The sequence below is a fragment of the Parabacteroides sp. merdae-related_45_40 genome, assembly GCF_001915675.1.
Genome location: NZ_MNQY01000115.1, coordinates 36,599 through 139,295 on the forward strand (window position 1 = coordinate 36,599; position 102,697 = coordinate 139,295).

81 protein-coding genes are annotated in these 102,697 nt (G+C 42.9%); 46 read left to right on the plus strand and 35 right to left on the minus strand.

Annotated elements, in window-relative coordinates; genetic code table 11:
* The first annotated feature begins 102 nt into the window (after positions 1-102).
* Positions 103-300 (plus strand): hypothetical protein, encoded by a 198-nt coding sequence (locus BHV83_RS14445; protein WP_227154305.1) that lies wholly within the window; start codon positions 103-105, stop codon positions 298-300.
* 8 nt (positions 301-308) lie between these two features.
* Here the strand turns inward: BHV83_RS14445 and BHV83_RS14450 are convergent, their stop codons facing one another.
* The 5 genes from BHV83_RS14450 to BHV83_RS14470 form a co-directional block, all read right to left on the minus strand.
* Positions 309-1,139: an MBL fold metallo-hydrolase gene (locus tag BHV83_RS14450; RefSeq protein WP_057317288.1), complete on the minus strand. Its 831-nt coding sequence runs from the start codon at positions 1,137-1,139 to the stop codon at positions 309-311.
* A gap of 61 nt (positions 1,140-1,200) precedes the next feature.
* Positions 1,201-1,803 carry an LOG family protein gene (locus BHV83_RS14455; protein WP_158532670.1) on the minus strand — a complete coding sequence of 201 codons (603 nt, stop codon included), beginning with the start codon at positions 1,801-1,803 and terminating at the stop codon, positions 1,201-1,203.
* Between the two features lie 6 nt (positions 1,804-1,809).
* Positions 1,810-2,556, minus strand: coding sequence for a TIGR02757 family protein (locus BHV83_RS14460; protein ID WP_158532669.1), 747 nt, complete (start codon positions 2,554-2,556; stop codon positions 1,810-1,812).
* Position 2,557: 1 nt separating this feature from the next.
* A complete protein-coding gene (locus BHV83_RS14465; protein ID WP_158532698.1) occupies positions 2,558-3,265 on the minus strand; it encodes a DNA alkylation repair protein in 708 nt (235 codons plus the stop codon).
* Positions 3,262-4,221, minus strand: coding sequence for a 2-hydroxyacid dehydrogenase family protein (locus BHV83_RS14470; protein WP_005860460.1), 960 nt, complete (start codon positions 4,219-4,221; stop codon positions 3,262-3,264). Before BHV83_RS14470 ends, BHV83_RS14465 begins: the two co-directional genes overlap by 4 nt.
* Before the next feature lie 84 nt (positions 4,222-4,305).
* Between BHV83_RS14470 and BHV83_RS14475 the strand changes: the two genes are divergently transcribed.
* Together BHV83_RS14475 and ybeY are read left to right on the plus strand one after the other, a co-directional pair.
* The gene (locus BHV83_RS14475) at positions 4,306-5,535 is read left to right on the plus strand and encodes a spore maturation protein (protein ID WP_270215462.1); all 1,230 of its coding nucleotides are present in this window, start codon (positions 4,306-4,308) and stop codon (positions 5,533-5,535) included.
* Between the two features lie 90 nt (positions 5,536-5,625).
* Positions 5,626-6,057, plus strand: a complete 432-nt coding sequence (ybeY, locus tag BHV83_RS14480; protein WP_044545705.1) for an rRNA maturation RNase YbeY — start codon at positions 5,626-5,628, stop codon at positions 6,055-6,057.
* Positions 6,058-6,231: 174 nt separating this feature from the next.
* Here the strand turns inward: ybeY and BHV83_RS14485 are convergent, their stop codons facing one another.
* The gene (locus BHV83_RS14485) at positions 6,232-6,870 is read right to left on the minus strand and encodes a porin family protein (protein WP_048926922.1); all 639 of its coding nucleotides are present in this window, start codon (positions 6,868-6,870) and stop codon (positions 6,232-6,234) included.
* A 145-nt stretch (positions 6,871-7,015) separates the two neighbouring features.
* The gene (locus tag BHV83_RS14490) at positions 7,016-8,164 is read right to left on the minus strand and encodes a metallophosphoesterase (protein ID WP_048926923.1); all 1,149 of its coding nucleotides are present in this window, start codon (positions 8,162-8,164) and stop codon (positions 7,016-7,018) included.
* Positions 8,165-8,282: 118 nt separating this feature from the next.
* On the opposite strand from BHV83_RS14490, the gene mnmG reads away from it, so the two are divergent.
* From mnmG to deoC, 6 genes are read left to right on the plus strand one after another with little or no spacing between them, the layout of a single operon-like run.
* Positions 8,283-10,160, plus strand: a complete 1,878-nt coding sequence (gene mnmG, locus BHV83_RS14495) for a tRNA uridine-5-carboxymethylaminomethyl(34) synthesis enzyme MnmG (protein WP_286757655.1) — start codon at positions 8,283-8,285, stop codon at positions 10,158-10,160.
* A gap of 44 nt (positions 10,161-10,204) precedes the next feature.
* Entirely contained in the window at positions 10,205-11,842 is a 1,638-nt protein-coding gene (ade, locus tag BHV83_RS14500) for an adenine deaminase (RefSeq protein ID WP_286757656.1), read from the plus strand.
* Positions 11,839-13,674: an excinuclease ABC subunit UvrC gene (uvrC, locus tag BHV83_RS14505; protein WP_048926925.1), complete on the plus strand. Its 1,836-nt coding sequence runs from the start codon at positions 11,839-11,841 to the stop codon at positions 13,672-13,674. Before ade ends, uvrC begins: the two co-directional genes overlap by 4 nt.
* 27 nt (positions 13,675-13,701) lie before the next feature.
* A complete protein-coding gene (dtd, locus tag BHV83_RS14510) occupies positions 13,702-14,154 on the plus strand; it encodes a D-aminoacyl-tRNA deacylase (RefSeq protein ID WP_005860440.1) in 453 nt (150 codons plus the stop codon).
* 2 nt (positions 14,155-14,156) lie between these two features.
* Positions 14,157-14,489 (plus strand): nucleotide pyrophosphohydrolase, encoded by a 333-nt coding sequence (locus tag BHV83_RS14515; RefSeq protein WP_005860438.1) that lies wholly within the window; start codon positions 14,157-14,159, stop codon positions 14,487-14,489.
* 4 nt (positions 14,490-14,493) lie between these two features.
* On the plus strand, positions 14,494-15,432 hold the full coding sequence (deoC, locus tag BHV83_RS14520; RefSeq protein ID WP_057327042.1) for a deoxyribose-phosphate aldolase: 939 nt from the start codon (positions 14,494-14,496) through the stop codon (positions 15,430-15,432).
* 192 nt (positions 15,433-15,624) lie between these two features.
* Here the strand turns inward: deoC and BHV83_RS14525 are convergent, their stop codons facing one another.
* Positions 15,625-16,599 carry a polyprenyl synthetase family protein gene (locus tag BHV83_RS14525; protein WP_057327041.1) on the minus strand — a complete coding sequence of 325 codons (975 nt, stop codon included), beginning with the start codon at positions 16,597-16,599 and terminating at the stop codon, positions 15,625-15,627.
* Between the two features lie 101 nt (positions 16,600-16,700).
* Between BHV83_RS14525 and polA the strand changes: the two genes are divergently transcribed.
* The gene (gene polA / locus BHV83_RS14530) at positions 16,701-19,466 is read left to right on the plus strand and encodes a DNA polymerase I (protein ID WP_158532667.1); all 2,766 of its coding nucleotides are present in this window, start codon (positions 16,701-16,703) and stop codon (positions 19,464-19,466) included.
* Positions 19,467-19,648: 182 nt separating this feature from the next.
* Here the strand turns inward: polA and BHV83_RS14535 are convergent, their stop codons facing one another.
* Positions 19,649-21,826, minus strand: coding sequence for a C10 family peptidase (locus tag BHV83_RS14535; protein ID WP_286757657.1), 2,178 nt, complete (start codon positions 21,824-21,826; stop codon positions 19,649-19,651).
* Between the two features lie 216 nt (positions 21,827-22,042).
* On the opposite strand from BHV83_RS14535, the gene BHV83_RS14540 reads away from it, so the two are divergent.
* The 3 genes from BHV83_RS14540 to BHV83_RS14550 all read left to right on the plus strand — a co-directional run bounded on the left by BHV83_RS14540 (position 22,043) and on the right by BHV83_RS14550 (position 25,339).
* On the plus strand, positions 22,043-23,122 hold the full coding sequence (locus tag BHV83_RS14540; RefSeq protein ID WP_048926928.1) for an acyltransferase family protein: 1,080 nt from the start codon (positions 22,043-22,045) through the stop codon (positions 23,120-23,122).
* Between the two features lie 103 nt (positions 23,123-23,225).
* On the plus strand, positions 23,226-24,329 hold the full coding sequence (gene ychF / locus BHV83_RS14545; protein WP_005863784.1) for a redox-regulated ATPase YchF: 1,104 nt from the start codon (positions 23,226-23,228) through the stop codon (positions 24,327-24,329).
* Positions 24,330-24,424: 95 nt separating this feature from the next.
* Entirely contained in the window at positions 24,425-25,339 is a 915-nt protein-coding gene (locus BHV83_RS14550; RefSeq protein ID WP_158533063.1) for a TolB family protein, read from the plus strand.
* Here the strand turns inward: BHV83_RS14550 and BHV83_RS14555 are convergent.
* Positions 25,331-26,476, minus strand: a complete 1,146-nt coding sequence (locus tag BHV83_RS14555) for an AraC family transcriptional regulator (protein ID WP_158533064.1) — start codon at positions 26,474-26,476, stop codon at positions 25,331-25,333. The two genes, BHV83_RS14550 and BHV83_RS14555, sit on opposite strands and share 9 nt — an antisense overlap.
* A gap of 203 nt (positions 26,477-26,679) precedes the next feature.
* Here BHV83_RS14555 and BHV83_RS14560 point away from each other — a divergent pair, with 203 nt between their 5' ends.
* The 7 genes from BHV83_RS14560 to BHV83_RS14590 all read left to right on the plus strand — a co-directional run bounded on the left by BHV83_RS14560 (position 26,680) and on the right by BHV83_RS14590 (position 32,302).
* Positions 26,680-27,648: a fimbrillin family protein gene (locus BHV83_RS14560; protein ID WP_057329508.1), complete on the plus strand. Its 969-nt coding sequence runs from the start codon at positions 26,680-26,682 to the stop codon at positions 27,646-27,648.
* A gap of 502 nt (positions 27,649-28,150) precedes the next feature.
* Positions 28,151-29,098: a fimbrillin family protein gene (locus tag BHV83_RS14565; protein ID WP_121962048.1), complete on the plus strand. Its 948-nt coding sequence runs from the start codon at positions 28,151-28,153 to the stop codon at positions 29,096-29,098.
* 127 nt (positions 29,099-29,225) lie between these two features.
* Positions 29,226-29,681 (plus strand): DUF4252 domain-containing protein, encoded by a 456-nt coding sequence (locus BHV83_RS14570; RefSeq protein ID WP_005863774.1) that lies wholly within the window; start codon positions 29,226-29,228, stop codon positions 29,679-29,681.
* An 11-nt stretch (positions 29,682-29,692) separates the two neighbouring features.
* Positions 29,693-30,205, plus strand: a complete 513-nt coding sequence (locus BHV83_RS14575; RefSeq protein ID WP_005863772.1) for a GFO_1088 family ECF-type sigma factor — start codon at positions 29,693-29,695, stop codon at positions 30,203-30,205.
* Positions 30,198-30,590, plus strand: a complete 393-nt coding sequence (locus BHV83_RS14580) for a hypothetical protein (protein ID WP_057329510.1) — start codon at positions 30,198-30,200, stop codon at positions 30,588-30,590. Before BHV83_RS14575 ends, BHV83_RS14580 begins: the two co-directional genes overlap by 8 nt.
* Positions 30,591-30,594: 4 nt before the next feature.
* On the plus strand, positions 30,595-31,059 hold the full coding sequence (locus BHV83_RS14585; RefSeq protein WP_005863769.1) for a DUF4252 domain-containing protein: 465 nt from the start codon (positions 30,595-30,597) through the stop codon (positions 31,057-31,059).
* Between the two features lie 76 nt (positions 31,060-31,135).
* Positions 31,136-32,302 (plus strand): DUF4934 domain-containing protein, encoded by a 1,167-nt coding sequence (locus BHV83_RS14590; RefSeq protein WP_158533065.1) that lies wholly within the window; start codon positions 31,136-31,138, stop codon positions 32,300-32,302.
* A 35-nt stretch (positions 32,303-32,337) separates the two neighbouring features.
* Here BHV83_RS14590 and mutS read toward each other — a convergent pair whose 3' ends face one another.
* The 12 genes from mutS to BHV83_RS14650 all read right to left on the minus strand — a co-directional run bounded on the left by mutS (position 32,338) and on the right by BHV83_RS14650 (position 44,878).
* Positions 32,338-34,923: a DNA mismatch repair protein MutS gene (gene mutS, locus BHV83_RS14595; RefSeq protein WP_154398188.1), complete on the minus strand. Its 2,586-nt coding sequence runs from the start codon at positions 34,921-34,923 to the stop codon at positions 32,338-32,340.
* Between the two features lie 84 nt (positions 34,924-35,007).
* A complete protein-coding gene (fsa, locus tag BHV83_RS14600; protein ID WP_005860406.1) occupies positions 35,008-35,664 on the minus strand; it encodes a fructose-6-phosphate aldolase in 657 nt (218 codons plus the stop codon).
* A gap of 69 nt (positions 35,665-35,733) precedes the next feature.
* Positions 35,734-36,297: an RNA polymerase sigma factor gene (locus BHV83_RS14605; RefSeq protein WP_048926934.1), complete on the minus strand. Its 564-nt coding sequence runs from the start codon at positions 36,295-36,297 to the stop codon at positions 35,734-35,736.
* Complete coding sequence (locus BHV83_RS14610) at positions 36,294-36,623, minus strand: hypothetical protein (RefSeq protein ID WP_048926935.1); 330 nt, start codon at positions 36,621-36,623, stop codon at positions 36,294-36,296. The genes BHV83_RS14605 and BHV83_RS14610 overlap by 4 nt, the downstream gene beginning before the upstream one ends.
* A gap of 27 nt (positions 36,624-36,650) precedes the next feature.
* Complete coding sequence (locus BHV83_RS14615; protein WP_048926936.1) at positions 36,651-36,875, minus strand: ATP-binding protein; 225 nt, start codon at positions 36,873-36,875, stop codon at positions 36,651-36,653.
* Between the two features lie 98 nt (positions 36,876-36,973).
* A complete protein-coding gene (locus BHV83_RS14620) occupies positions 36,974-38,125 on the minus strand; it encodes a hypothetical protein (protein ID WP_121961241.1) in 1,152 nt (383 codons plus the stop codon).
* A gap of 1 nt (position 38,126) precedes the next feature.
* On the minus strand, positions 38,127-39,404 hold the full coding sequence (locus tag BHV83_RS14625; protein ID WP_005863765.1) for a DNA cytosine methyltransferase: 1,278 nt from the start codon (positions 39,402-39,404) through the stop codon (positions 38,127-38,129).
* Positions 39,405-39,483: 79 nt separating this feature from the next.
* The gene (locus BHV83_RS14630) at positions 39,484-40,572 is read right to left on the minus strand and encodes a TolB-like 6-bladed beta-propeller domain-containing protein (protein ID WP_005863764.1); all 1,089 of its coding nucleotides are present in this window, start codon (positions 40,570-40,572) and stop codon (positions 39,484-39,486) included.
* 358 nt (positions 40,573-40,930) lie between these two features.
* Positions 40,931-41,566, minus strand: coding sequence for an outer membrane beta-barrel protein (locus BHV83_RS14635; RefSeq protein WP_048926937.1), 636 nt, complete (start codon positions 41,564-41,566; stop codon positions 40,931-40,933).
* Positions 41,567-41,578: 12 nt separating this feature from the next.
* Positions 41,579-42,604 carry a DUF4848 domain-containing protein gene (locus BHV83_RS14640; RefSeq protein WP_048926938.1) on the minus strand — a complete coding sequence of 342 codons (1,026 nt, stop codon included), beginning with the start codon at positions 42,602-42,604 and terminating at the stop codon, positions 41,579-41,581.
* Between the two features lie 20 nt (positions 42,605-42,624).
* On the minus strand, positions 42,625-42,987 hold the full coding sequence (locus BHV83_RS14645; RefSeq protein ID WP_048926939.1) for a DUF3244 domain-containing protein: 363 nt from the start codon (positions 42,985-42,987) through the stop codon (positions 42,625-42,627).
* Between the two features lie 181 nt (positions 42,988-43,168).
* On the minus strand, positions 43,169-44,878 hold the full coding sequence (locus BHV83_RS14650; protein ID WP_048926940.1) for a tetratricopeptide repeat protein: 1,710 nt from the start codon (positions 44,876-44,878) through the stop codon (positions 43,169-43,171).
* Between the two features lie 406 nt (positions 44,879-45,284).
* On the opposite strand from BHV83_RS14650, the gene BHV83_RS14655 reads away from it, so the two are divergent.
* The 7 genes from BHV83_RS14655 (at position 45,285) to BHV83_RS14685 (ending at position 54,314) form a co-directional block, all read left to right on the plus strand.
* A complete protein-coding gene (locus BHV83_RS14655) occupies positions 45,285-45,848 on the plus strand; it encodes an ORF6N domain-containing protein (protein ID WP_286757658.1) in 564 nt (187 codons plus the stop codon).
* A 24-nt stretch (positions 45,849-45,872) separates the two neighbouring features.
* Positions 45,873-46,430, plus strand: coding sequence for an ORF6N domain-containing protein (locus BHV83_RS14660; RefSeq protein ID WP_087345191.1), 558 nt, complete (start codon positions 45,873-45,875; stop codon positions 46,428-46,430).
* An 89-nt stretch (positions 46,431-46,519) separates the two neighbouring features.
* Positions 46,520-49,360 carry a leucine--tRNA ligase gene (gene leuS, locus BHV83_RS14665; RefSeq protein WP_286757659.1) on the plus strand — a complete coding sequence of 947 codons (2,841 nt, stop codon included), beginning with the start codon at positions 46,520-46,522 and terminating at the stop codon, positions 49,358-49,360.
* The gene (locus BHV83_RS14670) at positions 49,357-50,235 is read left to right on the plus strand and encodes a YitT family protein (protein ID WP_005860386.1); all 879 of its coding nucleotides are present in this window, start codon (positions 49,357-49,359) and stop codon (positions 50,233-50,235) included. Before leuS ends, BHV83_RS14670 begins: the two co-directional genes overlap by 4 nt.
* A gap of 87 nt (positions 50,236-50,322) precedes the next feature.
* Entirely contained in the window at positions 50,323-50,904 is a 582-nt protein-coding gene (locus tag BHV83_RS14675) for a non-canonical purine NTP diphosphatase (protein WP_270645944.1), read from the plus strand.
* 1 nt (position 50,905) lies between these two features.
* Positions 50,906-53,236 (plus strand): type IX secretion system anionic LPS delivery protein PorZ, encoded by a 2,331-nt coding sequence (gene porZ / locus BHV83_RS14680; protein ID WP_286757660.1) that lies wholly within the window; start codon positions 50,906-50,908, stop codon positions 53,234-53,236.
* A gap of 4 nt (positions 53,237-53,240) precedes the next feature.
* On the plus strand, positions 53,241-54,314 hold the full coding sequence (locus tag BHV83_RS14685; protein WP_217773034.1) for an acyltransferase family protein: 1,074 nt from the start codon (positions 53,241-53,243) through the stop codon (positions 54,312-54,314).
* Here BHV83_RS14685 and BHV83_RS14690 read toward each other — a convergent pair.
* The 4 genes from BHV83_RS14690 to nadA all read right to left on the minus strand — a co-directional run bounded on the left by BHV83_RS14690 (position 54,277) and on the right by nadA (position 60,724).
* Complete coding sequence (locus BHV83_RS14690) at positions 54,277-55,236, minus strand: hypothetical protein (RefSeq protein ID WP_254887474.1); 960 nt, start codon at positions 55,234-55,236, stop codon at positions 54,277-54,279. The genes BHV83_RS14685 and BHV83_RS14690 overlap by 38 nt on opposite strands.
* 35 nt (positions 55,237-55,271) lie before the next feature.
* The gene (locus BHV83_RS14695; RefSeq protein WP_286757661.1) at positions 55,272-56,714 is read right to left on the minus strand and encodes an MBOAT family O-acyltransferase; all 1,443 of its coding nucleotides are present in this window, start codon (positions 56,712-56,714) and stop codon (positions 55,272-55,274) included.
* A 21-nt stretch (positions 56,715-56,735) separates the two neighbouring features.
* On the minus strand, positions 56,736-59,156 hold the full coding sequence (locus BHV83_RS14700) for a TonB-dependent receptor (protein ID WP_286757662.1): 2,421 nt from the start codon (positions 59,154-59,156) through the stop codon (positions 56,736-56,738).
* A 581-nt stretch (positions 59,157-59,737) separates the two neighbouring features.
* Positions 59,738-60,724, minus strand: a complete 987-nt coding sequence (gene nadA, locus BHV83_RS14705; RefSeq protein ID WP_005860367.1) for a quinolinate synthase NadA — start codon at positions 60,722-60,724, stop codon at positions 59,738-59,740.
* A gap of 696 nt (positions 60,725-61,420) precedes the next feature.
* Here nadA and BHV83_RS14710 point away from each other — a divergent pair.
* The gene (locus tag BHV83_RS14710) at positions 61,421-61,951 is read left to right on the plus strand and encodes an RNA methyltransferase (protein WP_005860365.1); all 531 of its coding nucleotides are present in this window, start codon (positions 61,421-61,423) and stop codon (positions 61,949-61,951) included.
* On the opposite strand, the gene BHV83_RS14715 is transcribed toward BHV83_RS14710, so the two are convergent.
* Positions 61,943-62,548: a DUF4294 domain-containing protein gene (locus tag BHV83_RS14715; RefSeq protein WP_008773191.1), complete on the minus strand. Its 606-nt coding sequence runs from the start codon at positions 62,546-62,548 to the stop codon at positions 61,943-61,945. The genes BHV83_RS14710 and BHV83_RS14715 overlap by 9 nt on opposite strands.
* Positions 62,549-62,667: 119 nt before the next feature.
* Between BHV83_RS14715 and dinD the strand changes: the two genes are divergently transcribed.
* From dinD to BHV83_RS14750, 7 genes are all read left to right on the plus strand, one after another.
* On the plus strand, positions 62,668-63,495 hold the full coding sequence (gene dinD / locus BHV83_RS14720) for a DNA damage-inducible protein D (RefSeq protein WP_005860360.1): 828 nt from the start codon (positions 62,668-62,670) through the stop codon (positions 63,493-63,495).
* 21 nt (positions 63,496-63,516) lie between these two features.
* Positions 63,517-64,326, plus strand: a complete 810-nt coding sequence (locus tag BHV83_RS14725) for a PorV/PorQ family protein (RefSeq protein ID WP_005860358.1) — start codon at positions 63,517-63,519, stop codon at positions 64,324-64,326.
* Positions 64,327-64,339: 13 nt separating this feature from the next.
* Positions 64,340-66,400, plus strand: coding sequence for a ComEA family DNA-binding protein (locus BHV83_RS14730; protein ID WP_005860356.1), 2,061 nt, complete (start codon positions 64,340-64,342; stop codon positions 66,398-66,400).
* A gap of 33 nt (positions 66,401-66,433) precedes the next feature.
* Positions 66,434-67,213 carry a radical SAM protein gene (locus BHV83_RS14735; protein ID WP_005860354.1) on the plus strand — a complete coding sequence of 260 codons (780 nt, stop codon included), beginning with the start codon at positions 66,434-66,436 and terminating at the stop codon, positions 67,211-67,213.
* 32 nt (positions 67,214-67,245) lie between these two features.
* Positions 67,246-70,869: a glycosyl hydrolase 2 galactose-binding domain-containing protein gene (locus BHV83_RS14740; RefSeq protein ID WP_286757663.1), complete on the plus strand. Its 3,624-nt coding sequence runs from the start codon at positions 67,246-67,248 to the stop codon at positions 70,867-70,869.
* Positions 70,870-71,469: 600 nt separating this feature from the next.
* Complete coding sequence (locus tag BHV83_RS14745) at positions 71,470-71,865, plus strand: LytR/AlgR family response regulator transcription factor (protein ID WP_259013256.1); 396 nt, start codon at positions 71,470-71,472, stop codon at positions 71,863-71,865.
* A gap of 144 nt (positions 71,866-72,009) precedes the next feature.
* Positions 72,010-74,313 carry an outer membrane beta-barrel protein gene (locus BHV83_RS14750; RefSeq protein WP_057327036.1) on the plus strand — a complete coding sequence of 768 codons (2,304 nt, stop codon included), beginning with the start codon at positions 72,010-72,012 and terminating at the stop codon, positions 74,311-74,313.
* A gap of 77 nt (positions 74,314-74,390) precedes the next feature.
* Here BHV83_RS14750 and BHV83_RS14755 read toward each other — a convergent pair whose 3' ends face one another.
* Positions 74,391-75,497 carry an acyltransferase family protein gene (locus BHV83_RS14755; protein WP_057327035.1) on the minus strand — a complete coding sequence of 369 codons (1,107 nt, stop codon included), beginning with the start codon at positions 75,495-75,497 and terminating at the stop codon, positions 74,391-74,393.
* Between the two features lie 322 nt (positions 75,498-75,819).
* Between BHV83_RS14755 and BHV83_RS14760 the strand changes: the two genes are divergently transcribed.
* From BHV83_RS14760 to BHV83_RS14785, 6 genes are all read left to right on the plus strand, one after another.
* Positions 75,820-77,565, plus strand: a complete 1,746-nt coding sequence (locus tag BHV83_RS14760; protein ID WP_121962031.1) for a hypothetical protein — start codon at positions 75,820-75,822, stop codon at positions 77,563-77,565.
* 184 nt (positions 77,566-77,749) lie between these two features.
* A complete protein-coding gene (locus BHV83_RS14765; RefSeq protein WP_048926953.1) occupies positions 77,750-78,103 on the plus strand; it encodes a DUF3244 domain-containing protein in 354 nt (117 codons plus the stop codon).
* Between the two features lie 60 nt (positions 78,104-78,163).
* Positions 78,164-79,723 carry a hypothetical protein gene (locus BHV83_RS14770; protein WP_008778942.1) on the plus strand — a complete coding sequence of 520 codons (1,560 nt, stop codon included), beginning with the start codon at positions 78,164-78,166 and terminating at the stop codon, positions 79,721-79,723.
* 146 nt (positions 79,724-79,869) lie between these two features.
* Positions 79,870-80,424, plus strand: coding sequence for a DUF5025 domain-containing protein (locus tag BHV83_RS14775; RefSeq protein ID WP_008778943.1), 555 nt, complete (start codon positions 79,870-79,872; stop codon positions 80,422-80,424).
* A gap of 112 nt (positions 80,425-80,536) precedes the next feature.
* The gene (locus tag BHV83_RS14780) at positions 80,537-80,992 is read left to right on the plus strand and encodes a hypothetical protein (RefSeq protein WP_005863718.1); all 456 of its coding nucleotides are present in this window, start codon (positions 80,537-80,539) and stop codon (positions 80,990-80,992) included.
* A gap of 331 nt (positions 80,993-81,323) precedes the next feature.
* Entirely contained in the window at positions 81,324-82,769 is a 1,446-nt protein-coding gene (locus BHV83_RS14785) for a PA14 domain-containing metallophosphoesterase (protein WP_048926955.1), read from the plus strand.
* A gap of 53 nt (positions 82,770-82,822) precedes the next feature.
* Here the strand turns inward: BHV83_RS14785 and BHV83_RS14790 are convergent, their stop codons facing one another.
* The gene (locus BHV83_RS14790; RefSeq protein WP_005860327.1) at positions 82,823-84,502 is read right to left on the minus strand and encodes a SulP family inorganic anion transporter; all 1,680 of its coding nucleotides are present in this window, start codon (positions 84,500-84,502) and stop codon (positions 82,823-82,825) included.
* A 289-nt stretch (positions 84,503-84,791) separates the two neighbouring features.
* Here BHV83_RS14790 and rbr point away from each other — a divergent pair, with 289 nt between their 5' ends.
* A complete protein-coding gene (gene rbr / locus BHV83_RS14795; RefSeq protein ID WP_008777696.1) occupies positions 84,792-85,370 on the plus strand; it encodes a rubrerythrin in 579 nt (192 codons plus the stop codon).
* Positions 85,371-85,431: 61 nt separating this feature from the next.
* Here the strand turns inward: rbr and nadB are convergent, their stop codons facing one another.
* The 5 genes from nadB to BHV83_RS14820 all read right to left on the minus strand — a co-directional run bounded on the left by nadB (position 85,432) and on the right by BHV83_RS14820 (position 93,743).
* Positions 85,432-87,003 (minus strand): L-aspartate oxidase, encoded by a 1,572-nt coding sequence (gene nadB, locus BHV83_RS14800; protein WP_057327032.1) that lies wholly within the window; start codon positions 87,001-87,003, stop codon positions 85,432-85,434.
* A gap of 153 nt (positions 87,004-87,156) precedes the next feature.
* Complete coding sequence (locus BHV83_RS14805) at positions 87,157-90,345, minus strand: SusC/RagA family TonB-linked outer membrane protein (protein ID WP_232282382.1); 3,189 nt, start codon at positions 90,343-90,345, stop codon at positions 87,157-87,159.
* Between the two features lie 16 nt (positions 90,346-90,361).
* Positions 90,362-92,110, minus strand: coding sequence for a RagB/SusD family nutrient uptake outer membrane protein (locus BHV83_RS14810; protein ID WP_057327031.1), 1,749 nt, complete (start codon positions 92,108-92,110; stop codon positions 90,362-90,364).
* Complete coding sequence (locus BHV83_RS14815) at positions 92,107-93,108, minus strand: FecR family protein (RefSeq protein WP_057327030.1); 1,002 nt, start codon at positions 93,106-93,108, stop codon at positions 92,107-92,109. The genes BHV83_RS14810 and BHV83_RS14815 overlap by 4 nt, the downstream gene beginning before the upstream one ends.
* A 23-nt stretch (positions 93,109-93,131) precedes the next feature.
* The gene (locus BHV83_RS14820; RefSeq protein WP_008773174.1) at positions 93,132-93,743 is read right to left on the minus strand and encodes an RNA polymerase sigma-70 factor; all 612 of its coding nucleotides are present in this window, start codon (positions 93,741-93,743) and stop codon (positions 93,132-93,134) included.
* A 213-nt stretch (positions 93,744-93,956) separates the two neighbouring features.
* On the opposite strand from BHV83_RS14820, the gene BHV83_RS14825 reads away from it, so the two are divergent.
* Positions 93,957-96,971, plus strand: a complete 3,015-nt coding sequence (locus BHV83_RS14825; protein WP_005863703.1) for a SusC/RagA family TonB-linked outer membrane protein — start codon at positions 93,957-93,959, stop codon at positions 96,969-96,971.
* Between the two features lie 16 nt (positions 96,972-96,987).
* A complete protein-coding gene (locus tag BHV83_RS14830) occupies positions 96,988-98,655 on the plus strand; it encodes a RagB/SusD family nutrient uptake outer membrane protein (protein ID WP_005863701.1) in 1,668 nt (555 codons plus the stop codon).
* Positions 98,656-98,699: 44 nt separating this feature from the next.
* Here BHV83_RS14830 and BHV83_RS14835 read toward each other — a convergent pair whose 3' ends face one another.
* The gene (locus tag BHV83_RS14835) at positions 98,700-100,076 is read right to left on the minus strand and encodes an MATE family efflux transporter (protein ID WP_005863698.1); all 1,377 of its coding nucleotides are present in this window, start codon (positions 100,074-100,076) and stop codon (positions 98,700-98,702) included.
* A gap of 561 nt (positions 100,077-100,637) precedes the next feature.
* On the opposite strand from BHV83_RS14835, the gene BHV83_RS14840 reads away from it, so the two are divergent.
* Positions 100,638-102,407: a tetratricopeptide repeat protein gene (locus BHV83_RS14840; RefSeq protein WP_286757664.1), complete on the plus strand. Its 1,770-nt coding sequence runs from the start codon at positions 100,638-100,640 to the stop codon at positions 102,405-102,407.
* Positions 102,408-102,541: 134 nt separating this feature from the next.
* Positions 102,542-102,697, plus strand: a 156-nt coding sequence (locus tag BHV83_RS14845; RefSeq protein WP_286757665.1) for a glycosyltransferase family 2 protein, incomplete at its 3' end; no start/stop codon positions are given.

Below are 102,697 nucleotides of genomic sequence, written 5' to 3' on the forward strand. Positions count from 1 at the left end.
AAACGATCGTTTTAGCTATTCGTTTTCATCACTTACAATTCTGGTAGGTAAAAATACGCTCTTTAACAACGTACAATGAAAGATAATTACAAAAGTCGGATTATGAAGAACTTATTTAATTACTGGTTTAAGACAAACAAGAAAAGCTTGTATGATCAATTAGGGAAAGAATTCAATGTCAGCGGCTTCCGTGTATATAAGTTAGCACACGGAAAAACCGCTTACTCTCATATGGATAGATTAATATTGGAGAAATTGCTTGAATTGAAGATTATCAGTGAAATCGGGTTCAGAATCTAAAGGTCCCCTCATTTCATACTTTCTTCTTTATAATTTATACGGACACCATAATTCGTATACACCCGGTCTAACCCCAACATCCCACTCGGATTAGGTTCGCCTTGCACTTTTCCGAACAGGATATCCTCGCTCATCGTGATCATGTCTTTTACCCGTTGAGGGGTTTCCTTGTTCATTCCGAAATAATGTCCGGGGTAGAGGTATTTGATATCATATTTCTCGATCACCGCACTCATCTTCTTACAAGTAGATATGAGCGTAGAGAAGTCAACTCCCAGCAATAGATTACCGGAGCCGAACGAATCGCCGCTAAAACCATAAGCGGCATCCTTATCCACAAAAGTGGTTGAGCCGGGAGTATGCCCGGGAGTAAAGACTATCTCTAGGATACGCCCACCTAAATCTAGGATTTCACCGTCTTCAAGGAAACAAACTTTGCCTTTATAATTCGGCATAAATTCCGGTATACCTATCGTATCAGCCGGATTGATATAAATCTCCGGGAAATAATCGATAGCCGAGCCTGTATGGTCCGGATGCACATGCGTGGCGACCAGCGTAACCGGCTTATCCGTGATGGAAGCCACGAGCTTATCCAAATCCTTGATCTTTGTTCCGGCATCAATCAAGATCGCTTTCGTTTCTCCCTCGACCAGATACAGGCTCTCGTTCGCCATTAAATGACCTGTTCCAAACCATGTATGCTCATCAATCTGATGGAAAATCACATCTTCATTCCTAAGCACTTCCTTCTCCTCGATACCCGCCGTCTGTGCCTGGCAGAACAAAGCGATCCTTGACAGGAGCAACAACATCATTAATAAACCTAGTTTTTTCATTATCATATTCATTTTTAATTGTAGAGACGTAGCGTGCTGCGTCTCCTTTCGCCTAATAGTATTAAATCGCCGCGATCTTCCGAAGGCTTGCGTCCCATTTCGGCTCGGCGTGGATGAGACGGATAGCTTCTTCCGGCGTGTCGGCTACCGCCCACATCTTGGCGTGCTGGGGACGCATGAAATTCTCGTTCATGGCGTTCCTCAAGAGTTCCAACAAGGGATCATAGTAATGATTAATATTGAGGATTACGATCGGATTGAGGTAGAGACCGAGTTGTTTCCAAGTGATGATCTCCAGAAGTTCCTCTAATGTACCGCATCCACCGGGAAGGGCGATCACCGCATCCGAGAGGTTTGCCATGAGCTGTTTACGCTCGTGCATCGTCTCAACCTCAATCAACTCGGTCAAGCCTTTATGATACCAATCCTGCTCCACCATAAAATGGGGGATAACGCCCGTTACCGTTCCACCAGCCGCTAACGCAGCGTCGGAGACAGTGCACATCAAACCGATATTCCCGGCACCATTGACTACCCGTAGTTTTCGCTCTCCCAAAAGACGCCCCAATTCCTTGGCGGCGTCAAAATAAACCGGGGGAATCTTCGTGCTGGACGCGCAATACACGCAAACAGACGAGATGTTATTTATCTTCTTTTCTTCCATATCTTTTTATTCTTGATTTATATCGTAGCCAAATAAGGCGAAATCCCCCAGACAAGGATCATCGGGGAAGACTTTCGCCAATGCGTCCGTTATCTCACGGGCCGTACGAAGGGTAGCGGTTTTTTGGCCTGTCAAGCCCAAGCGCAAGGAGATCTGGTGCACATGCGTATCCAACGGGATGATTAATTGGCGGGGATGCACGGCTGTTCTCCAGATACCGAGATCGACGATACCATCCGTACGCACCATCCAACGCAAGAACATCGCCAGACGCTTACAAGCGGAAGTCCCGTGCAAGACCGGAATGCCATTGAGATCAGCAAAAAGTTGTTGCAACCGCAAGATAGGATCTTCGCAAGGACCGGCGGCGGCCATAGCGTCTTCCATACAGTCGTAGGTATCGTATATATCCTTTAGGCGACAACAAAGGAGATGCAGATCATGATAGGTATAAAAACGGTAAAAGGTATCCCGCCCGCAAACCGGGCGGTTCCGTAGGGGAGCGAAAGAAATCTCTCCGGTACGGATAAACTCGTAAGGACTTTCGCCCATCAGCCGGTGTAGCTCTTCCGCTTTTTGGAGAATATGCGCCCTGCGACCGTAAGAGATCCACGCCGTCAGGAAAGCCGATATCTCAATATCTCGTTTCTCCATAAACCGATGGAGGAATCGCACCGGATCATCCTTGATAAACGATTCCGTATTGTACGTTTTCGCCCATTCACGAAGTAAAGAGATGGTCTTTGTATCCATGTTATTTCTTCTTTAGAAAATATTGCCGCTCGGGTTCCGGATAATGCTCGATAGCGTAACGAAGCGCCGTACGAGGAAGACGAGTAGCGTTGCGTTCCAAGAAATCGGTAAGCGTCTGCCGCTCCTTTTTGCCGACCTCACGCAGCATCCACCCAACCGCCTTATGCATCAAATCGTGTTTATGATCGATCAACCGTTCGGATAACTCCAAGGTATCCCCAAAATCATTCCGACGGATAAATGCCCACGTAGAGACGATCGAGATCCGTTGTTCCCATAAATTCTCGCTTTCCGCCAAACGGTAGAGGAGGGAACGATCTTTGTCCACCAAATACTCGCCGACGATATCCCGACAGGTCAAGTCTACCAAATCCCAGTTATTGCAACGCCGCATATTCTTCAGATAGAATCGGAAGATGGCTTCCCGCTCTTCCGGCATCACTTTCCGATCCTGGAAACGATAGACCAAAATCAGCAAGGCACATAGACGTGCCTCATGCCACGGACTATCCAGCAACAGCTGCAGCTCATCGAAAGGAGTCGCCTTATTAGCCTTCGCTATGCTGCGGGTTTGCGGGACAACCACCCCGAGAAACTGATCGCCCTCGCCATATTGACCGGGACCAGTCTTGAAAAAACGGCTCAAATGAACCGCCTTCTCGGGTGTACCGACCGACTGTAGCTCGGATAGGATAAACGCCGCCGTCATGGCCGGAGTACCCGTGATACGGGACGATCGCCCTCCAAGAACCCGATCACGTTGTTGCATACCGTGCGTGCCATAATGATACGGGTTTCCATCGTCTGGGTGCCGATATGAGGGGTTAATACCACGTTGTCCATTTCCAATAACTCGGGGAGAGGATAGTCTCCAAACTCGAATACATCCAAACCGGCACCATGAATCGTACCTTCTCGCAAGGCTTTTACCAAGGCATGCTCGTCCACCAACGGGCCACGGGCCGTGTTGATCAGGATGGCGGAAGGCTTCATCTGCTTGAACTCTTCCTCGCCGAGGATATGATAGGTATCGGGGGTATAAGGGGCGTTCAAGGATACGAAATCGGCTTTCGCCAGAAGCTCTTCCTTGGAGACGTAGGTAACATTCAATTTGGTCTCGTCCTCGATGCAAAGCTGACGGCGATTGTGGTAGATCACATCCATGCCCAAAGCATTCGCCCGTTTCGCCAAAGCCTTGCCGATACGTCCCATACCGATAATACCCAAGGTCTGTCCGGTAACCGGCATACCGAGGTTCTCCAGTACACCGACCTTCATATCCTTACCAAGCGTACGCAGCTTACGATCACATTCCGTGATACGCCGGGCGGTATCCAGCATCAAGCCTAAAGCGATATTGGCGGTAGGGGCCGTGACAGGATCAGGCGTATTCGCCACCGTCAAGCCTTTCTCGAGGGCGTAGGCCACATCGATATTATTATAACCAACGGCGTAGTTAGCGATCAGCCGCAATTTCGACGCATGGTCGATCAACTCTTTGTTTACCGGGAAATCGAACATGGAGCAGAGCACATCGTACTCCGGTATCATCTCGAAAACCTCCTCATACGTAAAATCTCTTCCTTCGGGAAAGGTTACCTCGTACTTACTTTCCAACTCGGTAAATCCCTCGCGGAACATGTCGTATGTCACTAATATCTTCATCTTGGATCTATTTGTTATTCAAAAAGCAAAAATACAAATCAATTGGCAATTAATTCCTAAATTTGTGACCAATATATATTTATTATGGTACTAAACTATATTTGGATCGCTTTTTTCTTAATCGCTTTTGTAGTGGCTATCGGTAAATTGGTCATAGGTGGGGATACCGCTGTTTTTACCGAGATTATCAACGCTTCTTTCGCCTCGGCCAAGACGGGTTTCGAGATTTCGTTAGGATTAACGGGGATCTTGTCGCTTTGGCTGGGCATCATGAAGATCGGAGAGAAGGGGGGGGTGATACAAGCGTTCGCACGATTGGCGGCTCCCGTATTCAGCAAGCTTTTCCCGGATATCCCAAGAGACCATCCCGTGACCGGTTCTATCTTCATGAACCTATCGGCAAATTTACTGGGACTGGATAATGCCGCCACGCCAATGGGATTGAAAGCCATGCAACAGTTACAGGAATTAAACCCGAATAAAGAATCCGCCAGCAACTCCATGGTGATGTTCTTATGCATCAATGCCTCGGGACTGACCTTGATCCCGATCACCATCATGATGTACCGGGCGCAGTTAGGAGCGGCGAATCCATCAGACGTATTCCTGCCAATCATGCTCGCTACATTCACATCAACCCTAGTCGCTATTTTAGCGGTTTGCGTACGGCAGAAGATCAATATCCTCCAACGGAACCTAATCCTGTTTTTCGGGGGACTGGGGTTATTTATCGGAGGCCTGGTATGGTTATTCAACTCGATGGAACAGGAGCAAGTTTCCTTGTATTCGACTATATTCGCCAACACGCTTCTTTTTACCATTATCTGCGGATTTATCATCAGCGGCATGCGTAAAAAGATCAATGTATATGATGCTTTTATAGAAGGGGCGAAAGAAGGTTTCCAGACTGCTATAACGATTATTCCTTATCTGGTAGCTATCCTAGTAGGTATCGGTGTCTTCCGGGCTTCCGGAGCGATGGATTTCATCATACAAGGCGTTCGTTTCGGCATTGCTTCGATAGGACTCAACACGGATTTCGTGGAAGCGCTACCTACCATGTTGATGAAACCGTTAAGCGGGAGCGGGGCTAGGGGCATGATGCTGGACGCCATGAACACGTATGGAGCGGACTCTTTCGTCGGTCGCCTGTCATCCATCGTTCAGGGCTCTTGCGATACGACATTCTATGTAGTCGCTCTTTACTACGGTAGCGTAGGTATCCGTAATACCCGCTATACGGTACAATGCGCCTTGTTAGCGGATCTGGCCGGGGCGATAGCGGCGATAGCGATGGCTTATCTGTTCTTTTAACATTCTATACAATCAATAGATTTGAAATGAATCTATTTAAAATCGAATGATTACATTTGTAACGAAATTTCAATACGATAAATAGACCTTATGGCAATAGCATATTACGCCGAAGATATCGAGCTTCCGGCAATCAAGAAAAGAGTGGTTAGCGGCTGGGTCAAGGCAGTGGCCGAGACATACGGAAAGAAAACGGGAGATATCAGCTATATCTTCTGTTCCGACGAGAAGATATTGGAGGTAAACCGCCAATATCTCCAACACGATTATTACACGGATATCATCACCTTCGATTATACGGAAGGAAATAAGATCTCGGGTGACCTGTTCATCAGCCTCGATACGGTCAGGACAAACGCCGAGACATTCCACACGGATTATAACGAGGAACTCCACCGTACCATCATCCACGGCATCCTGCACCTTTGCGGTATCAACGACAAAGGTCCCGGCGAGCGGGAGATCATGGAGGAGAACGAGAACAGAGCGTTAGCGATCTTGCCGGAGGAATGTCGGGGATAAAACATCAACCAATCCCAAAAACACAAATATGAAAACAGAAGACATACCTTACGATTACACGTATTGCTACGCCACGGACGAGCAATGCCCGAAAGCAGTTCATTGCCTACGTAGCCATGCCGCAAGGCTGAACGAGGAACAAGCGATCTCTCTTAATTCACGATTTACTGGAGATCAGAAACGCCATCCTAGATTGAATTGAATAACCCCATTATGATCTTTTCCCCTAAAATGATTGCTTCCACCTAATGAGTATTCCGGCTCCCTAAAGAAATGAGTACATCCTAAATTATAATTGGCGGAGATGACTAATCCCATGTCAAAGGTATAGCCAAGCCCCATTGAAACGGAGAAATCACAATTCCGGATCTCTTCTTTTTTATCACCGGAGAAATCGTACTCGCTCTGGTGCACCGGAGTAGGACCCGAGACGAAAATATAATTCGAAGCTTTCGCCCTTACATTAAAGCCAACTTGTGGGCCCGCAAAAAGATGGAATCCTCGATACAAATAAAATTTAGCGTAAATAGGAATATTTAAATAATCCGCCTTTAGCCGGGCTGTCTCGCCTTTAGCGTTTTCTTTTTGGTAACCTTGCATAGAATAATAAACACCCGGTTCTAAAGCAAACAGTTTACTAAAACGTATTTCCTCCGCCACACCAATATTTAACCCCGGACGCATGTCCGCAAAACTTTCGGGATAAGTATTTGCCAAATTCAAGCCAATCCTAGGAATAAAATGGAACTCTTGAGCATCGGCTCGCGACAAAGAGAAAACAAACAAGATAAACAGTAATACAACTTTTCTCATAACTCCTACATTTAAAACATATCTATATTTATAGATGATTTAAGATACATAAAAGTTGCACTCCCTATCTCATTACTTCACATTAGGGGAGGCACTTCTTCCTCCACCATGATGGTAGCAGCCTTGACAGCTCAAGCACCAAATATTACTCGATCAACAACGGTTCCTGTTTTCCCGAATCATATACGACAAACATAGAGCCGTCTTTCTCGATCATGACGCCACGGCCTCGTTCCTTCTCCTTGTTTTCTTGATTATCGACATTCACGGCAATCACTTTATAATGATAGAAAGTCGTGATATCATCGAAAATGGTATGACCTACAAAGATGCGGTTCACATTATATTTCTCTAATATTTTCCGCAAATCATCCCGGTCTAGCGGATGATACTTATCCGCACTACGTACCATACCCCGATACCAGATCGGTCCATACGTAGCGAACATAAAAGAAAGATCGGAGCCTTTATCTATATTACGTTCTTTTTTCGTCAAGAAGAGACCATCGCTCACGATCTCATTCACGGTAGGGATATCGTAATTCCGGTCTAAAAACTCCTTGCTCAACCCGGCATGGACAAACAGGTTATCTCCGACCACTTGTATCGAGTTACGAGTTTTCAACCAATGTCCCAACTCGCTTTTCTGCCAAAGCTCCGGATAGCTCATTCCTAAAGTATCCGCCAATTGAGTATATTTCTTCTTCGTATATCGCAAATCATTTCCCAGAACCATGGTCTCATGATTTCCGATTAAGAAAGTCACTTTTCCACCGGCATCCTCCGCTTCTTTCTCCAATTTGTAGATCAACCAATAGATAGGGAGTACATCCACGCCCCGGTCAAAGACGTCACCGATTATTACCAATTGGTTAGTCCCGAAAATCCAATTATAGTCCGCATCGATCACTTTTCCCGCCTTTAACAGGGAGGCGAAACAAGACCAGTTCGCATGTGGATCTGAAAGAACAAACGTCTTCTCTGGTTGCACATCTTTCCATTTCGGACGAGAGATGGAGTGTATGGTTACCGGAAACAATCTCTCCCCGTTATCAGAAAACACCTCGAATGAAAAGGTGGTAGGTATACTTTTATAATGCTTATCCAATAACCGGCCTTTCCCGTCTACAGATATCGCACGCATACTACCATCATCCGCTTTCAATAGATAGGGACCATCGATCGATAACTTCTCGATCGCTTGACGAGGTTTCTTATCTTTCCCATAAACCGGACTGAAGCAAGAGGTCAGTAAAACAAGGAAAACAAGGATACGGCATTGAATAGAATTCATAGCAGCTTAAATCTTTAGTTCGTTAAACCTGAAAACAATGTATGTATTTATTATACAAATATAAACGAATTCTTTCACGAACACTCACTATCTTCGCGTAAAATAAAAGGGAATAAAAATGACTTTCAATTACGATGTAATAGTAGTAGGCGCAGGACATGCCGGCTGTGAAGCCGCCGCCGCCGCGGCGAATCTAGGATCAAAGACGCTTTTGATCACGATGGACATGAACAAGATCGCCCAGATGAGTTGTAACCCGGCAGTCGGGGGAATCGCCAAAGGACAGATCGTACGAGAGATCGACGCGCTAGGCGGATATATGGGAATCGTGACCGACCAGACCGCTATTCAATTCCGTATGTTAAACCGTAGCAAAGGACCGGCCATGTGGAGCCCGCGTGCCCAAAGCGACCGTGCCCGTTTTATCGATTGCTGGCGGGGCATACTGGAGAATATGCCGAATCTATCCATCTGGCAGGATATGGTTCAAGAACTGATTATCGAGTATGGACAAGTCTGCGGCGTTCGTACGGGAATGAATGTCGTATTCCGTGCCGGAGCGGTGGTGCTTACGAACGGGACCTTCCTAAACGGCCTGCTTCATATCGGAAGAACCCAGATACGGGGCGGACGTATCGCCGAGCCTGCGGCGACCGGACTTACCGAGCAACTTATCTCTTTAGGTATCCAAACAGATCGCATGAAAACCGGAACACCGGTCCGTATTGATGGCCGGAGCGTTCACTTCGATGAAATGGAGGAACAACCGGGGGAAAACGATTTCCATAAGTTCTCTTACATGGATACCAGTCATCGTAAATTAAAACAATTGAGTTGCTGGACTACCTTTACGAACGAGGCTTGCCACGATATATTACGGGAAGGTCTCCCCGACTCTCCTCTTTATAATGGACAGATCAAAAGTATCGGTCCCCGTTATTGTCCTAGTATCGAAACGAAAATCGTGACGTTCGCCGACAAGACGCAACATCAACTATTCCTAGAGCCGGAAGGCGAGACCACGCAGGAATACTACCTAAATGGCTTCTCCTCTTCCCTACCCTTGGATATCCAGCTTCGTGCGCTCCAAGCGATCCCCGCTTTCCGTGACGTGCAAATCTATCGTCCCGGATATGCGATTGAATACGATTTCTTCGACCCGACTCAGCTAAGACACAATTTGGAGACCAAACAAATCCGAAATCTTTTCTTCGCCGGACAGATCAACGGGACTACCGGATACGAGGAAGCCGGCGGACAAGGTTTGGTAGCGGGTATCAACGCCCACATCAATTGCCACGGCGGACAACCTTTTATCCTCGGAAGGGATGAGGCTTATATCGGTGTCCTTATCGATGATTTGGTAACAAAAGGCGTAGACGAGCCTTACCGTATGTTTACCTCTCGTGCGGAGTACCGCATCTTACTGCGCCAAGACGACGCAGATATGCGACTCACCGAGAAATCCTACCAAATGGGATTGGCCAAACAAGACCGCTACGATTTACTGCGAGAGAAAAAAGAGAGCCGTAACGCTATCATCCGTTTTGTGGAGACCTACTCCGTAAAGCCTCAATATATAAATAGCGGTTTGGAGAAACTGGGCACAGCCCCCCTATCCCATGGTTGCAAATTATTCGATGTCGTACTCCGTCCGCAGACTACCTTAGAGAACCTAGCGGATCTAGTTCCGGCCCTTCGTGCGGAGCTGGACAAAGTCCCGGCCTCTCGTAAGGAAGAGATCATCGAGGCCGCCGAGATATTGATTAAGTATAGCGGCTACATCAAACGAGAGCAAATCATAGCGGACAAGATAAACCGCTTAGAGAATATCCGGATCAAGGGTAAATTCGATTACAATTCTATCCAGTCTTTATCTACGGAAGCCCGCCAGAAATTGACCCGGATAGACCCCGACACGATCGCTCAAGCGAGCCGTATTCCGGGTATTTCCCCTAGCGACATCAACATCCTTTTGGTACTGATCGGAAGATAAAACACGAAATGTTCCACGTGAAACATATTAAAGGAGATATTCAAATGAATGAAGCTAAAACACTGGTTATACGAGGAAATCTGGTAGATATAATCAACAGGCGCACCTTCGGGGCAGAGATTTCAATCCTAAACGGGCATATCGGAAAGGTAATCCCTACCGGACAAGATGAGGGATCTTACCTCCTCCCCGGCTTTATTGACGCGCATGTCCATATAGAGAGTAGCATGGTAACCCCTGCGGCATTCATTCACGCAGCCGTACGCCATGGCAGTATCGGTGGCGTGGCGGACCCTCATGAGATAGCGAATGTAATGGGTATCGAAGGAGTCGAATATATGCTCGACAACGCGAAAGGGATTCCTTTCTACACATGGTTCGGTATCCCGTCTTGCGTACCGGCTACGATTATGGAAACATCCGGTGCGATCATAGACGCAGACGAAACCGCTCGTTTGTTGGAACGAGAGGATCTACACTTCTTGGCTGAGATGATGAATTACCCCGGAGTCTTAAATAAAGATCCGAAAGTTATGCGCAAAATAGAAGCCGCGAAACAAGCGGGTAAACCCATCGACGGACATTATCCCCTAGCAACAGGCCCCAAGCTAAAGGCATATATCGAGTCTGGTATTTCCACCGATCATGAAACCATCTATCTAGAAAAAGGCCGTGAAAAATGTGAGCTTGGGATGCATGTCCTTATTCGGGAAGGAAGCGCGGCGAAAAACTTTGACGCACTTCATCCGCTATTGAAAGAGTATCCCGAACAAATCATGTTCTGTACGGATGACGCGCATCCTTCGTTTTTAAACAAAGGACACATAAATAGGATGGTAAAAAAATCGCTGGATTTAGGATATGATCTATATGATGTATTACGGGCCGCTTCCTATAATCCGGCCATGCACTATAAAATTCCCGCAGGTTTCTTACGAGAGGGAGACTCCGCCGATTTTATCCAAGTAAACAATTTAAAGAATCTAACCATACAGGCAACCTATATACAAGGAACCTGTGTATACGATGGAGAGAAATGCACGCTTCCTTTCCACAAACCTATACTCCGCAATAATTTCCACACGAAACCGATCCCATTAGAAAAGCTAGCGGTAAAAGCGAAAGGAAAACAGATGCGTGTCATTGTTTGCGAAGACCGCGAATTAATCACGAAAGAAGAACTATATCCTGTACATACATTCGATGGATTTGTAGAATCAGATACAGAACGAGACATTTTAAAACTCGTCATTCTAAATCGCTATCAAACGGCTCCTCCCGCTATTGCCTTTATAAAAGGAACAGGGCTCAAGCTCGGTGCCATCGCTCAAAGTATTTCCCACGATAGCCATAACATCATCGCTATAGGCGTAACCGATTTCGAGCTTATGCAAGCGATCAATGCGGTAATAAAGGCTAAAGGTGGAATCGCAGTAAGCAGTATGGACGAAGTCACTCTCCTGCCCTTGCCGGTAGCGGGATTGATGAGCGACGAATCGCTGGAGGAAACAAGTCGCCGTTACGAAGAGATCGAGGAAAAGATCAAGCGATTAAAGACCCCGATGGATTCATTACAAATGACGCTTTCTTTTATGGGATTGCTGGTGATCCCATCCTTGAAACTTAGCAACAAAGGTTTGTTCAATAGCGAGACATTCCAATTTACTCCCCTATTCGTATGATAGCCGATAAAGACGAACATATCAAGACGATCCTATCGGTCATTCCGGAAAAGCCGGGATGCTACCAGTATTTCGATGAAAACGGAACGATTATATACGTCGGCAAGGCGAAGAACCTAAAACGACGGGTATCCTCTTATTTCAACAAGGTACATGACAGCAATAAGACACGTGTGTTAGTCAAACAAATCCGGGATATCAAATATATAGTCGTCGATACGGAAGAAGACGCGTTACTACTGGAAAACAACCTCATCAAACAGTATCGTCCCCGCTATAACGTATTATTGAAGGACGACAAAACCTACCCTTCCATCGTGGTAAAGAACGAGTACTTTCCCCGGGTTTTCCAAACCCGGAACATCGTTCGGGACGGATCGCAATATTACGGTCCTTATCCCTCTTTGTTCACGGCGAAAGTGATGCTACAGATGCTAAAGGAACTTTACCCTTTACGCACTTGCAAATATCCCCTCACTCCCGAATCCATCGCACAAGGACGCTATAAGGTTTGTCTGGAATACCATATCAAGCGTTGTAAAGGGCCTTGTGAAGGCTTGCAATCATTGGAAGAATACCAGCAAAATATTTCCGAGATCAAAGAGATTCTGCGAGGCAACATCTCGCAAATTAGCAAACACCTCTATGAGGAGATGCAATCGCTCGCTGCCGAGCTCAAGTTCGAGGAAGCGCAAAAGATCAAGGAAAAATACGAAGTCATCGAGAACTACCGTTCTAAATCTACGGTCGTAACCCCGATGCTACATAATATAGATGTATTCACGATCATAGAGAATGACCATTCCGCTTATGTGAACTTTATGCATATCGGAAACGGGGCGATCGTACAAGCCTATACATTCGAGTATAAAAAACGATTGGACGAGACCAAGGAGGAATTGTTAAGCCTCGGTATTATCGAGATGCGGAATCGTTTTAAAAGCACCGCCCGGGAGATTATCGTACCCTTCAAGCTGGACATGCAGCTAGAGAATGTCACTTTCACCATTCCCCAAAGAGGGGATAAAAAGAAACTGCTCGATTTATCCGAGATGAACGTCAAGCAGTTTAAGGTAGACCGCTTGAAGCAAGCGGAAAAGTTGAATCCGGAACAACGGAATACCCGTATCTTGAAAGAGATCCAAGAGGCCTTGCATCTGGAAAAACTGCCCGCTCATATCGAATGTTTCGATAATTCAAACATACAGGGAAGCGATGCGGTAGCGGCTTGCGTGGTATTCAAGATGGGGAAACCGTCCAAGCAGGAGTATCGTAAATACAATATAAAGACCGTAGTCGGTCCGGATGATTACGCCTCCATGAAAGAAGTCGTCCGTAGGCGTTACGGGCGAGCGATCGAGGAGCAATCTCCCCTACCCGACTTGATTATAACAGACGGTGGAAAGGGGCAAATGGAAGTGGTTCGCTCGGTGGTAGAAGATGAATTAGGCTTGTCCATTCCAATCGCCGGACTAGCGAAAGATGGTAAGCACCGAACCTCGGAGTTATTATTCGGGTTCCCACCCGTAACCGTTGGCATGCGTTTGGACAGTCCGCTATTCCATCTACTTACCCGGATACAAGACGAGGTACACCGTTTCGCCATCACTTTCCACAAGGATAAACGAAGTAAGACCCAGACAAAATCCGAATTAGACACCATTAAGGGTATCGGTGAAAAGACAAAAGTATTACTTTTACGTCACTTTAAAAGCGTAAAACGAATCAAGGAAGCAAGCTTCGAGGAACTGAAATCCGTGATTGGCGAGGCGAAAGCCAAGGCACTACAAGAGGGACTGGATGGAAAGCGAACAGAAAGCGAACAAAAATAGAACAAAAGCGAACAAAAAGCGAACAAGATGAGAACAGTTACACAACGTGTGCAGCACGCTTCCGTCACGATAGACGGACAGCTTAAGTCCAAAATTGGAAAGGGGCTATTGGTATTAGTCGGTATCGAGGACAAGGATACGCAAGAAGACATTGAATGGTTGGCAAAAAAGATCACCAACCTACGCATATTTGACGATGAAAACGGGGTCATGAACCGCTCGGTTATCGAAGCGGGAGGCGAGATCATGGTTGTCAGCCAATTTACCTTACACGCCTCTACGAAAAAAGGGAACCGCCCCTCCTACTTAAAAGCGTCTAAACCGGATATCGCCATTCCGATGTATAAAGCTTTTTGCGAAGAGGTAGGGCTTCAACTCGGAAAACCTGTACAAACCGGAACATTCGGAGCTGATATGAAAATTGAACTTTTAAACGACGGGCCGGTTACTATTATTATCGACTCTCAAAATAAAGAATAAGTATGGCAGATATAACTTTACAACAAGCCCAGCAAATGGTAGACTCTTGGATCAAGACCTATGGGGTCCGTTATTTCAATGAGCTTACCAATATGACCATCCTCACCGAGGAAGTGGGCGAGCTAGCCCGGATCATGGCACGTACCTACGGTGAGCAGTCTTTCAAGGAAAGTGACAAACACCGGGATTTAGGCGATGAAATGGCAGATGTCTTATGGGTACTGCTTTGCCTCGCCAACCAGACCGGAGTAGATCTTACCGCCGCTTTCGAGAAGAATCTCCAAAAGAAAACAGACCGAGATAAAGAACGACATATAAACAATCAAAAACTATAAGCATATGGCACATCATCACGATTGCGAATGTGGACATGATCATCATCATGAACATGAACACGAATCAAATTCCGTACAGATAGACCGTTATCATGAAGCTTTCAATAAGTTTGAGCCGGCCCTGCCGGATACCCAGACCACCGAGGCTGTAAACGCTCTTTTAGAGAAACATTTCCAAGAAAACTTTACACCGGAAGTATTGAAAACGATTCATGGTTGCATCGACTTGACCTCATTAACCAGTCTGGATACCAAAGAAAGTATCTGGAAGATGGTAGACACGGTAAATGATTTCGAGGGAACTCGTCCGGATGTCCCGAACGTAGCCGCTATTTGCGTCTATCCCCTATTCGTGGAAACGGTTAAGCAGGCACTTACTGCACAAGAGGTTAAGATCGCGTCGGTTGCCGGAGGTTTTCCATCCTCACAGACATTTACGGAAGTCAAGATCGCCGAAACGGCCATGGCCGTCATGCAAGGAGCCGATGAAATCGACGTTGTCATGAACCTAGGCTATTTCATGGAAGACAATTTCGAGGAACTGACGGAAGAATTACAAGAGATCAAAGAGAGCTGTCGCCACGCCCATTTAAAGGTAATCCTAGAGACCGGAGCTTTAGTCACAGCGGAGAACATCCAAAAGGCATCCATCCTAGCCATGTATTCCGGTGCGGACTTCATCAAGACCTCCACGGGTAAAGGATACCCGGGAGCCACTTTCGAGGCCGCCTATACCATGTGCAAAGCCATCAAAACCTACCATTCCATCACCGGAAACAAGGTTGGCATCAAGATCTCCGGAGGCGTACGCACGGCGGAAGACGCAGTTCGATATTATACGATCGTAAAGGAAATACTGGGCAACGAATGGCTGAACAAGGATTTGTTCCGTATAGGAGCGAGCAGTCTGGTCGGTGATATAGAAAAACGACTCGGGAAATAGTCCATTCTAATTAAACCGGGCGCAGATGACTTAGAATCCTGTGTCCGGTAAGCACTCTCAAAGTAAGTTAACTTACCTTGGCATCGAAGTTAACTGACTTCGTCAAGTAAGTTAACTTCATTGGCTATTGAAGCATACTTACTTTTTTACTAACAAGAGCCATCTCTCTACAACTAATAGATAAAGGAATTTCTATTTGGAGCGAGTCATAATATAATCCGCCAACTGGATCAAGGATATCCGAGCCTCGGATTCCGGAAGCCTCAAAAGAACATCGACCGCCTTATCATGATATTCCTTCATGCGGGCCTCGGCATATTCGATTCCACCATTCGCCTTGGCGAACTCGATCAAGGAATCGACATTCTCCGCCGCGAAATCCTTCCGTAAAATCATATCCAAATAACGGGCGGCCTCCTCTTCCCTACCCTGCCGCAAGGCATATAATAATGGAAGCGTAACCTTACCCTCACGAATGTCATTTCCCGTCGGCTTACCGATATTCGCCTCCTTGAAATAATCAAAGATATCATCCTTGATCTGGAAGCAATACCCCAGATACTCGCCAAACTCACGGCAAAGAGCGATCACCTCCGCAGAGGCGCCCGATGAAATGGCCCCAATCTCCGTGCAAGCGGAAAGCAAGGTAGCCGTCTTCTTCTTGATAACTTGCAGATAACAATTCTCGTCTAAGATACTCTCCTCGGCAGTCTCCAATTGCTTGATCTCACCTTCGGACAAGTCTCTGCCTAAATTAGAGATAATCCCGACAATCCGCAAATCGCCGGTTTGTATGGAACGGATCAAAGCGGTAGAAAGCACATAATCACCGACCAACACGGAAATACGGTTATCGAAGATAGCGTTCAATGAGGGAACGCCACGACGTTGCTTCGTCTCATCGATCACGTCATCGTGAATCAATGTAGCGGTATGCAAAAGCTCCAGCAAAACAGCGGAATTGATCGTGTTATCCGTAACCTGTCCACAGACCTTGGCGGTAAGGAGCACCAATAACGGACGCACATGCTTCCCGGTAGAATTCAGTATAACGTCGATAGCCGATTGTAACCGGGTCGTCTCGCTGCGTAGAGATGCCTCGAAATCCTTATTGAAACGTTCAAATTCAGCGGAAACCGGTTCTTCTATTTTCCTTCTTTCATCCATAATTCCATGCAAAGATTCGCAAAAGTAACAAAAACTATCGAGTAAGCGAGTTTTTTCGTACATTTACCCAGATTTTGTCCCACTAAAACGTGTTAAAAGTAATGAAGTTATTCCTTATAGATGCGTATGCGTTAATTTATCGCTCCTATTACGCCTTCATCAAGAATCCGCGTATCAACTCCAAGGGTGTGAATACCTCCGCCATTTTCGGTTTTATCAACAGTCTGGAGGATGTATTAAAACGTGAGAACCCGACTCATATAGCGGTGGCCTTTGACCCGAAGGGACCGACCTTCCGCCATGAGGCCTTCGAGCAATACAAGGCACAACGGGAAGAGACGCCGGAAGTGATCCGTCAATCCGTCCCTATCATTAAAGAAATCATAGAGGCTTACAATATTCCGATTCTGGAAGTACCCCGCTACGAGGCGGACGATGTGATCGGCACCGTGTCCAAACAGGCGGAGAAGGAAGGCTTCGAGGTGTACATGATGACGCCGGATAAAGATTACGGCCAATTGGTGTCCGAACATATATTTATGTATCGTCCGAAATTCGGAGGCGATTACGAGATCATGGGCGTGCCCGAGGTCTTAAACAAGTACGGCCTCACGAGTACGGAGCAAGTGATCGACTTGCTGGGACTGATGGGCGACGCTTCCGATAATATCCCCGGCTGTCCGGGTGTCGGCGAGAAGACCGCTCAAAAACTACTGACCGAATTCGGAAGTATCGAGAACCTGTTAGCGAACACTGATAAGTTGAAAGGCGCGCAAAAGAAGAAGGTAGAGGAGAACGTCGAGCAAATCCGTTTCTCCAAATTCTTGGCGACGATCAAGACGGATGTCCCTATCGAGTTCGATGCCGCCCGTTGCGTTCGTGAAAAGCCAAACGAAGAGCGGCTGACTGAGATTTACACAGAATTGGAATTTAGAACATTTATTAACAAACTAAGTTCTGAGCCGGTCAAAGCCGCTCCGAAAGGTCCCGTTCAAGGCGATTTGTTCGCGATTTTTACGCCCGAGAGTACGGAAGAGCCCAAAAAATCGATTCTCACGGACTTAAAGTCCACCCCCCATAACTATTATTTAACTGATACAGAGGAAAAACAAGCCGATTTAGCCCGCTTTTTATTGGGTCAAGAATTTTTCGCTTTTGACACGGAAACCGATGGCATCGATCCCTTGAAAGCCGGATTGGTCGGAATGTCGTTCGCCGTGAAAGAAAACGAGGCTTGGTATGTCCCTGTTCCCGCCAACTCAGTAGAGGCGGCGAAAGTAGTGGAACGCTTCTCCCCTGCCCTGCAAAATCCGAAATCATTAAAGATCGGGCAAAACATCAAATTCGATATTTTGGTACTTCGTAAATACAACGTGAAGGTAGCCGGTCCTCTGTTCGATACGATGATCGCCCATTACCTGCTAAATCCGGAATTACGGCACGGAATGGATTACCTAGCGGAGACCTACCTCAAGTACCAGACCGTCCACATCGAGGAACTGATCGGCCCAAAAGGAAAGAACCAGTTATCGATGCGAAACGTACCCGTGGAGCAAATCGCCGAATACGCCGCCGAGGACGCGGACATCACGCTCAAGCTAAAGAATTATTTCGCACCCGAGTTAAAGAAGGAAGGACTGGAATCCCTCTTCACCACGATCGAGATGCCATTAATATATGTATTAGTGGAAATGGAGGCCACCGGCGTCACGCTAGACACGGTAGCGCTCAAGCAATCCTCCGGAGAATTGACCACATCCATGAACAAGCTGGAGCAAGAGGTTTACGAGCTGGCCGGCACGGAATTCAACATCAACTCCACGAAACAGGTCGGCGAGATCCTTTTCGACCGCTTGAAGCTGGACGAGAAAGCGAAGAAGACCAAAACTGGCGGTTACAGTACCAGCGAGGATGTATTGGAGAAACTTCGCAACAAGCATCCCATCATCGGCAAGCTTCTTGAATACCGCGGACTTAAAAAATTATTAAGTACCTATATCGACGCTCTACCCGAGTTGATCAATCCGCAGACCGGAAAGATACATACCTCTTTCAACCAAGCGGTAACATCTACCGGACGCCTCAGCTCTACCAATCCGAACCTGCAAAACATTCCGGTACGGGACGATCTGGGCCGTGAGATCCGTAAGGCATTTATTCCGGACAATACGGATTGCCTCTTCTTCTCGGCCGACTACTCCCAGATCGAGCTTCGTATCATGGCCCACCTGAGCGGTGACCCGCATATGATCGAGGCTTTCCAAAGCGGAGCAGATATCCACGCCGCCACAGCCGCCAAGATCTACGGAATCCCGGTAGAAGAAGTAACCAGCGATATGCGCCGGAAGGCGAAAACCGCCAACTTCGGTATCATTTACGGCATCTCCGTCTTCGGGCTCGCCGAGCGTCTGGGTATCCCTCGTTCTGAGTCCAAGGAACTGATAGACGGTTATTTCAGCACCTACCCCCGCATCAAGGAATACATGGAGGAGAGCATCAAGGTAGCCAAGGAAAAAGGATACGTAGAGACCATTTTCAAGCGCAAGCGTTTCCTTCCGGATATCAACTCACACAACGCCGTCGTACGCGGCTATGCCGAGCGAAACGCGATCAATGCCCCTATCCAAGGGAGCGCCGCCGATATCATCAAACTAGCGATGGTACGCATTTACGAACGCTTTGAGGAAGAGGGATTGAAAAGCAAGATGATCCTCCAAGTACACGATGAGTTAAACTTCAATGTCTACAAAGAGGAAGCCGAGGAGGTAAAGAAAATCGTGCTGGAGGAAATGGAAAACGTCATGAAACTACAAGTCCCCTTAATCGCCGATTGCGGCGAGGGAGAGAACTGGTTGGAGGCGCATTAAAATAATGCCGGAATTCCCCTTAAAAAAACATGTACGTGTTTTCCGAAAAACATGTACGACTTTTTCCAAAAACACGTACGTGTTTTTTTAAGACCATAACAGCCTAAGTAAAAACAACAGGGTGTCCTAAATCGCCGGAAGCTTTTTAGGACACCCTATTTATTAGTGATCAAAAGGAACTCTTATTGCTTATAAATCTTCTTAGAGATTATTCCATCCGCCGTCTTTATACGTAAGATATAATGCCCGGAAGGTATCGACAAGGTAGTCGTATATTGTTTCCGGCTATCTATGGTAGTTCCCCAGACAGACGCGCCGTCGTAAGTATAAAGCATCATATTTTCTATCGCCACATCCGATTGAACCGATAATAGGCCGGAAGCGGAATCAAACGCATATTCCAAATCCGAGACAGACGGCTCGGTAACCTCATTAGAAACCACTAGCGAACCATCGATCTTTAGGCAGAACGTACGATAGCTTTCACGGATATCCGTATACTTGGTTTCCCACAGCTCACTCAAGTCACCTTGGTAAGTAGCCATTACGGCAAGCATATCACCAATACCCCAATCAAACGAGCCACTATAAGATACCGTCTGGCTCTTCCCTGCCGGAATCTCCAGCCAATTATTCACCTCCCAACTGTAATCGTCTATCGAGAGATTAGGATCTCGCACGTAAAGGCCGGCCGTACCTTGGAAATTCGTTTTTTGCTTGTTATAGAAAGTCACCTCAAAGGTAGCGGTCCCACTTTCCGCATCATACTCGACCTTTACAGGATCGGCGGTCAAGCTATTCCGTGCCTGTGAGAAAGAAATAACGCTATCCTTCACATCCAACAAGATATAATCATACGGATGATTTACCGAACGGATCGGACGTAAGATGCTATCTCCTTCCATTCCTCCCAGTACGTACATATACAGAGTAGCCGTAGTATCCGGGATACCTAGGGACTCACAAAGGAAATCTTTCGTTATATAATTACCTAGCTGAAAGTCCGCGATCGTATCTAAAAATGCCGCTTCGCTAACAGGCAACTCCACCGCCTCATTCTCTTCGAAAAAGGCTAATGTATGGACATAGCTCCCATCTTGCCCCAAGTTAAATAGGTTATAAGTAATCGGAAACTTCTCACCAAGCTTGATACTTTCAATATCTTTAGTACCCAAAGAACTGATCGTTAACAACTTCACAGGCTTCGAGTCATCAGACGGTTTGCGGATACCCGTGATCATGGCTTGGCGTTCATTGTAAGTACGTAAATTATCGCCAATCGCACCTAACTCAAAATATCCACTGCCAAACCAGCCCGTATTTAAATGGAAAAGTCCGCTCCGATTATAGCCATCGCAAACAAATGCCCATTTATAGGCCAGATTATTTTCTCCGCTACCTCCTTCATAATAAACCGGACGTTGAGCGGCTAGTTCCGTTTTGAGCAGATCCGTCCATTCTTTTCCGGAAAAGAAGGTCCTATCATACAATTGTATATTCTTATCATATCCAAAATTATTAATGAAAGCCTTCCGTACATCTTCTTTATTAGCCCCCATATCCCATTCATAATTCATATAGGCAGCCGCTCCACAATGAAAAATCAGCGTGGAAACAGCCTCTATCTCATCCCAAGAGGAAGACTCATCAAGAGTAGCAGGCATATTTTCCCAATCATACGTTGTATGCCCAAAATTAGCGGAAACAACCAACGTACTTCCCGGATTCTTATAATTTACGTTACCCATACCGCTTTTCGGATATTGATAATAATTCATGATCTGCGCCATAGCGACACCTTCCCCACCCGCAAAAGTTAGAACATCATTGACAACCGGGCACATCTCATTGTAGGGAGCATCATCCTTCCATTCCGTTTTAATCAAAGGGATCACCGCCTCCGGAAACCGTGAAGAAGCCTCAACACTATCCACCGCTAGAGGCATCCCGGACCGTAACGCCTTTACATAATGGATATACATACGCATAAAATTCTCCATCGTAGCGGACAGACCTTTCTCCGGCAAAGCCCCCTTATCGGATATACCCAATAACTGCTTTCCACGATCTTCTCCGGATACGATTACAAAACCTTGGTTATCCCCTACGTTATACAGGTAAAGCAAGGCATTCTCCACACTCGAGAAACGTAATTTAGAAGGAGCCTCGATGCCTTCCTCCGTCCCTACGTAGGCCAACTTAAACTCAGGAAAAGAACCGGCCCTCAACACCGAGGTATTCTCCATCGAATACTGTTGCTGGGCAATCCGGAGCGCTTCGGCCGAACCTATCGGATCTGCCGAAAGTGTTTGTACACATAGCGTAGCACAAGCTAACAAAGCCAAGTAGACGTGTTTCATTGACATAAAGTTTTGAATGAATATTAAATACTAATACATACAAAGTTATCAAAAGCTTTCAAATTCTTTCTATACATAGGCAAGTCTCTACGCTAATTCATGCAAGAAAATTATGACAAATTAGCCAAAGGATCAGTAAATCTAATAGTATGATGAGAATCTTGTCTAAATTTCCATATTGATTTCCTACATTTACAGACTTAATGTAACGAAATTATGATTAACACTTTAACATCTTTGCGATTTATATTCGCCATGATGGTTTTTGGGGCGCACTGTTATGTAATAGATAATCACTTCGATATCCATTTTTTCAAGGAGGGATTTGTAGGGGTTAGTTTCTTTTTCATGCTAAGCGGTTTTATTATAGCGTACAATTATCAAAAGAAATTTAGTGAGAATAAGATAACCAAACGCACTTTTTGGGTAGCACGCATCGCCCGTATTTATCCCTTACACTCGCTGACCTTATTGATTGCCGTCGCTTTAGGAAACTATGTAATAGCATCGGGAACTATAGATTGGTGCAAGCATTTCCTCGCCTCACTCACATTGACAAACGCCTATATACCAAAAGACAATTACTTTTTTTCATTCAACAGCCCTTCGTGGAGTTTATGTTGTGAACAGCTTTTCTATATTTGTTTTCCTTTCCTTATAGCATTCACGAAAGACTACAGAAAATTACTTAGCACTTTCTTGATTTGCGCGATATTGAGCGTTGTCGGTATGTATTTTACGCCTTTGGAAAGTATAAAAGGATATTGGTATGTTAATCCAATCACCCGACTTCCGGATTTTATAGCCGGGATGCTATTATTTCAATTATACGACCATTTGAAAACTAAAAACATCACCTCCAGCCAAGGAAGTATCATAGAGATCGCGTCAATAGCATTATTCTTAAGTTTCTATCTGTATGCCGCTGAAATCCCCAAAGTATACCGATACTCCTGCTACTACTGGATTCCCATCGCGTTTATCCTAATAAGTTTTTCCCTGCAAAAAGGTATGGTCTCACGACTCCTATCGAACCGCCTCTTAGTGATTGGCGGAGAAATCAGTTACAGTTTCTATTTGATTCATCTTTTTGTACTGCTCTCTTATGCTAAATGGCAAAAAGAAAGCGACTTTCATATAGACTGGTACATCTCGATCCCGCTTCTATTTTGTGTCATAATCCTGTTGAGCCTGTTTTCTTACTACCATTTCGAGAAGCCTATGAACAAACTCGTTAAAACATTATTAAACAAACAATCGATGAGGCAACCGGTTAAGCATGAAGAGAAAGCCTAAGAAAATAACCGTATCAGCCTAAAATTGATTATCTTTGCGAACTCAAAACAAGTCGCTTGGAGCGACTATATAACAGATTGATAATAAAAAATACGATAATAATATGGCATTACAATGTGGCATTGTGGGACTTCCGAACGTAGGAAAGTCTACCCTTTTCAATTGTCTATCCAACGCGAAGGCACAATCAGCGAACTTTCCGTTCTGTACGATCGAACCGAATGTAGGCGTGATCACCGTACCCGACGAGCGACTGAATAAACTAGCGGAAATCGAACATCCGCAGCGAGTGATCCCCACCACCGTAGAGATCGTGGATATCGCCGGATTGGTGAAAGGGGCGAGTAAAGGCGAGGGATTAGGCAATAAGTTCTTGGCTAATATCCGTGAGACAGACGCTATCTTGCACGTATTGCGTTGCTTCGACGACGATAATATCGTACACGTGGACGGACGTGTAGACCCGGTCCGTGATAAGGAGATCATTGACTATGAGCTTCAGATCAAGGATTTGGAAACGATAGACAGCCGTATCGCCAAGGTGCAGAAACAAGCGCAAACCGGAGGTGATAAGCAAGCCAAGATCGCTTACGAGGTACTTTGTAAATACAAAGAGGCTTTAGAACAAGGAAAAAGCGCACGTACCGTTTCTTTTGATACGAAAGACGAGGAACGCATTGCCCACGATTTATTCTTGCTGACGGATAAACCTGTCATGTATGTTTGTAACGTGGATGAGGCTAGCGCCGTAAACGGCAATAAATATGTAGATGCCGTACGCGAGGCGGTTAAAGACGAGGATGCCCAGATTCTAGTAGTCGCCGCTAAGATCGAGAGCGAGATCGCTGAGTTCGATACCTATGAGGAACGCCAGATGTTCTTACAAGAGATTGGATTGGAAGAGTCCGGCGTAAGCCGTTTGATTAAATCGGCTTATAAATTATTGAATCTGCAAACCTTCTTGACCGCCGGACCGGACGAATGTCGTGCGTGGACGTTCCATAAAGGCTGGAAAGCTCCTCAATGCGCCGGTGTTATTCATACGGACTTCGAAAAAGGATTTATCCGTGCCGAGGTGATCAAGTACGAGGATTATATCGCTTATGGCTCCGAGGCTGCTGTTAAAGAGGCCGGAAAGATGAGCGTTGAAGGTAAGGAATATGTTGTGCAAGATGGAGATATCATGCATTTCCGTTTCAATGTATAAAGAGTAATCGAAATAAATTATATCTTTGAAACCGGGTAAAATAGCGTAAAGCTAATTTTACCCGGTTTTCTTATATCCTTTAAATCTATATGTATATGAAACGTTTTCTCAATTCTGTACTTTGTATGTGTATCGCCGCTTTTTGTACGCATGCCCAAAAAAAGAATGTGACTAGTGTGCTGGAAGTGATGGACATTACGACCGGGCAACGTTCCGTTGTCAAGGAATTCCCTTTTTTAATCGAGGCACCTAACTGGACTCCGGATGGCAATTGGCTTGTATATAATAGTGGAGGAAAATTATATAAGCTCTCTCCGGAATCTCCGGGCGAGCCGCAATTAATCAATAGCGACTATGCGACCCGTTGCAACAACGACCATGTGATCTCCGCAGATGGCAAACAAATAGCGATCAGTAACGGAACGAAAGAAGATGGCCGGTCGCGTGTCTATACCCTGCCTTTCGAAGGAGGTGTTCCCCGGTTGATTACCCCACTCGGTCCTAGCTACCTACACGGGTGGAGCCCCGACGGAAAACAACTCGCTTATTGCGCTGAAAGAAACGGTAATTTTGATGTTTACGTCATTCCTTCCCTAGGCGGAGAAGAAAAACGTCTTACGACAGCCGAAGGTTTGGACGATGGCCCCGAATACTCACCTTGCGGACAATATATCTGGTTCAACTCCGTACGTACCGGGCTTATGCAAGTCTGGCGCATGAAAGCGGATGGTTCCGAACAAACCCAAATGACATTCGATGAGACCCGTAATTCTTGGTTTCCCCACATCTCTCCGGATGGAAAACAAATCGTTTTCATCACCTATACAAAAGGAGATCTGGAACCCGGACAGCACCTCGCCAATAAAAACGTAGAGTTACGCCTTATGCCGGCCGAGGGCGGAGAACCTAAGACTTTAGTCAAACTATTCGGCGGCCAAGGTACCATAAACGTAAACTCTTGGGCACCTGATAGCAAGCGATTCGCTTTCGTCAGCTACCGGTTAAATTGACTCGTTCCCGTCTCTCCTGTATTCGGAAGGAATAACCCCCGTCTGCTTGATAAACGCACGACGGAACGTACTGATAGAATGGAAGCCCGAACGTTCGGCTATCTCTTGTATACTGGCCAGAGGTTCGGCTTCCAATAGACGTTTACTTTCCTCTACCCTGAAATGGTTTACGTAATCCGAGAAGGAACAACCTAGTTCTTTATTAAACAATTGGGATAGATAAGAACGGCTCATCGGGAAGATCCGCTGTAAATCCGTTAAGCGCAAATCTTCCCGTAGATAGGGCTTTTCACGTTCAAACCACGCCTGTACTTCCTCAACATACCTTTGGCGTATGATGCCTTTCTGTTCCTCACTACCTTGATCATCATCCGTATCCTCCTCCAAATCGGGTAATCCCCATCCGCTCTCGAATGTGTAATCCAAATGGATAACCTTTAGGAACAAGGCCTTATAAAAGAAATAGTACCATAAAACCAATAAAAACGTTTTGTCGATTACATATAGGCTAACCCGATCCGTAAACAACAATACCAAATAAAAAATATACATAGAAGAAAGGATCAGCATAGTCTTTTTCAACCAGTCCAGATCATAATCTTCCGGGTCCGATACATTTTCCCTTAAATACACCTTAAATCCCTCACTATAGCGCAAGATCAGATAAATAGGAACGATCATATACAGAAGCGTGAAAAATAAAATCAAAAGCCTTATAACCACATCCAGATTCAAGGTATCGAATACCTCGCCAAAAGAGTTATAACGATGAACATTTCCACCGGATAGCCGGTAAATCAAAAAAGAAATACCCAATACCCATATCGGACTGGTAAAAATAAAGAAACGGCGAACGGTCATATAGCAAGGTCGTAACACTTCTATCACGTAACAAGCCAATGTAGCTACTACAATACATCCCATAATCAGCACATCCGGATGAAATATCTCTTTTGAATCCTCTAAATACAGGTTAACCGATACTCGTACCGCCGCTAGAAACGCCCATAATAACATACTCCACCCCAAAATCTGTTTTGCCCTATTCTCACGGGCCCGTAGTAGCAGGGTAATACCACCAAAAACACAAAAGCCTAATATCTGTAAGCTTAGTAGAAACTGAATTTTATCCAACATAATAACACTACCTCCTATCTATTAAACAATACGCCCCCCGAATGTTCTTTTTGACCCCTCAGTTAACAATATGAACGCCTTAGACAATTTGAACGATCTAATTTTATACGATTTCACCGACGTTTTAGACCGTATGCACCTCCCTTTCCCCTTAACCACCCGATATTTGCATCCAGAAGTTTCACACAAAAATAAGTAAAATAATGAGAAATTTAGTACTCTTTACCAGTATGATTTTAAGCTTTTGGGGTTGCTCCAACGACAAAGACTTCGGAGGTCTTGAGAATATCGGCTGGAATGAAAAACCACTCCAAATAACGACTCGTATCCTAACTACAAAATCCACCAATTTTATACAAGAATTTAAAGAAGGCTCTATGCTCGGACTACAAATCACGTCCGGTACAGTCGACGATTTATACAATGGCATATCCACTTATAAAAACGTAAGCGTAAAAGCTTATAGAGTGAATGGAAAAATCCGGTGGCAACAGAGTCCGGAAGTGATCCTCGACTCTAATGAAGCTACGATATACGCATATTATCCATATCAAGAAGATATAAATTTTAACGCCCGGCAGATACCTGTTAAACTGGCCCCGAACGCATTGGAGACCGATGATTATATGTATGGAACCCATGCGATCGGACAAAAAGCGGTCAACAGTACCTCGCCACTTGTATTACTCAGCATGAATCATGCCCTATCGCTTATATCTTTCCAGCTGAACCTAAGCAAAGGCAAGACAGGTGCCTTTATTATAAGTTCCGTTCAAATAGGAAATAAGCCCGGTGGAACAACTTTAGTCAGCGAAGGAACCCTCGATATCACGACGGGCGATATCATCGGTTCTACCGCCCGTAGCACGTCCGCATCCACGGTATTATCCTTGACGAATCCGGTTACCCTCATCAACGAGAAATATTGTGATCCTATGCGGCTCATGGTAATTCCACCTTCCGGCACGATCGGAACCGGAGACGTGGAGACCTTATTTACGATCAACGGAGAAACCTACAAATTTGACATACCCGCTAACACCCAATGGGAAAAAGGGAAAAAATATTTATATAAGCTAAGCTTTAACGGAAGGTCGTTACAATTGCGAGACGTCTCTATCACAGACTGGTTACCGGGTAACGACGAAGGATTGATTGGCAATATCATGTAAGTTTTTTATGTTGTGGTTATTAAGGTGTAATGCCGTGGCAAGCTTTGATCCGTTTGCCACCGGCAACTACACTGAAAATAACAATTGGCTCTATCATTCCGGCGAATTAGACCATCGGCGTCACTACCCGTACGATGTGTTTTTCATTCAGCCGACTCTATATATTCTCTCAATAAGAGAAACAACGGGTCTCGTCCAAATACCCTTTTACATTCAAGGGCTATCATTCCCTCTCAACTTATCGCCAAAAACACTCTTCTATTTGACTATTACAAGGACGAGACCCGTTTAATAATATCTTTATATCTCTTGGATATATTGATTATTATAGTATACAATAAAGCAGGTTACTTTGCGTATTAAGAGGATAAAACAATCGTTACTATATAATATATAAAAATATCATTTTATAACAGGAATGATAATTAATAGTAATAGAATAATAAACTATATTGGCTCAAATGTTTATTGTTTGAAAGGTTCCATTAAAACATCAGACAAAATGAACAAATTATTATTAATTACTATCTTGTTAATCATCTTTACCGGATGTCATGAAAATCAACAGTGGATGTCCAAAGAGAAATCAACCGCACGAAAGTCGGTTCTTGAAATGACCACCCGGTCCTATACAGCAGGTTCTTCAGTATTCACCGAAATTCTGCCCGAAGGGTCCGAAATAGGATTATTTATAACCTATGGTAATCAAGACAGTTTATATAAAGGCGCATCTCTTTATAAAAACGTAAAATCAAAGGCTGTAGGCTCATCAAAAGGTTCTTTAAAATGGAAACAAACACCGCAGGTATTCCTCAGATCTAATCGACCAGTCATGATCTACGCTTACTCTCCTTATAAAGTACAAATACCGTTAGATCCCACCTCCATACCGATCAAAATATCCCCAATCGCGGCGGAAACCCCCTTTTATAAATATGGGAGGCTCTCGCAAGGTCAAAAAGAGGTTAACCGTAAATCTCCGCTCGCGAAACTCTCCATGAATTATGCGTTATCACTTCTCTCATTCGAAATATATCAAGATTCGAACATTAACGGGCTATTCAAGCTAACCTCCATACAGATCGGTAACCGTGCGGGAGGTAATACCTTGCAGTATACCGGCACAATGGATATCGTAACCGGAAATATCAAAGGAACTCCCGGGGCACACAAGGCCACTTTACTTACAATAGATCCATCCGTAACTTTACGACACGCAAAAGCGGAGGAGCAAAATATCCGTATAGTCCCTACCTACTCCCCTATCCGGGAAAAAGAAGTTGAGGCGATCTTTACGATCAATGGGAAGACTTACAAATACATCATTCCGGAAGGCACCTGTTGGAATAAAGGATATAAATACTCATACAAATTCTACTTCGATGGTAAGGAGATTAAGTTTCACGACTTAGTTGCCTGCATTTGGATACCTAAGTTGAATAAAAAATAATTCTTTTTTTGCCTATTTTTGTAACAAACAAATCCCTTATCCCGTCTTCTTTGTGAAAGCCCCCACTCTAAGGCGCACGGACGAAGGGCGATCCAAAAACATAGTATTAACGAAAAAGTCAATTACAATGAAAAGATTACTAGCGTTACTGGCCATCCTCCTTATCAGCCAAGTAGGATACGGGCAGCAGAAGATGGATCAATTATTCAATGCTTTCCGGGGTGAAAGCGATGTTACTTCCGTAAATATCGGAAACATAACGATGAAGCTAGCCAGCCTGTTCACCGAGACAATGGGAGTAAACGGTATAGAGATCCTTGAATTTGATAATTGTGCCCAAGAGGTGAAAGACCGACTGTCTACCGCCATACGGAACCTGAGAGATCCTGATTACGAGACGATGGTCACGGCAAATGAAAGGGACAGTCGCACGAAAGTTCTTGTCAAAATAAAAGAGGATATGATCCGTGAACTGGTCATATTCACGACAGGAAGCGACAATGCGTTAATCCGTATCAAAGGAAAGATCAGCCCGTCCGATCTAGACCGGGTAATCAATGAGCACAAAACTGGAAATCATTAAGGGCGATACCGATGGACGTTGATGTTTTTAAACAACGGTTCCTACCCTTTCATCCTAAACTCTATCGAATCGCTTATGCCTTATTAGACAATAAAGCGGATGCGGAAGACATACTTCAAGATGCCTATTGCAAATTATGGAATAAAAGGGATGAGCTGGGAGATATCCAGAATCCGGAAGCATTTTCCATAACATTGGTCAAGAATCTTTGTCTGGATTTCCTGCGCTCGCCTAAAGCAAGCCGAAGAGACAATGAAGAGGCATTGGAGACCGTTCTATTAACGACCGACTCCTCGCCGGAAAAGGAACTGGAAGAAAAGGAGGATATCCGGCATATACAGGAACTGATCGAGCAGCTTCCCGAGAACCAGAGGCAGGTAATCCGCCTGCGTGGTATTGAGGATTGCTCCTATGAGGACATTGAACAGATTACGGGGCTTAGCTCCTCTAATATACGAACATTACTTTCCCGGGCACGCAAATTGATCCGGGAGAAACTAGAAAAAGCAAGTTGTCATGGATGATAAAAGGATAGATGAACTAATAAACAAGGCACTCCAAGAGGATTTAGCCTTACCGGAGGGACTTTCCGAAAGGCTGGAACGACGAATCGACTTCCTAGCCCAAGAAGAGGTATCTCCCCGAGTATCACGAAGACGTTCCTTCTATTGGATAAGCGGAATCGCCGCCGCTATTCTCGGCGCCCTATTCCTCATCTTCACGGAGACAAATCGTCCGGCTCCCATTATGGCCGATACCTTTACCGATCCTGAAGAGGCAGCTGTCGTAGCCCAAAATGCCTTGGCGTTCATGTCTAGGAATTTAAACAAAGGTCTCGGGCAGGTCAATGAAGCCGGTCAAGAGATCACAAAAATAAACAAGATCGTAAATAAACATTTAAATGATTAATACAATGAGACTCAAATATCTATATACAATACTGCTTCTCTGTTGCGTGAATATCTGTTTTGCCCAGAACAAGCTTTTCGACAAATATGCGGATATGGATGATGTTACTTCCGTATATATCTCCAAGAAGATGTTTCAGATGATGCCGGTCATGGAAACCGCCGGACTCAACCTTGCCAACCTGAAAGGGAAAATAGAATCCCTGCAAATACTCACCACCCAAAAAGCGGATTTGAGGGAACGAATGCGAGGGGAGTTTAAAGCCTTGATCGGAAAGGACCATGAGGAACTCATGCGAGTAAAAGACGGAAAGACCAAAGCCAATTTCTACGTCAAGCAACAAGGAGAACTGATACAGGAGTTGATCATGATAGCCGACATGGACGACGGGGGCTTCAGCGTCATGCAATTGTTAGGGCGTTTTACGCTCCAAGATGTGCAGGAAATTACCAGTGAGATCAACAAATAATTAGGATAATTTTGTGAAAACCATCGGCTTTTTATAGTATCTTCACCACCATAAGTTAAACAAAAATCATACGCGTATGAAAAGATTCATTTTTACAGGGATAATCATCCTGTTTGTAATGGCTGGATGTGGAGGCGACCATTCATCGACCGATGGTCTTATAACCGTGGATGTAAACGATAGTTATTCAACCAAAAAAGAGTTGGTCCTTCAAGACTTCATGGATGTGGAGTATATTCCGCTGGAAACAAACGATGAGTTTATCAATCGGGCATGCGTGCAGGCGGTTGGCGAGAAATACATAATCGTGACAAACTTTTACGATGATGGCAATATTTTCGTATATGGCCGGAACGGAAAAGCTATTCGCAAAATAAATCGCAAGGGACAAGGTGGAGAAGAATACGTGTCTATGAGATCGGTTTCGTTAGATGAAGAAAACGAAGAGATTTTCGTAAATGATTTTCATGCGAAAAAGATAAGGGTTTATGATTTGGAAGGAAATTTCAAACGAAGTCTGAATCAAAGAAGCGAGAAAAGTTCGTTTTACGTGGAAATGCTTGATTATGACAAGAACAACTTGATTTGCTATGATAAGTTTAATTTTGAGGTACCGTTCTTGCTTGTGTCGAAGCAAGATGGAAGTATAACGAAAGAAATCACGGTTCCATATAAAGAGAAGCAATTATTCCATATCGTTGAAAGACTTTATGATAAAGGAGAAACAAGAGCAGCTGGACCAGGTCCGTATAACAGTATAATTCCTTTTAAGGGTAATTGGATTCTATTTGAGGCCTCTGCAGATACGGTCTACACCTTAATGCCTGATTACAGTTTGCGCCCGCTTATCGCACGAACACCCCCTATCCACACCATGGACCCGGGCGTTTTCGTCGTTTTAAGATTGATTTCCGATCGTTATTATTTCATGGAAAGCGTAACGAATATATATGATTTTAACACAGGAGAAGGTTTCCCGAGAAAGTACTTCGCATACGATACGCAAGAAAAGAAATTTTTCAACTATATCACATACAACGATGATTATTCTTATAAGAAAGAAATCTATATGGTGACATTTCCTCCCATCAATTCAAAAGGCGAATTGTGTTCTACCATCAATGCTTCCGATCTTTGCCAGGACTATAAAAGGGGAAAGCTGAAAGGCAAACTAAAAGAGGTAGCCGCGACATTGGAAGAGGATGACAACCGGGTGGTAGTGTTGGTGAGACCTAAAAAGTAAACGATTACCAATCATCGGTAATACGATCAAGCGGATTATTTCCCCGTAATAATCCGCTTAATCTCACTCAGTTTGTTCAAGGCTTCCAAGGGGGTAAGATTATTCACGTCCAAGTTCTTGATCTCATCCCGTACTTGGCTCAACACCGGATCATCCAACTGGAAGAAACTCAGCTGATACCCCTCGGCGGCAGAGGCGATCGCTTTTACAGGCTTACCCCCGATGCCTTCCTGACGATTCTCGGACTCCAACTGCTTCAAGATCTCATTCGAACGCTTCACGATACTTTTAGGCATACCGGCCATTTTCGCCACGTGGATACCAAAGCTATGCTCGCTTCCTCCCGGTATCAACTTACGCAAGAATATCACCTTATTCCCTACTTCCTTGACCGATACGTTATAATTCTTGATCCGCTTAAAGGCACGCTCCATCTCGTTCAGCTCGTGGTAATGGGTAGCGAACAGCGTCTTCGCCTTCGCGTTAGGGTGCTCATGAATATATTCCACGATCGCCCAAGCGATCGATATGCCATCGTAGGTACTGGTACCCCGCCCTAACTCGTCGAAAAGCACCAAGCTCCGGGAAGTCATATTATTTAATATATCGGAGGCCTCATTCATCTCTACCATAAAAGTAGACTCACCCACCGAGATATTATCCGAGGCGCCTACACGGGTAAATATCTTATCCACGATACCGATATGGGCGCTCTCGGCCGGAACAAAGCAACCGATTTGCGCCATGAGCGTAATCAAGGCTGTCTGACGCAATAAGGCGGACTTACCGGCCATATTCGGACCCGTGATAATGATGATCTGTTGTTTCTCGTCATCCAGATAGACATCATTGGCGATATAAGGTTCTCCCAAGGGCAGTTGTTTCTCGATTACCGGGTGGCGACCTCCCTTTATGTCGATCTTGTCGGAATCACTCACGACCGGACGGATATACTTATTCGCCTCCGCGGCCTTAGCGAAAGATAAAAGGCAATCGATACGCCCGATCAAGTTCGCGTTCATCTGGATAGGCGGAATATACTCCGTCAAGGCCAATACCAGCTCATTGAAAAGGCGAGTCTCCAAAGCAAGGATCTTTTCTTCCGCCCCTAATATCTTCTCCTCGTATTCCTTCAACTCCTCGGTAATATAGCGCTCGGCGTTCACCAAGGTCTGTTTACGGATCCAATTCGCCGGGACTTTATCCTTATGGGTATTACGTACCTCTATATAATAGCCGAAGACGTTGTTGAAAGCGATCTTCAAGCTTGGGATACCCGTCAATTCGATCTCGCGCTGCTGTACCTTCAACAAATAATCCTTGCCGGAATAAGCGATGGCACGCAAGTCATCCAATTCCTCGTTGACCCCCTTCGCTATAATTCCTCCCTTATTGACCAACGAAGGGGGATCGTTATTAATCTCTTTCTCAATCCGGTCGCGGATCAAGGCGCAAGCGTTTAATTGCTCCCCGATCCGGCATAAGCTGGGTTCCTCACTCGCCATACATGCCTCCTTGATCGGCTCGATCGCACGAAGCGCGACCTTTAGCTGAACCACCTCACGAGGAGATACACGGCCGACAGCCACCTTGGAGATAATACGTTCCAAATCGCCGATCTGCTCCAACTGCGTATCCAGCAACTCCTTTGTCTCCGGTTCACGGAAGAAATAATCCACGACCTCTTGGCGTTCTTGGATCGGTTTTACATCCTTTAGCGGGAATAGTATCCACCGGCGAAGCATACGAGAGCCCATCGGCGAGATCGTCTTATCGATCACGTCCAACAAGCTTGTTCCCTCATCGTTCATCGTACCCACCAGTTCCAAGCTGCGTACCGTAAACTTATCCAAGCGGACGTATCGATCCTCCTCGATACGGGATAAAGCGGTGATATGGGAAATATGCGTGTGCTGGGTCTGGTCCAGATAATACAGAATCGCCCCGGAAGCGATAATACCTAATTTCAGATGTTGTACGCCAAAACCCTTCAGGTTCTTCGTCTCGAAATGCTTCAACAGGCGATCCTCGGCAGCCGAGGTCGTAAAGATCCAGTCATCCAGCTCAAAGATAAAGAAACGAGGACCGAAAGCCTCCTCGAAACGTTTCTTGTTTCCTCGTTCGATCAAGACTTCCTTCGGGGAAAAGTTATTGAGTAATTTGTCGATATAGTCTATAGAACCCTCCGCCGTCATAAACTCGCCGGTAGAGATATCCAAGAAAGAGATACCACATACCTCCTTGGCGAAATGGATAGAGGCCAAGAAATTATTCTCTTTATGATTCAGTATATTATCATTGATGGAAACACCGGGAGTCACCAATTCCGTAATACCCCGCTTCACCAGTTTCTTCGTCAACTTAGGGTCTTCCAGCTGGTCGCAAATAGCCACACGCTTTCCGGCCCGCACCAACTTCGGCAGATAAGAATCCAAGGCATGATGTGGAAATCCCGCCATCTCGACATGCTGCGCCACGCCATTCGCACGTTTGGTCTGTACGATACCCAGTATTTCCGCGCCAATCACGGCGTCCTCGCCATACATCTCGTAAAAGTCTCCAACCCGGAATAAAAGGATAGCGTCCGGATGTTTCGCTTTTATATCGAAATACTGCTTCATCAAAGGGGTTTCCACAACTTTTGCCACGATAGTAATCTTTTAAATGCGTTTACAATTTATCCGCACAAAGGTACTATTTTTTTTCTATCCGTTTACTTTCTTATAATCCGCTAGAAAAGTAGCCAGCCCACTATCCGTTAACGGGTGTTTCAATAAGCCTTTAATGGCGGACAAAGGACAAGTAGCCACATCCGCCCCGGCCTCCACGCATTGGATGATATGCTGGGTGCTACGGATAGAAGCCGCCAATACTTGGGTATCATAATCGTAATAATCATACATTTCCACGATCTTACGTACCAGCTCTATCCCGTCGCTGGCGATATCATCCAAACGCCCGACGAACGGCGATACATACGTAGCCCCGGCCTTAGCCGCCAATAACGCCTGACCGACAGAGAAAACCAGCGTACAATTCGTACGGATGCCTTTTCTGGTGAAATATTTTATCGCTTTAATCCCCGCTTCGATACAAGGTACTTTAACGACTATATTAGGATGTAAAGCTGCCAACTCCTCCCCTTCTTTTATCATGCCCTCTAAGTCGGTAGCGATTACCTCGGCGCTTACATCCCCGCCCACGATCTCGCAAATTTCCAAATAGTGTTTCCGTTGATTTTCCACCCCCCGGATTCCCTCTTTCGCCATTAAGGACGGATTAGTCGTCACGCCATCCAATACTCCCAATTCATTCGCTTCCCGGATTTGATCCAGATTCGCCGTGTCAATAAAAAACTTCATAGCTTTACACTTTAATGTTACGTATTTATATAACCCTTCTGATTCGCTATTAGTTCTAAATCAACCGCCTCAATCGCCTACTAATTCGATATACAAGTCGTTAAGCCATTTGCGGAGATGTAAGACGGCGTATCTTTTCCGGGACAGAAGCGTATTCACCGGAACATCCGTCGCCTCGGAGATCTCCTTAAAAGAAAAGCCTTCCAGCTCGGTCAACTCAAAAACCGTACGCTGCTCATCCGGCAACTCCGCTAAAGCGTTCTCTAACTCCTCCCATACCAAGGAACGGATAAAATCCATCTCAGGGGACTGATCCTCATCCATCAGCCACTCAGAAATCTCATTCATAAACCTTCCTTCCGAATCTTCCCCTTGCTTATAGGGCATTGGCTCCTCCGTATGCTTCCTGCTACGATCTATGATCTGGTTCCTCGCCACGGAATAAAGCCAAGCAGATACTTGCCCTATCACGGTACCCTCCGAGTCTGTTTTCAACAGTTGGTAAAAAACATTTTGTAAGATATCCTCGCAATCCTCTTTGGAGGGGACTCGTTTAGAGATAAAACTCTTTAGCTGAGATTGGTATTTCCTGAATATATCCGATATAGGTATATTTTCAGTCTGCCGTGTCATTCTTTCTCCTCATTAAAGCCATTCATCCATCTACGAATAAAGGCTTTTTTCTCCTCCAGAGATACATGTCCCATCCGCTCATGAAAACGCCTATGCTCTTTCCGCCAATTCACATTCCGGTTACCCATGAAACCGAAGTGATGCCAAGGTCCCCCAAACAATAGGCGTGTCAATACCATCAAGCCTGCCGCCTGCCAGTAATTGATAGTCGTCCAGCCCGTGATAGACGGGATCAAGGCATTCCACAACAACATAACCACTGCTACGATCGCCGCGAAGACAGCGATAAATATAACGACGTGCGTTATTTTTCTCCATGCGTTCATATTACTTATCTGATTTTTTATTCGTTTTTACTTTGTGGTCACTAACTCAATCGCCTTAGCAGGACATATATGGACACATTTCCCGCATCCTACGCAGTTTTCCAGATATTCCACGGAAGCCAGCAGGCAGTGTCCGTTATCGATCATCTTCAACACATCGCGCCTACATCTATCAACGCAACTTCCACATCCTGTACAATCATATGAGGCTATCTCCAAAGAGAGTACCTCCTTCTTTTTATGCCAAAACATCTTTTCTTCTCTTTTAATTATTAAACTTCATTCTCGAGTCAGACATGTCCTTCTATTTAGGGAGACGATCGAGAAGAAAAGATATTTTATGAGAATACTTATTTTACAGACAAAGTATATTTCCTATCGATCCATTCGGCCAATGAAATACCGCCCAATTCTTCGATAGTCTCTTTCCTTTTATAAGGTTTTAGTTGATGAATACGTTTCCAAATATCATTAAGCCAGACCTCATATCGGTTAGGCAACATAAGTTCTGGACGGAATTCCGATATATCTAAGTCTAAATCATCACTATAAAGAAGATAGTTCTTTATTAAAGTCGCAGATTCTAACAACTCACCAACCACATGCGGTAAAGGAAAAGGCAGAAGTTCATCATTCAGTTTCAATTGTTGGCCCCCAGCGGAAAAAGTGTCCCGCATATGAAAATTAACAACAGACCGGCGCGTACATAACCATAAGGCAGCATTCTCATAATTCCCACTCACTACTTCCGGGAATAAAATAAATATCTCCGCTTTTAGTCTCTTATTCCTTTCCGGATCCGCATATTCTCCATTATCCACCCACAGGCTTATATTCATATCCGTATGCTCCTCCAAACTTTCCTCAGCGGAAGTGCCCAACCACCAAGGCATAGCTTTCTTTTTGGCTTTAATGGCTTTTTCCCTATAATATTTTCGAACGATCTCTATAGAATCCGAAGCATTCCTTAATTGATCATAAGCAACTCCCATCTTACTAAAAATAGTCTGCTCTTTCGTTAATTCCATATTAATCAAATAACGGGGAGAATGGGTAACAGCTATATCGGAGAGACAATCCTCATAAGGACGGCACTTAAACTCCGCCGTCTTACCTCCCAGTTTGCCGAAGAGCATATAGATATTTTCTACATTCTTATCACGTGTAGACTCCACGATGCTACTTCCCGTAGATGTCCAATGGTTCTCTTTTGTAGATTTTACCTCAACCCCATAATATTTCTCCGCGATAATATCTGGAAAATATTGGGCGGAAACCAAGCGTATCTCCTCCGCACGGAAAGGAGTTCTACCGCAAAGTTCTTTCATCACGTTCACTACTACATTTTCCAGTTCCTTACTCTTACAATCGCAATACGTACCCGGAATAGCAGCTGCTTTTTCATTCAAGTATGATTCCAGCATAAACATAAAATCCGCAAAAGCCTCATCCGCTTTTTGAAGATTTCTATTACGCACAGTAATAATATTCTCCTCTTCCATATTATCTCTTTTTAAAATACAACGGCCATAAAGTCTGTATGCGATTCGCTATATGATACGCTAATACCGGAGGAACCGCATTACCGATTACTTTATAAGCGCCTGAGGCACTTAACTCAAAACGTGTACTGTTCTTTTTATGGGAGACAAACGTATAATCCGGCGGAAACGTCTGTATCAAAGCACATTCTCGAGGAGTTAAGCGACGTTCTTGTAAACCGGCGTCTAATTCTTCCGTAATAACGCCCCCATGCTCCCGGGATAAACGACGGTATTCTATATTTCCATGATGCTCGGAACGAATCGTCGGGCCAATATTATCCAGCGCGATCTCCTTTTGACCTTGACAATGAGCTCCCATATATTTCGCCTGTGAATAATACCGCTGGGATGGATCTTCTGTCCTATCCGGTTCCTCCAATCCTACAAATACATCCCGACAAACCACCGGTGGCAATAGTTTCTTATCTTCCACGGTGCAAGCATGTGTCGGACTCGGATAAGGATCGTAAGCTTTGGGTATCTTCTCCTCTTGAAGCGCTCTTAAAGCCTTAACCTTTAACGCAGACTTACGTATCCCGATAAAAATCACACGCTCTCTAGACTCCGGAACCCCATAATTGCCCGCATGTAAAACTTGAGGATCTAAAACAATATATCCATCCCCAGCCGCATGGGCGAAGTCTCTCTGAATAATACTTTTCACGTCTCCCAGATTCACTAGTCCCTTCACGTTCTCCGCGATAAATATCTTGGGTCTCGTAATATCGATCACCTGCTTCATCCAATAGTAAAGTTTACCCCTCGTCTCTTCCGAGGCCTCATCGTCCTCACGCAATTTCCCGGTATGATCCTTATTCGACTCAAACCCTAAACGTTTACCGGAGACACTGAAATCCTGGCAAGGAAAACCTCCCGTGACGACATCTATATTTTTAGGGAAGACTTTTTTCCCCGCTCGATGCTCTTTCACCAAGTCTACGATACTCTTTGTATTATAAACGTTTTTATCATATCCGAATCGATCCATATATTGAAGCCAAGCGGTTTGTGCCTCTTTCAATATATCATTCGCAAAGACCGTTCGAAAACGATTCTTCTGTAAACGAACCCAGTGTTCATCGATAACCTCTTGAACCCACGTATTTTGAGGAGATATAGACTTACGATGACATATAAAATCCCCCTCGAATCCTAAATCCATGCCCCCACATCCGGAGAACAGGGACAAGACCCGTAAGCTATCCAACGATTCAATATCCTTTCCACCTCTTTTCATTTCCGATCCTTGCTATATACTATTTTTTATCAAAAGAATCGCAAATCTACAAAAATCACGGGAAAAGCACTAGAATTTATTAGTCTTTGCTCAAAACAATCTTATGCAGGAAATTGTCCTCATAATAATCTACCATATAGATTATCGAATTATCTTCTGTCGCACATCCAGTGTATAGGCCTCTTCCTTTGGGTAACGAATAACGAGCTACCGGATTCCCATCCCAATCAAATTGCTCCAGATACAAGGGATTCGTTTCATCCGTATCTTTCTTTGATTCCCGGTAAACGGCATAGACATACTTGTCACTCGCGAAACAACTGTAATAATAGAGAGGATTATCCGGCGAAGAGGTAGTTTGTAAGGTTTTATCTCCAAATCGGCACATCTTCACATGGTTACCATCAAAGTCAAAGAAAACGATCCGGTCATGAAAGGTAAACGCAAATGCTTCTCGTTTTCTTGAAAAGCTATGCGCCAAATTTCCGATATAGAAAAACCAACCTGCTCCTTCAGCGAACAGGAAAGGTACGGTTCCCTTCACTATAGTATCATTCAAGCTTACCAATCCTATTCCCATTCCATCATTTGAACCTAGACTAACCTGCATCTTGCCATCTCCCATATATAAAGGCTTATCAGGGACTATCTTATTTTCAGGGATTTCAGCCAATTGATCATACTCCTCTAGTTTAAGGGTAGTGGACAAGCTAAAGATCCGATTATTACGTATGTTCCAGACGTAGCAAAGCTTATCGGTCTCTTCCGTGGGTATCATGCGTATATCATTGAACTCATCCGGTCCCTCGCCAAAAGGGGCTAATTGAGCAACCGTTTTATAATCGGGCAAAGAGAGTACATGCAAAAGATAGGCTCCCTCCCGCCACTCAAGGTGTTTAACGATGAGGTAGTTGCCTTTAGCCAATATATTCACTTCCCGAAGCTCGATCTCCAAGTCAATCGGTATCCGCTCAATAGAACGGATCTCCCCTTTCGGGAAATCAGATTTCTCTAGCTGAATGATATTCGACTTCGGTATTTCCGGATACTCCACTCCACCAAGTTGAACTAAATTAACAACTTGAGAATTATTTGATTTCTCATGTCCACATCCTGCCAATAGCAGAATAATTACGGCAATAGCACTAAAAAAGGCAACAATACGCATATCCCTAACTATTATAATATTCTACTTTCAATCCTATTCCCCCGGTTCAAGGCCCGTGACTTACCAAATTATTCCAGAGTCAATACCTAAAGCTTTCATTTTTTTTGGCATTAGCCTTATATTGAATAGTTTGTCAAAGATAGTTCTTAATCACGAAAGAGACAATATCGCAAACAAAAAATGCAAAAAGGCCTCAATAATTATTCAAAATTTATACATCATATACAAGCAAAAGCCATGCATAGAATTATCTCTCTACACATGGCTCTTTTTCACGTACTCTTTTCTTATAGGCAGTTATTCATCTTTGTTTTGGTTCTAAATAAAACATTATGTGTTTCTATATTTTATTATTCCATCATTTCAAAACAAAAGGAACATATACAGAGAGCATCAAATCCGAAAGATGTCCACGACGGCCATTAGCCGGTCCGTTATTGAAATGCTTCAAGGTATTGAAACAGCCATATTGATAAGAAAGGCCGAACTCACAATGCTTGCTTAAACGATATCCCACCTTCGCCATCACGGACAGATCAAACACGGCTTGTGGTTGTACATAAAGCGTAGGAGCGATACCGGCACCCAAATGGAATTTCTTGGCAAAACGCCAATTCCAACTAGCGGCTACGGAGATAGGCATGACAAATTCATCAATCGTCTCAGTACCACCTTTGAATATATGTGAACCACCTTCCATACCTTCGTAAGAAAGATAACGAGAAGACTTGACAGTTTCCATTTTTTGGAATCCCATCGTCATATCCAAGTCATAGAAGAATTTCTGTTCCGGAAGGAATCGGAAGCGATAACCGATCATACTATTCAATTTATAATCGTTCCGATAATCCAAATTCGATTTATCCCCCCAAGTAGTCTCCTTCCAACCGTCCTGCAAAGGGAATCCAACACCAGCACCTACTAATAACCCATGCTCTACTTGAGCGAAAGCTGAAGTTGTTATTAACAATAATAAAAATAAAACTTTTTTCATCGTATTAAATATTTATCCTTCTCTCAGTAGTATTGACGAATAACCCTTAAATGGAATGTCATCGGCTTGAATTTCCAAAGTTCCATTAAGTATCCAAAGAGGTGAATAGGCATTTTTACCACAAATACCTAAATCAATTGTATTTTTACCATAAGCTGCATATTTTAGTTTAAGTGGTTGATCATTACAACTCAAAAATTGCCCATTGTTAGGATTTGTAACACCAAAACCTACACCAGATCCTTTCACTCTATAATCTAAATACACATCTGCATGGTGTTTTTTCCACATCACCTTTTTTTTCTGACTAAGTATTTCACAACTTACTACCCGATATTCTTGATTAGATATCATCCGAGAACCTGTAAATTTAGGAATTGCTCTTGCTTTTACATAATCACCACCAGGTATTTGATATTTAATTTCAGCACAATTCATATCAGATTCAGTTGTGGCTCCATTACTACCATACAATGATATTCCTAATCCAAAATATTCCTCTAAAGATTCATATACAGCAGTATATACAACACTATCTCCAATTAAAAACAATCCTTGCCTATTTACAAAAGGACTATACGTGGAACCTTTTAATTTATAATGCGCAATAAAATCTGTAGAATCATAAGGTTCAAACATGAAAACATCATCATATTTTTGTTTGAATTCTTTAATTTGATGAGCAGGCCAAGGTTGGCTAAGATCTTTCTCATAATTGTCTACAATAAGCTCCTGTTCTTGATCTGCTTCTTGCATAAGTTGCCATTGACTTACGAAACCAGCTCCCGAGAAAATATTATTTATCTCTTCTTCTGACATATCATTCATCTCCCAAAGCATCGCATTAAATACGGAATCATTCTTGAACTGAATACATTTATCTCCCGCATAATCTACAATTTGGAAATCTGCTTCACCAACAAAAGCCTTCGTTTGTAATCCTGTCGTTTCAGCAACCTTAATCAACTCCGCATCATTACTACATGACATCATTAATAAAGTACATGCAGATGCTAAAAGCACTGTCTTTTTGTCCATACATCTAAAATTTAAATTATTTATAAATTAAAAAGACCTTCTGCGTAGTTTTCTGAATCTGATATATAAAGTCCATAAGATCCAGAAGTACATTCATCTAATGAGATAATACTAGAAGAAACATCTTGTGTATCCACTATCTCCTCATAAACGATATTTCCATTCGCATCCGCAACAGATACTCGTACCTCTCCTACATATTCCAAAAACTCCAAGGATAAAACTTTTGAGGTTTCATCTATGTCTGCTTTTATAGGTACATCCAAATTTACAGATCGCTGTTTTTTCTTAAGATGACCATGTAAAGGCACATGACCTGCAAAAGATGGAATACAAATTGAAAAAATAAACAACACTGCTAGTAGCCATTTTACATTTTTCATAATCTCTCTTTTTTGTTATGTTTCGGTTGCAAATCTAGAGATTATATATGATCTAAAGGGGTTAAATTATGTAATCCACATAGACAAAGAAAAAAACGTAAACACTTGACAATCAAATACTATAAAAACAAATACATAGACAAACAATCGTAGAGCCCCTTAAATGAAGGTTTATTACATACTAAATATTAACAAGAGATTCATACAATCCTTGTTTACCTTCCCAATTTAATTTCTTTCGTACTCGCAAACGTGTACGATCGACGGAAGTAGGAATAATATTTAAAAGGATAGATATAGCTGTTGAATCAAGTTTAAATAATGTAAGGAAACAAAGATGCATCTCCGATGGTGACAAGCCTGCATCCTTCAGTACCTTTATAACACTAGGGTAAACTTCCATCATCAAAACTTCAATATCAATCCACATTTTTTCGGAAACGGGTGCTTCAGAATGATTAGGCTGCACAGTTTGAGATATTTTCTTTATTTTTTTAGCTAAATTACTATTGAGAATTTTAGATTCTCTTAATTCGAATAATCGAGATCTCAAGCTATCTACCTCTTTCTTTACATTTTCATATTCCACTTGCATTTTCACCGAAGAATGCTGAGTATTTTGCAATTGGATTAGTTCATCACTCTTTCTCCGAAGTTCTGCATATAATTGATATATGCTTTGATTCAAAGTATTAATTTTTTCTTGTTGTTTTAAAAGTGAACGATTCTTTCTTCTTATCGTAGCTAAATAGACAATAATGAGTAAAGCACATAAAAATAACAATATCAATATAAAAGTATAATTCCTTTGCCCCTTTAATAGTAATCTTATATTTTCATTATGCAATTTCAAATGTTCATATTTTTGTTCTGTATCATATATATCGACAGATTTACTTATATTCATAAGGGAATCCTCTGCTGCTACATATTCTTCATAAAAAGACAAAGCTCTTTTATAATCATCTCTTTCTTTATTTATTTTATAATAATGATAAGCAATAGTAGCCGGTACAAAATCATTATCTATGGATACACTATTAGCCTTTTGAAGATAATTTTCCGCTTGTTCTAAATTTCCACGCTTTTGCTCAAGATCTGATAAGGTCAAATAATCCGAAGCAGTATCACTCGAATCCTCTTTTATGCTCTTCAATAAATATTTTTCAGCTAAATCATATTTTTCCAAAACATTAAATATATTACCTAGACCATTGTATACATAATTTCTAACCTCATCTACTCTCAAGGAATCTATTATCACTTCTGCTCGCTTCAATATAGTTAAAGCTAAATAATTAGAATCAACATCCATATAACTCCTTCCCTCATTCACAAACGAACGCACATAGCTTTTCATATTACCGGCCAATCGAAAATACCGTCCGCTCTCCTTATATTTTTTTGCAGCTAACACATAACGATCATCCAGTTCATACAAATCCCCCATATAACTACAAATATACCCGGCACGATTATAGTTCTTAATCGCCAACGCAACCTCCAGCGCATCGGAGTAAGCCCTCATTGCCTTCTCGTACTCCTTATCCTCCACATACGAACGCCCCAGATAAAGGCCGATCTCAGCCTCCTCTTCCCGCATCTTTTTCTTTTGATAGTATTTCAAGGCGATCTCAAGCTGGTTCGTATAAGGCATCTCGTCCTCTATTTTATCGGCGGCACGTGCGTATAACATACACCAACGGGCTATCAGACGGGGACTCATCTCTTCCGGGAGCGGAATGGAATCCAATGTAGTGATTACGCTATCCGGATAGGCATCAAACAGGCGTTCCGCCTGATTGATCAAACGGATTTCCTCAGATTCATTTTGGCATCCTACCACAAGGAAAGTCAAGGAAGTTAATAGTATATATATAAATGACTTCATCCTTTATTATAGATAAGCAAAATTAAATATTTTTAATTCATAAACAAACGATAGAACAACAAAATAACAAATACAAGAAGAAAAAACACACAATAAGTCCATGCAAAGGTATCAAGTTATATATACATGAATATCAGTGATATAAAAACATCATCATGTTTTCCGGAAAACACGTACATGTTTTTCCAAAAAGTCGTACGTGTTTTTCATAAATCACGTACGTGTTTTTCCCGGAAATCTTATAAGGAAAATAAGAACACATAAAAAATAGACAATAAGCCGGATCAGCAATAATTCATTGTACAACTTACAAATGCAACCAATCATAAATATCCAACTAGCTTATTGCTTATCTCAATTATTTTACAAACCTTTGCGACCATAATATTAAACTAAAATCTTTACTATGGAATTACAAACGATACAAAACAAGATTTATGAGATCAGAGGGCTAAAAGTCATGCTGGATTTTGATCTGGCGGAAATGTATGGAACGGAAACCGCCCAACTGAAACGTGCGGTCAGACGTAATATAGAACGCTTTGAAGGAGATGATTTCATGTTTGAGTTAACCAAGGAGGAACTTTCAAGATGCCAATTTGGTATCTTGAACAAAGGAAGAGGTAGTAATTTCAAATATAAGCCTTTTGCTTTCACGGAATTAGGGGTGGCTATGCTTAGTAGTGTGCTAAATTCTAAAACTGCCATAGAAATCAACAGAAACATTATGAGAGCCTTTGTCGCTATCCGGAATTATACCTTACAAACTATCACTAGTTCCATCGAAATTAAAGAACTACAAGAACGTATCAAATCTCTTGAAATGGCTAATGAGGAAACCCTTTGCGCTATCAATGATCTCAGTGAAGACACCCAAAAGTCCTTGGATGATATTTACATAGCTCTTTCCGAACTGGCTACAAAGAAAAAGAACAATGCTAAAAAGCCTAAAATTGGTTATATAAAATAAAGTAAACTAATAAGTTCTTATACTATGGAATTACAAGCGATACAAAACAAGATTTATGAGATCAGAGGGCAAAAAGTCATGCTGGATTTTGATCTGGCGGAAATGTATGGAACGGAAACCGCCCAATTGAAACGTGCGGTCAGACGAAACATAGAACGCTTTCCTGATGATTTTATGTTCACATTAACAATTCAAGAATTTAACAACTTGAAAAACAATATGGTATGCCAAATTGGCATCTCAAAGAAAGGAGGTAACCAATATGCTCCATTCGCTTTCACGGAGCAAGGTATAGCAATGCTTTCTTCTGTACTCAGATCCGATACAGCCATTAAAGTCAATATCTCTATCATGCGTGCTTTCGTCGGTATACGACAAATAATAAGTTCTTCCTCCCCTTTGCTTGAACTCCAACAAGAAGTAAAGGAACTCAAAGCGTATATCGAAGAAGCATTTGCCGATTACAACGACATCAACGAAGATACCCGTACGCAACTTGAGCTAATCAATCTGTCACTCGCTGAGTTACAAGCGAGAAGAACCAAGAATCAATCTCGCCCCCGGATTGGTTACGTGAAATAAACAGTTCATGTAAATAACTCATATAAAATAAATAAATTCACTAACTTTGTGGCCTTAAATAGAAAACGATACAAAAACGATAAACGATCATGGAGTACAATTTCAGAGAGATTGAGAAGAAGTGGCACGACTACTGGATTGCCGAAAAGGTTTATAAAGTCGAAAAGGACACGAATAAGCCTAAATACTATGTATTGGACATGTTCCCCTATCCTTCCGGTGCGGGATTACACGTTGGCCACCCGCTCGGTTATATAGCTTCTGATATTTATTCGCGTTTCAAACGTTTGCAAGGTTTTAACGTATTGCACCCGATGGGTTACGACGCTTACGGATTGCCTGCGGAGCAATACGCCATCCAGACCGGACAACATCCGGAGATCACGACAAAGAATAATATAGCCCGTTATCGGGAGCAATTGGAAAAGATCGGTTTCTGCTACGATTGGAGCCGTGAGATCCGTACCTGTGATCCCGAATATTACAAATGGACGCAATGGGCCTTCATCCGGATGTTCAACAGCTACTACTGCAACGACGAGAAGCAAGCCCGCCCGATCAGCGAGTTGATACAGGCTTTCGAGACCAGTGGAACGGAAGGTCTGAACGTAGCTTGCGGAGAGGAACTTAGTTTCACCGCCGAGGAATGGAAAGCCAAGAGCGATAAAGAAAAACAAGATATATTACTCAACTACCGGATCGCTTATCGTGGAGAGACCATGGTGAACTGGTGTGCCGCCTTGGGTACCGTATTAGCGAATGATGAGGTCGTGAACGGTGTCTCCGAGCGTGGAGGCTATCCGGTGGAACAAAAGATCATGCGCCAATGGTGCTTACGTGTATCCGCTTACGCGCAACGCCTGTTGGACGGATTGGATACGATCGACTGGACGGATTCCTTGAAAGAGACCCAAAAGAACTGGATCGGACGCAGCGAAGGTGCCGAGGTTCGCTTCAAGGTAAAAGACAGCGACAGGGAATTCACGATCTTTACGACCCGTGCCGATACGATGTTTGGTGTTACCTTCATGGTATTAGCTCCGGAAAGCGAATTGGTTCAACAATTAACTACGGCAGACCAAAAAGCGGAAGTAGACGCTTACCTAGATCGTACCAAGAAACGTACCGAGCGCGAGCGCATCGCCGACCGTCAGGTAACCGGTGTATTCAGTGGTTCCTATGCTATTAACCCGTTTACGGGCGAGGCGGTTCCCATCTGGATCAGCGACTATGTATTGGCCGGCTACGGTACGGGAGCGATCATGGCGGTTCCGGCGCACGATAGCCGCGACTACGCTTTCGCGAAGCATTTCGGACTGGAAATCCGCCCCTTGGTGGAAGGTTGCGACGTAAGCGAGGAAAGTTTCGATGCCAAGGAAGGTATCGTATGCAATTCTCCGAGAGCCGGCGTTACTCCTTATTGCGATCTTTCCTTGAACGGACTGACGATCAAGGAAGCGATAGCCGCTACCAAGAAATACGTAAAAGATCACGATCTGGGACGTGTGAAGATAAACTACCGCTTGCGCGACGCTATTTTCAGCCGCCAGCGTTATTGGGGCGAACCGTTCCCGGTATATTACGACGCCGATGGCATGCCTCAGATGTTGCCGGAAGAATGTCTGCCCCTGTTGCTGCCGGAAGTAGATAAATTCTTGCCTACCGAGACGGGCGAGCCTCCATTAGGACACGCCGTTAAATGGGCTTGGGACACGGTAAACCAAAAAGTCACCGAGGTATCGAAGATCGATAACCAGACGATCTTCCCGCTAGAGCTTTGTACGATGCCGGGCTTCGCCGGTTCTTCCGCTTATTATTTGCGCTATATGGACCCGCGTAATGATAAAGCCTTGGTAGCTAAAGACGTGGATGAATATTGGAGAAACGTGGATTTATATATCGGTGGTACGGAACACGCTACCGGCCACTTGATCTACAGCCGTTTCTGGAATAAGTTCTTGTTCGACTTGGGTATCGTTTGCGAGGAAGAGCCGTTCAAGAAATTGATCAACCAAGGTATGATCCAAGGACGCTCGAACTTCGTGTACCGCATCAACGGAACCAATAAATTCGTTTCCTTGAACTTGAAAGACCAATACGAGGTCACCCCTATCCATGTAGACGTAAATATCGTATCTAACGATCTGTTGGATATAGAGGCTTTCAAGAACTGGCGTCCGGAATACAACGACGCGGAGTTCGTATTGGAAGATGGTAAATATATCTGCGGATGGGCAGTCGAGAAGATGTCCAAATCCATGTTCAACGTAGTGAACCCGGATATGATCGTTGAGAAATATGGTGCCGATACCCTACGTTTGTACGAGATGTTTCTAGGCCCGCTGGAGCAATCCAAGCCTTGGGATACGAACGGTATCGACGGCGTACACCGTTTCTTAAAGAAGCTTTGGGGCTTGTTCTTCGGCAATACGGATACCCTGCAAGTTACCGATGCCGAGCCTACGGCCGACGAATTGAAATCCTTGCATAAGCTGATCAAGAAAGTAACGTTCGACATCGAGCATTTCTCATACAACACGTCCATTAGCGCTTTCATGATTTGCGTGAACGAGTTAACGAGCTTAAAATGCAGCAAGCGCGCCATCTTGGAGCCGCTGATCATCTTATTGGCTCCGTTCGCTCCCCACATCACGGAAGAGCTATGGCATCAATTAGGACATGATACGACCATCTGCGATGCCCAGTGGCCGGAACATAACGAAGAGTATCTGGTAGAAAAATCAGTTACCTACGTCATCTCATTCAATGGTAAAGCCCGTTTCAACCTCGAACTTCCGGCAGATATCTCCCGTGAAGACGCTGAGAAGGCGGCCTTGAGCCATGAGAACTCAGCGAAGTGGATGGAAGGCAAGGCCGTTAAGAAGGTTATTGTCGTTCCCGGCAAAATCGTTAATATCGTAGTGGGATGAACTTAAAACTCACAAAAATCTATTTTTCCGTACAGGATTATCTAATGATCCTGTTCGGAACTCTATTATACGGATTCGGATTCAACGCCTTTATCCTTTCCAACGAGATCGTGACAGGTGGGGTAAGTGGTATCTGCGCGTTGATCTTCTTTGCCTCCAATGGATTGATTCCGGTATCCGTATCTTATTTTGTCATCAACGTAGCCTTGTTGGTGGTAGCTTTAAAGATCCTTGGTCTAAAATTCTTGATAAAAACTATTTTCGGAGTTTTCTCACTCTCGGCTTCTCTCTCTCTCTTCGAGTGGCTGCTGAAAGGACAACCTATACTGCACGACCAGCCGTTTATGGCTATCATAATCGGAGCGTTTATGTGTGGTGCCGGATTAGGATTGGTATTCTCGGCGAACGGTAGTACCGGAGGTACGGATATTATCGGTGCGGTAATCAATAAATATAAGAATATATCGATCGGACGTATCCTTCTGTTTTGCGATTTCTTCATCATCAGTTCCTCTTTCTTCCTGTTCCATAACGTGGACAAGATCGTTTTCGGTTTCGTGGAGATGGTCATAAGCAATTACGTTCTCGACATGGTATTGAACGGTAACCGCCAATCCGTACAATTCCTCATCTTCTCCCAGAAGTACGACGAGATAGCGGATCGCATCATCCATGACTTAGGCCGTGGCTGCACGATACTGGACGGCGAGGGCGGTTATTCCCGCAAACCCGTCAAGGTAGTCGTACTACTCGCCAAGAAATCCGAATCCGTCTCCATCTTCCGGATCGTGAAACGGATAGACCACCAAGCGTTCATCTCCCAAAGCATTGTCCGAGGGGTATATGGTGAGGGGTTCGATCAGATAAAGACTTAAAAAAGAATATACAAACAATTTAAAGCATTTCCATACGTTATATATCTACCGTATAGAAATGCTTTCTTATTTAATAGATTACGAAATATGAAACTTGTATTCGCGACAAATAATCAACACAAACTGGACGAGGTCCGCAAGATAACCGCCGGATACGCGGAAATCATAAGTTTATCCGATATCGATTGCCATGACGATATCCCCGAGACGGCAGATACCTTAGAGGGAAATGCTTTGCTAAAAGCCCGCTATATCAAGGAGAAATTCGGATATGATTGTTTCGCTGACGACACGGGATTAGAAGTCGAGGTATTGAATAATGCTCCGGGAGTCTATTCGGCTCGTTACGCAGGAACAGAGCACGACTCGGAAGCTAATATGAACAAGCTGTTGTCCGAAATGAATCATAAAGAAAACAGAAAAGCACGTTTCCGCACGGTCATAGCTCTAATCCTTGACGGAAAAGAATATACCTTCGATGGTATCGTGAATGGCTCTATCACTACCGAAAAATGCGGAGATAGCGGATTTGGATACGATCCTATATTCATGCCTGATACCTATACACAAACTTTCGCCGAGATGGGTAACGATACAAAAAACCAGATCAGCCATCGTGCGAAAGCCGTCATGAAGTTAACATCATTTTTATCTGATTACAATTGTTAATATGAGACATATACTTACTATCATTCTATTTTCATTCTTTTCATTCACTGTATTAGCCGCGAATTTTAATACAACCGGATGGAAAACGTATCTTTCTTACAATAACACAAACAGCGTAGAGGAATCGAACGACCAAGTATTTGTGGTAGCGGAAGGATCTCTTTATACGTATGGAAAAGATGATAATAGTATTAAGCAATATTATAAAGGAAACGGATTAAATGATAATACGATTTCTTTGATCCGCTATAATAAACAAACAAAATCACTCCTTATTATCTATGATAATTCAAATATAGATATACTTGAGGGAGGAGTGGCGACAAATCTACCTTATCTGTCGACCAGTACGTCCATAAGAAACAAACAAATCAATTCAGTATTGGTACATGATGAATATGCCTATTTATCGACAGCATTTGGTATCGTCGTGGTCAATATGGCCAAAAAGGAAATAAAGGATACCTACAAGCTTTCCTTAAATATAACATCGTGTGCCATACAGAATGGCAATATATATGCCTCTACAACCAATAAGGCAGAAGTATCTTCGGGGATTATATACGCCTCATTAAAAGAGAACCTACTGGATAAGGCAAACTGGAAGCCCTATGGATTATCAAACCTTTCCGATAGTCATACGATCTTAGCTATCGCTTCATTCAAGAATACCTTGTTCTACTTGGTCAGTCAGCAAGGTATCTTCTATGAAAACAATGGAGAGCTTTCCCGAATAATAAATAGCTCAACCCTAAAATACATGAAAGTAATAGGCGAAAAATTAGCATGTATAGATAACTCAAGGGTTTTCATCGTATCCGATACGCAAAAGTTTGACCAAATAAACTTAAGTATCAATGATATCAGTACCTATCAAACAGACAAATATTGGATAGCGGAAGGAAGCAAAGGGCTACGTTCTATCCAACGGAAAGGCTCAAATAGTTTTGAGGCTCTTAATGAACCTATCATTTTAGACGGACCTTACAGCAATAGCGCATTCGATATTGTTTGTAAAAATGATAAAGTATATATGATCATAGGAGGTAAAGACCTCCTAAATGGTAAGCGCTTCGACAAAGGAGGTTATATTCTTACATACGATTATGATAAATGGTCTTTTATCGATCCTAAAGAAGCCCAAAAGAAACTCAATTTACCAAGAAATCCACGAGACTATACAAGTATAGCCGTAACGACCGACGATTCTAATGATGAGATCGTATACGCCTCTTCCATGGGTGATGGCGTTATCCAATATAAGAATGGAACTCCCGTCCAGTCATACAATGAAAAGAATGCCTTTAAAGAAACCGCGGGAGGCTATGGGTCCGGTTATTGTTATATAGATGGACTGGCCTTTGATAAAAATGGAAATTTGTGGATGACAAGCTCAGAAGTTAACCATGCGGTACTTGTTCTTGACAAAGCAGGAGCATGGCATCGTTTGGATATCGAGCAACTTAGAGGAGTTTATACAATAAACGATATACTTATAACCTCCACTAACGATAAATGGATTTATGTGCCTCGTAACACCCCTAAACTTGTAATGATACCGAATAGCGAGTCTTTAGAAGAAGTTTCCTCGTATGAGTTTACTACACTTATTGATACCGACGGAAAAGAATTGACTCCTAGTAATTATACATGCGTAGCCGAGGATAAGGATGGATATATCTGGGTTGGTACGAATCGGGGGGCCGTATATTTCACTAAACCTAGGATCTCTTCCGCTGAGGATAAAGCCGCTACACGTTGTACAAGGGTAAAATATACCAATGAGGAAACTGGCAATCTCGCTTATTTCTTAGATAACGTTGTCGTCACGACCCTAAAAGTAGACGCAGGTAATCGAAAATGGATTGGAACCAAAGGAAATGGCGTCTATGTTCTAGATAATGATAATGAGACAATCGTTTATCAATTTAATACGACCAATAGCCCGCTCCTTTCCGATAACATATACGATATAGAGATAAACGATAAGACCGGTGAGGTTTTTATCGGTACCGATAAAGGACTAAATTCCTATCAAGGAGAAGCTTCGGAGGGTAAATCTGATTACTCGGAGATCTACGCATATCCCAATCCGGTACGTCCCGAACATATGGATAAAGTAACGATTGTAGGATTAATGGATAATTCGAATGTAAAAATCACGGATTTAAACGGAAATATTATTTATCAAACTAAATCCTTGGGGGGGCAAGCTATCTGGAATTGCCGGAACGCAAACGGATCACGTGTAGCGACAGGCGTATATCTTGTACTAGCTTCCACGGAGGAAGCCTCAGAGAGCGTCGTAACAAAAATCATTGTAGTCAAATAGAACAATGAATCAATCAGAGAAAGTTTTACTCAACTCCAGATTAATAAATCAAGTAAAAGAAGCGAATAATTTTGATTTTATTCGCTTCTTTCTTGCGTATTCTGTCATGTTCAACCATTTCAGCACACTGACAGAGACAGATCCTTTTTGGTTTGTTAGCGGAGGATTTCGAGTGAAAGGTTTCTTTATTATTAGTGGATTTCTTGTTATGTTTAGCTTCTTACGTACGCCTAATACCCGGATTTTTTTCCGTAAACGTATTCAACGTATTATGCCCGCCTACAGCTTGACTATTTTATTATGTGCCTTAATCGGATTATTCCTTACCTCTTTATCCTGCTGGGAATACCTCACCTCTTCTAGCTTATATACCTATCTTATCTGTAATTTACTTACATTTAACTTTTTATCGCCGGATTTACCCGGCGTATTCGATACCAATCCTTTACAAGCGATGAATGGGTCTTTATGGACTATCAAGGTTGAATTCATGCTATATATCACCATACCCATTATCTATTGGTTACTGAAAAGATACAATAAATTGGTATGCCTACTTCTTATTTATATCTTATCTTTCATCTACTCGACAACGTGTAATTATTTAGATGATATGACACACAACCCTATTTATGAATTCATGAAAAGACAATTCCCCGGACAAATGATGTACTTTTGTTCTGGTATTATCATACTTGCCTATTTCCCTATTTTTCGAAAATATATGAGATATTTGTTCCCTGTCAGCCTATTTCTTTTATTGGGTAGAGAGTATCTGCTGCTGAGTATTTTCGAGCCTATCGCTCTAGCCTCTATCATTATCACGGTAGCTTATGGATTCAAGTGGTTACATGTATTCAACCGGATGGGAAATTTCTCGTATGGTATCTTCTTGATTCATTTCCCGATCATCCAAATATTCATTCATTACGGACTTGATCGGTATAGCTTTATATTGACATTGGCTCTTACCACTATCCTTAGCACCGGATTGGGTATGTTATCCTGGAAATACATAGAGAAACCTTGTTTATATCATCCTAAAAAGAAAAACCAGACGAACGCAATGATCGGATGATCTGATCTGTTATCTTCTCCGCTCCTTTCCGGTTCGGATGGATAGCATCATAAAAATCCGACGTATCCAATAGATCCATACAGTCGACGATAAGGATAGAATCAAACATTTGAGTAAACATTCGCAAAGCTCGTTGTTTCTCCGCTACTGTAAAAGCTGTTATATCCGGGTTATACGGCATGACAACCAGACAATAAATAATACCCCTATCCCTAAAATAAACGGAAGAACGCTCTATCAACCTTTTCCATTCAGGAGTAATCTGATATGCCTCGAATTTATTTTCTTCATTCTGTTCTTCTACTTTCCGTTTATAGACAGATTCATTTCTATCAGACATCGTAGAGTTTGGATAACGTAAATCAGAGGTTATAATTCCGGGGATAACATCATCATCCAACTTATTACGCAGATAAGTAGTCAAGCCGGAGAATAAACAATTTCGAGCCACATAATTATAGTATAAATTCGGTTCACTTAAAGTTTTTTCTAAAGCAGGAAGTAATTCACAGGTAAAACCATCCATTTTATATCCATACATATGTAGAGCTACCCGGTTGGGATCATCCAATTCGATCGGGCCACGTAATTGATCTAAATCCACACACTGTACAACTACTTGCACAGAAGATGGTAAATAGGAATAATACAAGGCACTCTCACTCAATCTCTGACCAGTAGAGGTAAGATTATATACACAGGGATTTCCTCGCAACTCTGCTTCTAACTTGTATCCGTTCACACCACTCATACCGCGGCTATTACCTAAAATAACAAGATCCGGACGCTCTTCCGGATTATTTAATGTACTCCATATAAGTCGTGTTCGTACGTAGTCGTTAGGCAATAATCGATAGAGATAGGGAGTGATCTGATTGAACAAAAACAACAAGATCCCCAGAAACAACAGGAATCTTATCATACTCTTTATTTGTTTATGCGTTGGTTTCATACTTGCTAGAATTGAAAATAAATAAAGCTAGAAGCGTTATTTCCGAAGAAATATATACAAAATAAAAGGATCGCATATAAAGTATATCGTATATATATACTTCGTATTTTCCTAATATCAAATCCAAACGGCTGTTTCCGATTCATCCACTCGATCACTAACATACAAGTAATGAAAATAAGCGATAATAAAGCAGAAACATTATTGGCCCCACTTACCTTAGGCACACGGAATAAAGAAGAGGAGAACAGATCATATATATAATCGAGTGCCATTGATATATTCTCAGCCCTAAATAGAATCCATCCGATCACCACGAAGCCAAATGTAACCAACATAGACACAACGTTTGATGGTATCAACCTTATCTTTACATATTTCTTTAGTATCAACAATGCTATACATAGCAAACCATGGTAAACACCCCAAGCCACAAATGTCCAGTTCGCTCCATGCCAAAGACCGCTCAAGAAAAATATGATCAAGATATTCCGAATATGTCTAAAGAAACCATTATGGCTACCTCCTAAGGGAATATATACATAATCTACAAACCAAGTATTCAACGAGATATGCCAACGTCTCCAAAACTCGGCTATATCTAAAGAAAAATAGGGATACCGGAAATTTTGCCTCAACTGTATCCCAAACAACTTGGCTGTATCTATAGCTATATCTGAATATCCGGAAAAATCTCCATAAATCTGGAATGAGAACAAAACGGCTCCCAATAGCAAAGTACTAGCCGGGTAATTTCCATAGTTCCCGAATATGTCATCTACGACCAAGGCACAATTATCGGCTATCAGGATTTTTTTGAAAAACCCCCACATCATTTGTCGTATCCCATCTACAGCGTCGTTATACTCGAAGCTGCGAGGTCTCTCAAATTGTATCAACAGGTTAGTAGCCCGTTCGATAGGGCCAGCCACCAACTGTGGGAAAAAACTAACAAACGCGAAAAAGGAAACGATATCTCTTGTCACCGGCAATTTACCTCTATACACGTCAATCGTATAACTTAAGGCTTGGAATGTATAAAAACTAATCCCGACCGGTAATAAGAGAGAAAGCGTAGAGATGTGCAATGAAATCCCTATATAAGAGAAAGCATCTACCAAACTATCCACAAAAAAGTCGTAATACTTGAAGAAAGAGAGTATCAGTAAGTTAAATATGACATTCGCAACCACGATACCTTTATCGAACCAGCGAGGTATCTTCCCGGCCCTCGCACGTACTTCCTCTATTCCTATCCCACTCAGCCAACTACAGAAAGAGGTAAGGGCTATCAATGCCAAGAACCGGTAATCCCACCACCCGTAAAAAAGATAACTAACTACGACTACAAATAAATTCTGTAGTCGTAGTCGCTTTCCGAAGACAAGCCAATACAATAAAAATACGATTGGCAAATAAATCAAATATTCAATCGAATTAAATAGCATAATAACCGCGAAGATATAATACTAATGCTTTATACCCTCAAACATCTCCGAGCGATCTTCTTTCGCTTGGGTGGATTTAGCCTTGAAACTATTAAATGTCCAACTCAACGTCAACGTGATTTGTGGATATTTGGGTTTGATACGTGTCAGGGAACGTAAATCTGCCGTTTGGATATCGCTGATATATTTGGCAGAACGGAAAATATCCCGGAAAGCTAAGGTAGCGGTTAGTTTTCGGTTACATAGTTGCTGACGGACGGCTACGTTCGCGTACCAATAAGCGTCCGTACGGCCCTGCGTCGTTACGGAAGGGCCTACAAAACTACCATCCAATTGGATACGTGTGTACTTCCCCAGATTAAACAGGTTATTCCATAGGATATCGTAATTGGTGCTAGAGGTCGTATTTCCACCGGCGGCCTGTTCGTTCTTCACCTTATAGTGATAAACGTTTCCATTGACCGTGGTATTCCACCAGCGCACCGGATGCAGGCTGACGCTTAGCTCGATACCCGTCGAGTAATCATGTCCTACGTTCGCCATCGAATCCAAGGTTACACCAGCTGAATAGGGAACACGCAACCGCTCGATCTTATCCTTCCGATACCGATGAAAGGCGGTGGCGGATACCGTGTTTTCCCCGAAACTCTTCCGGTAGTTCAATTCAAAGGAGTTGATGTACTCCGGACGTATATCCGGATTACCGATCTCGGCCGTATAAAAGTCGCGATACGTGATATAAGGCTCCATATAGAAAAGCTGCGGACGTGTGGTACGACGGGAATAGGAAGCCAACAAACGATGCTCATTCGGGAACGTATAGCCCAAATGCACCGATGGGAAAAACTCAAAACGATTCTTCGTACGATCCGCTCCCTCCACGGAACTTCGCAAGACCGTATGCGTATGCTCTCCCCGAACGCCGGCTTGCGCCTCTAAATTCTTCCACGTATGGGAAAGAATCGTATAGATAGAATTCACCCCTTCTTGAAAATAAAACGTGTTGTAGATATCGTCACGCCAAAAGAACGTTTGTCCCTTGGGGTCCCACCATTCCATATTGTAATCGCCGTCTTCCAGATAAGAATAATATTGGTAACCCGCCTCTAGCTTACCTCCTTTCCCGAAAGGCAAGGCGTAATCCAGATTGATACGCATCGTTTCCCGGTGCTCGGCCTCATAAGCACGGTGCCCCTGTTGGCGTTGCCCTTCCAAGGACATCAAGTCGTTAAAGAAATATTCCAAGGCATGGCCGCCATATTTGTAATAAGCACTACCGGAAAGCTCGTGTCCCTTATCGTTGAACTTATGCTGTACCGCCAGACTTCCCAAACCTATATTCTCATCATTATCATAATCATCTATGCTTCGATAATCTTCCGTCACCGGAGAGCCGCCCGCTACCGAACGGGTTTCCTTATAGTTCATCTCTCCCTTACGCTTATTTCCGCCATAGCCGCCCTCCAGATCCAACGCGATGGTTGTCTTGGGAAGATTCAGGCTCCAACCGCCTTTCAGCGTATAATGGTAACTGTCTCCCGTACGAGGCCCGACGGAATGCGAGGTAGTGGTCTGATCGCCCACCACCGTCATCTTCTCTTGATCGAAATCACTCTTACGCATACGATCCGTCCACTGTCCGCCGATGTACCAACGGGAACGCTGATGTTGCTGTGCCAACAAGAAATCAACATGGCGGGAAAGCCACGTACTTCCCGAGAGATTCACCATCCCGCTCAATCCTCGCTGGGAATGCTTCTTCGTGATAATATTGATAATGCCCACGTCGCCTTCCGTATCATGCTTGGCGGAAGGTGTCGTGATAATCTCTATATTCTCTATATGCCCGGCCGGGACTTGCTCCAAAGCCTGTGTACCCGAGAAGACACTCGGCTTACCATCTATGTAAACCAAAAAGCCGCTGCTTCCACGAAAAGTAACATCGCCTTCCGCATCTACCCGTATGGAAGGCGTATTCTCTAATATATCCACGGCGGAACCGCCTCCTCCCATCATATTGGAAGAGGCCTCGACCACTTTCTTATCCAACTTATAAACCAATTGGCGTTTCTCGGCCACTACCTCCACTTCGGCGATACCTACCTCCAAGGGACTCATCATCAACTTACCTAAATCCACCGGAGACGAGGCATCCAAGATGATATCATTCTTTGTAAACACATCATATCCCATCAGACGGACCATGACCACATAATTACCCGGAGCCACCTTAGTAAACGAGAAACGTCCTTGATCGTCCGGAAAAGTCTGTTGCAAAGGTTTTTCACTTCCCATCGCAAACAGAAAGATATCCGCATAATTAATCACTTGATTCGAAGAGGCATCTATTAACTGCCCCTTAATACGGGAATCCGGAGAAGAAGCCCACGAGAGCGCACAAATCACCCATAATAAGGCCAACATTAGTCCTATCTTTTTCATGATATTGAGAATTACAATTAGATTTCTACGCAAAAGTAACTAAATTCAGAATGTTACGGTAATTAATAGCGATCATTCTTGATATATTCTTTCCCGGGATCGTCCGAGTTCGAGTAGCGAAGCAAATGGTTTCTTCCTAGGGAAACAAAAGTTTCTATATGGGAAAACAGAAGTTTCTTCAGTACAAAACTTTAGTTTTCTTCTATGAAAACAAATGTTTTCCATGTGTAAAACTTTTGTTTTATACCATAAAAAACCACAAATACTTATATATTAATATTTTATCTATATAAAGAAAGGAAGAAAAACGGACTGATTATATACGTAGAGTGTAGAAAATTCCTTTGACGGCATGGCAAAGACACTTACTAAAAGCGGGAAATGATGGTAGATAAAGACTTACTATTGTAGATGTTTTCCTATCTACAACAATAGGATAAATATTTTAAAATCAAATGATTATAAGGATAGTTGTAGATATTGTACATAATTTTGATTATTTACATATAATAGACCGGGCTTAGCTTTTATATCACTCAAGTCCGGCCTATCGGTTGAGACCTATCCCGCATTTGTTTGGATCAGAGTCCCAGCTTCTCAGAGATCTCCAACATCTTCTTGATCGGTTTGATGGCCTTCTTCTGTACCTCCTCGTCCACGAATATCTCCGGCATCTCGAACTTCAAGCAATTATATAGCTTCTCCATCGTGTTCAAGCGCATGAAATTACATTCGTTGCAAGCGCAAGTACTGTCGTTCGGAGGAGCCGGGATGAATTCCTTATCCGGACTCCGCTTGCGCATCTCGTGAATAACGCCACTTTCCGTCGCTACAATGAATTGTTTTGCGTCGGACTTAATGGTATGCTTCAGCAAAGCCGCGGTCGATCCTACGAAGTCTGAGACCTGTATAACCGGCTGCTTGCATTCCGGATGGGTGATCACTTCCGCATTCGGGTACTGTTTCTTCAAAGATAAGATCTTCTCCAATGAGAATTGCTCATGCACGTGGCAAGCGCCATCCCAAAGCAACATATTACGTCCCGTGATGCTATTGATATAATTACCTAAGTTACGATCCGGACCGAAAATCATCGGTGTACCTTCCGGGAAGCTCTCCACGATCTGGCGGGCGTTCGTGGAAGTAACCACCACATCCGTGACCGCTTTCACGGCGGCGGTCGTATTCACGTAAGAGATTACCGTATGACCGGGATGTTGCTTGACGAACTCGGCGAACTCCGTAGCCGGACAACTATCCGCCAAGGAGCAACCGGCATTCAAGTCCGGTACCAGCACTTTCTTATCCGGGCAGAGGATCTTCGCCGTCTCTCCCATAAAGTGAACCCCACAAAGCACGATGATATCCGCCTTCGTCTTAGCCGCCCATTGTGCCAAGGCCAGACTGTCTCCCACATAGTCCGCTATATCTTGTATATCGCCTGTTTGATAGTAATGCGCCAAAATAATCGCATTCTTCTCTTTACGTAACTTGTCGATCGCTTCCTTAAGGTCTAAATCCTTAGGAACGGGCGCATCCATGTACCCGATTGATTGGTTTGTCAACATAGCCTTATATATTAATGATTCCTGTTTCTACTGCTCCCAATAGGCTTTTCACTATATATAAACAATATTATCCACAGAAAGTATTACTGATAATCTTCATCTTATCTAGTTTATCAACCTATTGTTCACAAAGCACAAAGGTATAAACTTTCTTCATTTATAGAAATAACAAGAAAGATTCTTATCTTTGCCACCGATGGATGAGTTGCCCTCAACCCTCAAGAGTTATCCACAATCATTATATTATATTCTTATTAATCTTTAATTTTAAAAATAAATATGATGAATATGATAGGCTGTTGAAATGGTTAATACATTTTTGTTACAATCTTTGGTTATTGACTTATTAAAGTCTGTGAACGGTTTATCAAAAGGATACCAACAGCATGGATGTCTATCTATAGATTGTAGTTCTTATAGTTATAGACTTTATGAATATTTAGCTGTTTATTGTTGATAACCTTGATTGTGAAAAAATAGATCCTCCAGCAAGGCTGTCAATAGGTGTATAAGGGCTGTTGATAGCGCGTAATAAATAAGTGGCTTATTCATTTGCTAATTTGAGAAAGGGGGGTGTATGGACAAGTATTTGAATAAAGCAAGAAATATTTTTCATTTTATGTCCACTACTTATTAATAGCTTTTCAACGGCATATCCACGGATATTCGCTACTTTCGCGGTCAAAGATATTTGTTATGCGAAAATTAAAAGTAACCGAATTGAACCGCCTGACTCCCGAGGCTTTTAAGGAAAGTAAGAAGATACCTTTAATCGTTGTTTTAGACCATATTAGAAGTCTTAATAACGTGGGTTCCGTGTTTCGTACCTCCGATGCTTTCCGGGTAGAGGCTATTTATCTTTGTGGTATTACGGCTTGCCCTCCGAACGCGGAGATCCATAAGACCGCCTTAGGAGCGGAAGAAACCGTAGATTGGGAATATTTCAAGGATACCCCGGAGGCTGTTGATAAACTGCGCCAAGAGGGGTATACGGTATGTGCCGTAGAGCAAGCGGAAGGTAGTGTCATGTTAGATAACTTGCAGTTAGACAAGACAAAGAAATACGCTATCGTCATGGGTAACGAAGTAAAAGGCGTTCAACAAAATGTGGTTGATAACTGTGATATATGTATTGAAATACCTCAATACGGTACAAAGCATTCCTTGAACGTATCGGTTACTACCGGTATCGTGATCTGGGATTTCTTCAAGCAACTATCAGATTAAACCATTCTCAACCAATACGACGACCCGTTCGGTCATGGCATCTTTACCTTTCGGGTCGTATTCCGATTTCAGACTGGCTCCGAACATGCCTGCGAAGAAATTCCAAAAGCCCGCACGGAAACTTCCCAGATAGGCTTTCAGTAAATTGTAACTGGATTGATTACATTCCCTATCGATCAGTTTGATAAGTAGCTTGCCTTGCGAGAAGGATAATTTTTTTAGTTCCGGTTTATATTGGGCGAACAACTCTTTCTCCATCCGTTTCAAGTGGGCTTGGCGGGCCTTGTCATTCGGTAAGGTTTCCATGTATTCGTAGGTCTCTATCAACGTATCATACACCATCTTGGCATAGGGCAAAGTACGCTTTACGTCTCGTACCAACTTATTGTACTTGGCTTGTTCACGCTTATTCTTAAACTTAACTTGAGGATATATAAAAACTTCCCGAAGGTTGACGACAGCCATTGTATCACCTTCATACAGTTGAGCTTTCTGATAACCTTCCGGAACAATATTTGTCTTTACCGCCTGCGCCATCCCTTTAAAGCTACAGAGAACAAGTAGAGCCAAAACACAATATATCCCTTTTCGTATCATATACCGCGAAAATATAAATACTGCGTGACTCTCAGCATCATTTATCTGTTAATAACTTGCTAAATGAATATAAAACATTACATTTGCGCAATTGACAACAACTTAAGAATATATTAACTATGAAGAAAGAAGAAATTACCGCCCTATTCGGAAAATTCGAATCCATTTCATGTGAGGTAGAAGGCATAGAATGCTGGAGTGCCAGAGAGTTGCAACCCCTATTAGGATATGCCAAATGGGATAACTTTATCAATAATGTAGTGGTGAAAGCCAAAGAAGCGTGCCGGAATGCGGGAGAAGATGTACAAAACCATTTTCCCGACGTCGGGAAAATGGTTTCAATAGGTTATGGTGTTGAAAAACAAATAGATGACATCTTATTAACACGCTACGCATGCTATTTAATCGCACAAAATGGTGATAGCCGTAAACCACAAGTCGCTTTCGCACAGACTTATTTTGCGGTACAAACCCGTAAGGCCGAGGTGATTGAACAACGTCTATTGGATTGTGAACGCTTAAAGGCCAGGGAAAAATTGAGTCAGACTGAAAAACAATTATCTGGAATCTTATACGAAAGAGGTATTGATAATAAAGGATTCGCGATTATTCGTTCTAAGGGAGATCAAGCTTTATTCAATTTAAGTACACAGATGTTGAAAAAGAGAATGAACGTCCCCACGAATAGACCTATCGCTGATTTTTTACCGACTATAAGTATAAAAGCTAAAGACCTAGCGACTGAAATGACAAATGTAAATGTGCAAGCGAAGGATCTATATGGACAATCTCCTATTGAAAAAGAACATATTGATAACAATACTGCTGTACGTGATATGTTATTGCAAAGGGGGATTAAGCCTGAACAACTTTCTCCTAATGAGGATATTAAAAAGGTACAGCGTAGGATAAATAAGGATAATAAGAAAAACTTGAAGAATAAATAGAAACCATACAAAATCTTAACTATGAAATATCTATTGCTATCCCTGTTTGCGGGGGTATTTTCATTGTATGTACATGGTGTTGATAACTTACGTTTACCGGATGTTCGTAGCGTGGGAATGGGAGGGAATGTGGCGACGCAATCTATTTTATTCAATCCGGCCCTTATTGTCGATAAAGATAAAAAATCCATTCATTTAGAATACTTTACTCGGTACATGTTGAAAGAACTGGGTACGATGTCCGGTAGTTTTTATTATCCGAATCAACTATTATCCGTAGGTGTTGATATCTCTGTTTTCGGGTTTGATAAATACAGGGAGATGATGGTTCGTGTGCTGGGAGGAAAACGCTTGGGGGATCAATGGGCGTTAGGGCTTGGAGTTCACTATAGTTTCTTGCAAACTGATCTATTAGAAAATACAAGATCCAGACTGTCAACAGATCTTGGAATCACTTTCTCTCCTATTGATAAGTTGTTAATAGGAATGTTAATAATGAATTTACCATCTGTTTCTATAGGAGATAAAGATATTGAAATAGAAGATTTTAATTATTACTTAATTCAAATAAGTTTTCAATGGGAGATTATAAACAGTCTGTTAATTACAGGAAGTGCAGGAACGGAAAATGAAAACCTAGTTGTTGGAAACTTAGGTCTTGAATACACCGCTTTCGATTCTTTTTTTATTCGTGCCGGAATACAGACCGCTCCTCTCCTGCCCTCTTTAGGAATTGGTTATAACTTTTCTTGCTTTACGATAGATGTAGCCTCTATTTACCATCCGATTTTAGGGATGAGTACCGGTCTTGGTTTATCATTCTCTTTTTAAATGATACTTAGCTATGAAACGATTGTTTATAATCTTGTCGATAATCCTGTTGATAAATAGTTATTACGCTAATTCTCAAATAGAATATACTGTTGATAAGTGGATAGAGTATGTAGAGGAACTAGCCTTGGAAACCGAGGATACGGAGCGTATCGAAAGTTTGTATGCCGATTTATCTTATTTAATTGAGCATCCTTTTGATTTGAATGCCGTGACGGAAGAACAACTGAAGCGATTACCTTTTCTATCCGATCGCCAAATTGAGCAGCTCCTCTCCTATCGGAAACGATACGGAAATATGGTTAGCATCTATGAGTTGAAGAATATAGAGGATATCGATTTTCAGACGATATCTCTTCTCCTTCCATTTGTTTATATAGGTGATAATCTTGTTGAAAAACGGTTGCTTACGGTTAAGAACCTGTTGAAATATGGTCGTAATGAATTACAAATCAGGTATGATCAATGTTTTCAACAGAAAAAGGGATATGGTGAACAAACGGACAGCATACTTTTGTTATATCCGAATCGTAAATATAGAGGAGAACCCTTCTATCACTCCTTACGTTATTCCTATACTTTCGAGGATCGTTTACAAGCAGGCTTCGTAGCCGAGAAAGATGCGGGCGAACCTTTTTGGAACGCATATCATAAAGGATATGACTTTTATTCCGCACATCTATTCCTAAAAGATATCAACTGGTTAAAAAGCTTGGCTATAGGGGATTACAAGATGTCTTTCGGACAAGGTCTGGTGATTAGCAATGACTTTTCTCCTAGTCGTACGGCAGTAGTCGCTCAAGCAGAGCGAAGGACAAACGGCTTCCGTAGGCACTTTTCTACCAATGAACAGGATTTCTTTCGAGGGGTGGCCGGTACGATCACGATTAAAAACTTGGATATAAGTGTTTTCTATTCGTACCGAAAAATGGATGCGGCCGTAGATAGCTTGACATTCACCTCATTAAAAACAGATGGACTTCATCGTTTGCAACGGGATTGGGAAAAGAGGAAAACGATAACGATGCAGGTATATGGAGGAAATATCCGCTATGCTAAGCCTCATTTTCATGTAGGTTTAACGGCTCTCTCCTATTCATTCGGTAAGTTTAAGATGGATCCTGATCCAAAACCTTATAATCTATTCTATTTCAAAGGTTCCAACAATTTCAACATGGGTGTTGACTATATGTTGAAAACGAACCGTATCAAGTTTTATGGCGAGATTGCCCTTTCGAAAAACGGAGCTGTTTCGACCTTGAATGCCTTGCAATTAACGCCTGCCTCCTACATATCTTTCTTGGTATTATACCGCTATTACGATCGCCGTTATCAAGCTTTGTTTGGGAACGCTTTCTCGCAAGGCTCTACGGTTCAGAACGAGCAAGGGGTTTATATGGGATTTCAGTTGACTCCGATCGCCCGCTGGAAATTATCCGTTTATGCGGACTTATTCCGTTTCCCTTGGTTGAAATACGGGATAGACGCTCCTTCCGGAGGACAGGAATATATGGCTCAGATAGATTATACCCCTAGTAGAAACTATTCAGCTTATCTTCGTTATAAATATCGACAAAAAGAAAAGAATGGAACTTTTGAAAATGATAATTTATTGAAAATCAATACTTGTAAACAACATCGTATTCGTTTTCAACAGGTTTATAACTTTTCTTCTCCTTTTATTTTTAAGACTTCCTTAGATGGTATTCTATTCGATGATCCTATAAAGAAACTTAATAAAGGAATTATGATCTCCCAAAGTATAGGCTGGAAGCCCACTACCCTACCTCTTCAAATAGATGGTTATCTAGCGTGGTTTTATACGGATGATTACAATAGCCGGGTCAGTTCGTATGAGAAGAATATATTATATGCCTTTAATATGCCCTTTTTTTATGGGGATGGGATGCGGTTTGCCCTTACCTTTCGTCTGGATATTTGGAAACGTTTATCCTTGTCTGCGAAACTGGCTCACACCCATTATTGGGACAGGGATTTGATAGGTACTGATACGGAGGAGATAAGCGGTTCTGATAAAACAGATCTTTATGCTTTGCTTCGCTGGAAATTTTAGAGTAGATTTGCGTGGGTAAAAACAAACAGCGCTATGTCTACAATTCTTTTTGATAAAATAGTATTTGGCCCGATACATAGTCGGCGTCTAGGTGTCTCTTTAGGGATGAATTTACTTCCTACAGACGGGAAATTATGCTCTTTTAATTGCATTTATTGCGAATGTGGATTGAATGAGAATCATAGGACCCATAGTAAACTGCCTACTCGTACGGAAGTGAGGGAAGCCTTAGAGCAAAAACTAAGTTCCATGAAAGCGGAAGGGATCGTTCCGGATGTAATTACATTCGCCGGAAACGGAGAGCCTACGATACACCCGGAATTCGGTAGAATCATTGATGATACGGTCGCTATCCGGGATCGATTTTTCCCTGATGCTAAAATCGCCGTGCTTTCTAATTCTACGATGCTCCAGAAAGAGGAGGTCTTTCAAGCCTTGAATAAAATAGAGGATAACATATTGAAACTGGATTCTGTATTAGACAGTCGGATTCGGCAGATAGACGTACCTAATTCTCCGGCGTTTAATTTCGAGTCTTTATTAAAGCAATTATGTCGTTTTAACGGAAACTTGATTATACAGACCATGTTCTTGAAGGGGGAAGTAAATGGGAAATCGGTTAATAATATGACAGAAGAGGAGATAGCGGGCTGGATCTCCGCCTTAAAACAAATCCGTCCGAAACAAGTCATGATTTATACGATAGATAGGGAGACCCCGGTTAAAGCTTTGAAAAAAGCTACTAAAGAAGAATTAGATGCGATTGCGGAACGGGCCCGGAAGGAGGGTTTTGACGTGACGGTATCTTATTAAACTAACTAATTTAGAGAAACACAATAAGTAGTATGAGAACATTCAGTAAAAAGAAAAAATTGCCTCGACTCTTGACGCTTTGTGGAGCGGTAGCGGTCTCAGCATTGCTAGGAGGATGTGGGCAGAGCGGTGTTCCGGCGGAATCTTTCGATCGGTCGGATTATTATACCAGAGGTATCGGTTCGTATCCGGGAGATCCGGGGGAGGATTTTTCTCCTTCATTACGTCCGGATTATTCCACGTATCGTAACATAGCTCTTTTGCGTAGCGCTTACAACTCATCCAGTTATGATTACAATCTAACGGCCCAACTGGTGACGGATGGTGTTATTAGCGATAAACAACCTCAGTATCTCGATCTCTCCACGCAAAATGGGGATATAGCTCGTCGTGAGCGTGAGTGGATGATCGATCAAGGTCCTTATTCTCGTAATGCGGTTACGGGAGAGGATGCCTATTTCTTGTTCACGCTGAATAACTGGAAAGAGAAAGCCGACAAGGTACAATTCCGCGGCAGCGTGGCTTATGACGAGAATAAGATTAAGGATGGATATGAGATTGTTTGCGAGGGATCGAATGATGGAAATACTTGGACGGAATTGGCTGCCTTAAAGGGTAAAGGTATGCCGGGTAAGGCCAGCAAGTATAAGGCCCATTCAGACCCGAACAAGAATAGCTGGGATCCGGGTACGTTGCCCACCCGTATGTTGAATGAGACTTTGACATTCGATCAACCGGGTGAATATGCTTATTATCGGATGCGATTGAAAATGGAAGGTGCCGCTTATTGGGCATTCTTCGAGATGAATTTCTATAACCAAGATAAGTTGATAGATTTGCTTCCTTCCAAATTCTTTAATAGCGCTTGGATGAGTGCCACGACAGGAGAGGAGTGGGTCTATGTGGACTTGGGTAGCCAATCCGAATTCGACAAAGTAAAATTACATTGGATCAATAAAGCGATCAAGGGTAAGATTCAAGTTTCCGACGACGCTAAACAATGGGTTGACATAGCGAATCTTCCGGGTGGAGATGCTAATCTGGATGAGATCAAGCTAAAAGGAAAAGGCCGCTACGTACGGGTATGGATGGAGCAACCGGCTAATGACGGACGCTATATCTTAAGCGAGATAGAGGTGATGGGTAAAGGTGGCTTGCTTGCCCAACCGGCTGCTGCTCCGGCTGCTACAAAAGATGAGATCCGTTTGTCGGGCGGAAACTGGAAAGTACAACGAGCTTCCGAGGTAACCGCTTCCGGTGAGGAAATATCGAAACCTTCTTTCTCTCCGGAAAATTGGATCGTGGCGACTGTGCCGGGAACGGTATTGAGTAGTTATAAGAATATCGGAGCTATCCCGAATCCGAATTACGCGGATAACCTGATGCAGATATCCGAGTCATTCTTCAACTCTAATTTCTGGTATAGGGATGAGTTTGAGGTACCCGAAGGATTAAAGCAAGATCGTTTGTTCTTGAATTTCGATGGTATCAACTGGAAAGCGAATGTATATTTAAACGGTAACAAGATCGGCCGTATCGAGGGAGCGTTTATCCGAGGTGTATTTGACGTTACAGACAGGGTCGTACCGGGTAAGAACGTTGTCGCGGTGGAGATCATCAAGAATGAGCATATCGGCGCTATCAAGGAGAAATGTGAGAAGAATACGGATTTCAACGGTGGTATCTTAGGCGCTGATAACCCAACCTTCCACGCTTCGATCGGTTGGGATTGGATCTCGACGATCCGTGGTCGTAATATAGGTATTTGGGATGATGTGTACTTGACTTCTACAGGCAAGGTAACGATTCAAGACCCGTTCGTACAGGTTGTATTACCGTTGCCGGATACGACTTCCGCTACCTTGACTCCGGAAGTGATCGTGAAGAACCATGATGCCGCTCCAGTAAAGGGTGTATTGACAGGAAAGATCGGCGATATCACTTTCGAGCAACCGGTAGAATTGGCCGCAAACGAGGAGAAGACGGTTACTTTCGATCCAAATAGCTTCAGCCAATTGAAGGTTCAGAACCCACGTCTGTGGTGGCCTAAAGGGTACGGATCTCCTTATTTATACGACGCTAATTTCACCTTTAAGGTAGGCGATAAGGTATCCGACTCTGAGGATTTCAAGGTAGGTATCCGACAAATGACCTTCAACGAGAATAATAGCATCTTGAGTCTCTTTATCAACGGGCGTCGTTTTATCGGCCGTGGCGGTAACTGGGGATTCGGTGAGTCTAACCTGAATTACCGGGGTCGTGAGTACGACATCGCCGTGGCTTACCATGCCGATATGAACTTTACGATGATGCGTAACTGGGTAGGACAAATCGGCGACAAGGAATTGTATGAGGCTTGCGATCGTCATGGTATCATGATCTGGCAAGATTTCTGGTTGGCGAATCCTTCCGACGGACCCGATCCTTATGATCCGGAGATGTTTATCGCCAACGCAGAGGATTATGTGAAACGTTTCCGTAACCATGCCTCTATCGGTATTTATTGCGGGCGCAACGAGGGCTTCCCGCCGGAGCAGATCGACAAGGCTTTACGCCGTATCGTGAAAGAGGATCATCCGGGCTTACATTATATCTCCAGCTCGGCGGATGAGGTGGTAAGTGGCCATGGCCCGTACCGTGCGCTTCCTGTTAAAGAATACTTTAGCTTGAAGAATGGTAGTGATAAGTTCCATAGTGAGCGGGGTATGCCCAACGTGATGAATTACGAGAGCTTGGTTCGTACTTTCTCTCCGGAAGCGCTTTGGCCGCAAAACGCTCAATGGGGGCAACATGATTATACGATGGAAGGCGCCCAGTCTTGCGCTTCTTTCAACGCTATCATCGAAAAGGGCTTCGGTAAGCCGAACAACGCCAAGGAATTCGCCGATCTGGCTCAGTGGGTAAACTATGATGGTTACCGGGGTATGTTCGAATCGAGAAGCTTGAACCGTAAGGGATTATTGCTGTGGATGACGCATCCGGCATGGCCTTCTATGGTATGGCAGACTTACGATTATTATTTCGAGCCTACCGCCGCTTACTTTGGTTGCAAGAAGGCCTCCGAGCCTCTGCACATTCAATGGAATCCGGTTACGGACGAGATCGAGGTAGTGAACTATAGCGCCGGCGTACGTAATGGTTTGACGGCAAAGGCTCAAATCATCAATATGGACGGTTCTATTTCATGGGAAAACGAGGTTTCCGTGGATAGTAAGGAAGATACGACCAACAAATGTATGAAACTGGATTTCCCAGCTAGCGTATCCAGCGCTCATTTCGTCAAGTTGACGTTGACAGAGAATGGCAAGATCGTATCGGATAACTTCTATCTGCGTGGCGTAGAGGAAGGCAACTACCAAGCTTTGCGTGAGATGCCAAAGGTTACTTTACGATCCAACGTGGCAACCAATAAGGGTAATGACGGTACTTGGACCGCCACCGCTATCTTGGAGAACACTTCATCCACACCGGCTCTGATGATCCGTGTGAATGTAGTGGGCGAGAAGGATGGCGAGCAATTCCTCCCCGTTTTCTATAGCGATAACTATTTCTCATTGCTCCCGGGCGAGAAGAAAGAGATCAACATCCATTGGAAAGATGTAGATACGAGAGGCGAGACCCCGAAGGTGGTTATCTCCGGTTATAACGTAGAGTAATAGATAGATTAATCCTCTAGGTCAAAAGATTTTGATCTAGGGGATTTTTTATATCCAAATGCATACCTTTGTGAAAATTTTATCTTTAACTACATGTGAGAATTGAATATGAATTTGAAGGAATATCTTAATAAACCTATGTACGCTATAGATAGACCATGGGTGATCGTTCTGTTAAACTCGATGGTAGTGGCGTTAATACTCGCTATTTTCGAGCCTTTTCACTATCGGCTAAATAGCGTGATACAGTTTTGGGTATTATGGTGTTTCGTAGGCTTGACATTTATATTCTCTGTTGTCGCTTTTGTCTTGTTTCCTAAATTATTCAAACGTTTTTATGATCCTGAACGATGGACTATTGGTAAAAACTTACTACATTGTTCCTGCTTTTTGTTATTTTTGGGACTCGCTTGTTTCATTTATGACTATTACTTCTTGATGCGAATGGACTTTTGGAGTGATTTAGATACGACTATTTTTTATAAAATGTTGCTTATAGATGTGTCAGCGGCGATCACGATTGTTATTATTCCCCTTATTTTCGGATTTTTCATTATAGAGAATAATGCTTTGAAACGTAATTTGCAAGAAGCGAAAAGGATGAATAAACTATTATCCGAACGAAATATACAAGAAGAGAAAGGGGGTGATGCCATAACCCTGTCCGGCGATACAAAAGAATCGATTTGCGTACTTCCGGATAATATTATGTATATGGAATCTTCTGGTAATTATGTAGATGTCTGTTATAGAGAGGAAGGGAATATGAAGCATAAACTTCTCCGTTCCACGATCAAGCAAATGGATGAGATGATGGAGAAATATGGTTGTTTTGTCCGTTGTCACCGGGCTTATATCGTAAACGTGAATAAAATCATGAACATAAACGGTAATGCGCAAGGCTACCGTTTGAATTTGGAGGATACACAACAAGAGATTCCTGTCTCACGTACCTATCTAAAAGACTTTAAGAGTTTTCTTAATAAGGAAAACTAGGTTGTATTTTATCCCTAAAACTTGTGATAAGGCACAGATTTCCATGTTTTATCACCAAATCTTGACATCTATCCCTATTGTTTGACTGGCTTTTTTACCCACTTTATATTTGCTGAAAAATCAATTGCAAAAATAATCAGCGATATGGAAAAGTCAGTAGTAAAAAAGATTCTTATTAATGTTATGTTGTTATTATTTGTGGCTGTCAATGGATCGGCGCAATTTATCACCGGCTCAATTACGGATCGTCAGGGTTTACCCGTGGAATTTGCTAATATAGTATTGTTATCTGTTCCGGATTCTTCTTTCCTTCAAGGTACGGTTAGTGATGAGAGTGGTAGTTTTCGCATTCAAACAGGAGATTCTATATCTATACGAACTTATGTGATCAAAGTATCTTCGATCGGTTATCAAACCATCTACCGAGATACACGAGCCGGTAATATGGAAAATATCGTTTTGTCGGATGAGGCGATCTTGTTGGATGAGGCCGTTGTCATAGGGAAACGACCGGATTTCCAGATCAAAGACGGTACCTTGACAACCCGCATAGAAAACAGCCTGCTAAGCAAATCCGGGACAGCGAACGACGTATTGAAGTATATTCCCGGCATACAAGGCAAAGAGGGGGAGTTTCAGGTGTTCGGTAAAGGTATTCCTGTTATATATATCAATGGACGTGAAGTAAGGGATCTCTCCGAACTGGATCGTCTTAGCTCTTCTGAGATTCGTCAAATAGAGGTGATTACTAATCCGGGATCACGTTATGGGGCGGAAGTGAAATCGGTTATCCGTATTAAGACTATAAAGCGTGAAGGTGAAGGGATGAGCTTTGAGGCTCGCTCTACTTGGGGACAGTCGCAAAACACGGATTTTACGGAACAATTGAATTTAAACTACCGTCATAATAATCTGGATGTATTTGCTATGTTTCAATATGTGCATAACAACTATTTGCTCATCAATAATGTAAGTCAGCAAGTATATGTCGATACGCTTTGGCGGCAAGAGAATCGGATGGAGCAGCATTCATTGGATAATGATTACCGGGGAGAGCTGGGAGTGAATTATCAAGTTAACGATAACCATTCTTTGGGTGTCCGTTATATAATGTCTGCCTCTCCAGAAAATAAAATAAGGGGACAAACAGAAAGTCGGATTGATGCCAATGATGATTTCTATGACTATTTATTGAGCGAGAGTTATAGTACGACCGTGAAACATCCAGCTCACCAAATCAACGTTTATTATTCGGGAGCCGTAGGGAAGCTTTCTTTGGATTTCAATGCGGATATGCTAAGGAGCGAAGCGAGGACAGGAAATGAGGTAATAGAAAACAGTCAAGAGCAAGAAAGTCGTATCGTGACCTCCACTAATAATGTGGACAATAAGTTATACGCCGCTAAATTGATTGCTTCCTATCCATTAGCAGGTGGTAATTTGAGCCTAGGCTCGGAGTTTACCAGTACCCGCCGTACAGACTTATTTACTAATCCACAGGAAATCCTTCCTACAACTGATAGCCATATCCGGGAAGATCGTGCGGGAGCTTTCGCTGAATATAGTAAGTTTATCCGTATCGCCTACCTAAATATGGGTTTGCGTTATGAACATGTTTCAACAGAACGTTCCTATGATAATTTTTTTCCAAATGTCTCGTTATCCACGCAAATAGGAAAACTACAAACCCAACTTGGTTATACGACGAAAACGAAACGCCCTACTTACGCTCAATTGTCAAGTAATATGAACTATATCAATCGGTTTACCTATATGAACGGTAATCCGGCGTTAAAACCTACAAACCTACACGATATCACTTTATCAGGCAGTTATGATTGGTTTCAATTTATGTTGAGCTACCAGAGAGAAAAAGACGTTATTCTTTATATGACGGATCAATATGAGAAAAATCCCGCTATAACGATCATTACGCATCGTAATTATGACCGGATTGATAACGTATCGGTGTTTTTGATAGCGTCTCCTATTATAAAGAAGTGGCATCCTCAACTCACGATAGGTTTACAGAAACAATGGATGGATATTGAGCATAATAGTAGGATGCTTTCTATGGATAGACCGTTGTTTATCGGCCGGTTTAACAATGGAATTCAATTTCCTTATGGATGGACACTACATGTAGATTTGTTTTTTCAGGGTAAAGGTGATTTCCAAAATATTTATATCAACAAGAACGTGTTTATGATGGATGCCTCGCTCACTAAGTCTTTCTTTGATGACCGTCTTTCCTTTAATCTACAAGGTATTGATCTTACGCATGGGCGTAAAGATGGCAACGTGATTTATAACAAACACATGGATCTGACGGTGAATAATGTAACCGATAGCCGTGAGGTACGACTGACCGTTCGCTATAAGTTTAATACGACCAAAAATAAGTATAAGGGAAAAGGAGCCGCTGAGGAGGAAATAAGAAGGCTCTAAGAAACCCGTCTCTATGGGGTATTTCTCATTTATATAGTAGCCTCGATCACTACGAGGCTACTATATGAATATTGCTTTTATAGCTTTATATAAATCTTCTTCTTATACAAGAAATATCCCGGTATCCAGTTTAACACCACGAAGAAGATAGCCCAAGCCAGCGATCCTCCGAAATCGCCGAATACCGACCTGAACAGATCCATATACATAAAGGCGGAGATACCGCTCATTCCCAGCAATACGGCCAATATATCCCCTTGTACATACAGATACAACGGGTTGATACCGAACGACTCAAAGAATAACGTCCATTTCTTCTTCCCGTTTATATCGATGATCCAGATTAATAAAGCGAGGAATAAGGAGGCGAATCCGCAAGTTACCAAGACGAACGTGCTACTCCATATCTTCTTATTGATCGGGCAGCCGTAACTTAGTAAGAAACCGGCAAAAAGAATAATCGTACCGAAAATGAAGATATTACGGATAATCAACTCATTGTTCTTTTTACAATCCTGTATTACCTTTCCTACGTAGAAACCGAGTAATACATGCGCTATGCTACCGATGCAGCTCAAGAGCCCTTCCGGATCAAAGGCGATCCGTGTACCATCTGCCATATCATCGTGATACATATGCGATGTACCGAATAAAGTTCTGTCCACGATCGCTATAATGCTATCTTCCGACATTTCCATACTATGCGTGAAACCTAGTAATGCCCAGTAAAATATCAATATACCAGCGGCTACCTGCAAAATATACTTATGATTAATCGCTAATCCTATCAACGACCCGAAGCCGTATGCCAGCGCCAACCTTTGCATCACCCCAAGGATACGTAAATTCTGGAAATCGGTAAATCCATTGTAGCAAACATGCCCGAACAGATTCAGCCCTAATCCCACGAGGAATATCAATACCGTGCGTCTCAATACTTTCGTCACGCTTTCTTTCGACAGCTTGAAGTTATATTTCCTAAGCGAGAAAAACATGGAGACCCCCATGATGAACATAAAGAACGGAAATACCAAATCGGTGGGAGTGAGGCCGTTCCAACGTGCATGCTCTAAAGGCGTATATACATACTTCCATGACCCGGGGTTATTTACCAAAATCATCCCCGCGATCGTAATTCCCCTCATCACGTCAAGGGATAATAGTCTTCCGGATTGTTGTGCCATATTGATAGTAGATTAAAAAGTTACCAATGAAAGTCCAAAGATAATGGAATTTCCTACAATATCCCTGCCTTTGGGAATACTGTTTTTAGTATACTGATAATCAAACATATAAAAAACACATACATGTTTTCGGAAAAACACGTACGTCTTTTTTTAAAAACACGTAAGAGAATTTATGAAAACACGTACGTGTTTTTCCAAAAATATGATGGAGATATCCAAGCGATAAGAATTTTATACAATAAGCCTAATAATCAATTATTCTTTAAGGTTTGATGAAAAATATGCCTATCTTGTGCATAGAATCTAAAGATAGGAACCAATGAGGCATTTACTTATTTTGATATCGTTATTATCCACACTCTCATTTATAGGTTGTCGAGATGAAAGCGATGCCACATACCTAATCGATCGTGCGGAATCCTTGTTGAAATCTGATCCGGATAGTTCCCTTATCCTATTGGATAGCATAGCCGTGCCCGATAATTTGAGTGATAAATTATTGGCTCGTTGGTGTATGCTATCCGGTAAAGTGGCGGACACGTTATATACGGATCTGCCCTACGTACAGCAATTGCGGCGTGCGCAAGCCTATTACGAGTCGCACGGAACGGGGCAGGAGCAAGCGAGGATCGGTTTGTACTTGGGGCGTTCGTATGTGGAGGATAAGGATAACGAGCTGGCTATGAAGGCTTATTTACAGGCGTTGGATATCGCTTTACGTTGTCATGACTATAATCAAGCCGGGTATATTTGTAGCTATATGGGAGACTTGTATCATTTTGACGGTGACTATTTATTAGGAAAAGATAAATATAAAAAAGCGGAACAGTACTTTCGAAAGGTCGGAAATATGCGGAGCGCAGCTTTCGCTTTGCGGGATGTGGGACGTATGTATGTTTTTGCGGATTCGTCAGAGGTCGGGTTGAGATATTTGCTAGAAGCTGATACTATTATAGCGGAACTAGGGGATTCTTCTGATATAGGATATATATCCAATGGGATAGGAAATGTTTATAGTGTGTTAGGCAATATAGAACTCGCTAAGCAATACTTATGGAAATCAATAAATGTTTCTGAATTGGATAATGCTCCAGACTATTCCGCTTTAGCCGGTGTCTATATAGAAGAAGGAGATTTCAAGAATGCTCGCCTATGTTTAGAGCAAGCGAACATCATACCAACCCTAAATGAAAATACGCATATCTCCATAATTTATAATTATTATGAACTGGAAAAAGCAGAAGGTAATATAGAAAATGCTTTAACCTATTTAGAGCAATATAATGAAGCCGCAGATTCTATCTTAGCATTACAAAATAAAGCGAATATCGTAAAGACAGAAAAAGAGTATAATCATTTAAAAATATCGTTAGAAAATACCCAATTAAAGGTGGATAAACAATGGACTTTTATACTTCTTGTTACTTCTATTACTGTTTGTCTATTATTGTTATTCGTTTATCAGTTGCAAATGAATAAGAAAAATAAGAGAATATATGTCCAGCAAATCGATATTGAGCAAAAGAATATTGAATTATTGAAACTGCAGAATAGCTTGAATATAAAACAACTTGAGCTTCAGGATTTATTCGATAAGTTATCAAAAAAAGATGAATTACTCAATATATCTGATTCTAGAGCGAAGTTAGAGGAGCGATATGAACGAACGAAACAAGAAGAAAAATCCATTATCCAGAGAATCGCAGAACAGCGTAATAATCTGTTTTTATCATCTATGATAGCAAGGAAAGTGATTAAACTATCCCAAAAAGTAATTCCTGGTACGACAAAATCCCCTCTTTCAGAAAAATATTGGCGAGATATTATTACTCAAGCAAATGAGGTCTACCCATCTTTAGAAAAGAAATTCTCTGAGTTCAATATGACTCTTGCGGATTTACGCTATTGTTATTTAGTTTTATTTCATTTAGATACGATCAGTGAGGCTATTCTATTAAACATTCAGCCGGATTCTGTAAATAAGCGTCGCCAACGTGTACGTCAGAAGCTAGGAATTATAGGGGAGGAGCTAGATTTGTATACCTATATTATTAATATGATGTAACTTTTTGTTTATTAGATAGATATATGTATATATCCATGAAATGTTTGTCCTATTCATGAATTTATAATTTATTAATTATCAGTAAATTATAAATTGAGTTTGTCCGTCACTTATTAGCCCTTTTTCTTTGTTATTCGAGCTATTAGCCTGTTCTTCGCATCCAAATCAAAAAATGAGATGAGAAATGAAATTATTTAAATTTTTATTTGTAGTAATGTCTTTGTTAAGTGCTATTCCCTGTTTTGGTAGGCGGGTTCACTTAGATGGTAACTGGAAGCATTCAAAAAAATCTATTCTCGTAGATTTGCCTATGGACGCTTCTATTGAAGAAGCTAGTGGAGAACTGATAGTGAACTTCCATGAAAATGTAGGTAATGTGCGTGTTATCGTTACTAGTTCTACGGGAGAAGTGATCTATAATGAAATGGTACAAACGAGTACTATGCCATCTTTGGTAATACCTTTAAAAGATCAAGAAAAAGGTGTGTTGCAAATAACAGATGGTTATAACAATGTATATGGATTCTTATTTCTATAGATTTTATTAATTAAAATATTAATTATAAATAATAGTTATTATGAAAAAATAATTAAAATAATGTTTTCCTTATCAGTATTATTATTAATGTCTTGTGTAGAGGAAATAGATTATAGTTTACCAAGAAATGAAGTAAGCCGTAATATTACCACTGTTAGTAGTGATACAATAACAAATCATGAATTATTAGAAGAATTTAGTAAGGCATTAGCTTATAGTTTAGATTCTTCAATAGAATTAAGGCGTATTATTAAAAATGAAGCTTTAAAGATGTTTGATTATGATTATGATGTATTATATTTATCTATTAATTCTTATAGATTAACTTCTGGAAAAACGGTTGATGAATTAATGAGCTTGTATATGGATATAACTAGATTAGAAAAAATAAAACAATTATTTTCAACCTTAACTATATTTGTACCAGAATTGCCTGATAACAGTTTTTCTGCTGAACTTTGGAATGTGGAGAGTGAAGTTCCATATACAGCTTTAAGAGTTAAAAATAGTAATGATGTAATGGGCTATGGAGTAAATAAAGAATTCTTAATACCATCAAATGAAATTCCTAAATATCCTATTGTAGTAGTGAAGTTAAATGAAAGAGTGGTTTCTGTAAATAAGGCTCAAAGGAATTTGTCACCGATGAGTATTATAAATCCTGATATTGTATTCTTTAGTGATGTATTTGATAATACAGAGAATGCTTCTTCAGTCATACAGAATAGAAATTTTTCTAGTGGTGATACTAGAGATCGCACAGGATCAATACCTGAAAATATGAAAAAGGTTTATGAAGCCTACGACGTATTTGCTGCAACAAATGAATGGCCGAGAGATTATATATATTATGGCTTGACTCCTCAACAGCCAAAAGGACCTTTCAATCGAGATTTTAAGGAAAGTTTGGTGTATTTTAAATTATTAGGAGATCCACGTACAGTTATGAACAAAATTTGTGATCAAAGTGAAGATCCTAGAATTGATGGAAATACTCATCAAGAAACAGGAGGTGGTCGTCCCGGAGGTAGTACTATTCTTACACCATGGACAGACGGATCACTTGAATTTATAGTAAAAGTGTATGTTGCAAATCAAGCTGGTATAGGTAATGAATATATTAACAATTTTATAGTTAAACCATCTGCATTGTTTAAAATAACACCAAAAGATCCGCTTAGTAGTAAATTCGAAGTTAAATCAATAGAGTTAACAGATGGAATAGCTTTGGACCTTCCATTATTCGAATGGAATATAGAGAATTATGGTGCAATAATAAAAATAGCGATAGAAGAACTAGATATTAGTGAAACTATTCAAAGTGTAGAATCTTCAACAGCTACATTTGCAACTAATTTTGGATTTGATCCATCTTTTGGAGAAAAAGTAAAGATTGGTTTAAAATTTGGAGCTACAGCAACTACATCAAAAACAGTTTCATATACAGTTACTAAAAGTTTAGCTAGTGATGAATTAGGTCAAGTTATTGTTAATTTTGAAGATAAAATTCTAAAATCAAAGAAGAATTTATCAACTGGAAGGGATTGGAAACCTGACTATACAGATAAATATAGGACTGGATGGTATCAATTAGCACTAAGTCCATTAAAATATAATTAATTTTTGTGGTTTGATATTTTTTTGACTGTAATATGTAGAGATAATCTTAAAAATAATATCTATATTTAAGATAGAATGTACGAACTGATTCTGTTAAAGTAGGTAATTGATAAATAAGAATTATATTTATATAAAATTATTGTAATATGAAACAGGTAATCTATTTTTTATTTAGTATGTTATTATTTTTGTCTATATCTTGTAATAAAGGTGAAGATATTTCTTTTGAAGAAACTCCTTACTATTTGGGGTACTTTGAAGGAAAGGTGAATAGTCAAGATATTTCTATAGCTAATCAGTCGAACTCTCATTCTTTTATTGATCATGGAAATTTTTGGCAGGAGGTAAATACCGATTTAAGCGGTTTCTATTGGGAGATACCATTAGGAGTGCATATCTCTGACTATCCTTATCCTATGCTGAGGATCTCATTGATTCCATTGAGAGAAGGAGAATATCTGATCGATAAGGGTAAATTATTGAATGAAGAGATAGAATCTACTGTTAGGATCACGAAAGATGACGCTAAAATAGTGTATCATCCACTGAAATCTTCATTTCGGATACAAGTGGATAGTATTCGTTTTCATGAGGGAAGTGGTACCCCTTATATTGAAGGGAAGATGGAAGGCATCCTATATAATATAGAGAATTCGGAAGATTCGATCGTCATAAAAGATGCTATATTCGGAATACACTAACTTGGAGCCGAATAATGATATAGAAGCAATATTTAGATTGAATGGGAGTTCTATATCATGATATGTCGAACTTTTATTCAATCTAAATATTAATATTAATACCTTGTAAGTAATGAAGAAGTTGTTTGTTCTGTTAATATTGCTTTTATCTTTTGGTCGATCGCAGGCCGCTGATATAGAAGCTCGTACCGGAATACTAGGAGGAGATGGATGGGGGCTTCAGACGGGGGCGTATATAAACTTTCCACAATCACGGTTGTTTTCTATACAAACGGGATTGTTGCTGCATACCGCAGGGAATTCGTTTTCATATGGAGATGATTGGAATATTGATTTTTTTGTACCCGTGTATGCTTCTTTTCATATTCCGTTGAGCGATAAAGTGAATCTCCGATTAAATGCGGGTGCTTACACCGGTAGTGGTGAATATTGGAATCTGGGAGCTACGGCGGCGGCCGGTATAGAGGTAAAAAGATTTTATGTGGGAGTGAACTATTTCCAGAATTGTGTCAATGACCGGGATTTGAAATTGGGGTTGTCGGTTGGATATAAATTCACATTATTTTAATCTTTTATATATTTTGAGGATAGGGGTATTTGAGCGTTTCCTGTCTTACAATAAAAACAACGAGAATTATGGAGTCAACAAGTAAAAAACAGAATACCCCTAAACTTTGGTACTGGGGGGAACCTAAAGGAGGAATGAGCCTTGAGGATTGTGAGAAAATAGTAAAAGAGATCCCGCATTTTGACAGGAAAACCCGGCTTGCGGATATGTATATAGCTTTTGTTTGACAGCAAGGGTTTCATTGTGGCATTTAACATAAAGAAGAGAGCCTGTTTTTATACATCGCTCTCTTTTTTTTATAACTTAGCCCCCAATTACTAAATCGAAGAACATGAAAAAGACTTTTTTATTAGCGATAGCCTTGTTGTGCTTTTGCGCCCCGATGAGCTTATTCGCACAAAAACAGCTTGCTTTCAAGGATGGGAAATTCAAGATCGTCCAATTTACAGACATTCATTGGGATCAGAAATCATCTAAATGCGCTAAGACAGTCGCTACGATACAATCCGTATTAAAGGCGGAGAATCCGGATGTGGCAATGCTGACGGGCGACGTGGTGACAGCAAACCCCGGTTTGGAAGGATGGAAGTCGGTGATCGGGATCTTTGAGGAGGCCAAGATACCGTTTACGGTCATGATGGGAAATCATGACGCGGAGATCGTCCCCAAGGACGAGATTTATGCCATGCTTAGTAAATCACCTTATTTTATGGGCGAGAAGGGACCGGGTGATATCCATGGAGCCGGAAACTATGTGGTACCGGTCTACAGTTCGGACGGAAAGAAACCGGCGGCCTTATTGTATTGTATCGACTCCAACGATTATCCTACGCTGAAGGATTATGGCACGTATGATTGGATTCATTTCGACCAGATCCATTGGTATCGTGAGCAAAGTATGCGCTATACCAAGGAAAATGGCGGCAAACCGTTGCCAGCCTTGGCTTTTTTCCATATTCCTCTGTTGGAATATAATGAGATCGTTGGGGCGGAGACTACATTAGGACAGAAAGAAGAGGGAATCGCCTCTCCCAAGATCAACACGGGCTTCTTCGCTTCCTTGGTGGAAATGAAGGATGTGATGGCTACTTTTGCCGGGCACGATCATGATAACGATTATATAGGAATGTTATATAATGTGGGGCTAGCTTTCGGGCGTGTATCCGGATGGGACGCTTATGGAGATTTCGAGCGGGGTGGCCGTATCATTGAATTGCGTGAGGGCAAGTTTGAGTTTGATTCATGGATTCGTACCTCGTCCGGAAAGGAATATACGTATTATTATCCGTCTGGCCTGACCTCTAAGGATGAGGAAACGATGGAATTCTTACCCGCCAAAACGGTAGAACCTAAAAAGCACGGGGTAGCTTATACCTATTATGAAGGTAAATTTAAACATACGGATCAGATCGTTTCCGGGACAAAAGTGAAAGAGGGTACGATGAAAAATATCTCTATTCAGGAGGCTCCGGCCAAGGATCATTTCGCTTATGAGTTCCGTACGTTGATAAATATCCCTGAAAAAGGTGTATATCGCTTTTATACGTATTCGGATGATGGTTCCAAACTATTTATAGACGGGAAAGCTATTGTTGATAATGATGGCTCGCATAACGCTCGTATAGCGAAAGGAAAGGTGGCGTTAGACGCTGGTTTCCACGAATTACGTGTTTTGTATTTCGAGGATTATATGGGCGAGGCCTTGGAGGTCGGGGTTTCCAGCCGTAAAATAAAGGAAGCTGTCTTACCAGAGGACTGGTATTATTTACCGGAATAAATATCCAGTTGTAGAGACGCAGCATGCTGCGTCTCCCACTGTCTGATAGTATCTTAGTCTTGTACGGCAGCTTTCGCTTTCTCTACTGCCTCATTGATATTACTGCAAATATTTTCTGCGCCAATCTTCTTATCGAATCCGGATTTTGTCAATACACGGTGTACATGTTCATTGACCCCGGAAAGTATCATATGGATATGCTCTGCCTCGGAAAGACGGAAAAGACTTTCCAAGTTATGCAGACCGGTAGAATCTATAAACGAAACCTTACGCATACGGATGATGCGGACTTTCGGTTTATCTCCCATACTTTTCATGATGCCGTCGAACTTATTCGCTACGCCGAAAAAGAACGGACCATCGATCTCGTATACCTCTACACCTTTAGGCAGGGAGAGGACTTCCTCGTCATGATGAATCTCGCCCTCGTCGGAAAGATCGATCTCATCCGTGGTGACGGATACATGCGTGGTCTCGGCCACACGGCGCATAAAGAATAACATGGCGATCAAAAGACCGATCTCGATAGCGATCGTAAGATCAAAGATAACCGTCAGGAAGAAAGTCACCAACAAGACGGATACGTCGCTTTTCGGGTTTTTCATCAAGGAACGGAACGTACGCCACTCACTCATATTATAAGATACGATGATCAATACGCCAGCCAGACAAGCCATTGGAATGTGTTTGGTAAGCGGTCCGAGGAAAAGCAAAATCAATAATAATACGATGGCGTGAATAATACCGGCAACCGGGGTTCGTCCACCATTATTTATATTGGTCATTGTGCGGGCGATGGCGCCGGTCACGGGAATACCGCCAAAAATAGGAACGATGATATTCGCCGCGCCTTGGGCGATTAGTTCCGTATTTGAATTATGCTTGTCACCTGTCACACCATCCGCTACCGTAGCGGATAATAAAGACTCGATAGCCCCAAGGATAGCGATCGTAAAGGCGGAGGGAAGCAATAAGTTGATAGTTTCCATATTAAACGTGATCGGAGCCGGGGCTGGCAAGGAAGCGTTAATAGTAAACCGGTCTCCAATCGTCTCGATACCTGTAATACCCAAATGATTACGCATAATGTAAACAACGATCGTCATGATGACGATAGCGATCAAGGAACCCGGAATTTTCTTCGTTAGCCTCGGGCTTAACGTAATGATCAGGATACTAATGATACCGATAACGAATGCCCAAGGGTTAACCGTATCGAACGCCCCGAAATATGCGATCCATTTAGAGATGAAATCGGCGGGGACTTTATCCATAGTCAATCCAAATAAGTCTTTCATTTGTGTCGTGAAGATAGTGATAGCGATACCACTCGTGAAACCTACGACAATCGGGTAGGGGATAAACTTAATCACGGTACCGAGCTTCAACACGCCCATCAATACCAGAATAATACCCGCTATGACGGTAGCGATGGCAAGCCCTTCGATACCGAAGTTCTGTATAATGCCATAAACGATCACGATAAACGCTCCGGTAGGTCCGCCGATCTGTACGTTGCAGCCTCCTAAAAGGGAGACAATGAATCCACCGATAATAGCCGTGATCAATCCTTTTTCCGGACTTACCCCGGAGGCGATACCAAAAGCGATGGCGAGTGGTAGGGCAACTATGCCGACAATTATACCCGCCATGAGATCCGTCATGAACCTCTCTTTGGAATAATTTCTCAGCGCCGTAAAGAGCTTGGGCTGAAAATCAAATTTGTTCTTCATTTTTCTTCTTGCCTGTTTGATTTGAGGATGCAAAGTTAATAAAATAAAGAAGATGCAAAAAATCTAAAGACGCATTCCGATTTTGTGTAAACAATTTAGGAGGATTTGTTGTTTCATAATATAAAGGTAGAGAAGTTGCTCCTTGATAAATAAGTGATATCTATCTCCCGATAGATATTATTTAATGTTTGCGTAATCGATGTTTGGAAACAAATTCTTACTTTTGATCGGTCATAAGAAAAACGATATACAAAACAGACTCATTAATTTACTACATAAAATTAGCATTATGGAAAAAAGTATTAAAGGTACACGTACCGAGCAGAATTTATTGAAATCATTCGCCGGAGAATCTCAGGCAAGAAGTCGTTACACATTTTTCGCTAGCGTAGCCAAGAAAGAAGGTTACGAGCAAATCGCAGGTGTTTTCATGGAAACAGCCGAGCAAGAGAAGGAACACGCTAAACGTTTCTTTAAATTCTTGGAAGGTGGAATGGTTGAGATTACCGCTTCTTATCCTGCAGGCGTAATCGGAACAACCGCTGAGAACTTGGCCGCCGCGGCAGCTGGTGAGAATGAGGAGTGGGCTGAATTGTATCCTGAGTTCGCTAAGATCGCAGAGGAAGAAGGTTTCCCCGCTATCGCTGTAGCTTTCAAGATGATCGCTAAGGTAGAGGCAGAGCATGAGAATCGTTACCGTAAGTTATTGAATAATGTAGAAACAGGTACGGTATTTGAGAAAGCTGAGGCTATCTTGTGGCAATGTCGCAACTGTGGTTTCGTATTCGAGGGCAAGAAAGCTCCGGTTAACTGTCCGGCATGCGCTCATCCGCAAGCTTATTTCGAACCGATGAAACAGAACTATTGATAATTAAAAGTTGAGAATTGAAAATTGAGAATTACTAACTATGTTAATTCTCAATTTTCAATTATTTAACCGGCGGATAATCAATCGTATAATGTAATCCCCGGCTCTCTTTCCGTTCCATCGCTTGACGAGTGATCAAATAACCTACATTGATCATATTACGCAACTCACATAATTCACGGGATGCCTTACAACGTTTGAAAAGGCTCTCTGTCTCCTCATATAAAATATCCAGACGGTTCCACGCACGGATCAAACGTGTGTTACTACGAACGATACCTACATACGCTTCCATGATCTGGTTTACCTCTTTCATGCTTTGGGTGATCAATACACGCTCTTCATTGGTGATCGTTCCCTCATCGTTCCATTCCGGTACATCTTGGTTAAACTCATAGCGATCCATGACGCTTAATGAGTGTTTCGCCGCGGCGTCGGCATATACAACTGCCTCGATCAATGAGTTTGAAGCTAAGCGGTTACCACCGTGCAGGCCGGTACAAGAGCATTCTCCGATCGCATATAGGCGACGGATGCTGGATTGCCCGTTTAGGTCTACCTTGATACCTCCACATAAATAATGGGCCGCAGGGGCTACCGGGATGTAATCTTTCGTGATATCGATCCCTAAGCTGAGGCATTTCTTATAGATATTGGGGAAGTGTTTCTTCGTCTCTTCCGGATCTTTGTGCGTCACGTCCAAATAGACATGGTCTTCACCCCGTTGTTTCATCTCGCTATCGATCGCACGGGCTACGATATCACGGGGAGCCAAGGAAAGACGGGGATCATATTTATGCATGAACTCCTCGCCGCCAAGGTTTCTCAATACAGCTCCATATCCGCGCATCGCCTCGGTGATGAGGAAAGAGGGACGGTCGCCCGGATGATACAAGGCGGTCGGGTGGAACTGGATAAACTCCATATCTTTTACGGAGCCTTTCGCGCGGTAAACCATGGCGATACCGTCTCCGGTAGCTACCAGCGGGTTTGTCGTATTCCGGTAAACGGCCTCGCAACCGCCTGTCGCCATAACGGTTATCTTTGACAAGAAAGTATGTACCTCGCCCGTATCCTCGTTCAATACATAGGCACCGAAACATTTGATACCGGGGGTATGGCGGGTGACGATAATGCCCATATGGTGCTGGGTGATAATCTCTACCGCATAATGGTTCGTGAATACGGTGATGTTGGGATGGTTGTTTACCGTTTCTATCAAGCTCGTCTGTATCTCGGCTCCCGTATTGTCGGCATGGTGCAGGATACGAAACTCGGAGTGTCCTCCTTCTTTATGCAGATCGAATTCTCCGCTTTCTTTCTTATCGAAATTAACTCCCCATCGGATAAGCGCCTCGATCTGGGCAGGGGCCTCGCGCACGACTTTCTCCACGGCTGCCCGGTCGCTGATCCAGTCGCCGGCGATCATCGTGTCTTCTATGTGCTTCTCGAAATTATCTACTTTCAAGTTGGTTACGGAAGCGATACCTCCTTGTGCGAAATATGTGTTGGCTTCTTCTTGTCCGGCTTTACAGATAAGTGCTACGCTCTTGCCTTCATTGGCTACTTTCAGAGCGAAACTCATACCGGCGATTCCTGAGCCTATCACTAAGTAATCGAATCTTTGTACCATGTTTTCTACTGTTTAGGCTCACAAAGTTAGGGATTAACTGATTAGGTTGTTCCTTTTGCGCTTGCTTTTCGTACAAAATAAATATTGACTACAGGTTTCCCGGATAGAGCCTTGCGGGTTGTGTTACTGCAACCCGGCTTGCAGTGGAGGCCTTTAGAATTGGACGGATAATCCCAGCGTGAAGGTACGGGCTACAGGATAGATGGAAGTGGTCTCGATACCGGGTTCTACGCCATTCACGTTGATATTAGCGGGATCGCCTCCGGTATATCCGGTAAGTGTAAATACATTATTTACCGAGAAATAGCAGCGTAACGATTGAATCCATTTATTGTCTGGGAGAGGAATTTTATATCCCAAGGTCAATTCTTCTAATTTCAGGAAATTACCGTTCTCAAGAAAATAATCGCAATAGATCTTGTCTCCCTTGATGGCGTCGTTACGGGTATAAGCGTCTTCTAAAAGATTGGTAACCGGTACGTTTTGTAGCCCGTAGTACATTTGTTTCAGATTCAACAGGTCGTACCCCAGCCAAGAGGTGAAAAACAATCGTAAATCAAAATTCTTCCAAGTAAACGTATGGCTGAAAGAGAGCTGCACTTTCGGTACGCCGTTGCCGATAAAATTCTTGTCTTCCTCGGTTCGTTCCGTGGTCGGGATCTTTCTCCCGTCTTTGCTCCATACCAAGATATTACCCTCGGCGTCGGTTCCGGCATAGCGCCAACCGAAAAAGGAGCCGATTGGCTTTCCCTCCTCCAAGCGGATAGCCGGGCCGGGTAATCCGGGGGTGGGAAGATCATACAGATAGGTATAGCCTAGCTTGAACTGGTTGTTGGAAAGGCTTTTCAGCGTACTGCTCAATAGGCTACCGGTGAGGCTTGCCGAATATTGAAAGTTCTTGGTACGCACGGGTAGCCAGTTCATTTCCCATTCCAATCCCTTGGAGTCGATAGTACCTACGTTTGTCGTGATATTGTCATGGATCATGGGAGGCTTGATCGCGTTGTAAACAAACAGGAGATCTTTTGTCGTACGTTTGAATAGATTCAAGGAGAGCATGAGGCGGGAGTTGAATAAGATCGCCTCGGCGCCTATGTTGGTATGCAGGCTTTTTTCCCAGCGTAAATCCGGATTGGGGTTATTGCTAGGTCCGAATACTTGTATCCATTTGCCATCTACCATGACTTTACCCGCTCCGGCGTACGTCTCTAGCGATTGGTAAGGGGAGAAATTATGGCGGCCCGATACCCCGTAACCAACCCTGAATTTAAGATCGTCCAACCATTCCGTTTGGAAGGCGGGTAACTCGCTCAAGCGTATACCACCCGAAAGGGCAGGGAAGTTGCCCCATTTATGATTCGCCCCGAATTTACTGGAACCTTCCCTGCGAAACGAAGCGGAAAGCATCAATAAGTCCCGGTAGGAATAATTAAACCGGGCAAAGACACTAATCAACTTGCTGGAATTCTTGAATGAGCTTAAAGTCGCTTTTCCATCGGTAAGGTAAGAACCGGTGCCTATGTTGTTCCATGTGAAGAAGTCGGTAGGAAAGTCGGCATTTCCGGCGTTCATTCCCGAATGATCCCAACGTTGGAATGAATAGCCTATCATCGCTTTGACCATGTGCTGGTCCCACGTATTATCGTAATGATTGGTCCAGTCTAGCGTCCGGTTTACATATTTGGAAGAGGTACGATCCGCTCGCCCTTTCCGGTTATTGTCTACGGATTCTTTGGCCCGTGAGGTCCAATAGACATTTTCCTCACTCTCTTCCCGGTTCTCGGCGAGCATAATGGTGGAGTAAAAAGGTTTGCTCCAGTTGATCCGTGCGGTTAGCGAGCCGGTCATAAACTGGTTCTCTTGTTGCCGGTTTTCCTCTTTTAGTGAGGCTACGGGATTATCCCGCTCGAAACCGGAAGGATAGAGATACTCCGTCTCCTCCTCATCGGTATAGATCGGGGCGGTAGGATTGGCTAGCATCGCCTGTTGGAAAGCTGTATGGTTACCTAGGCGCAAATGTTGTTTTTTGTAAGCGAGCGATACGGTTAGCTCCAGATAGCCGGAGAGGAGGTTTTGGCTGATATGGGTACGTAAGGCGTATTCCCGGCGGGAGGATACAATGTCTAGCCCTTGTCCGTCCCTGTAATTCATGGAGATACGGAACGCCCCGCTTTTCCATCCGTTTTGAATGGATAAATCATGATTTTGTTCCAAGGGGCAGGAGCGTATCAAAGCGGCTTGCCAATCCGTATGGTACCCTAGATCAGCGTCTCTCCCGGCTGCTACAAAGGCTTCGGGCGAAAGGACACGAGGTCTATTATATTCGTGAGCGGCCGCTAGGTAGGTTTGGTAATTGGCCTGCAACTTATCCGAGCTTTTACCGCTTTTGGTCGTTATCAAGATCACTCCGTTAGCCCCGTTCGATCCGTAAATGGCGGCGGAAGATCCGTCTTTTAATACCGATATGGAGGCGATTTCGGCTAGTGATAAACTATTCAAGGATACTCCGGGTACCCCATCTACCACGACTAGCGGCTTGTTTCCGGCCAAAATAGACCCGGCGCCCCGTATCTGTATATCCGGTATCGAGTTTATATCGGACAAGGAAGATCCCGAGATACTCATTCCGGCGATCAATCCTTTGATGCCTTGGATGGGATTGTTGACCTTCCCGGATAAGAACCGTTCCGAGGATACATAACCCACGGCTGATGTCAGTTCCTTGCGTGCCAAGGTTCCGTAGCCGATCGCTACCACCTCGTCCAAATTAAAGACGGCCGGTATCAATTGGATCTGTAAATGACGGTTATCGGGCCCCACCGTCCTTAGCTCCGGCTTATAGGCCAGATGGGAGATTTGTAGCCGGCACGAATCCTTATCCGTAAAGAAGCGGAAATACCCTTCCTCATTCGTTAGTCCTCCTTTACCGGAAAGAAGGTCGATTACCGAGACAAATTCCATGGGAGACCCTTTCTCATCCGTGATATAACCCGTAACCGGGACTGGATAGGGCTTGGGCTTCCCCGTATCGATCTTAGGCATCAACAAGATTTGTACGTCCATGATCTCATAGCGTATCCCGATCGGTCCGCATAGCCGGTCTAGTATTTTACGGATATCCGGCGAGGTTATTTTCTCATTGATTTTCTGTTTCATATCCAACTGAGTCTCGTTGTATAGGAAAAGATAAGGGGATTGTTGCTCTATTTTCCGCAATACATCCCTTAATTGAGTCCCATGTTCATTCAAGGTGATGGGAACCTCGATCTCTTGGGCCCGTGTATGCGGGACGCAAAGGAACAGAGCCGTTATTAAGAATGATATGTATATCTTGATTTGCATAGGGTGAATTAAACGGTTAATAGATATATCCTTCCGAGCGTTTCAATAAGGGATTGGCCGATATCGCCCGGGCAGGTATCGGATAGAACCGGCGATAACTATCGGAGGGTTGCTTATCCCACCAGATACCGGTCGTGAATAGGCCGAACCGGTTTAAATCGGTACGTCTTCGTTTCTCCGCTAGAAATTCACGTCCCCATTCATCCAATAATTCCTGTGCGGTAAGGACGGAGCCATCTTCCGGATAGCGTACTTGTTCCCAGTCTTCCGGCGCATAGTATCGTTTGCGTATCTGGTTCAAGATCGCCTCGGCCTTGGCTGGATTACCCAGACGAAAGGAAACTTCCGCCAGCGTATAATAAACCTCTGTCAGCCGTAACACTACCAGATTATTCGCCATCAGCCCCACGTCTCCGGATGGATAAAGCGGATATTTCACGATACGGATACCTGTATTCTCCTCGCCGGTCTTGATATTGGATGCGAGGGAGGTGAATCTTTTATCTCGTATGATCCACGGCGTATCGGAAGATAATTGTTTATCTGTGAGTGCTTTCTTTTCCGTATCGGATAGATGGTCGGAATAACGTGCTACTTGATCTATGAAAATGAGGGGGTAGTTTCCCCATTCCTCGGCGCCATACTGAAGCTGGTCGCTATTGTATATCTGTTGGGGTCCGAAGAGGAATAATCCCTCGTAAATGCCTTGTGAGAGTACCTTGAAGTTCTTCTTCCGGAGATCCGTATCAGGAAATTTGGAAAACGTGCGTCCTAACGTATAAGGGTAGGGCTTGCCGGATGGATCGTAAGAGGGACTGAGGTGACAACCATTATAGGCCGCCGGCAAATCCTTGCCACAGCCGAATCGTTCGGGCGCTTGGTAGTGCATAAAAAACAGATAGTAAAAATCATCATACCCTACTTGCCGGGACTGGGGATAAGACCAGATTAGTTCCGGACAATCTTGATTGCCTGCGTTCCATAAATCAGTCCATTCCGAGGTGAGAGAGTAAGTGCCGAACTCTCCGTTGATAATCCGTTCGCAAAGCGCTCCGGTCTGTTCCCACATCGGTATATTGATATACCAAGACGCGTTAAAATAGAGCCTCATCAATAATACGGCCGCCGCTCCTTGGGTGATACGTCCCTCGTAATTCTTAGAGGGTGCTTTGGGTAAATCGGGGATGGCGTTTAATAAGCTCTCTTCTATAAAGTGGAAATTTTCTTGTGGGGTAGCCGAACCGACCTCTTCCTCTGTCGTGAGGGAGATCGCGGGGATGCGGAACGCATCCAGAAGTAAAAGTTGGAAATAAGCCCGTAAAGCGGTAAGCTCGGCGATATGCTGCCGCTTGTCGGACTCGCAGAGTCCGAAGTTATCATATGATAACTCTTGGATATCCGCCAATGTATTATTACAATATCCGATACCTCCGTAGCAAGCGTTCCACATTTGCTCACTGTTTTTCTCGTACGTGTCCCATGTATGTTGGTGGATCATACGCCATACGCCCCCGTCTTCCCAATGCTCTCGTTTTTGGGTGATCACGAGTTGATCCGCCGATAACTCTTGCAGCCAGAAAGAGAAATTAGTCTCCGCCCATTTCGCATGCTCATAAGGACGGAGTACGGAGGCCATTAAGGATTCATAATCCGTATAATAATCCTCTTTCTCCAGCTGGTCGTATAGGTCTTCTTCCAGATCGAAGCAGGAGAAGAGCAGCGGGAGAAAAAGAAAGGTTAACAGCAGTGGCGCGTATCTCTTCATTGAATAAGAATCAAGTTCGTACCCGTGAGTTTATTGGTTTGTTGTAATACGGTTTCTAATTTTTGTGTCTTTAGAAAAGCGCCGGAGAAACGTTGATCATCGTTTTCCGGACGTGTGTACATGAGTGAGACCTTATAGGTTTGTTCGATCAAGCGTACGATTTCATCTAAGGAAGCGTTATCATAAAAGATGATCCCTTTTCTCCACGAGGTAAGCCGTTCACTATCAACTTCCGTTACCGTATAATGTTCGTCATTCACGAAATAATCGGCTTTTTGGTTCGGATGCAACTGTACCAATTCTTTCTCATGCGCGTTATTCAGGCTCACCTTTCCTTCTACCAAGATCACGGAGATCTCGTTTCCTTGATCGGAGGTCTGTACGCTGAAAGAGGTTCCCAGTACCTTGACCGATAAGCCGGAAGCATCAACTATAAAAGGCTGCTCGCTATTGGGAGTGACCTCAAAGAAGGCTTCTCCTCTGATTTTCACTTCTCGTACGGAAGAGGCGAATACCTCCGGATAGCTTAGCTCGGAATTCTCTCTCAAATAAACGGAACTACCATCGGGTAAAAGGATCGAACGATCCTCTTGCTCAGCTATAATCGTTTGCCATTCGGCATTTCCTGTTCCCGCTTTTCCGCCTTGATTCAAGAAATAGACGGTAACTCCGGATACAAGCAATAGTAAGACCACCGCTGCTATCGAGAACCATATTCTTCGGGAAGAAGTTGAGACCAAGGAAATAACCGGTGCCTCTTCGGTTTGCGATTGAGATTCCGAGGGCGTGATGATCGAAGCGATCCGATTCCATTTCCGGTCCGTTTCCGGATCGGCTTCAGTCTCTTCCAAAGGATTCCATTCGGCGGTTCGCTTCCGGAAAGCGGCCTCCCATTCCTTTGAGACATGGATGGCTTGAAGCAACTCCGCTTCTTCCTCCGGGGTCGCCTTGCCTTTCAGATACCGTGTAATTATATGTTCGAATCGTTTATTCTCCATTTTCCTGTTTTACTAAATCTTTATTACCATTTCCAAAGACTAAGGAGCGTTCCCAGTAATAAGGCATAACGCCTTAATCCATCCCGGAATCGTTTCAAGGCACGGGTAATGTGTTTCTCCACCACTTTCTCCGTAATAGCCATATGTTCCGCTATCTCCCGGTTTTTCAAGCCGTTCAGACGGCTGAGAACGAACGCTTCCTTGCATTTGGGCGGTAGCTCCTCCATAATCTGATCGATCGAGTCGGACAGTTCCTTTTGGATCAGCAAGGAGGAAGGGTCGGGTACGAAATCCGCCGCATATAATCGCTCGGCAGTCTCGGTATCCGGTATCCGTTGCTGTACCGTATCGGCTATCTGACGGTGTTTTAAATAGTTTAGACAACTATTCCTTACCATCATGAAAAGAAAAGAGGTCAGCGAGATGTTATCCAGCAACTCCCTTCTTTCCCATAATTTCAAGAATACATCCTGTACGATATCCTCCGCCTCGTTTGTATCGTTGGTGTATTTCTGGGCAAATGCCTCTAAACGGGGAGAGAACTTGCGAAAAGCGTATTCGAACGCCTTTGCGTTGCCCCCTCTGATCTTATCGAAAAGAAGACGATCATCCGTTAGATACAATTGCTCACACATACCACTTTAGATAAAAGATTGAGGCAAATGTAACAAAAGTATTCTATTTTATGATCAAATCAATTTATTATATAACAACTAGGCCCGCTTTTACCCGCCCTTTATTCCTGTAAGATTATTTTATGTCCGAGAAGGGGGGGATTCCCCCTCTTGGTTGTTTTATCAAGCAAACGAAATAAATAAAATTAATTTAGTAATCTTAAATTGTAAAGCATGAAAAAGCATTTCTTCTCTTTGCGGGAAAGAGGTTTGTTCCTACTTCTTTTGGGACTTTTTCTTTCCTTTAGCAGTTATGCTCAAGACATTACCGTAAAAGGTGTAGTGAAAGACTCTAAATTCGGCGATCCGATTATTGGAGCTAGTGTCCTTGTGAAAGGAACAACGAATGGTACGATTTCCGATATGGACGGAAATTTCACGTTGGCAGCTCCGAAAGACGGGACTCTGACCATCTCTTATATCGGTTATAAATCACAAGAGATCCCGGTAAATGGACAGCAGAACCTGAATATCATTCTGGACGAGGATGTAGAGGCGTTGGACGAGGTGGTAGTAGTAGGTTACGCTACCGGTAGCAAACGTACGATCTCCGGTGCGGTAGAGCGTATCAAGAAAGAGGATATGAACCAAGGTGTGGTAAACACGCCGTTGGAATCCTTGAAGGGTAAGGTTGCCGGTGTGGTAATCTCCAAGACGGGTGGCGACCCTGCCTCTAAGCCTTCTATCCGTGTACGTGGTACGACCTCTTTGTCCGGTGGTAATGATCCCTTGGTGATTATCGATGGCGTATTCGGTGATTTGAGCATGTTGGACGCGATCGCTCCCGCCGACATCGAGACGTTCACGATCTTGAAGGACGCTTCCGAGACCGCTCAGTACGGCTCACGTGGTGCTGCCGGTGTAATCGTAGTGACTACGGTGAAAGGTAAGAACGGTATGAAGACGTTGAGTTATAACGGCAACTTCGGTATCAGTAATGTTTATAAGAACTTGAAGATGTTATCCGCCGATGAGTTCCGCTCTACGGCGAAGGCGTTAGGCATGACTCCGCTGGATATGGGAGGTAATACGAATTTCTTCGACGAGATCGAGCAATTGGGTTATACGCAGAACCATAACATCTCTTTCGGCGCGGGTAACGACGATTCGAATTATCGTGCTTCTGTAGGCGTGATCGATCAACAGGGTATTATCAAGAATAGCGGTATGAAGAATTATACGGCTAAACTGGACGCTTCACAGAATATGTTCAACAATAAGTTGAAAATCGAGTTCGGTATGTTCGGTTCCTTGAAACAAGTGGATTATACGAACGATTATGAGAAGACTTTCTATTCGGCCGCCACTTACAACCCGACCTTCCCTACGCATAAGAATGAGGATGGCAAATGGGATGAGGATCCCTACGCGAACGAGATCCAGAACCCGCTGGGACGCCTTGAGATACAGGATCGTGAGAAGAACGCTTACGTGAACGTACACGGTAAATTGACTTGGACGATTCTGGACGGGTTGAAACTGAGCGCATTCGGCTCTTATACGTATAACGTGAAGGAGAACATGAAGTATATCCCGAAAGATTTGAAAGCGATTACGCAGACTTCCGACGCTCATGGTTACCGTGCGGATAATAAGCAGAATATCTTGATGGGTAATATCCAGTTATCCTATAATAAGGATTTGAATGAGAAACATCATATCGACGCTTTGGCCTTGGTAGAGGGACAGAAATACCATTATACGGGATTTAGCGCCGGTGCCCGTGGCTTTGAGACGGATTACTTCGGTTATAACAACCTGAAAGCGGGTGGTACGGTGAAATACGGAGACGTGACTTCTTTCCAAAACGAGAATCGTCTGGCCTCATTCATGGGTCGTTTCAATTATATGTATGACAACCGTTTTATCGCCACCGTGAACTTACGTGCGGACGGTTCCTCTAAATTGGGTATGAATAATAAATGGGGCTTCTTCCCTTCCGCTTCCGCCGCTTGGGTGTTGAATGAGGAGGCTTTCTTGAAAGACGTGGATTGGCTGAGCCAGTTGAAACTACGTGCGGGTTATGGTCTGACCGGTAACCAAGATGCTATCGAGGCTTATAACTCGTTGGCTTTGATGAGCCCGAACGGTGTGACTTCCGTCAATGGAAATTCTACCGCTACCTATGGCTTTACACGTAACTCGAACCCGGACTTGCGTTGGGAGGTGAAAAAGACATTCGATGTGGGTGTGGACGCCGGTATCCTCGATGGCCGCTTTACGTTGACCGCCGATTGGTATACTTCCAAGACTACGGATCTGTTGTATAAATACGCGGTTCCGGTTCCTCCGTTCGTATATCCGGAATTATTGGCGAACTTGGGAGAGATGACCAACTCCGGCGTGGAATTGGCTGTAAGCGGTGGTATCGTGAAGACAAAGGATTTCGATTTCAACATGGGCGTGAATTTCTCTTACCAGAAGAATAAATTGAACTCCTTGAGCGGTTCTTATATGGGACAAGAGTTGCAGGCGAAACAATATATGGATCTGTCCAGTATGAGTGGTGCCGGTTTCGTAGGAAACAACCGTGTGGTTTATCAGATGGTAGGCCAGCCTGTCGGAGTGTTCTACATTCCTCGTTGCTTGGGCTTGACTCCGGCTTTGGATGAGAATGGAAACGCTATCGAAGGCCGCTATATCTACAACTTGGATCAGACGATCGATGGAAAAGAGGGTTTGGATACCAATGATGGTGGCGACCGTTATATCGCCGGACAAGCCATGCCGAAATATTATCTGGGAATGAACTTCAGCTTCCGCTACAAACGCTTTGACTTGATGACGCAGATGAACGGCGCTTTCGGTCATAAGATCTTCAACGGTACATCGCTAGCTTATATGAACTTGAGCCAGTTCCCTACATACAACGCGTTGGCTAAGGCTCCGGAAAGCAAGATCTACGACCAGTCGATCTCTGATTATTGGTTGGAAAAGGGCAATTATTTGAATATCGATTATATTACGTTGGGTTACAACATCGATTGCAAGAAGATCGAGAAATACGTGAAGAATATCCGTGTGACATTCTCGGTGAACAACGTAGCTACGATCACGGGTTACTCCGGTTTGTCTCCGATGATTAACAGTACGACGGTCGATAAAGATAATAATGACCTAGGTATGGATAACAAACGTTTCTATCCGTTATCCCGTACGTATTCATTAGGTTTGAGTGTTAACTTCTAAATCCATTTAAAGAGTCATGAAAAAGAAATTTATATATAGCTTTATGATAGCCGCTGCCGCCGCGGCATTTTCTTCCTGTTCTAATTTTTTGGAAGAGCGTCCTACAGACGCGTTTGATGAGGAGACCGCGTTCCAAAGCCCTACGTTGGTCTATGTAAACACGGTTGCGAGCCTGTACAATAATATGTTTAAGATCATGGGTAACGACCGTCATGTATATGACTTGAATACCTTCTCCAGCGATGAGGCTATGCTTCCTTGCCGTATTGGCGACTGGGAAGATGGCGGTTTATGGCAGAATATTTTCTTACACCGTTGGGGCACGATGAATGATTTGACCAAGAACTCTTGGGATTTCTTGTATGAGCAGATCGGAAAATGCAACCAGAGTGTTGATAAGTTGCAAGCCTTTGCCGAGGAACAACCGGACGTGGAATATTTCAAGGTTTATCTGGAAGAGGTCCGTGCGGTCCGTGCGTTTTTCTATTATGAGTTGTTGGATTTGTTCGCTCGTGTTCCGTTGGTAACTTCCTCTACGACACCGATGTCTGAGGTAAAGCAATCTGAACGTAGCGTTGTATTTAACTTTGTCCGTTCGGAGTTGGAGGAGGCGTTGCCTTATCTTTCAGATAACCGCAGTAACCAAAAAGGTGAGTATTACGGACGTATTACCAAGCCGGTGGCTTATATGATCTTGGCTAAGTTGGCGTTGAATGCGGAGGTTTACGCGGACGACAATTGGACGGACGGCAATCGTCCGGCTGGAAAGAACATCAAGTTTACCGTTGACGGTAAAGAGATGAACGCTTGGGAAGCTACGATCGCTTATGTGGATAAGCTGGAGGCTTTGGGCTATAAATTGCAGGGAAACTTCTCGGAGAATTTCGCCGTAGCGAACGAGACCTCGGTTGAGAATATTTTCACGGTTCCTATGGACCCGGTCGCTTATCCGGACGCTAAGGACTATAACGTGGTACGTACCCGCCATTATGATCATGCAACCGCTTACGGCCAATCCGGATGGAATGGCTCTTGCGCTACGGTGAAGGCGATGAACGTATTTAAGTTCGGTACGGCGGATGAGGATCCTCGTTGTAAGCTTACTTATTTTACGGGCGAGGTAACCGGTCCGGACGGAAAGACGATCTATACGGAATGGGACGGACAGAAAGTGCCTTTGAAATATGAGCCGAACGCCCCGAAGGTATATATGGATGCCTCCGATGGTTTGTTGGTGAAGACCGCCGGAGCTCGTATGGCTAAATATGAGTTCGACCAGAATGCTCAGGATGGTGGAAACTTGCATGGAAATGACTGCGTGATCTTCCGTTTCGCCGACGCGTTGCTGATGAAAGCGGAAGCCAAGATTCGTCTGGGACAGAATGGAGACGATGAGGTGAACCAAGTTCGTAACCGTGTAGGCGCCAAACCGCTACAAAACGTAACGCTGGATACGCTATTAGACGAGCGTATGCTTGAATTAGCTTGGGAAGGCGTACGCCGGCAGGATTTGATCCGTTTCGGTAAGTTTACCGAGGCTACGGTAGACCGTTATGTAGGCGTGAAACATTCCGCCAGCTCACTGGATTATCAAGAGGATAAGACGGGATATACAACGGTATTCTCCATCTATGCCGATATCCTTAGCCTGAATCCTAACTTGACACAGAATCCGGGATATTAATACGATTCATTTTAATCTTTAAGGCTTTATCAGGGGGCTGTCCGTTATTGGGCAGCCCTTTCTTCTTTTTGCTTGATTTTCCCTAGTATCTTCGGGAATTTCCATATAAATAACAACGTACAGCAAATAGCGGCCGTGGCATCCGATACGGCTTCTGCCGCGTATACGCCGGTTACCCCCATAAAATGAGGTAATAGTAATGCCAAAGGAATCAAGAGGATTACTTTACGAAGCAAGGCGATAAAGATAGATATCTTAGCTTGTCCCAACGCTACGAACATATTCTGGCAAGCTCGTTGTAAGCCAAAAATCGTCATACCCGCCAAGAAGATGGGCATGACCCAACGGACGGTATCGATCAACTCCTCGTCGCTTGTAAAAGCGGAGGCTACGGTTGAGGGGAATAAGATCATGAATAGCATGAGTATCAAGTTGAAAGAGAACATAACGATTAGCACGATACGAAAACAATCTTTCACCCGCTGTTTGTCTCCATGTCCGTAATTATAGCTTATGATCGGTACGAATCCTTGAGCGAAACCGGTCAGCGGTACGCTGGCGAATTGCATGGCACTCTGTAAGATAGCCAATGCGCTCACATAGATATCACCAAAATTTTTCAAACTACTATTCAAGACGAAACCCACCAGACTCTCCGTGCTGGCCATGATGAACGGAGAAATTCCCAAAGCGAACATCGAGAGTACGATTCTTCGGTCCAGTCTCATATACCGCCTTTCCAAAGGCAAGGAGGCACGTCTTGAGAAAAGGAAGCTCAATACCCATATGGCACTGCAAGCTTGTGATAGGATCGTGGCGAGCGCGGCGCCTTTTACCCCCATATCCAACCAGAAAATGAAGATAGGGTCTAATACGATATTCAATAAAGCCCCGATCAAAACCGAGCACATAGCGATAGACGGACGCCCTTGCGCGTTGATAAAGGCATTCAAGCCCGTGGATATCTCGACAAACAGAGTGCCCAGTAAATAAATAGAGAGATAATCCACCGCATATCCTAACGTATATTTTGATGCTCCCGTAAAAAGCAGGATCGGTTCCATGAAGGTATAGGTGATGAGGGAAGTGAATATAGTAAATAGGATAAGCAATATAAATCCATTTCCCACTATTTTTCCGGCCCGTTCCCGGTCGCCCTGTCCGAGAGCGATAGCCGCTAACGGTGAACCTCCCGCTCCCACGATAGCGGAGAAAGAAGAGATCAAGATCACGATGGAGGTGGTCACCCCTATACCAGCCAAAGCGTTTGTCCCGATCTCGGGAATATGCCCGATATAGATACGATCTACGATATTGTAAAGTAGGTTGACAAATTGGGCCGCTACCGCCGGAAGCGCCATTTTGAAAACCAGCGGTAGCATACGTTCCGTACCTAGCCTAGCCTCGTATTTGTTCTTCATATTCAATCGGGATTTCAATTAAAATGGCTGTAAAGTTACAAGAACTTGTTGGATTATATAATCGAGTTCCATAAATTACCAGTTAATAAAAAACACTTAATATCTACCACATCTACAATTCCTTCTTATATGCCTTATAAATAAACATCTTATATAGTGGTTGTAGATAGAAAATATCTACAATTATCATTCTTTATCTACCATGTTTTGATAGAAAACGCAAGAAACCAAATTATCGTTTAGGTTCGTGTGTCGTAGTGCCTATATATGTAAAAGTAGTTTCTATTAGGGAAAACAAAAGTTTCGTGCTGAAGAAACTTTAGTTTCTATATAGGGAAACAAAAGTTTTCTGATTGATAAACTTTTGTTTTTTACCATAAAAAACTGCAAATGCTTATATGCTAATATTTTAAATACATAATATAACTAGTAGATACATAGTGTGCCGCATCTCCTTGCTGGCTGATCGTATCTCAAAATCACTATTGAAAAACAAATATTTTAGTGGTATTTATAAAATAAATTTTATAACTTGCGTTTAAGTTGTAAACTGTAATCTAAATGAAGAGAACACTAGGACTGACTTTGCTACTTTTCGCTACCCTTTTTTCTTGTATGCGCCAAGAAAAACCATTACCTGCGGAATTATCTCGTGCGGAATCTGTGATGTGGGAGCATCCGGATAGCGCTCTATCTATATTACGTTCTATGCCTCAATCATCACTCTCTAGCGGAAAGAACTATGCTACTTGGGCGCTATTGTTGGCACAAGCCCGGGATAAGGTATATGGTAAACGCCTTCCGGATTCGTTGAATATCCCTTCCTCGGATAAGTTGGTTCAAGATGCGATGGATTATTTCGAGAAAGAGGATGACTTGAAAAGGATGGCGCAAGCGTATTATTATAAGGGACAATTATTGGAGGATCAGAAAAAGTTAACGGAAGCGATACCTCTCTTTTTAAAGTCTAAAGATATAATGACAAGGTTGGATGAGCCGCTTTTTACTTATCTGATCTGCCAATCATTAGGAAATACGTATCGTTATCAAGATCTTTATGAAGAATCGTTGGTACAATTAAAGGATGCTTATCAATACGCATTACGATCAGGAAATGGAGAACGGATATCTTATGCTCTATCGGAGCTGGAAAGAACTTATGTGCATATAAATGAGATGGATAGTGCCTTATTCTATTTTGGTAAATCATTGGAAAATGCTAAAAGATTAGGAAATTTAGAACTTGAAGCTATGGCTATGGGAGAGCTAGGCGTTGTTTATAATGAGTTAAGTCAAGGAGAAAAAGCTTTACATTACACTAGAAAAGAGCTTGACTTATGTTTACAAGTATCTTCCTTACATAAGCTTCCTCAAATATATTACAAGATAGGTAGTGCTTTTTGGAGTTTGGGGCAACTAGACTCAGCAAAGGTCTACTTTCAGAAATCTTTAGAAACGGACAATTTGTATACGCTAAGTGAAGCCTATGAAGTGTTATATTATATATGTGTAGAACAAAAACTTTACAAGGAGGCCATAGAATATAATAACCAATATCTTATTTACTCAGATTCGCTACAGGTAATAAATCATGCTGGAGAATTGGCTGAAATTCAGGCTCGGTATGATCATGAGAGATTGTTGAACATAAATAACCAGCTAAAACTAGAAAAAACGAATCAAGAGATAATCGGCTTGTTTGTCACTGCGGTTCTGTTGATTCTTATAATAGTCTATCAATATCGTGTATTGCGGAAGGAAAAATCTTTAGCGCATGCTAGAGAGCAAATACGAATTTACAAGGAATCGATAAGAGAGAATGAGAATCGTATAAAAGAAAATGAGCAATTGATCGCCACGTTAAATAATAAACAGCAGGAAATCGACGAGATTGTTTCAGAGAATAAAAGTTTATTGGATCAAAATGCGGAGTCCCATAAAGAGATAGAGAAATATGAAGAGCTACTGAAATCCTCATATAAGAAACTAGATGAGCAATTACCTTATTTCGATAAATTGAAAGACCTAAAAGAGCATCCTAAATATCTGAAGGATGCAGATTGGTCATTAATCATAAACTGGACAAACTTGCAATACCATCAGTTCTATACACGGTTAGAGAAAGATTTCCCTGATTTCTCCGAATTAGATAAGCGATATTGCTGCTTAATCAAGATGGGGTTCAGTTCTTCCCAAATAGCTGTTTTTGCGAACTCTCTCCCCGAGTCTGTATCCAAACAGAAACAGCGTATCAAACAGCGTATCAAAAAAAGCAAACAAATACCTTCCGACGTAAGTTTCTTACTAGATCAATATCTCAAAGAGTACTAAAAACAGGGGATGTCCATATGCGTGTTTTTAATTTATTGATTATCAGTGTTATCTGGTCTTGATTTGTCCATGTGTGTTCCTTGACTATGTATGAAAATGAGTCTACATTTGTGCTAGACTTTTATACAAAAGATATGCGTTTATACTCCATTATTATTCCTGTTTATAACAGGCCGGATGAGCTTGATGATCTGTTATCAAGCCTTTGCAAGCAAACCTATGTCCATTTTGAGGTTATCGTGGTGGAGGATGGTTCGGAGATACCGGCGAAAGAGATTGTTGGGCGATAC

Excerpts from the sequence above, each read along its gene's own strand:
- ade (WP_286757656.1), top strand. The coding sequence starts at position 10,205 with ATGAATGAAGCTAAAACACTGGTTATACGAGGAAATCTGGTAGATATA.
- BHV83_RS14585 (WP_005863769.1), top strand. The coding sequence starts at position 30,595 with ATGAGACTCAAATATCTATATACAATACTGCTTCTCTGTTGCGTGAAT.
- ybeY (WP_044545705.1), top strand. The coding sequence starts at position 5,626 with ATGGCAATAGCATATTACGCCGAAGATATCGAGCTTCCGGCAATCAAG.
- BHV83_RS14525 (WP_057327041.1), bottom strand. The coding sequence starts at position 16,599 with ATGGATGAAAGAAGGAAAATAGAAGAACCGGTTTCCGCTGAATTTGAA.
- BHV83_RS14550 (WP_158533063.1), top strand. The coding sequence starts at position 24,425 with ATGAAACGTTTTCTCAATTCTGTACTTTGTATGTGTATCGCCGCTTTT.
- BHV83_RS14675 (WP_270645944.1), top strand. The coding sequence starts at position 50,323 with ATGAAACTTGTATTCGCGACAAATAATCAACACAAACTGGACGAGGTC.
- BHV83_RS14470 (WP_005860460.1), bottom strand. The coding sequence starts at position 4,221 with ATGAAGATATTAGTGACATACGACATGTTCCGCGAGGGATTTACCGAG.
- BHV83_RS14700 (WP_286757662.1), bottom strand. The coding sequence starts at position 59,156 with ATGAAAAAGATAGGACTAATGTTGGCCTTATTATGGGTGATTTGTGCG.
- BHV83_RS14835 (WP_005863698.1), bottom strand. The coding sequence starts at position 100,076 with ATGAAGAACAAATACGAGGCTAGGCTAGGTACGGAACGTATGCTACCG.
- nadB (WP_057327032.1), bottom strand. The coding sequence starts at position 87,003 with ATGGTACAAAGATTCGATTACTTAGTGATAGGCTCAGGAATCGCCGGT.
- BHV83_RS14830 (WP_005863701.1), top strand. The coding sequence starts at position 96,988 with ATGAAAAAGAAATTTATATATAGCTTTATGATAGCCGCTGCCGCCGCG.
- ychF (WP_005863784.1), top strand. The coding sequence starts at position 23,226 with ATGGCATTACAATGTGGCATTGTGGGACTTCCGAACGTAGGAAAGTCT.
- BHV83_RS14770 (WP_008778942.1), top strand. The coding sequence starts at position 78,164 with ATGTTTTCCTTATCAGTATTATTATTAATGTCTTGTGTAGAGGAAATA.
- BHV83_RS14590 (WP_158533065.1), top strand. The coding sequence starts at position 31,136 with ATGAAAAGATTCATTTTTACAGGGATAATCATCCTGTTTGTAATGGCT.
- BHV83_RS14620 (WP_121961241.1), bottom strand. The coding sequence starts at position 38,125 with ATGGAAGAGGAGAATATTATTACTGTGCGTAATAGAAATCTTCAAAAA.
- mutS (WP_154398188.1), bottom strand. The coding sequence starts at position 34,923 with ATGAAGCAGTATTTCGATATAAAAGCGAAACATCCGGACGCTATCCTT.
- BHV83_RS14490 (WP_048926923.1), bottom strand. The coding sequence starts at position 8,164 with ATGAATTCTATTCAATGCCGTATCCTTGTTTTCCTTGTTTTACTGACC.
- BHV83_RS14615 (WP_048926936.1), bottom strand. The coding sequence starts at position 36,875 with ATGTTTTGGCATAAAAAGAAGGAGGTACTCTCTTTGGAGATAGCCTCA.
- BHV83_RS14730 (WP_005860356.1), top strand. The coding sequence starts at position 64,340 with ATGAAACGATTGTTTATAATCTTGTCGATAATCCTGTTGATAAATAGT.
- BHV83_RS14695 (WP_286757661.1), bottom strand. The coding sequence starts at position 56,714 with ATGCTATTTAATTCGATTGAATATTTGATTTATTTGCCAATCGTATTT.
- BHV83_RS14735 (WP_005860354.1), top strand. The coding sequence starts at position 66,434 with ATGTCTACAATTCTTTTTGATAAAATAGTATTTGGCCCGATACATAGT.
- BHV83_RS14580 (WP_057329510.1), top strand. The coding sequence starts at position 30,198 with ATGGATGATAAAAGGATAGATGAACTAATAAACAAGGCACTCCAAGAG.
- fsa (WP_005860406.1), bottom strand. The coding sequence starts at position 35,664 with ATGAAGTTTTTTATTGACACGGCGAATCTGGATCAAATCCGGGAAGCG.
- nadA (WP_005860367.1), bottom strand. The coding sequence starts at position 60,724 with ATGTTGACAAACCAATCAATCGGGTACATGGATGCGCCCGTTCCTAAG.
- BHV83_RS14660 (WP_087345191.1), top strand. The coding sequence starts at position 45,873 with ATGGAATTACAAGCGATACAAAACAAGATTTATGAGATCAGAGGGCAA.
- BHV83_RS14630 (WP_005863764.1), bottom strand. The coding sequence starts at position 40,572 with ATGCGTATTGTTGCCTTTTTTAGTGCTATTGCCGTAATTATTCTGCTA.
- BHV83_RS14840 (WP_286757664.1), top strand. The coding sequence starts at position 100,638 with ATGAAGAGAACACTAGGACTGACTTTGCTACTTTTCGCTACCCTTTTT.
- BHV83_RS14650 (WP_048926940.1), bottom strand. The coding sequence starts at position 44,878 with ATGAAGTCATTTATATATATACTATTAACTTCCTTGACTTTCCTTGTG.
- BHV83_RS14560 (WP_057329508.1), top strand. The coding sequence starts at position 26,680 with ATGAGAAATTTAGTACTCTTTACCAGTATGATTTTAAGCTTTTGGGGT.
- dtd (WP_005860440.1), top strand. The coding sequence starts at position 13,702 with ATGAGAACAGTTACACAACGTGTGCAGCACGCTTCCGTCACGATAGAC.
- rbr (WP_008777696.1), top strand. The coding sequence starts at position 84,792 with ATGGAAAAAAGTATTAAAGGTACACGTACCGAGCAGAATTTATTGAAA.
- BHV83_RS14765 (WP_048926953.1), top strand. The coding sequence starts at position 77,750 with ATGAAATTATTTAAATTTTTATTTGTAGTAATGTCTTTGTTAAGTGCT.
- BHV83_RS14610 (WP_048926935.1), bottom strand. The coding sequence starts at position 36,623 with ATGAACGCATGGAGAAAAATAACGCACGTCGTTATATTTATCGCTGTC.
- BHV83_RS14745 (WP_259013256.1), top strand. The coding sequence starts at position 71,470 with ATGAATAAACTATTATCCGAACGAAATATACAAGAAGAGAAAGGGGGT.
- mnmG (WP_286757655.1), top strand. The coding sequence starts at position 8,283 with ATGACTTTCAATTACGATGTAATAGTAGTAGGCGCAGGACATGCCGGC.
- BHV83_RS14790 (WP_005860327.1), bottom strand. The coding sequence starts at position 84,502 with ATGAAGAACAAATTTGATTTTCAGCCCAAGCTCTTTACGGCGCTGAGA.
- BHV83_RS14605 (WP_048926934.1), bottom strand. The coding sequence starts at position 36,297 with ATGACACGGCAGACTGAAAATATACCTATATCGGATATATTCAGGAAA.
- dinD (WP_005860360.1), top strand. The coding sequence starts at position 62,668 with ATGAAGAAAGAAGAAATTACCGCCCTATTCGGAAAATTCGAATCCATT.
- BHV83_RS14485 (WP_048926922.1), bottom strand. The coding sequence starts at position 6,870 with ATGAGAAAAGTTGTATTACTGTTTATCTTGTTTGTTTTCTCTTTGTCG.
- deoC (WP_057327042.1), top strand. The coding sequence starts at position 14,494 with ATGGCACATCATCACGATTGCGAATGTGGACATGATCATCATCATGAA.
- BHV83_RS14825 (WP_005863703.1), top strand. The coding sequence starts at position 93,957 with ATGAAAAAGCATTTCTTCTCTTTGCGGGAAAGAGGTTTGTTCCTACTT.
- BHV83_RS14810 (WP_057327031.1), bottom strand. The coding sequence starts at position 92,110 with ATGAAGAGATACGCGCCACTGCTGTTAACCTTTCTTTTTCTCCCGCTG.
- BHV83_RS14655 (WP_286757658.1), top strand. The coding sequence starts at position 45,285 with ATGGAATTACAAACGATACAAAACAAGATTTATGAGATCAGAGGGCTA.
- BHV83_RS14820 (WP_008773174.1), bottom strand. The coding sequence starts at position 93,743 with ATGTGTGAGCAATTGTATCTAACGGATGATCGTCTTCTTTTCGATAAG.
- BHV83_RS14565 (WP_121962048.1), top strand. The coding sequence starts at position 28,151 with ATGAACAAATTATTATTAATTACTATCTTGTTAATCATCTTTACCGGA.
- BHV83_RS14575 (WP_005863772.1), top strand. The coding sequence starts at position 29,693 with ATGGACGTTGATGTTTTTAAACAACGGTTCCTACCCTTTCATCCTAAA.
- BHV83_RS14780 (WP_005863718.1), top strand. The coding sequence starts at position 80,537 with ATGAAGAAGTTGTTTGTTCTGTTAATATTGCTTTTATCTTTTGGTCGA.
- polA (WP_158532667.1), top strand. The coding sequence starts at position 16,701 with ATGAAGTTATTCCTTATAGATGCGTATGCGTTAATTTATCGCTCCTAT.
- BHV83_RS14555 (WP_158533064.1), bottom strand. The coding sequence starts at position 26,476 with ATGTTGGATAAAATTCAGTTTCTACTAAGCTTACAGATATTAGGCTTT.
- BHV83_RS14540 (WP_048926928.1), top strand. The coding sequence starts at position 22,043 with ATGATTAACACTTTAACATCTTTGCGATTTATATTCGCCATGATGGTT.
- BHV83_RS14625 (WP_005863765.1), bottom strand. The coding sequence starts at position 39,404 with ATGAAAAGAGGTGGAAAGGATATTGAATCGTTGGATAGCTTACGGGTC.
- BHV83_RS14755 (WP_057327035.1), bottom strand. The coding sequence starts at position 75,497 with ATGGCACAACAATCCGGAAGACTATTATCCCTTGACGTGATGAGGGGA.
- BHV83_RS14690 (WP_254887474.1), bottom strand. The coding sequence starts at position 55,236 with ATGATAAGATTCCTGTTGTTTCTGGGGATCTTGTTGTTTTTGTTCAAT.
- uvrC (WP_048926925.1), top strand. The coding sequence starts at position 11,839 with ATGATAGCCGATAAAGACGAACATATCAAGACGATCCTATCGGTCATT.
- BHV83_RS14740 (WP_286757663.1), top strand. The coding sequence starts at position 67,246 with ATGAGAACATTCAGTAAAAAGAAAAAATTGCCTCGACTCTTGACGCTT.
- BHV83_RS14815 (WP_057327030.1), bottom strand. The coding sequence starts at position 93,108 with ATGGAGAATAAACGATTCGAACATATAATTACACGGTATCTGAAAGGC.
- BHV83_RS14710 (WP_005860365.1), top strand. The coding sequence starts at position 61,421 with ATGCGAAAATTAAAAGTAACCGAATTGAACCGCCTGACTCCCGAGGCT.
- BHV83_RS14685 (WP_217773034.1), top strand. The coding sequence starts at position 53,241 with ATGAATCAATCAGAGAAAGTTTTACTCAACTCCAGATTAATAAATCAA.
- porZ (WP_286757660.1), top strand. The coding sequence starts at position 50,906 with ATGAGACATATACTTACTATCATTCTATTTTCATTCTTTTCATTCACT.
- BHV83_RS14465 (WP_158532698.1), bottom strand. The coding sequence starts at position 3,265 with ATGACGGCGGCGTTTATCCTATCCGAGCTACAGTCGGTCGGTACACCC.
- BHV83_RS14670 (WP_005860386.1), top strand. The coding sequence starts at position 49,357 with ATGAACTTAAAACTCACAAAAATCTATTTTTCCGTACAGGATTATCTA.
- BHV83_RS14785 (WP_048926955.1), top strand. The coding sequence starts at position 81,324 with ATGAAAAAGACTTTTTTATTAGCGATAGCCTTGTTGTGCTTTTGCGCC.
- BHV83_RS14715 (WP_008773191.1), bottom strand. The coding sequence starts at position 62,548 with ATGATACGAAAAGGGATATATTGTGTTTTGGCTCTACTTGTTCTCTGT.
- BHV83_RS14760 (WP_121962031.1), top strand. The coding sequence starts at position 75,820 with ATGAGGCATTTACTTATTTTGATATCGTTATTATCCACACTCTCATTT.
- BHV83_RS14775 (WP_008778943.1), top strand. The coding sequence starts at position 79,870 with ATGAAACAGGTAATCTATTTTTTATTTAGTATGTTATTATTTTTGTCT.
- BHV83_RS14635 (WP_048926937.1), bottom strand. The coding sequence starts at position 41,566 with ATGAAAAAAGTTTTATTTTTATTATTGTTAATAACAACTTCAGCTTTC.
- leuS (WP_286757659.1), top strand. The coding sequence starts at position 46,520 with ATGGAGTACAATTTCAGAGAGATTGAGAAGAAGTGGCACGACTACTGG.
- BHV83_RS14750 (WP_057327036.1), top strand. The coding sequence starts at position 72,010 with ATGGAAAAGTCAGTAGTAAAAAAGATTCTTATTAATGTTATGTTGTTA.
- BHV83_RS14515 (WP_005860438.1), top strand. The coding sequence starts at position 14,157 with ATGGCAGATATAACTTTACAACAAGCCCAGCAAATGGTAGACTCTTGG.
- BHV83_RS14445 (WP_227154305.1), top strand. The coding sequence starts at position 103 with ATGAAGAACTTATTTAATTACTGGTTTAAGACAAACAAGAAAAGCTTG.
- BHV83_RS14570 (WP_005863774.1), top strand. The coding sequence starts at position 29,226 with ATGAAAAGATTACTAGCGTTACTGGCCATCCTCCTTATCAGCCAAGTA.
- BHV83_RS14450 (WP_057317288.1), bottom strand. The coding sequence starts at position 1,139 with ATGAAAAAACTAGGTTTATTAATGATGTTGTTGCTCCTGTCAAGGATC.
- BHV83_RS14460 (WP_158532669.1), bottom strand. The coding sequence starts at position 2,556 with ATGGATACAAAGACCATCTCTTTACTTCGTGAATGGGCGAAAACGTAC.
- BHV83_RS14645 (WP_048926939.1), bottom strand. The coding sequence starts at position 42,987 with ATGAAAAATGTAAAATGGCTACTAGCAGTGTTGTTTATTTTTTCAATT.
- BHV83_RS14805 (WP_232282382.1), bottom strand. The coding sequence starts at position 90,345 with ATGCAAATCAAGATATACATATCATTCTTAATAACGGCTCTGTTCCTT.
- BHV83_RS14455 (WP_158532670.1), bottom strand. The coding sequence starts at position 1,803 with ATGGAAGAAAAGAAGATAAATAACATCTCGTCTGTTTGCGTGTATTGC.
- BHV83_RS14725 (WP_005860358.1), top strand. The coding sequence starts at position 63,517 with ATGAAATATCTATTGCTATCCCTGTTTGCGGGGGTATTTTCATTGTAT.
- BHV83_RS14535 (WP_286757657.1), bottom strand. The coding sequence starts at position 21,826 with ATGAAACACGTCTACTTGGCTTTGTTAGCTTGTGCTACGCTATGTGTA.
- BHV83_RS14640 (WP_048926938.1), bottom strand. The coding sequence starts at position 42,604 with ATGGACAAAAAGACAGTGCTTTTAGCATCTGCATGTACTTTATTAATG.
- BHV83_RS14475 (WP_270215462.1), top strand. The coding sequence starts at position 4,306 with ATGGTACTAAACTATATTTGGATCGCTTTTTTCTTAATCGCTTTTGTA.